Raw genomic sequence first — 115,343 nt, 5'->3', positions numbered from 1 at the left:
TTTAGAACAAATCCGTCAACAAGCAGAAATTGCTATTGATGAAGCTGATGTTATCATTTTTTTAACAAATGGTCGTGAAGGTGTTACCGCAGCAGATGAAGAGGTAGCGAAAATTCTTTATAAGTCAAAGAAACCAGTAGTATTAGCTGTTAATAAAATTGATAACCCAGAAATGAGAGATCAAATTTATGACTTTTATGCGCTTGGATTTGGAGAACCATTTCCGATTTCTGGTTCACATGGCCTTGGTTTAGGTGACTTATTAGATGAGGTTGCAAAACACTTTCCAAAAACAAAGGGCAATGACTATGAAGAAGATATGATTAAATTTTCGTTAATAGGGCGTCCAAATGTTGGAAAATCTTCACTGGTAAATGCATTATTAGGGGAAGAAAGAGTCATTGTCAGTGATGTAGCAGGTACAACGAGAGATGCAGTCGATTCTATCTATACCTATCACGGACAAAAGTATGTAATTATTGATACTGCAGGTATGAGAAAAAAAGGAAAAGTGTACGAGAGTACCGAAAAGTATAGTGTATTACGGGCATTACGGGCGATTGAACGTTCAGATGTGGTTCTTGTAGTTTTAAACGCTGAAGAGGGAATTATCGAGCATGATAAAAAAATTGCTGGTTACGCTCATGAAGCTGGACGAGCTGTTATTATCGTTGTAAATAAGTGGGACGCAATCGAAAAAGATGAAAAAACAATGAAGGAATTTGAAGAAAAAATACGTGATAATTTTCAGTATTTGGACTATGCTCCTATTGTCTTTTTGTCAGCCAAAACAAAAAAACGTGTTCTAAATTTGTTGCCAAAGATTAATACAGTAAGTGAAAATCACTCATTGCGTGTGGAAACATCAGTATTAAATGACATTATCATGGATGCTGTAGCGATGAATCCTACTCCAACAGATAATGGCAGACGTTTAAAGATATTCTACACCACTCAGGTTGCAGTAAAACCACCAACCTTCGTTGTTTTTGTCAATGAACCTGAATTATTACACTTTTCTTATGAGCGATTCCTAGAAAACAGAATTCGTGATGCTTTTGGATTTGAAGGAACTCCTATTAAAATTTATGCCCGTGAAAGAAAATAAAAAAGGTTGTGATATTAGTGGATAAAAAGAAAGTGGCTGTTCTTGGGGCAGGAAGTTGGGGAACTGCGTTGGCGATGGTATTAGCCGATAATGAGCATGAGGTACGATTGTGGAGCCATAATCCATCTCAAGTCAATGAAATTAACTTAGAACATAAAAATCACAAATACCTACCTAATATCGAACTTCCAGAAAATATTGTTGGTTATTCGTCACTTAGTGAAACAATGGAAGAGATTAAAATTGTTATTTTAGCTGTCCCTACAAAAGCCATTCGTGAGGTAGTAGGACAAATAAAAGAACTTGAACCGAAAAATCCATTAATTATTGTTCATGTAAGTAAAGGAATTGAACCTGATACATTATTAAGAATATCTGAAATGATAAAAGAAGAACTCCCTGAAGCCTACTTAGATGATATTGTCGTTCTTTCAGGACCAAGTCATGCGGAGGAAGTGAGTTTAAGACATCCAACAACAGTTTCTGTAACTTCCGAAAATATGAAAGCTGCAGAAGAGATTCAAGACTTATTTATTAACCAACATTTTCGTGTGTATACGAACCCAGATGTGATTGGGGTTGAAATTGGTGGGGCTTTAAAAAATATCATTGCTCTAGCAGCAGGGATTACCGATGGACTTGGTTATGGAGATAACGCAAAAGCTGCATTAATGACGAGAGGACTTGCGGAAATTGCCAGACTAGGGACGAAGATGGGCGCAAATCCATTAACATTCTCTGGTTTAACGGGGATTGGAGATTTGATTGTTACATGTACGAGTGTACATTCTCGAAACTGGAGAGCTGGTAATTTATTAGGTAAAGGTCAAAGTTTACAAGAGGTTTTAGATAATATGGGAATGGTTGTAGAGGGTGTCAGAACGACAAAGGCAGCCTATCAACTTGCAAATAAATATGAAGTAAAGATGCCTATTACCGAAGCGCTTTATGATGTTCTTTTTAATGGAATTGAACCAAAAGATGCAGTTGACCGTTTAATGGCAAGGGTTAAAACACATGAAATGGAAGATCTAGCTATTGCCTTGGGGGAAAGAGGATTTGAAGGATAAAAAATCCAATTGAAACATTTTTATTTAAAAATAGGCATTCGAGGATACGAATACCCTACCGAGCGCATACAATGCAACGAAGCACACTAGTAAATTGAATCGTGTGGGTCATTTAGTCAATTTAGACCGAAGTAAAGTTTGCCCCAACTTTATCTCGGTCTATTTCTTTTTTATTATTTCCTTTATACCCCTTTATGTTATAATAACCTTCGGATAAAGGAGGGTTTATAAAGATATGACACCATCATTATTGATGATGTGGATTTCCATTGCTGGAATGGGATTCATGCTTTTATCAATTGTTCTTATTTATTTAAGTCGGTATAAGCTGAAAGGCATAATTAAAATACTAACAGCGATTATCGCATACATATTGATGATTCTTTCAGGTATAATCATCATCTTTGTCGTTTTTAGTGGCCCCACAAGTTAACAGAGGAGAAAACATAAAATTTCTTCTTTACTATTTCTAAAAGGATTGAAGATAGATGAAAATGAAAAGTTTAATCGTAATCGTAATCTCCATCGTTTTTTTATCAGGTTGTATGTATCCGCAAGATAAATTAGCTCAAAATCAAATTCCTTATCAGGATCAGTTAGAATCTGTACAATCAGCGGTCGATCAATTTCAAAAGGACAATGGTGGAATTTTGCCCATTCAAACAAAAGAAGCTACTACTCCAATATATCAAAAATATCTGATTGATTTTAATCGGATTGTACCTAGATATATAGCTAAAGCACCAGGAAATTCATTTGAAAACGGTGGAATTTTTCAATACGTTTTAGTTGATGTTGAAGATAACCCCACTGTAAAACTTCTTGATTTAAGAATAACTGAAAAAATTCGGGATATTAAGCTGCGGATTAGTGCTAATGGAGGATATCCACCATATAAAGATAAAATTGGAGATCAAGTATTTTCACTTGATTATAAAAAGATAGGATTAAAAGAAGAGCCTTTTGTAGTAAGTCCTTTTTCAAATGTAAATTTACCTTTAGTCGTAGGAACAGATGGAGAAATTTATGTGGACTATAGAATTGATCTTTATAAGAAATTAGAAAATAAAGATGTAAAGAATCTTTTAAATAAAGATATACGGTACTTGTTATTAGAAGACTCTATGTTTGTACCTGCCTATTCTTTACCATATGAGGTAGATGCAACGACAAAGGAACCTATTTTTCTAAATGAATAATGAAAGTTTATGATTTAGTCATAACCCTTCATCTACAAAATATATTGTAGGAGAAGGGTTTTTTTTGTAATAAACGGCTCTTATTGTGTTTTCATAATGATGTGAATAATGCTTGCTAGTTTTTCAAAGTTACTACTATAGGGAGGTAAAAATTAAAATTTTAAAAAATAGTCATAAAAACATAGGACAACATCATAAACATATACTGTCCAACATTACCTAATAGGATATAAATTATATCCCATATAATTGTATGATGATCGGGAGGGGATCTCTTGGAAAAGGTAGATATTTTTAAAGATATTGCAGAAAGAACTGGTGGAGATATCTATTTTGGAGTAGTAGGAGCCGTTCGAACTGGCAAATCCACTTTTATTAAAAAATTTATGGAGCTTGTCGTATTACCGAATATGACAAATGAAGCTGAAAGAGCTCGCACTCAAGATGAATTACCGCAAAGTGCTGCTGGTAAGACCATTATGACGACTGAACCAAAATTTGTTCCAAATCAGGCAGCTACAGTTCATGTAGGTGAAGGATTAGATGTTAATATCCGTTTAGTTGATTGTGTTGGCTACACAGTTCCTGGTGCAAAAGGATATGAAGACGAAAATGGTCCAAGGATGATTTCGACACCATGGTATGAGGAGCCTATTCCATTCCATGAAGCTGCTGAAATCGGCACTCGAAAAGTCATCCAGGAGCATTCTACAATTGGTGTAGTCATTACGACGGATGGTACGATTGGTGAGCTACCTCGAAGCAGTTATGTGGAAGCGGAGGAGCGCGTTATTGATGAGTTGAAAGAAGTGGGTAAACCATTTATCATGATCATCAATAGTGTACAGCCACACCACCCAAATACAGAATCACTACGTGCAAATTTATCTGAGAAGTATGATATTCCTGTTGTCGCAATGAGTGTAGAAAGCATGAGAGAATCTGATGTATTAAATGTATTACGTGAAGCACTTTATGAATTCCCTGTCTTAGAGGTGAATGTGAACCTTCCTAGCTGGGTAATGGTACTTCGTGACAATCATTGGTTACGTGAAAGCTATCAGGAAGCAGTGAAAGAAACGGTTAAAGATATTAAGAGATTACGTGATGTTGACCGTGTCGTTCATCAATTTAGCGATTATGACTTTATTGACCGTGCAGGCCTTGCAGGTATCGAAATGGGTCATGGGGTAGCTGAGATTGATTTGTTTGCCCCAGATGATCTTTATGATGATATTTTAAAAGAGATTGTTGGTGTTGAAATACGTGGTAAGGATCATTTATTAGAACTGATGCAGGATTTTGCACATGCAAAAGCTGAGTATGACCAAATCTCAGATGCATTAAAAATGGTTAAACAAACTGGCTATGGAGTTGCCTCACCGTCTTTAGCTGACATGAGCCTTGAAGAACCAGAAATTATCCGCCAGGGTGCTAGATTCGGTGTTAGATTAAAAGCAGTAGCTCCTTCCATTCACATGATTAAGGTTGATGTGGAATCTGAGTTCGCTCCAATCATTGGTACAGAAAAGCAATCAGAGGAACTTGTTCGTTATTTAATGCAGGATTTTGAAGATGACCCACTATCCATTTGGAATTCTGATATTTTTGGACGCTCACTAAGCTCAATCGTTCGTGAAGGTATTCAAGCGAAAATTTCGTTGATGCCAGAGAATGCTCGCTATAAGCTAAAGGAAACATTGGAAAGAATTATTAATGAAGGTTCCGGTGGTTTAATAGCAATCATTTTATAAGAGAAAGGCTCCTGAATGGGAGCCTTTTTGTGCGTTCATAGTGCTTAGTCAGTACGTAGCTAGACGAACAGCTTGTGTTTTTTTGTATTTTAAGTACATATTTGTAAAAAAAATCCTAAATTTATTACAATTATGCATCAAATAAGAAAAGATTCCCATAATTTCATGAATTTTTCTTGATAAGAGCAAATGATTGTGATAATCTTTTAACAGAATTAGTGCTAAGCGCTACAAAAGCTTGCTATAAAAGGATTTTAATCTTCTTTTAGGACTTTTGACGTTTATTTTTTAAAAATTAGCACAACAATTCGCCTGTAGGTATAGAAATTATAAAAAGTGTTTAGAAATGTAGGTAGTAACCTATTTTCTGATTCTTAAAAACATTTTGGGAGGAGGTGAATGGCATGAACAAGACAGACTTAGTAAATGCAGTAGCTGAAGCTAGCGAAATTTCTAAAAAGGACGCTACAAAAGCTGTTGATGCTGTTTTTGACTCAATTTTAGAAGCTCTAAAAAATGGGGATAAAGTACAATTAATTGGTTTTGGTAACTTTGAAGTACGTGAACGTGCTGCTCGTAAAGGACGTAACCCACAAACTGGTGAAGAAATCGAAATCGCTGCAAGTAAAGTTCCAGCTTTCAAACCTGGTAAAGCGCTTAAAGACGCAGTTAAATAATTACATAATCACTGCTTTAAGCAATGCTTAAGCAAGAAGGTCTTGGGTAACTCCAAGGCCTTTTTCTTTGTATCTCAACCAATCTAATATTGTAAAAGACTTTATAATAGTTATTTGATTTTGCTACAATCAAAGTGGATATGCTAATATGAAAGAGTTAAAACAACTTAAGATTGTTACATAGGGGGAAATATCCATGGCAAATGTAAATCGTGCCCAAATAGAAGAAGCGGTGCGTTTAATACTAGAAGCAATCGGTGAGGATCCAAATCGAGAAGGTCTATTGGATACTCCTAAAAGAGTTGCAAAAATGTATGAGGAAGTATTTGAAGGATTAAATCAGGATCCTAAGGAATATTTTGAAACGATTTTTGGTGAGGACCATGAAGAATTAGTTTTAGTTAAAGATATCCCTTTCCATTCCATGTGTGAACATCATCTAGTTCCTTTTTACGGACATGCTCATGTCGCTTATATTCCTAGAAATGGTAGAGTAACAGGATTAAGTAAATTAGCACGCGCTGTAGAGGCTGTATCTCGTCGTCCTCAGCTTCAAGAACGGATTACATCTACTGTTGCTGATGCCATTATGGAAAAATTAGAACCACATGGAGTAATGGTTGTGGTTGAAGCTGAACATATGTGTATGACTATGCGCGGTGTAAGAAAGCCCGGAGCCAAAACTGTAACATCTGCAGCCCGCGGTGTTCTTGCAGAAGACGCTCAAGCTCGTTCTGAAATTTTAAATCTTATTAAAAAATAGGCTACTTTCATAAACATTGTTGCTATTTTTGTTTTTAATAATCTGAGTTAATTGTAGTGGAGGGCACTTGACTCCTGCGGGAAATAGAGGGAAGTGGGAGACCCCGCAGGCGCTTGCGCTGAGGAGGCTCCCATCCCTCCCCAAGGAAGAATTTGTTCTTTGAAAAAGCCGGCAGTAGGGCTTTTTCATAATTCTTCATGCGGAAAGCAAGTGCCTGGAGCGGAAATTAACGGACAAATTTATAATCAAAAACAACATTTGATGTGAAAAGAGCTAAAAAAAAAAATAAAGATAGAGATCTCTATTTGCTACTTAGTAGTAATATGATTGGGGTTGAATATGTATGGAAAAAAAGTCAACAACTAGTGGGGAATATGTTGTAATCAAGGCCATTGATGATGGTGTCAATGTGATTGGCTTAACAAGAGGAACAGATACCCGCTTCCACCATTCAGAAAAGCTAGATAAAGGAGAAGTAATGATTGCCCAGTTCACTGAGCATACTTCTGCTATAAAAATTAGAGGGAATGCAAAAATTTTCACTTCGTATGGGGAAGTTGAGAGCGAAGCTAAAAAATAAGACACTCTAACAAGCAACAGCGCCTGGCCAAGGCGCTTACGCATTTTTTTGTGACGGAACGGGAAACTATTAGTATCCGTTCCGCTCCTTTTTTATTGAAACATGACCAATATGGATTCTTTTATGGTATAATGATGACTGCCTTAACGCGAGAAAAGCGATAGTTAAATTAGAACAGAAAGAATCCCGCGGGGAAACAAGGGTGATATAATTGCAGCAAATACAAACCATCATGACGGATATGAAGAAACAAATAGAGGATAAAATATCTCATCCGTACTTACAACGTTTCATAACAACTCCTATAGTTGATGAAGACAAGCTTCTTCTGATTATCTCTATGTTAGACCAGCATGGTTTAACAAAATTAGAAATGGAGAACTTTGTTGTAACTACCATGTTGATTCAAATAGCCCTTGATACCCATGAATATGTGACCAATTCTCCAGAAACAATTGAAAAGGAATCATATTTGAAGTCAAGACAATTAACTGTTCTCGCTGGTGATTATTACAGTGGTTTATATTATAAAATTCTTGCGGATACGAATAACTTAGCAATGATTCGTGTTCTGTCTGAGGGCATTAAAGAAGTAAATGAAAATAAAATATTTGTTTATCAAAAAGATATTGATGAAATGGATCAGCTTATGAGTAGATTGATGAAAATTGAATCTGCATTGATCCAAAAACTTGCCGATTATTTTCATGAAAATGTATGGAAAGAAATTTCTTCCCATTTTCTTCTTATAAAAAGACTAACTTTAGAGAAAAACATCTTTATACAGAATGGTTCTTCAAAATTTTTTGACTCTTTAACTCATATTATGTTTCCTAAATTCAATTATCAGGATGATCTATCAACCGATCAAAAAGATGATTTACTCATGATCTGTGATCGCTATATACAAAGTTCTGTTCAATCTTTTAAAGAAAGTATGAAGAGAATGCCTTCTTTGAACGTTTCATTGCAACGTCAACTTGAAAGTATAATAAAAAATCAACATTCCATTGCAAAAACATTTGTGGAAGAGGGTTAAATAGGATGCAAGAATCAAAAGAACAACGTGTTCATCATGTATTCGAAAAGATATATGAAAACTATGATAAAATGAATTCTGTCATTAGTTTTCAACAACATATTAGATGGCGTAAAGATACTATGAAGCGAATGAATGTTAAGCCGCAATCGAAAGCCCTTGATGTTTGTTGTGGAACAGCGGATTGGACAATTGCTCTTGCTGATGCAGTTGGATCAAAGGGTGAAGTATATGGACTCGATTTTAGTGAAAATATGCTTAAAATAGGCCATAAAAAAGTAGACGATTTAGGCTTAAATCAAGTAACGTTAATTCATGGTAATGCAATGGAATTACCATTTGAAGATAATACCTTTGATTATGTAACAATAGGTTTTGGACTTCGCAATGTACCTGATTACTTGCAAGTACTTCGTGAAATGAATCGTGTCCTAAAACCAGGCGGGATGGCTGTTTGTTTAGAAACATCACAACCAACCATGTTTGGATTTAAACAACTTTATTACTTCTATTTCCGCTATATCATGCCTACATTTGGAAAAGTTTTTGCGAAAAGCTACAAAGAATATTCTTGGTTACAAGAATCTGCTAGAGATTTTCCGGGTATGAAGGAGTTAGCTAAAATGTTTGAGAATGCTGGTTTTAAAAAGGTAGAATATAAACCATATAGTGGTGGAGTTGCAGCCGTTCATATTGGTTTCAAAGAGGTTAAAAATAGTTAATTGATAAGCTGGGTGGATTCAGATGAAATTAAAAATGATGTACTCATTTTTGAATTCGGATATAAATATTATTGAAAAAGAGCTTGAGGACACGATTCAGACGGAATCAATGTTGTTACGTCAAGCTTCTTTGCATTTATTGCAAGCAGGAGGAAAACGAATTCGTCCAGTCTTTGTTTTACTTGCGGGGAAATTTGGCCATTATGATATAAATATTATAAAAAATGTCGCTGTTGCTTTAGAACTTATACATATGGCGTCACTCGTTCATGATGATGTGATTGATGATGCTGAGTTGCGCAGAGGCAAGCAAACGATTAAATCCAAATGGGATAATCGAATAGCCATGTACACAGGTGATTACATCTTTGCACTCGCTTTAGAGTTAATGACCAAAATTGAAAAACCAATTGCACATCAAATATTGTCAGATGCTATTGTTGAAGTTTGCATAGGAGAAATTGAACAGATCAAGGATAAGTATAATTTTGATCAACACTTAAAAACTTATTTACGAAGAATTAAACGAAAAACGGCATTGCTCATCGCTGTTAGCTGTCAACTTGGAGCAGTTGCTGCTGGCGTGGATGAACATATACATAAGAAGCTGTATCGGTTTGGATATTATGTCGGGATGTCCTATCAAATTATTGATGATGTTCTTGATTTTACCGCAACCGAAAAGGAACTAGGTAAACCTGCTGGAAGTGATTTAGTTCAAGGTAATATAACGCTTCCTGTTTTGTTCGCAATGGAAGATGAGGTAATAAAAAATAGGCTAAACAATGTTCATGAAGGAATGGATAAAAGTGAGCTAGAACACTGTATTCAACTCATTAAGAGCTCAGGTGCAATTGAGCGTTCTTTAAAAATGAGTGATCAGTATTTAGATAAAGCACTAGAAGTATTAAATGAACTTCCTGATAATAGAGCCAAAAAGACCTTAAAGGATATCGCAAAAGTGATAGGACGACGAAAATTTTAAGGTGTTGCCAAATTTTCTAAACAATGTTACTATTTTCCTTGGTTATTTTTATAATCTACATAGATGTTTATAGGAGTGGAACAGATGGAAAAAACGTTTTTAATGGTCAAGCCTGATGGCGTACAACGCAATTTAATCGGTGAAATCGTTTCCCGATTTGAAAAGAAAGGTTTCCAATTAGTTGGAGCTAAATTAATGCAAATTTCACAAGATCTTGCCCAAGAGCATTATGGTGAACATAAAGAGCGTCCTTTCTTCGGTGAACTTGTAGATTTCATTACTTCTGGTCCAGTATTTGCGATGGTATGGCAAGGTGAAAATGTAATCGCAACAGCTCGTCAAATGATGGGTTCAACTAACCCTAAAGATGCTGCACCTGGAACAATTCGTGGAGAATTTGGTTTAACCGTTGGTAAAAACGTGATTCATGGTTCAGATTCACCTACAAGTGCTGAACGTGAAATCGGTCTTTTCTTTGGAACAGACGTATTAGAATATAACAAAAATGTAAACGAGTGGATTTACTAATTTTTTAAAAAGATGCCTGCATTTGCAGGTATCTTTTTTTGCATCCGCTTTCAAGTAGGCTCTTTTCTGAAACTTTGTTGCTTTTTCTAATTAATAAATAAGCGTTTCACCTTATAGGGTGTTAAACTCATCTGAAAATGAAGAAAAGAGCTGAGCACTTATTAAGAGAGCTTGTAAAAATCCGGCTTTAGGGATTTTTGCTAAAACAAGAATCTATACTAAAACAGCTTTCAAGTAAAAAAGTATCTTCTTTTTCGCCTTTTTTCGCTATAATAGGAAATAGATTGTAAAATTTTCTGGAAAAATGGAGATTCAATCATGAATGATGATTATCAACTATTTATAAAAAAAATGAAAACAAAAACAGGAATTGATTTAAACTCTTATAAAGAAGCGCAAATGAAAAGAAGACTTACCACCATGTATGAAAAAAAGGGATTCCAGTCATTTGAAGAATTTTTTGTATCTATTAATAATGATACTTCTTTGCTTAATGAGGTTTTAGACCGAATTACGATTAATGTTTCGGAGTTTTATCGGAATGCGAAAAGATGGGAAGTTCTCGAGAAAAAAATTCTACCCAGTATGCTGGAAAGAAATAAACGATTAAAAATTTGGAGTGCTGCATGCTCAACTGGAGAGGAACCATATACCATTGCCATGATATTGTCTAAAATGGTCTCTCTATCGCAGATTGATATTCTGGCTACAGATATTGATACAAATGTTATAGCTAGAGCGAAACTAGGTATTTATTCGGAAAGATCGATGAATGAAGTACCGGAGGATATGAAGAAAAAGTACTTTAATAAGGATGGAGAGTCTTATCGACTTGATGATGCCATTAAAAGGACAGTCACTTTTAAGCAGCAGAATCTTCTATCAGACTCCTTCCAGGGGCCATTTGATTTGATTGTTTGTCGAAATGTCTTAATATACTTTACGGAAGAAGCTAAACATACTTTATATCAAAAATTTAGCAATGCTCTTAATAAGGAAGGAATCTTTTTTGTTGGCAGTACGGAACAAATTTTTAATCAAAGCCAATATGGTTTAGAAACAGAAGATACTTTTTTTTATCGTAAAAAATAACAATATATCTATTAATTTATGGTTAATCTTTTCATTCAGATTAGCCTTTTTTATTTGTTTGAACACTAACCTTTATTGTATGGATATTCATTAAAATGGAAACCTAAAATAGCGCAGAAAGACAGAAAAAGTTGTAGAAAAAATTCAAAAAAAAATCGATCTTTTGCTATTTTTATTAGAAACCATATGTTATAGTGATACATAATCCTTTAATGAGTTGAAGGGAGAAAGAGTTTAGATGAGATACTTAACCGCTGGGGAATCACATGGTCCCCAATTAACAACTATAATTGAAGGTTTACCAGCAGGTATGCCATTAACAGTCGAAGATATTAATATAGAATTAGCAAGGCGACAAAAGGGGCATGGTCGTGGCCGTAGAATGCAAATTGAAAAAGACCAGGTACAAATTGTTTCAGGAGTTCGTCATGGGTCGACACTAGGTTCTCCCATTGCTTTAGTGGTTGAAAATAATGATTGGAAGCATTGGACAAAAATTATGGGTATCGATCCTATTTCTGATTTAGAGGCAGAAGAAGTGAAAAGGGTTATTACGAGGCCACGTCCTGGACACGCTGATTTAAACGGTGCATTAAAATATGGTCATCGTGATATGAGAAATGTATTGGAACGTTCCTCAGCAAGAGAAACGACTGTAAGAGTAGCAGCTGGGGCAGTTGCGAAAAAATTACTTTCCCTTCTCGGTATTGAGGTTGCTTCACATGTGATAGAAATTGGTGGAGTAACAGCTTCCAACGTTCAATATGAATCCATTGATCAATTACGTGAGATTTCGGAAAATTCTTCAGTGAGATGCGTTGATCGCACTGTGGAAGACAAAATGAAGGAAGCCATAGATGAAGCAAAAGCGAATGGTGATTCAATTGGTGGGATTGTGGAAGTCATTGTGGAAGGCATGCCACCCGGAGTAGGTAGCTATGTACATTATGATCGAAAATTGGATGCGAAAATTGCTGGTGCAATCGTAAGTATAAATGCCTTTAAAGGTGTTGAATTTGGTATAGGCTTTGAAGCGGCAAGGAGACCAGGGAGTCAAGTACATGATGAGATTGCCTGGGATTCCCAACTAGGTTATTACCGAAAAAGCAATCGCCTAGGAGGATTTGAGGGTGGAATGTCAACAGGAATGCCAATCGTTGTTCGAGGAGTTATGAAGCCTATTCCTACTTTATATAAACCACTTCAAAGTGTAGATATAGATACAAAAGAGCCCTTTTCAGCTAGCGTTGAACGTTCTGATAGCTGTGCAGTACCTGCAGCCGCAGTTGTGGCTGAAAATGTTGTAGCGTGGGAAATCGCGACAGCTATCATTGATCAATTTTACAGTGATCGTTTTGAGGCACTGAAGGAAAATGTTCAGGCTCAAAGGGAATATGCGAGGGGATTTTAATGGAAACATTACACATCACCACGGAGTCTAAAACATACCCAGTTTTTATTGGTGAAGGTGTGATCCAAAATCTTCCCCATTTTATAAATGAGCAGTTTAAAAATAAGAGTAAAATAATCCTTATTACGGATAAACAGGTAGCTGACTTTCATTTAGAGTCTTTAAAAGAAGTTATACATCCATTTAAGGTTTGTACCTTTATTACTCCTATTGGGGAAGCTGCCAAAACATTTGAGGTTTATTACGAAGCTATGACCTTTGCATTAGAACAGAAACTAGATCGGAATTCCATCCTTATAGCATTTGGCGGAGGAGCAATTGGTGATTTAGGCGGTTTTATTGCTTCTACGTTTATGAGAGGTATTTCCTTTATACAAATTCCTACCACAATATTGGCACATGATAGTGCGGTTGGTGGCAAGGTAGCTATTAATCACCCGGTTGGTAAAAATATGATCGGTTCCTTTTATCAGCCAGAAGCAGTCTTTTATGATCTATCATTTGTTAAGACCCTTTCGTTAAAAGAAAAACGATCCGGCTTTGCTGAAGTGATTAAACATGCACTTATTGATAACCGTTTTTTCTACGAAAGACTACTTCAGGAGGTTAAGGATTTAAATACAATTGATAAATCTCTTTTACAATGGATGCTTTTAGAAGGAATAAAAATAAAAGGGGCAATTGTTACTAAGGATGAAAAGGAAAAAGGCGAAAGAGCTTTTTTAAATTTTGGCCATACTTTGGGCCATGCCATTGAAGCAGAAATGGGTTATGGAAATATAACGCACGGAGAAGCTGTTATCATTGGGATGGTCTTTGCATTAAAATTAAGCCAAAAAAGACAGAAGCTAGCATTTGACATGACACAATTTATTCATTGGCTACATGAGTTAGGCTACGTCACTCATGTACCTAGTCATCTATCTAAACAAAAGTTAATTGAGCGAATGAAACAGGATAAAAAAGCATTAAATGAGGATATCCGAATGGTGTTATTAAAAAATATTGGCGAGCCAGTACTTGAATTAATACCTGAAGAGGTCATTAAAAGGGAATTAGAGAGGGAGGTATAAACGTGATTAGAGGAGTAAGGGGAGCTACAACAGTGATCCATAATGATGAAACCGAAATACTTTCTGCAACTGAAATACTCCTAAAGGAGATGATTTCAAAAAATGCCATTATTCCAGATCATGTTGCTTCCATTTTTATTTCTGTGACAGATGATATTACCGCCGTGTTTCCAGCAAAAGCCTTAAGGAAATTTGAAGGCTGGGCTTTTGTCCCCGTCATGTGTATGAGAGAGATTCCAGTTCAAGACTCTTTGAAATTATGTATTCGTATCATGATGCACATTAATACATCCAATAACCAAGATGAAATTCATCATGTTTATTTAGAGAACGCTAAGCAATTAAGACCCGATTTACAGATACATGAAAAATCCATTTGAGGTGAAGTTCACATGAAGATAAAAGAACAGCTTCTTTCCCTAAAACCTTATCAACCTGGAAAATCCATTGATGAGGTAAAGAAGCAATATGGATTAAGTAATATTATTAAACTAGCATCAAATGAAAATCCATTTGGCTGTTCTCCAGCAGTAATGGATTCCATTAAAAGTATGGAAAAGCCTTATGCTTTATATCCAGACGGTTATGCTACTAACTTACGTACTACACTAGCTAATTATCTAAGAGTCTCACCAGAACAACTCCTATTTGGAAATGGATCAGATGAGGTCATCCAAATCATATCCAGGTCGTTACTAGATTCAAACACAAATACCGTTATGGCTACACCAACATTTCCACAATATAAGCACAATGCAGTGATCGAAGGTGCAGAAATTCGTGAAGTACCGTTAATAAACGGGGAACATGATTTAAACGGCATGCTACGAGTGATAGATGATAAGACGAGTGTAGTTTGGATATGCAGTCCAAATAACCCAACCGGAATATATATTAATAAAAATCAAATTTTATCGTTCTTAAATCAAGTGCCGTCTCATGTATTAGTCGTTTTAGATGAAGCTTATTATGAGTATGTCGATGCTTCAGATTATTATGATGCACTAGAGTTGATTAAAAACTATCACAATCTAATTGTTTTAAGGACCTTTTCTAAAATATATGGACTTGCTGGTTTTAGATTAGGTTATGGAATAAGTAATCCCGAAGTCATTAAGCTCCTTGAACCGACAAGAGAGCCATTTAATAATAATAGCTTTGCTCAAATTGCTGGAGAAGCGGCAATTGGTGATCAGGAGTTTGTTGAAACGTGTAAAAATGCAAATAGAGAAGGTTTGCAGTTGTTTTATCAATTTTGTCAAGAAAGTGGACTACACTATTATCCGTCACAAGGTAACTTTATCTTAATTGATTTTAAAGTCGATTCGGATAAAGTATTTCAGTTTTTATTAGAGCGGGGATTTATCGTTCGTTCGGGTAATGCTTTAGGATTTCCTACTTCAGTAAGGGTTACGATTGGTTCGTTAGAGCAAAATAAAGCTGTTATCGACCAAATGAAAGCTTTTTTGCAACAAAATGTAGGTAACACTATTTCCTAGTTTATTGGGGAAGTAGAAATCCAAAGTTTATACAGGAAGGCTAAACTTATGCTTTTCTCAGGAATCGTACTTTTTGGAAAGACATGATAAAGGCTGTGGATGATTTGGATAGTCGTGTTTTCATTATTGGGGTGGGATTAATCGGAGGATCAATAGCACTTTGTATTAAGAAAGACCATCCCAAAAGCATTATTATTGGATACGATATTAAACAAGAAGAACTAAAAAAGGCCAAAAAAATTGGTGTAATAGATGAAATGGTTGATTGCATCTCTGAAGGTGCAAAGGAAGCTGATTTTATCTTCATATCTGCACCTGTAATGGAAACTGAAAAAATTATTTCTGAGTTAACAACTATTACATTAAAGAGAAATGTCATTATTACAGATACAGGAAGTACAAAAAGTAGTATTGTTTCGCATGCTTCCTGTCTTCGTGAAAAAAATATAACTTTTATTGGTGGACACCCGATGGCGGGTTCCCATAAGAGTGGTGTACTAGCAGCAAAGTCGATTCTGTTTGAAAATGCTTTTTATTTGCTCACCCCGACTGAAGATGTCAACGAAGCTCAAATAGATCGTTTAAAAGGATTATTAAGCGGGACAAAAGCAAAATTATTAATCATGGCAGCAAAAGACCATGATTATTTAACTGGTGTTGTTAGTCACTTTCCCCATTTAATTGCAGCTTCCATTGTTCATCAAGCAGAAAAGTCGAGCCATACTTATGAATTAGTGCCAAGGCTTGCCGCAGGTGGTTTTCGTGATATTACTAGAATTGCCTCAAGTAGTCCACCTATGTGGAGAGACATTTTATTACATAATAAAAAAATCCTGTTGGACCTTTTAGATAAATGGCAAAATGAAATGGAATATGTTAGGGATTTTTTGATTAAGGAAGATGGCCAATCCATTTATGAGTATTTTGAAAAAGCAAAACAATTTCGAGATTTACTTCCTTCGAAAGAAAAAGGGGCCATTCCTGCATTTTACGACTTGTTTGTTGATGTCCCTGATTATCCTGGTGTCATTTCCGAAATTACTGGTTATTTGGCAAATGAGAGAATTAGTATTACCAATATACGAATCATAGAAACACGGGAAGAAATATATGGGATTTTGGTTATAAGCTTTCAGTCAGACAGTGACCGAAGCCAAGCGATAGCTTGTATCATGAAAAATACCAATTACGAAGTATCCGTTGGGCCATAAGTTTAGGCTCTTTTCTAAAACTTTGTTGCTTTTAAAACTAATAAAGAATGATTTTACATAAGTATTTGATTAAATTTCTTTGGGAAATCAAGAAAAGAGCTACTCACTCATTAAGGGCAGCTGTAAAAATCCGGCTTTTGGGATTTTTACGAAAACCTCAATCTATACGAAAACAGCCTAAGTTTAAAAACATTATCCTCATATTTAGGAAAGGATGATTGCATGGGGGCACAAAAGCTTATTCATAATGTAAACAGATTGGAAGGACTATTAAACATCCCTGGAGATAAATCTATCTCTCACCGTTCTGTTATGTTTGGAGCCATTGCTAATGGTACAACAACTGTAAGTAATTTCTTAAAAGGGGAGGACTGCCTAAGCACCATACGCTGTTTTAGGGAGTTGGGGGTTGAAATAGAAGAAACTGATTACACAATCACCATCCATGGAAGAGGATGGGATCATTTAAGAGAACCCATCAACCTATTAAATGTGGGTAACTCTGGGACGACCATTCGCTTAATGCTAGGGCTACTGGCAGGCAGAACCTTTCACTCTACCTTTATCGGTGATGATTCAATTGCTAAAAGGCCAATGAGAAGAGTGATTAATCCTTTGCGAGAAATGGGTGCAAGGATTGATGGTAGGAGCAATGGTGAATATACACCTCTCTCATTAAGGGGGGGAGGACTAAAATCGATTACCTATCAAATGCCAGTGGCAAGCGCACAAGTTAAATCAGCTCTTTTATTTGCTGGATTACAGGCTGAAGGCAAAACAAAAATTATAGAATCTGCTAAGACAAGAGATCATACGGAAAGAATGATTCGCCATTTTGGCGGTGATATCTATATAGATGACTTATCGATTATTGTTGAAGGATCTCAAAGGCTTTTTGGGAGACATGTTGATGTTCCAGGTGATATATCGTCGGCAGCCTTTTTCCTAGTCGCGGGGGCAGTTGTTCCTGAAAGCCATATCACGCTGAATCGTGTTGGCTTAAACCCTACGAGAAAAGGTATCGTTGAAGTATTGGAAAAAATGGGGGCAAATATAAATATTTCTTCTTACAATGAAGAGTCTTTTGAACCTGTTGGTGATATCATTATCCAAACCTCTAATTTAAAAGGCACTGTGATTGAAGGAGAGCTTATTCCTAGATTAATTGATGAAATACCTATCATCGCCTTACTTGCAACACAAGCAGAGGGGCAGACGATTATAAGAGATGCTGAAGAATTAAAAGTAAAAGAAACAAATCGTATAGATACAGTAGTAAAGGAACTAAGCAAACTAGGAGCTGATATTGTTGCTACTAAGGATGGCATGATAATCAATGGGCCAACGAAGCTTCACGGTAGCAAAGTTTCAAGTCATGGTGACCATCGTATCGGTATGATGTTAGCGATTGCCTCTTTAATATGTGAAGAACCTGTCGAGTTAGAGAATGCGGAGGCTGTAGCTGTTTCCTATCCAGAATTCTTTTCTGATTTATCCCAATTAATAAAATAGCTTACAAAAAATCCGCAATCTGCGGATTTTTTTTTGCAAGATCACGTTCTTGATAAAATAAAATGGCATATTTTCGTGGAATAGTCATAGCTTGTCTTAAGACCAATAAAAGGGTGGTTATATGACTTATATCATCGAAAATGCTAATATTTTAAAAGAAGATGAACTCGTTACTACCTCATTCTTAGTGAAAGATAATCACATTGCTTTTATGAGTAAAAATTTTAAAAAATATTCCTATATGAAAATGAATGTAGAACCCTATATTATGACTCCTACCTATGTAATATTTGATTCTCTTCAAGGCATGAAGTCCTCTTTTCAGGAAAAGAAACAATATTTTCTTGAACGATTTATCCAAAAAGGGTCTACTACATTATTGACATATGTTGATGTGAAGTATGAAAGGGAATTATCTGCAAAACTAAAAAGCAAAAAGGTAGAACTTATTGGGTCGCCAATAGATTATATTATTGGAGTGAAAATCCCAATCAAACTTTTAACACCTGAATTTATCAGAAAATGCAAACGTGAAAAAATTCCGGTCTTATTTATTGAATTAAGTGAAGAGGATGATTTACAATCTATTCCTTGGGGATGGATAAGAGAAGCTATGTTTCCTTACAATAGCCTTCTAGTACCATATTTCCATGATAGCCAAATAAATAAAAGATTAGTGCAGGAATGGAAGGTTGTACTTGAGGAAAATAAGATTCATCATGTAGATTCCCCGTTCTTAGAAGGAGCCCCTCTAACGATACAATTATTGAGTAAAATGGGGATATACCCAATAAAATCCAGTTTAATACAAGGCGGAGAACTAAGTTATAACCTTTATAGACGAAGTCGTGAAATCAATAATATTGATGTTCAAGGCTTGTTTCATTATCATAATGATAGATTAGTTATTACTGTTCATAAGGGTGTAGTCATTCGGGCTGCCCAAGATGGTATTTTATTTCGTTCAGGTTTTGGAGAGTATGTAACTATAAAAATGCCTTCTTATTTTTCAATTTCATAATTAAAGAAAGGATTTACCTATGACTATCGTTAATGAAATCATTTCACTTTTGGAAGACGGTCATCATACCGAAGCTTTAAAAAAATACTCAGCAGTATTAAAAAATGGCAATGCAGAAGTTCAATATGAATTAGGAGAAAGATTATTTCAGTTAGGATTTTTAGAAGAATCCAAAGCATTATTTGAGACCTTATTAGAAAAATACCCTGAAGAGGGAGAGTTACTCGTATTTTTGGCGGAAATTTATTTAGAAATGGATAACGAAGAGCAAGCCATGTTATTGCTAGAACAAATTTCGGAACAAGACCCAAGCTTTCCGCAATCTTTATTATTGCTAGCTGACTTATATCAAATGCAAGGTTTATTTGAAGTAAGTGAGCAAAAAATATTAAAAGCAAAAGCATTATTACCAGATGAGAAAATAATTGATTTCGCACTTGGTGAATTATATGCGGAACAAGGTAAGCTTTCAGAAGCGGTAGAAGCGTATCAAGAGGTTCTCTCTGAACAAACAGAGATTGCCGGTGTTAACTTGCATCAAAGATTAGCGGAGGTTTTAAGTGTCTCTGGACAGTTTGAGGAAGCACTCCCTCATTATGATAAAGCTTTAGAGGAAAAGTTAGAAATTAATACGTTATTTGGTTATGCTTTTACAGCTTACCAAGCTGGATATAACCAAACAGCGATAGAAAAATTTAATGAATTAAAAGAACTAGATCCTGAGTACCACTCCTTGTATTTATATTTAGCGAAAGCATATGAACAGGAAGGAGAGCTAGAGGCTTGTTTTGAAGCCATTAAACTTGGGTTACACCAAGATGAATTCAATAAAGACTTATACTACTATGGAGGAAAAATAGCTCTAAAATTAGCTCGTGAAAAGGAAGCAGAAGAATTACTTAGAGAAGCTATTGCCTTAGACCCAGGTTTTACAGAGGCAGCTTTAACCTTAAATAAACTCTTTCTTCACAATGAACAATATGAAGATGTGCTTGATCTTATTAAGAATATTGAAACAATGGATGAAGAAGAGCCGCAGCTACTATGGGATGCTGCCATTGCCTATCACAAATTAGAAGATTATTTACAGGCATTAAACAAATATGAGCGTGCATATACTTTTTTTAATAACAATACAGATTTCCTTTTAGAATATGGTTATTTTTTAATGGAAGAAGGAAAAACAAAGGAATCTGCCGAAATTTTTAATGAATTACTAAAAGAAGATCCAAGTAATGAGGAGTACATGCAAGTACTTGAAAGATTAACAGAAAGATAACTCTTTCATTGATGAGCCTGCAGAGGAGGGATAAACAATGGCAACCCCTGTATCTGTCAACGAGAAAAAGGACTTTATTCGTTGGTTTTTAAATCATTATCAGCTGAAGCGCAGAGAATGTGTCTGGATACTGAATTATTTAATGAGCCATGATCAATTAATGGAAAAGGTTCATTTTGTTGATCAGGCACAGTATTGTCCAAGAGGATTGGTTATGTCAACGCATTGTGTGGATAAAGTGCCATTCCGCTTTTATAAGGAAAATGTTATGACCACTGATGCAGAAAAATCTTTTCATGATATCCGGCTAAACCGAGATGAGGAGATATTTATTCAATTGAATTTCCATGCATCCAATCAGGCTCACCAGTATGTAGCGGTTCTAGAAGAGAACCCTTTTATGCCAAATCATCTTCAAACAAATGACTCTGACCGAATTATAGCAGAACAAATCTTGAATGAAAGCATTACTCGTTTCCACAGGGAAAAGCTGCTGTCCCTTATTGATGAAGCACTTGATAAGCAAGACAAAATAGCATTCGAGCGCCTAACTGATCAATTGAAAAATTTAAAGATATAATAGAAAAAGCTGAATCGAAGGTGATTCAGCTTTTTCTATTGTGTTTTTATATGTGACGATTTTGTGAAATTTTATTAAGGTTTGAAGGGAATTTTCTTTTATGTAGAACTAATTAATATAGTTGGATAATTTTTTAGATAAATTGCCTATAATAATGATATATTATAGAGGAATTTCTATATTATGGAGTGAAGTAGATGAAATGGGTACCCGAAGACATGGACATGTTTTTAAAATCTAGAGAGTATATTGATACAGTGGTTATTCCTCTATATCCAATATCTTTTGGGGATGATGCAAAGCAATCAGCAAATATGACTGAGTTTATTAATTTATTAGCCACTCAATTAGAAAGACAGTTTAAAGGCAGGCTTATATTAATGCCGGGATTTATATACTTTAAAAGCAAGGAACATAACAAAGGGTTAAGCGATCTTATAGAGTGGGAGAATAGGCTTAAAGCGGAGGATTTTAAACATATTTTTTATGTTACCGCTGATAGTGACTGGAAAATGGTTGAACAGCAATTAAGCGGTTCTCTCATTTGGCTGCCTGCATTACCTTTAGAGCATATGGAAGAAAAACAAAAAAATTCTATCCTTTTGGACCAGGTGAAACAATTATTAAATTTATTTACACAAAAATGGCATGAAGAATAATATTTTTCTTCGTTAAGTATGTTATTGACCTTCATTAGAGATTGATATATCATTGTTATGTCCTAGTTTTATATGTATTGTGTAATGTCTATATTACTTCATTATGTAATAGAGGGGGGAAAAGCATGAGCAAAAATCGAGTTTCTAGACGACAATTCCTAAACTATACCTTAACTGGTGTAGGCGGTTTCATGGCTGCTGGTATGTTAATGCCAATGGTACGATTTGCAATCGACCCTGTTTTAAAAACAGAAGCTGCTGGTGATTTTATTCCAACATCACAAAAAGTAGCGGAATTGACAACTGAACCACAACGTGTGGACTTTACTTTTAAACAAGTAGACGCTTGGTATGAATCTGAAGTAACAAGCACAGCTTGGGTGTATAAGGATGACAATGGAAAAGTTGTTGCACTTTCACCAGTGTGTAAACATTTAGGATGTACTGTTGGTTGGAATACGGACAAGGCTAATCCTGAGCAATTCTTCTGTCCGTGTCACTATGGTCGTTATACAAAAGATGGTACAAACATTCCTGGTACACCACCTTTGGCACCACTTGATGTATATCCTACCATGGAAAAAGATGGACTCTTATATTTAGGTAAAGCAAAACCACGAAAGGAGGCGTAATAATTGATGAACAAGATTTATGACTGGGTTGATGAGCGTTTAGATATTACGCCTTTGTGGCGTGATATTGCTGACCATGAAGTACCAGAACACGTAAACCCAGCACATCACTTTTCAGCATTTGTTTACTGTTTTGGGGGATTAACGTTCTTTGTAACCGTAATCCAAATTTTATCTGGTATGTTTTTAACTATGTACTATGTACCAGACATTGAAAATGCATGGCGTTCTGTTTACTATCTCCAAAACGAAGTAGCATTCGGACAAATTGTTCGTGGAATGCATCACTGGGGAGCTAGTTTAGTTATCGTAATGATGTTCTTACATACGTTACGCGTATTTTTCCAAGGCGCATATAAGAAGCCACGTGAATTAAACTGGGTAGTTGGGGTACTTATCTTCTTCGTAATGCTTGGTTTAGGATTTACAGGTTACTTATTACCATGGGATATGAAAGCATTATTCGCAACAAAAGTAGGTCTTCAAATTGCTGAAGCCACACCATTAATTGGTACCCAAGTAAAAATACTACTTGCTGGACACCATGATATCGTTGGTGCACAAACATTAACTCGTTTCTTTGCGATCCATGTATTCTTCTTACCTGGTGCATTATTAGGGTTAATGGGAACACACTTCTTAATTATTCGTAAGCAAGGTATTTCAGGTCCACTATAAATCGATTACGATATCGTAAATATAAAGGAGGGGGATTAAACAATGCATCGTGGAAAAGGGATGAAGTTTGTTGGTGACTCACGTGTCCCAGCTGAGCGAAAACCGAATATTCCTAAAGATTATTCGGAATACCCTGGTAAAACGGAAGCCTTCTGGCCAAACTTTCTATTAAAAGAGTGGATGGTTGGTGCTGTCTTCTTAATTGGATATTTATGTTTAACAGTTGCTCATCCATCTCCATTAGAGAGAATTGCTGATCCAACAGATACAGGATATATTCCATTACCAGACTGGTATTTCTTATTCTTATATCAATTGCTAAAGTATTCCTATGCTTCTGGTCCTTATACCGTTATTGGAGCTATGATTATGCCTGGTTTAGCGTTTGGTGGGCTTTTACTTGCACCATTTATTGACCGCGGACCACATCGTCGTCCTTCAAAACGTCCATTAGCAACAGGATTTATGTTACTAGCTTTAGCAGGTATCTTCTATTTAACTTGGGAATCGGTTGCTACTCATGACTGGGAAGCTGCTGCTAAACAAGGGAAAATCGTTGCTGAAGTTGAGGTTGACCATGAAGCTGAAGGATACAAAATCATGGAAGCTAATACATGTTTAACATGTCATGGTGCTGAGTTAACAGGTGGCGCAGGAGCTCCTGCACTTGTTGATACAGGCTTAACACCTGAAGAAGTAATGGAAATTGCTAAAAAGGGTAAAGGAAATATGCCTCCAGGAGTTTTCAAAGGTACTGATGAAGAATTGAAAAAGCTTGGTGAATTTATCTCCAGCCTAAAAGCAGAATAAATAATTTAAACAAGCTGACGTGAAAGCGTCAGCTTTTTACTTTATTTGAAAATATGGTAAAATCGGGATAGTTTGGATGAAACGAGGAATTGAATTTGAATTGGATATATACTTTTTTAGCTAATCGTAACATATTATGGCTTTTATTAATTGTAAATATTCTTGGTACTATTTATGGATACTATTGGTATGGGTGGCAACTTGAGGAGACACCTGCTAAATTTCTAATATTTGTACCAGATAGCCCCACAGCAAGTTTATTTTTCGTATTTGTGTTAATCGCCTTTTTAATGAAAAAAAACTGGGGCTTAATTGAAGCATTGGCTATAGTAACATTGTTTAAATATGGAATTTGGGCTGTCGTAATGAACATCCTGGTTTTTGTGGTAACAGGTGAGCTTGACGAAGTAGGGTATATGTTAATATTTTCCCATCTGGCAATGGCCATCCAAGGATTATTGTATGCACCTTTTTACCGAATTAAATTATGGCATATTATCGTAACTGCCATATGGACCTTACATAATGATGTAATTGATTATGTTTTCTTTATGCTTCCAAAATATTATGTTTTAGATTTATTTACTCCTCAAATTGGCTATTTTACTTTCTGGTTATCCATTCTTTCTATAGGATTTGCCTACTACTTTGGGATGAAGCAAAACCGTCTTGAAATTTATTAAGGGGTAAATTTTAATAGAAAATAAATAGTTGTTATGGTCTAACCTTGTCCATCTCCTCATACATTTTATTAGTAATTAGAGGGGGGACAAGGATGAAGGCCAAATTAATAAGTATATTCATAGTCATTTTTATGATAATACCAATTTACGTAAGCGCAGATGTAGAAGAATCGTCACCTTTAACGGAGCTTGATCAGATTTCGGATGACGCACTGCAAATGGCTAAATTAAATAAGTTTGAAGATGCAAAAAAATTACTAGAATATTTCTCAAAACAATTTCTTACGATTACAGGAAAAGGGCAGCCTTTTACTATGGATGAATTAAGAATTGTGACTATTTCCCATAATGATGCGTTAGAAGCTGTTACTAGTGCAAGTATGGATCAGCCCGAAAGAATAAATCGTCTAACTCAGTTTCGTTTAGTAATGGATGCGATTTCTTCTAAGAATCAACCTCTTTGGGCTGAGATGAAAGGTCCGATTATGACAACGTTCAGTCAAGTAAAAGAGGCTGCCACCAATGGGGATAATATAGGATTTCACGAAACGTTTAATTCATTCTTAACACTTTATGAAATGATTTATCCTAGTATAAAAATTGATATTCCAGCAGATCGTGTTCAGCAAATTGATGCTCGTATCAATTTTATCGATGAATATCGACCACAAATACTTGCTCAAGCGACGAGCCAAAAGGAACTGCAAGCATTAGAAACGGATTTAGAGTCTATATTTGATGAAATGACCGAGGATGAGGCAGACCCTTCCCTTTGGTGGGTAATGATCTCAACTGGTAGTATTATCATTATGACATTATCTTACGTAGGATGGAAAAAATATAAAGGTGATAAACAAAGTAAAAAGGACTTTAAACGTGAATTTAAAGAATAAATAAGATATCTTCTATCCAACTCGATATGCAGCAAGGAGGTTCATATGTACCTGATTTATTTTGCGATTATCATTCTAATCCCTTTATGGGCTCAATGGAAAGTGAAATCTACATTTTCTACTTATATGAGAGTAACAAATAGTTCACGTGTATCAGGGGCAGAGGTGGCTAGGAAAATCCTTGATCACCACGGTTTATACAATGTGGATGTACAAATGACTAAAGGGTTTCTAGGTGATCACTATGACCCAAAAACAAAAGTCATTCGTCTATCACCTGATGTATATCATGGCTATTCCTTAGCGGCAGCTGCTGTCGCTTCACATGAAACAGGACATGCACTGCAGGATAAGGAAGATTATAGCTTTCTTCGAATAAGACATGCTCTAGTTCCTGTTGCAAACATTGGATCCAATTTTTCTTGGATTCTTATTCTAATTGGGTTTTTGGCTCATTTAAGTGGAATGGTGCTTCTCGGAATTATATTTATGTCTGCAGCCGTCGTTTTTCAAGTCGTCACTTTGCCGGTAGAATTTAATGCTTCAAATCGAGCAATGGATGAAATCATTTCATTAGGTATTATTAGGAATGAGGAAGAACGAAATACAAGAAAAGTTCTAAATGCTGCTGCATTAACATATGTAGCTGCAGCAGCTGTTGCTGTATTAGAATTACTTCGTTTAGTTCTAATTTATTCGGGAATGAGAAGAGAAGAATAAACTAAAACGGTCTATCCTAGAGATAGACCGTTTTTTGCTTTTAATGCTCAATTGGTTTTTTATTTTCGTCTAACGTAAAACCTTCACCAAGAACATCATGTACCACAGTAACCGAAACAAAAGCATGGGGGTCAACGGATGTTATTACACCTTTTAGGCGAACAATTTCATTCCTTCCAACCACACAATATAATACTTCTCGTTCATTTTTTGTGAAATATCCATACCCTTTTAAGACTGTTACACCACGTTCCAATTCCTCCATAATCTTTTTGGCAATATCATCATTATGTTCAGAGATAATCATAGCGCCCCTAGCAGAATAGGATCCTTCAAGTATAAAATCGATTACTCTAGCTCCAACAAAGACGGCTACTAATGTATACATTGCTTCTTTATAGCTCAGATAAAATACAAGGGATAACGTAATAACCACTGCATCAAAAAGAAACATTGTTTTTCCCATATTCCATCCAATGTACTTCTGAGCTAGTCTTGCAATAATATCTACTCCACCAGTTGTTCCACCATAACGAAAGATGATTCCAAGACCAATACCAATAGAAACTCCTGCAAATAGTGCGGCTAAAGTTAAATCTTCTTTTAAGGGCATATCGATACTGTATCTTTGAAAAATCCATAAAAAGATGGAAACCCCGACTGTCCCAATTAATGTATAAAGAAAAGATTTCCTACCTAAAAATTTCCATCCTATAAAAAATACTGGAAGATTTAATAATAGGTTTGTATAGGAAGGGTTCCACTTAAAAAGAAAGTACAGTAATAAAGTTATTCCTGTAAATCCTCCTTCAGCCAAGTTATTTTGCATATTAAAATGAACAAGTCCAAAAGCGAATATAGCAGCTCCTAATAGAATAAATAATGCATTTTTTATTTTTAATCCGAATACCAAATATGTACACCCTTTCCTGCGATTTCTAGCGACTCCTATTATATAGGATATAAAAAGGTAGGGCAATCTACTCTCTATCTCATAACAGAATCGAAAATATTGTAAAACGAGGATAATTTAGCTAACATAATCATTAAGGCTTACTAAATTATAATCATAAAAAAGATGGAAAAAGATAGAGGTGATAGTATGAACTCACAAAAAACAATGAAACAAATACAAGTGGAAGTAGATGAATATATTAACGGGTTCAAAGAGGGTTATTTTAGTCCTTTAGCCATGATGGCCAGATTGACTGAGGAATTAGGGGAATTAGCAAGGGAAATTAACCACTATCATGGGGAAAAACCAAAGAAAGGCACTGAAAAGGAAAAAACAATAGAAGAAGAACTAGGAGATGTCTTGTTTGTATTAGTTTGCTTAGCTAATTCTTTACATATTGATATGGAAGAAGCTCATGAAATGGTCATGAATAAATTTAAAACGAGAGATAAGGACCGTTGGACTAAGAAAAATCAACTAAACGAGGAGTAAGTAAAAATGGATAATAGAATCAAGATTGTTGTTGCTGGACCAAGAGGACGAATGGGTAAAGAAGCAGTGAAGATGGTTTCGGATACGGAACATTTTGAGTTAGTTGCCGTTATTGACCATAAAAATGATGGAATGAAATTATCAGAAATAGATGGTTTTAGTGGACTTAACGTTCCGATCTATAGCAATATGGAGAATTGTTTTCAACATCATCCAGCAGACGTCTTAATAGATCTTACAACTCCTGAAGTGGGTATGTTTCATGCTAGAACTGCACTAGAGTATGGCATACGCCCAGTTGTTGGTACTACTGGTTTTTCAAAAGAAGAGCTTCAAGAGCTTCAAGATTTATGTGAGGATAAAAACCTTGGATGTATTATTGCCCCTAATTTTGCGATTGGTGCTATTCTGATGATGAAGTTCTCCCAAATGGCGTCAAGGTATTTTCAAGATGTTGAAATTATTGAGCTTCATCATGACCAGAAGCTTGATGCACCTTCAGGAACAGCTGTAAAAACGGCTCAAATGATATCAGATGTGAGAACACCTAAGAAACAGGGGCATCCAGAGGAAAAGGAAACCATTCAAGGCGCACGAGGAGCAACTATGGAAGGAATGCATATTCACTCTGTACGTCTTCCTGGATTAATTGCCCACCAGCAAGTAATGTTTGGAGCTGATGGACAATCTTTAACCATCCGACATGATTCCTATAATAGAACCTCATTTATGTCAGGGGTTAAGGTTGCTGTAGAGAGCGTTATGAAAATTAATACCTTTGTATACGGACTAGAGAATATATTAGAATAGGAGCTTTTGATATGAATATTGCTTTAATTGCCCATGATCAAAAAAAGAATGACTTAGTTACTTTTACTATTGCTTATCAATCTATTTTTGAAAAGCATCAATTATTTGCTACTGGAACGACAGGATTAAGAATTATGGAGGCAACAGGACTTTCGGTAGAGCGTTTTAAGTCTGGCCCTTTAGGCGGTGATCAGGAAATTGGTTCTATGATTGCCAAAAATCAAATGGACTTAGTATTCTTCTTTCGTGATCCATTAACGGCTCAACCCCATGAGCCAGATGTAACAGCATTAGTTCGGTTATGTGATGTTTATTCCATACCATTAGCAACCAATATGGGTACTGCTGAAATGCTGATAAGAGGCTTACAGGAAGGTCATTTAAATTGGCGCAAAGTATTGGATACTGAGAATGGTGATTCAAAATGAGTCGTGTAAAGTTAGATATTCTTGCGTTTGGAGCACATGCTGATGATGTGGAAATTGGCATGGCTGGTACCATTTCTAGGTATACAGAAAAAGGGTTGAAAGTAGGTATTTGTGATTTAACAGAAGCTGAACTTTCATCTAATGGAACGGTTGAACTTCGAAAGGAAGAAGCAGAGAAGGCTTCAAAAATATTAGGTGTCATGTATCGTGAAAATTTAAGTCTACCTGATAGAGGTTTATTTTTACAAGATGAGATGATAAGAAAAGTTGCTGATTTGATTCGTAAATATAAGCCAGAGATTGTATTTGCACCTTACTTTGAAGATCGCCACCCTGATCATGGAAATTGTGGTCGTATTGTGGAGGAAGCTGTTTTTTCTGCTGGAATTAAGAATTATAAAACTCTAGAAAATACTGAACCGCACAGAGTTAAAAATACTTACTTTTATATGATTAACGGCTTCCATAAACCAGATTTTCTCATTGATATCTCTTTGCAAATGGAGAAAAAGAAATTAAGTTTACAAGCTTATGAAAGTCAATTTATCAAATCCAATGATACATATGATACACCCCTTGTTAATGGCTACATAGAAACGGTTGAAGCAAGGGAAAGAATGTTTGGGAAAGAGGTAGGGGTAAACTATGCTGAGGGCTTTAAAACAAAAAAGCCCCTCTTGTTTGACCTAACATATTAGGAGAATGAGAATGAAAAAATTGAAAATTGGAATCACTTGTTACCCAACAGTTGGTGGGTCTGGGGTTATTGCAACAGAATTAGGTAAATTATTAGCTGAAAAAGGACATGAAATTCATTTTATCTCTTCTAGTTTGCCATTTCGATTAAAGAAAATGTACCATAATATTTTCTACCATCAGGTAGAGGTAAACCAATATAATGTTTTTCAATATGCTCCATATGATATCGCATTGGCAAGTAAAATGGCTGAGGTAGCCAATCGTGAGAATCTTGATATTCTTCATGTTCATTACGCTATTCCTCATGCTGTCTGTGCTATTTTAGCGAAACAAATGATTAATAAAGATATCAAAATTGTTACAACATTGCATGGAACAGATATTACGGTTTTAGGATATGACCGTTCTCTGTCCCAGGCTATCAAATTCGGTATTGAAAAATCGGATTATGTAACAGCAGTATCTAATTCACTCATACGGCAAACCAATGAACTTATTAATCCGCAAAAAGATATTGAAACGGTTTACAATTTTATCGATGAAAGAGTCTATCAAAAAATAAATTCAAATTCTTTAAGAGAAGATTTAAATATACAAAAAGATGAAAAAGCAATTATCCATGTATCAAACTTTAGATCCGTTAAGAGGGTACCAGATGTCGTAAAAGTTTTTTCTAAAATTGAGAAGCATGTGAAGGCAAAACTATTATTAGTGGGTGACGGTCCAGAAATGACAGTTGTGTGTAATCTTGTGTCAGAGCTAGGACTGAATGATAAAGTATTATTTCTGGGAAAACAAGATAATGTCGAGGAACTATATAGTTTAAGTGATTTAATGCTATTACTTTCTGAAAAAGAAAGCTTTGGTTTAGTAGCATTAGAAGCAATGGCTTGCGGAGTCCCATGTATTGGAACCAATATCGGGGGAATTCCAGAGGTGATAGAAGACGGGAAAAATGGTTTTATATGCCCAGTAGGAGATATTGAATCTATCTCTGATAAAGCCATTTCATTATTAACAGATAAGGTAATGCATCAGGAGTTTGCCAATCAATCCATCATAACAGTTCACGAAAAATTTAGAGCAGAGCGAATAGTTAGCCAGTATGAAGATATTTATTTTCAGCTTTTATCTTAAATAATTTTTGTAATCTAAATGTATATAGATAAGGTGATACTGTGATAAAAGCGTTTCAACAAGCTATTCCCATTTTAGAAAAAATTGAATCATTTGGTTATGAAGCCTATTTTGTGGGAGGGTCCGTAAGGGATTATCTATTAAATAAAGAAATTGATGATGTGGATATTGCTACTTCTGCAACACCAGAGGAAATTAAAATGATTTTTTCTAAAACAGTAGATGTAGGAATTGAACATGGTACTGTACTAGTTCTTTACAATGGCCAAACCTATGAAATAACGACTTTTCGAAGTGAAGCAGAGTATGAAGATTTTCGCAGACCCAAAAGTGTTCAATTTATCCGATCATTATATGAGGACTTAAAAAGAAGAGATTTTACAATGAATGCCATTGCGATGAATCGCAACGGACATTTCATTGACCCATTTCTCGGGAATGAAGCCATTCGAGATAAACGTGTTCAGACAGTAGGAAAAGCTGAAGAACGATTTTCTGAGGATGCATTAAGGATGATGCGGGCCATTCGTTTTGTTAGTCAGCTTTCTTTTTCCGTCGAGGAGGAAACGTTTAAAGCCTTAAAAAGAAATGGACATTTATTAGAAAACATTTCGACCGAACGAAAAACAAAAGAATTTGAAAAACTTCTGACGGGAAAAAATCGTAACGTTGCCTTTCAAATATTATTGAATGCAGAGCTTCTTCCCTATTTACCTGGATTAAAAAATAAAAATGAAGCTTTTACTAAATTAAGCCAACTTCATTGTGACCAACTTCAGTTAATCGAAATGTGGACGCTCTTATCCTATTTATTAAATATGGTTGACAAAGAGGTTATGGCATTTTTAAAAGAATGGAAGCTTTCAAATCAAAAAATAAAAGATATACAAAGAATGATGTTCTTTCTCTATCAACGGTTTGAGGAAAAATGGTCTCCTCTATCCATGTATCATGCTGGAGAAGTGATATGTATGAGTACGGAGAAGGTTTATAATATTTTGAATGGAAAAGACATAAATGAGCATTTACATGAAGTAAAACAAAGTTATCAGCAGCTGCCTATAAAAGACAGAGGAGACTTAGCTGTAACAGGGCAAGACTTAATGGCATGGACGAATCAATTAGGTGGACCATGGTTAAGAGAACTTTTAGAAACGATTGAAAAATTAATTCTCCATAAACAGTTGAAAAACGATAAGGAAGCAATAAAGGAGTGGCTTTTAAGTTGCAATCCGAAATAAGGAAAAAATTATTGGATGCTTTTTCTGAAAAGGAAAATCAGTATCTATCTGGTCAAACATTAGCAGATGTGATTGGCTGTTCGAGAACCGCAGTGTGGAAACATATCGAGGAATTGCGAAAGGAAGGCTTTGAATTAGAGGCTATTCGGAATAAAGGATATCGTATTATGAAGACACCTGAAAAAATCACTGCAGATGAGATAAGGCTAGGTTTAAAAACAAATTTTTTAGGTCACACCATCCAGTACGAGGAGAGTGTGGAATCTACTCAGAAAATTGCCCAACGTTTAGCGTATGAAAATGCTCCTGAAGGAACCATTGTTGTGGCAGAGGAACAATTATCTGGAAGAGGAAGAATGGACCGAAAATGGTATTCACCTAAGTATACCGGCGTTTGGATGAGTATTATATTACGACCCAACATTCCTCTTGCAAAAGCACCACAGCTCACATTAATAGCAGCAGTGGCCGTTGTTCAATCCATTGAAGAATTAACTGGTCTTTCACCGGAAATCAAATGGCCAAATGATATTTTAATCAATGGGAAAAAAATGACTGGTATCTTAACGGAACTCCAAGCAGAAGCAGACAGAATTAATTCCGTTATCATGGGAATTGGGATTAATGTGAATCAGCAAATAAAGGATTTTCCTTCAGAGATACAAGAGATTGCAACCTCTATAGCAATAGAAAAAGGGAGCAAAATTTCAAGAGCTGCCATCATTCGTTCTGTTCTATTTCACTTAGAAAAACTTTATCAACTCTATTTAGACAAAGGGTTTTATCCGATTAAGCTTTTATGGGAAGGATATGCAATTAGTATTGGAAAAAATATTAAAGCCAGAACCCTAACCAATATCATCGAAGGGAAAGCATTAGGTATTACAGATGACGGAGTATTAAGAATCGAAGATAAAGAAGGAAACATTCACCATGTTTATTCAGCTGATATCGAAATCTGCCAATAAAATTTTTCTGGAAAAAAATTTCAGGTAATAGCCAAATGCTTAATGGATTTGTTATAATGCTTATTGGGCAGTATCCAAGTGAACTGCACCTAGTGCTAAGGTGAATGCAGGAAGTGTGAAAGAACTGCAAATTATTTTTTGAACAAAATAGTTCTGCCTAGATCCATGTTGGACCGGGACAGAGGGATGAAACGAACTAAGGGAGTACAGGATCCTTCTGCATTGCGGAATGATCCTTTTTGCTGTGTCTAACCTCCATATCGTTTCGTTACCTTTTTTTCCTTGTCTAGCTATTGTGGAAAAATTGACACATTAGCTTTACAGAAAAAGGAGGAAATTGGATGAAACAGACGACGGATTTTTTTAAGATGAAAGAAGCAAATGAAAAAATTGCTATGCTGACAGCCTACGATTACCCATCTGCAAAACAGGCTCAAGAAGCAGGTGTGGACCTAATATTAGTGGGTGATTCATTAGGAATGGTTGTATTAGGATATGATTCAACGATTCCCGTCACAATGGATGATATGGTCCATCATGCAAAAGCCGTTAAACGTGGGGCTAAAAATACATTTATTGTTGTGGACATGCCATTTTTAACTTATCATACAACCACAAAAGATGCTCTAATGAACGCGGGACGCTTAATACAGGAAACTGGAGCCCATGCCGTTAAATTAGAAGGAGCAGATGAAGTATTAGATAAAATAAAAGCTTTAACCAATGCTGGTATCCCTGTTATGGCTCATCTAGGACTAACTCCTCAATCGGTTCATGTATTGGGTGGCTATAAGGTTCAAGGGAAAGAAGCTAAAGCAGCCCAAAAGCTAATCGAGGATGCAAAAAAGTGTGAAGCCGCTGGTGCATTTTCGATTGTGTTGGAATGTGTCCCAAAGCAGTTAGCTGCTGAAGTAACAAAAAGTGTTTCCATTCCAACTATTGGAATTGGAGCAGGAGTAGAAGTAGATGGACAGGTTTTGGTCTATCACGATATTATTGGCTATGGGGTAGATAGAGTCCCTAAATTTGTAAAACAATATCATCATATTCATGATCAAATTATTGAAAGTATTGGTTCCTATGTATCGGAAGTCAAAAGCAACGCATTTCCGGAAGAAAAACATTCTTTTACAATGAAAGAGGATGAATTAAAAGGATTATACGGAGGTAAATGATGCAGGTAATTGAAACGATCCATGAAATGCACCAACAGATGATAGCTGAGAATAAACAATTTAAAAAAATTGGATACGTTCCTACTATGGGTTATTTACATGAGGGGCACTTATCTCTTATAAAAAAATCGAAGAGTGAAAATGATATTACCGTTTTAAGTATATTTGTTAATCCACTTCAATTTGGACCCAAAGAAGATCTCTCAACTTATCCAAGGGATTTTGAAAGAGATTACCAGTTGGCTCTAAAGGAGGGTGTTGATTACATTTTTTATCCTACTGTTAACGAAATGTATCCAACAGAAACATCCGTAAAAGTAATGGTACAAAGCCGAACGGATGTTTTATGCGGACGATCCCGTCCAGGGCATTTTGATGGCGTAGCTACAGTCCTGGTTAAGTTGTTTAATATTATTGGCCCAAACCGAGTATATTTCGGTTTAAAAGATGCCCAACAGGTTGCCGTAGTAGAGGGACTTATTCAAGATTTTCATTTTCCAATTGAATTGATACCTGTTGAGACTCTACGTGAACATGATGGTTTAGCAAAGAGTTCAAGAAATGTATTTCTTTCTGAGGAAGAAAGAAAAGAAGCGCCTGCGTTATTTAAAAGCCTACAGATGGCAAAGCAGGAAATGGAAAACGGTGAACATGATATAGAAAAAATCATTACCTTAATGAAAGACTACTTAAAAAGTCATACTAGTGGTGTAGTTGATTATATTGAAATCTATTCCTACCCACAATTAGAACCTATTCAGGATTCTACAGAAAAAATCATTATTGCTTTGGCAGTGAAATTTTCTAAAGCTAGATTGATCGATAATATCATTATCCAAAAGTGATAAAAAAAAGAAATTATTAGATATAAATGAGGAGGAACACCAATGTTTCGCACCATGATGAATGGTAAAATCCATCGCGCGCGAGTTACTGAAGCAAATTTAAATTATGTTGGCAGCATCACCATTGATGAAGATATTCTAGATGCAGTGGGCATGATTGCAAATGAAAAGGTTCAAATTGTTAATAATAATAATGGAGCACGCTTAGAGACTTATATTATTCCTGGTGAACGAGGAAGCGGCGTCATTTGTCTAAATGGAGCTGCGGCAAGACTTGTTCAAGAAGGGGACATTGTCATTATTATTTCATATACTCTTGTTCCAGAAGATAAGATTCATGAACATAAACCTAAAGTAGCTATCATGAATGAACAAAACCAAATTAAAGAGTTAATTGCAGCTGAACCAGCTCACACTATTATGTAATATAGATTTTAAAAAAATCCCCTTCCAATAGGGGATTTTTCCTATATTTAGGACTAAAATAATGCTATAAACATTATCATTTTCATTCATTATATGATACCTTTTAAAGATAGTAAGTTTTGAGGTGTAATACATGAATAACAAATTTGTTGTAATTGATTTAGAGACAACGGGGAACTCACCAAAAAAGGGTGACCGAATTATCCAATTTGCTGCCGTTGTGATTGAAAATGGCAAAGTGGTAGAAACATTTTCCTCATTTGTAAATCCGAAAGTGAAGATTCCGATTTTTATTGAGGAATTAACTGGAATAACTGATGACATGGTAAAGGATGCACCTCATTTTGAAGACTTAGCACCTAAGGTACAGAGTCTATTAGAGGATGCTTATTTTGTTGCACACAATGTCCTTTTTGATCTTTCCTTTTTACAGGAAGAGCTTTTAATGGCTAATCAGGAAGGTTTTTTTGGCCCAGTTATTGATACGGTTGAATTATCAAGATTTCTATTCCCGACAATTGATAGTTATAAATTGAGTGATTTAGCTATTTTATTAGGCTATGTCCATGAAAGACCTCATCAAGCAGATAGTGATGCAGAAGTAACAGCTGAGTTATTGTTGCATTTTTTAGATAGAATGTTGGAAATACCCTTAACGACTTTTAAACAGTTAGCAGAACTTTCTGGTGGATTAAAGAGTGATATTCAATTACTATTTGACGACATTTTAGAACTGAAGTCGACAAGAGCAGAAGAGTGGCAAGGTGATTTAGAAGTAATAAATGGGTTAGTTCTTCGTCAGAAAATCGACCATTCGCAGATCGAAGAAGTGAATAATAAAGGCACTATCACTTTTCCTTTTCATGATGAACTAAAAGAAGGGCAGTTTCAAAAGACATTTCCTCACTTTCAAAAAAGATCAGGCCAATTTTATATGATGAATGAGGTATTTAAGTCTTTTAGCAAACAGCAGCACCTAGTCCTAGAAGCAGGAACAGGAATAGGAAAAACATTAGGGTATCTATTTCCGGCTGCCTATTTTTCCAAAATGACAGGTAGTAAAGTAATGGTTAGCACGTATACGATTCAATTACAAAACCAATTAATTACGAATGATATTCCCTTATTAAAGAAAATGCTACCATTTGATTTACACATTGCCTTATTAAAAGGGAAAATGCATTATCTTAATCTTTCTAAGTTTGAAGAAAGTTTGCATGAAATAGAGGATAACTATGATTCCTGTCTAACCAAAATGCAAATATTAATTTGGTTATTACATACTGAAACAGGAGACGTTGATGAATTAAATCTTTCTAGTGGTGGTCAGATATTTTGGAATCGAATAAATCATGGTCAACATACCGTAAATGACGAGGGGCCGTGGGTTGGCTTTGATTTTTATGAGCGTGCGAAAAAGAAGGTAGCAAATGCAAATCTCATTATCACGAATCATAGTTTACTGCTCTCCGATCTATCTGGGCGTCAATCATCTTTACCTAAGGTTGATTATGTAGTGTTAGACGAAGGACATCATTTTCATAAAGTAGCTTTTCATTTCTTGGGATCACAATTAGATTATTTTAAAATTAGACTTCTTTTAAATCAATTTGGCTTAGTAGAGCAAAAGAATCTAACCTTTCAGTTGAATACATGGATTAGAACGAATAGCGGAAATAAAGCTTATTTAGAAAAAATAAATCGCTGTATGGTTGATTTATTTTTTGAAATGGATGAATTTTTTAAAGCCATAAGAATCTACGTGAAAAATATTTTAACATCGGAACCAAGTATGAAAGTCAGTATCAAGATCGATTCACAAACCCCGTATTTTAAAAATCTATTTCATACGGGTGAACGCTTTTCATTCTTGATAAAAGAATTTATTGGTTCCATAGAACAGGCAATTATAGAACTGGAAAAGCAAAATGGAAAGCAAATGGATCCGTATTTGAGAGGTGAAATTAGTCAAGCTTGTGATGATTTATCGAAAATAAGGGAAACCATTAGCAAGATTTTCTTATCTCCATCTGATAAAAATGTGGCTTGGATTGAAATTGATTTTCGCGCTTTTCAAAATTCCACAACGGTTTATTTACAACCCGTATCGATTGCAGAAGATCTACAGGAAAATTTCTTTTCAAATTTAAAAAGTGTCCTTGTGACTTCAGCTACTTTATCGATAGACAATCAATTTGACTATATTATAAATGAGCTTGGTCTTCATGAAATGACAAAAACAATCCAAATTAGCTCTCCTTTTGATTATCGTAATAAAGTGAAATTACTTATTCCACAGGATCTTCCCGATATTAAAATGGTTTCCTTAGATGATTATGTCACTTCGATTACGGAACAAATAATTTCTATTGCAGAAGTAACAAAAGGGAGAATGCTATTGTTATTTACATCCCATGAGATGCTAAGAAAAACCTATGCATTGATGAAGGAAAGTGGTTTATTAGAGGAATATGCCTTGATTGCGCAAGGGATAACCAGTGGAAGCCGTTCACGATTAACGAGGACATTCCAAAAGTTTGAAAAAGCAATCCTCTTTGGCACCAGTAGTTTTTGGGAAGGGATTGATATCCCGGGTGAAGATTTATCTTGTCTAGTTATGGTTAGATTGCCGTTCACTCCACCAGAAGAACCATTTATGCAGGCAAAATGTGAGGAAGTTAAAAAGCATGGCGGAAACCCTTTTATGGAAGTGTCATTGCCGGAAGCTGTATTACGTTTCAAGCAAGGATTCGGAAGATTGATACGGACAGAACGTGATAAAGGTGTAATGATTGTTCTTGACCGGAGAATTATTACAACAAAATATGGAAGGAAGTTTATTCAATCTATTCCTGACATACCAATTAAAGAGAAGCCCCTAGAAGATATTTTGGAGATTATTCATTCATGGTTAGATTGAATATAAACTTATAAATTTAGTTCTTTCCACACACTCTATACAAAAGTAGAGGAGGAAAGAAATTGAATATACTCTATTCGTTAGTTTCATTTCTTTTTATTGTATCTAATATTTTTGGGAAACCCATTCCCACATTAGAAGGAATTAACTTGAAGCTGAATGAAAATGAACTTGCCTTTACTTTTTTTTCACTTTCAGATGGTGAGGCAACACTGATTCAGCATGCGAATGGTGAAAACATACTCATCAATACAGGTGCTCCTGGAATGAAACAAGAGTTAAAAAAGCAGCTTGCTGTTTATCATGTAGATAAAATATCTACTATTATTTGCACCGATATTCAAACTTGTACACATGATGATTTAGAATGGGTTATCACCCATTTTGATGTACAGCAAGTAATTGTTCATAGTGGAAATGAGGATTTTGTAAAATCACAATTGCAACATCAAGAGGATGTTTCCTTGCATATATGGAGTAATGGTACAAAGCAAATGTTATTACCAGAACTTATTGCAGAAGTTGTATATGCAGAAGATACAAAACAAAGAGGAATGGATATTTCACTATCTTATTTTCATCATAATATTTATTTAAAAAACACTTTTGGAAAAAAATCAGAGGAAGAGCTATTTAGGAAAAAGGGATTCCCATATAGAATAGTGAAACTTCCCTATTTCGGCAAAGAAGGAAGTGTTTCAAGAAAGTTATTAAAGAATATGGATCCAGAGGTAGCGGTTTTATTTCACTCAAAAGGGAAAGTTCCAAGCGTTGACTTATTAAAAATGCTTCATGAGGATTGGATTGATGTTTACTATACGGAAAGCCATGGGAATATTTCTATCAAATTTTTAAAGGATAATTATGAAGTCATAACCGTGCCGGTTAGTAATGATGAAGAATAAAAAATAGCTGTGCATATTGCACAGCCATGACGTTGTGGACTAGAGAGATTTTTTGAGCCAATACCGTATGAAAATCCTTAACGTAACTGGGTGTCTACTGCTATAATGTTGTTGGAGATTCATTTATTGGTCCGTAATCATATTATGACCTATTTAGTTTGGGATATTAGTTACAAATTTTGTTGACTTCTAGGAGGTATAACCAATGGAAAGTAAAATTGAGGTCCTTTCAACTGTGAAAATAGAGTACAGTTCAGACTTATATAAAATTGTGGATTCCTTAAACCGTACCCTTAAACATAAGGATTTAATGTTTGGACTGGCATTAGATCAAGAAGACCAAAATAAAGCCATTTTTACCATTTATCGTACATAATGGATCTGAGCGCTATGAAGAAATTATTATGGATTTTCGTGATTTTATTTTTAGTGACTTTTGGACTTATTTCAATTACGTACTCTCAATCTATTAAACCCCTTAAGAGTGCTGAACAAAAAGCGATTAAAAAAGCTTTTTTAGAAACAAGGTTAAAGACTGTTGATGACTTTGAACTATACCATGGATTGGAAACTGTTTCAATTGTAAAAGGTAAAAATGTTGATGGCGAAAAGATAATCGTGTGGATACCGGAAAATGGTAATGAACCGATTGTTAGAAAAGAAAAAAATGGGGTAACAAAACAACAGGCTATTAATAAAGTAAAGCAATTAAGTAATCCCCAAAAAATAGTTGATGTCAGATTAGGGATGGAGAAAGGTATTCCTTTATGGGAAATTTATTACCTTTCCGATTCTAACTTAATCAATTATTATTATGTTGATTTTGAAACGGGAGAATGGCTTAAAAAAATTGAAAATTTATAATAAAGGGGAATAAGGAATGGAGATTCAACTTGCTAAAAGAGTAAAGGCCTTAACACCATCAACGACACTTGCCATTACAGCCAAAGCCGCAGAGTTAAAAGCTCAGGGACATGATGTAATAGGTTTAGGTGCAGGTGAACCTGATTTTAATACACCACAACATATTATTGATGCTGCGTTCGAATCAATGAATGCTGGGTTTACAAAATATACTCCTTCAGCAGGATTACCTGCATTAAAAAAAGCAATTATCAATAAGTTAAGCGAAGATCAAGGAATTACCTATCAAGCTAATGAGATTATTGTGGGAAATGGTGCTAAGCATGTTCTTTATACTTTATTTCAAGTTATATTGAATGATGAAGATGAAGTCATTATTCCCACCCCCTATTGGGTAAGTTATCCTGAGCAAGTGAAGCTAGCAGGCGGAAAACCTGTTTATATTGAAGGGGTAGAGAGTAACGATTACAAAATTACCCCTGAACAAATTTTGTCAGCAATTACGGAAAAAACAAGAGCCATTATTATAAATTCTCCAAGCAATCCAACGGGAATGATTTATTCAAAAGAAGAATTAGAAGCAATTGGGAAAGTTTGCCTAGAAAAGAATATTCTTATTGTATCAGACGAAATTTATGAGAAATTAATTTATGGGGATAGTAAACATATTTCAATTGCTCAGATTTCACAGCAACTAAAAGAACAAACGATTATTATCAATGGTGTCTCAAAATCTCATTCCATGACAGGATGGAGAATAGGATATGCTGCGGGTCAAAAAGAAATTATTACAGCAATGACGAATCTTGCAAGCCATAGTACCTCAAACCCAACTACGACTGCACAATACGGTACGATTGCAGCCTACACTGGACCCCAACATCCAGTTGAAGATATGAGAGCAGCCTTTGAGTCACGTTTAAATGTTATATATGATAAGCTGGTTTCAATCGAAGGAATTACATGTATAAAACCACAGGGAGCTTTTTATTTGTTTCCAAATGTAAAAAATGCAGCCGAAATAACAGGTTACGATTCAGTTGATGACTTTGTTGTTGGGTTATTAGATGAAGCAATGGTTGCCGTGATCCCAGGTTCTGGATTCGGTGCACCAGATAACATTCGTATTTCATATGCAACTTCATTAGATGCCTTAGAGACAGCTATCCAAAGAATCGAGGATTTCATAAACAAAAAGAAAAATTAGGGTAAAAACTTATAATAAATATAATGATAAAATGAAAAGTCACTTGGCTTTTCATTTTATTTTTTTGAAATAGTTGGTGACTTGTCCAATCAGAATCCATATTCACTATAAACGTTTCGTGTTATACTTTTAAAGAGGTGTCTTAGATGGAAAAAACAAATATTTTAGCTTGGGCAAAGGAAGGAAACCTATCTATTCCTACGTTTCTTATTTCGCATTTCAAAGATTTAAAACTAAACGAATCAGAATTAGTTTTAATACTTCAAATAATTTCTTTCCAAAACAAAGGGAATGATTTTCCAACTCCAGAAGAATTATCTTCTCGTTTGACGATATCTGCTGACTTATGTGCTAATATGCTCAGAACACTGATTCAGAAAGGATTTGTCAATATCCATGATGAATATACCGTCGAGGGAATTCGTTTTGAAAAGTATTCTCTTGAACCTCTCTGGGATAGACTGATTGATCATTTCCTAAGGTTAAAGAAAGAAGAAGAAACTTCAAGTAAAGTTTCTTCGGAAACGGATTTATATACATGCTTTGAACAGGAATTTGGTCGACCTCTTTCTCCATTTGAATGTGAGACGTTAGCCATGTGGTTAGATGATGACCACCATGATTCGATTATTATTAAATCTGCATTAAAAGAGGCGGTTATTTCTGGGAAACTTAATTTCCGCTATATTGATAAAATTTTATTTGAATGGAAAAAGAACGGGATTAAAACAGTCGAGCAAGCGAAAAACTATGGAAATAAGTTTAGACAAAAAACACGTCCTGCTTCAATTAACCAAAAAACAACACCATCCCAATCTGTTCCTATTTATAACTGGTTAGAACAATAAAAGAGGTCATACTATGTTAAATAAACAAGAAATTAGATATTGTTTAGATAAGATGGGTGAAATGTTTCCAAATGCCCATTGTGAGCTTGTTCATTCTAATCCATTTGAACTTGTTATTGCTGTTGCTTTATCGGCCCAGTGTACGGATGCACTAGTGAATAAAGTTACAAAAGGTTTATTTCAAAAATATAAAACACCAGAAGATTATTTAAGTGTGACATTAGAAGAGTTGCAAAATGATATTCGATCTATCGGACTGTTTCGAAATAAAGCAAAAAACTTACAAAAGTTATGTCAATTACTAATTGAGGAATACGACGGAATTGTTCCTGAAGAACGTGAGGAGCTTCAAAGACTTCCAGGAGTAGGAAGGAAAACGGCTAATGTAGTGATGTCAGTTGCCTTTGGTGTACCTGCTATAGCTGTTGATACACATGTCGAAAGAGTTAGTAAACGATTAGGTTTTTGTCGTTGGAAGGATACAGTATTAGAAGTTGAAAAAACATTAATGAAAAAGGTTCCTGAAGATGAATGGTCCGTAACCCATCATCGAATGATATTTTTTGGTAGATATCATTGCAAAGCACAAAATCCTCAGTGTCCCACTTGTCCCTTATTAGATTTATGTCGAGAAGGGAAGAAGCGGATGAAGGCGAGGGACTAAAATGAATTTGTCCTCAAATCGAATTTCTATAATATTGGATGAATGGCAACAAGTGAAAAAAGAACTAACCATACTTTTTGAAAAAAGAGATAAAAAAAATACTGAAGCTCCAATGCTTAAAGGTATTGATTTATTTCAACAATTACTTTTCTTATGTAATAATAAAGAGCCAATCAATCAGTTTATTAAAGAAGAAATGATAATATGCTTTAAATGGAAACCAGTAAATGTGTTTGAACGCCTAACCTTTATTCAAAACAAACCAAATCTTTATCATTCTTTTGTTCAATTAAATGAACTAATAACTGAACAAATAAAACAATATAACAAAAAAATCGCCATAGAAAAAATGACTAAGCAATAGCTACTTAGTCTCAGACTGTAGACAAACTCGATGAAAATCGTGTTTGTTTACAGTCTTTTTTAGTTTCGCGGAGAAAGGGGCTGTTGATTTCCGTTCCAGGCGCTTCGCTTTCCGCGGGGCCGGCGCTGAGCCTCCTCGCCGCCGTTGGCGTCTGCGGGGTACAAATGATCCCTCTTGTGGATCATTTTACTAGGTCTCAGCTGTCCGGACTGCTCCCTCAGGAGTCTACGCGCCTTCCACTCCAATCAACAGGGCTTCTAAACTTAATGTGGAACTAGAAACAAGTGCCTATTTTTAAAAGATACAGTGATAAAGATGCTTTCAAAAAATATCCAATCCAACGAGATTAATATGGTTGATTAGACCAGCTGGTTCTCAGGAACATTTAGTCCGCAAGATGTAACCCTGATGTTTCTTTCACGTATGACTTGGTAAAGGATGTGTATTGTTATATAGATTTCTGATCATTTATTTGTACTTCATATCTTATTTTTTACCTGGTTACTAGTTGATTGGAGTGGAAGGCGACGACTCCTGCGGGAATAGTGTGAAGCTTGAGACCCCGCAAGGAGCATAGCGACTGAGGAGGCTCAAGTCACACCCCGCGGAAAGCGTTCGCCTGGAACGGAAATCAACGATTTTAAGAATAAGAAAATAAAAAAATGACTAAGCAATAACTGCTTAGTCGTTTTTTTTGCATTATTTATTCATTACTATCGGTTATGCCACCATCATTATTATCATGATCAGTATTATCAACACTACCATTATCATTTCCAGAGTTCCCATTGTCTGTTCCTGTTTCTTCACCAGTGCCATCATCTGGGTTAGTTGGATCGTCTGAATTATCTAGATCACCGTTATCGGGATTAAATGGGTCAGGAATTTCAATCGTAACAGTAGCTGGTTCACTACGTTGTTCTCCGCGAATTGCAACAATTTTAAAGGTATAGACGCCACCAGGGACAGGTTTTGTCACATTAAGAACCTTTTCCTTTGTCGTCGTCAACAATTGCTCTGCGCCTTCGTCGAGAGAACCACTTACTTCAAACTCGATTGGTAATTCTTCGGTTCCTTTTACATTATAATCCCAAGTAAGTTTAATTTCATTTTTCGTGTTGTCATATACCGTTTGTAGATTTGATGGAATTTCAAGCTTATCAAATTTCTTAGATGTCTCTTTTGGAACATGACCTTTTACAGCCCATTCGTAAAGAACTTGATCTTTTGGTGTAAAATCACTCGCTAATTGAGCTGGGTTCGTGCCTTTTTCGATTTTAACCTGCTGCACACTTTTTGGAACAGGAAAATCTGGTGTATCAATGCCCTGCGAAACATGCTCCATTAGGTTTTTAAAGATATATTGTGCGATTTTTTGGTCATCACCAGGAGCAATATAATTCTTTCTATTTTTGTATCCTGTCCATACGGCTGCTGTGTAATTAGTCGTATAGCCAGCGAACCAAGAATCTGGTACTGCCCGTGAAGATGGAATATCGTATTCTTTTATTTCATCATCAGAATAATTTGTTGTGCCAGTCTTACCTGCTACTGGAAGGGAAGGAACATTTGCTTTTCCGCCAGTACCGTATGAATCTTTAACTACACTTTTTAACATATCTGTAATGAGAAAAGCTGTATAATCCTTCATGACAACTTTTGTTTCATGGTCAACATTTATTTCAGTTCCGTCTCTTAGCTCTATTTTTGTTACAGTATGAGGCTCAGTGTAAAAACCATTATTACCAAATGCGCTATAGGCACCAGCCATTTGAAGAGGAGAAACTCCATCTTTTAAACCTCCGATAGCATAGGATTCGTAAATTTCATCCAAAGGAATTCCCAGGTTTTGTGCAAATCCTTGTGCTTTATCTAGACCGACCTGTTGTAAAGTTTGAATAGCAGTTGTGTTACGTGAACGAGCTAATGCCTCCCTCATGGTCATAGGACCCATATATTTTTGATCCCAGTTGTGAGGTTGAGCGCTACTTTTTCCTGAATACTTCGTTGGTTTATCCTCAAGAATATGATAAGTGCCCCATTGTAAGAATTCAATTGCAGGCCCATAGTCTAAGATTGGCTTAATAGTGGAACCAGGTTGACGTCTCGTATCAATAGCGTAGTTAAATCCGCGCTCCACCTTAGGATTACGAGCACCACCAATGGCTCTAACTTCACCAGTTTTAGTGTCTAGTAGTACTATTCCAGCTTGAAATTCATCATCTGGATACTGTACCACTTCATTTGTGTTTAATATTTTTTGAACATATAGCTGAGCATTCTTATCAAGAGTTGTATGAATGGTTAAACCATCTCTTAAAAGATCGTAGTCACCGTGTTTTTCAACTTCATCCATAACAGCATCTACAAATGCATCATAAGGAGTATCATCTAATTCACGATTTTCTTCTTTTACAAGCGAAGATTCAATTGGAACTTTTTTAGCTTCTTCCATTTCTTCTTTTGTAATAAATCCGTGTTGATTCATTAAGCTTAATACAATATTTCTTCTTTTTTCTGCAAGGTCTGGATGGATAAATGGATTATAGTTATTTGGACTTTGAGGAAGTCCGGCTATAACTGCAGCTTCAGATAGGGTTAATTCATCTAATTCTTTTCCAAAATAAACTTTAGCCCCTGTTTTTATTCCGTGAATATTTCCACCCATTAAGTTTTTATTCACATAGATTTCAAAGATCTTTTCTTTTGTAAATTTTTGTTCTAGTTGATAGGCAAGCCAAGCCTCTTGTATTTTTCTGGTTAGTGTTTTTTGGGTTGTTAAAAAGGAGTTTTTTACAACCTGCTGGGTAATGGTACTAGCTCCTTCTGAACCAAACCCATTCGTAATATTAGCAATAACTGCTCCACCTAGGCGGATAAAATCTATTCCATGGTGTTTGTAGAATCGAACATCCTCCGTTGCGAGAATGGCTTCTTCCATCTGTTTTGGTATATCTTCATATGCAACATAATCTCTTTTTACCGCTCCAACTTCTGAAATTAAGTCACCGTCTTTATCAAGAATTTTTGAAGAGACTGGATCTTTTAATTCAGATTCAACAAGTTTAGGTGTATCTTTTATAATCATGGCTATAGTAACGCCGCCTGCAATGGCACCTATTACTCCAATAATGACCAATGATAGAAATACCTTTTTCCATAAACCAGCCGTTTTTTTCTTTTGCTTGGGCTTTTTGTTAGAAAGTTGTTTGCGGCGATCCTCTCTTGTTTGGTATTTCTCACTCATATATATTTCCTACCTTTCTTGTAAAGCCGATGTTTTAAAATGGATAAAGTTTGTCTATTATTTTAATATAGTCAATCCGTGGATGAAAGCCAACTGAAATAAGATGTCCATGTTCATTGATTTCATCTATTGTCATTGATTTTCGTCCACCAGCTAACATTCTATTCCAAAAGGTGAGTAATTTTTCCCCTTCCAGTAGAAAAATTTCTTCACTTGCTGCAAACCTTATAATGACAAAACAGATTCCTTCTTGTTGAAGCACCGAAGAAATATGTTTGATTTGATGTTCATGGAAGTTTTTCAGTGGAAAGGATTGCTGTAATTGAGTCTCTTTGGCCTCAAAATCAATATATCTACCTTTATATACACCGTTATAATCTGTGGTAGATGCTTGCTTGAAATAGGCCTCTTTAATAACAGCTGCGCTTCGTTTAGGATAATCAACATGAACGATTTGAACCGGTGTTGGTTTTTTATGAATAATAGCAATGTTATTTTCCCTGTAATATTCATTGGTCAGATTTAAATCTTCTTCTAAAGTCATACCCCTATTACTAAAGCTACCATTTTTCTTTAAATGATTCGTTTTAATAGAGTTGGTTTTGGGGATATAGGGTTTTCCATTTGGATAATGAAAGTTCACTTTTGACACCTCGCTACCACCCTATCATATCAAATCTTTCGTCTTAGTGTTGAATAAAAAAGTGCAGGAATTAAAGAATATGAATAATTATTATAAAATGAAAAGATAATAGCCTAATCGATAAGGGTAGATGAATAATGTTCAAATATAACACATTTGACTTAAATATTGTACAAGAAATAGAAGTGAGAACTTCCAAAAAGAATAAAGATAATATTTCCAGGACAGAGGCTTACTTTCAATACTTTAAGCGTCACCCTGATATAAGGTGGTCTTTTTTAGCAAGCATGGTCTCCCGAAATGGGGGATATAATATGTGCGACTTGGAAGGAGTCTATTTTCCCCCAATTCTTGAGCCAGCTTTTCGTAATTGGCTATTTTTAACCTATGAAAGAGCTAATTGGTTAATTTTTTATGATGTCTACCCTCAATTACTTATCTATGAATATTCGACGAACCTAAATCGTCCTTTGTTTCATCTTTTAGAGTTTTTTGGAGTTTCAAACTTTATTCAAAGGGAATGGTATCTTTATTGGGAACAAAGAAACCAACAACGTCTAACAACTTCTTTAATTATCAATGAACAAAATGTCATTCAAAAACCTGTTATTAAACATCATTTATACAATAAAAAAGTATTTCATTCTGTTGCTTTTCAATTAGAAGACTGGTTTCACTTTAGTTGTGTATTGTTCCCGACTTGTAGGGGAGAAGTGTATGGTGCCAGTGTAAATGGTTTTCGAAACCTTAGTAAGAGAATAAACCTAGGAAAAAGGCTTGCTGATATTTTATTTCAACCTGATCTTTTTCCAGCTTTTTTTGACTTTGCAGAAAAACAAACCCATACCGGTTCCCGTTTTGATTACGAAAAATATTTTACAACAAAACACTCACGAAAAACGCCTTTTTTACGGACCACATTTCCAGTAATTGATCATCATATTCATCAAAAAGACGATTGGAGTTTAAATAAACGAATTCCAAGATCATGGTTAGATACTAAGATTCATCATCGGCATCCCATTCATTTAACAAATTGGTATCGGAAAAAACAAGATCAAATTAAAGCATTGTCAGCCATTCAACAACTCATAAAATAAAACTGGACTGATCTCTAGTACATAACTAAAGTCAGTCCAAAATTCTTTTCTAATTATTCAGCTGGGCGGTTAGGTCCATCTAGTTTTTTATCACCATATCCTGGCTGTTTTTCGTTTAATCGATTTGGTTGACTTTTGTTTTCTTTACCCTGTTTTCGCACTATTAAACACCTCCTCATACTTAGTTTGTACGGAACCACTCTTTTCATGCTTTTTTATCATTCTGTCGAAAATGTTGAAAAACAACACTTTCTTTGACGAATTACTTCTAGTTTTGTCAGTAGTGAAGGACTCATAGTAAGAATGGAGAATTCATTTGATAGATAATTCCTAGGAGGGCTTGATATGATTGAAAAACAAAATTCAAAGGAAAAAGTATTGCACATGCTGACTGAAATTTATGATCAATTAGAAGAACTCGAGTCCGTACTTGAATATTCATTAACAGATCTACGTATTAATATGGGACAACAACAGTTGGATCAAATAAACAAAGCTGAAGAAAAAATAAATAAGCTTGAACAATCAATGACAGAATCGGCTTTTAGTTTTCAAGTAAATAAAGAAACCTATCAAAATCTCCCCCCAGCCCTTAAACTTGAATTAGGTTTCTAAAAAAAATAAAATACTAGTTAAACCAAGTAGCTTTTTCTTAAGCTACTTTTATTTTTTAGAATTTTAGGGGGAAAAGGATGGAAAATCAGTTAGGGAGTTTAACGAAAACGCTACTTGAACTTTTAGAAAAAGGTAGAATCCAATTTGAAGAGTCTAAAAGTAGTGGAAAAGAGGGAGACTTCTATTCAGAGGTAAAGCCTTTTGCCGATTTAGTCAAAACAACTTGCGATGAATGGCTGCCAATAGCAATACAATGGATTCAAATAGATAAACCGCCATTTATTAATAAAAAACAGCTTGAGACAACCTACGAACACTTAGAAAAAATGGGTATTCAAGCTTTTTATCCAACCACAAGCAGAAAGCATTTTATAAGTTCTTTACAATCTGCTCAATTTGTTCTCCAAAGTATTTTGCAGTACTTAGAAAAGAATACTTAAAAAATGAAAGGTCTAGAATAGTAGAATATTCTAGACCTTTCTGGCGTTAATTTGTCTCGATGAGTGTGTTTTCGTCTTCAGGAGTTTCTGCCCCAAGTGTATCTACACCTAGTGATTCCAATTCACGTACTAGTTGTCGATATTCTTTAATAGATATTTCATTAAGAATATAGGTCATTTTTGCAAAATTCATCAGATCAATTAGGTTATCTGTACTGTAATTTCTTTTTTGCTTAAACTTTAATTTTAGTTCGTGAATGTTCATTGCAAATCCTCCCCTGCCTTTTTATTAATTTTACCATGTGAATAAATTTTTTCTTGTTTTTAAAAAATTTAAACTTCCGACAAGAGATTACATGATTAGACATTACTATTTTAATTCCAGTTTTTATTCACCCAAGAAAAAATTAGGCATATTGTATAGTAGCGAAAAGTGCGGAGGAGATGAATGCCCATGTTTAGTCATGAACGTTTTAATGGATATTATCAACAGCAACATCAGATCAATCCTTTAAATATGGGAAATCCTTATTATCCAGTTCCAACACAGCAAAATTTCCCAGCTCCATACCCAAATCCTTACTTCCAACAACAGCCTAATATGCAAGGCTATTATCCAATGGGAAATCCACAGTCTATTCCCTATCATAATCCATATCAGTCTGCCTATTCGGGTAAAAATCAGATTCAATCTATTTTTCAAAATCCTTTAGAACCAAATGAACCGTATTCTTCCAATATGCAAATGATGAACAATTATCCGATTAATTATAACCCTTATCCAAAACCAAATATGGTTCCAAAACCAAATGGAGGTATTGGGACGATAATGAATTCATTCAAAGGTCAAGATGGAAACCTCGATTTAAATAAAATGATGAATACCGCTGGCCAAATGATGAATGCTGTTAACCAAGTGACATCAATGGTGAAAGGATTAGGTGGAATTTTTAAAGTCTAAGATCTTTTGAGTAATATAAAAATCCCAATAGGTGGTATTTTTAAAGTCTAGGATTCCTTGGTGATTTCTCAAGTTGATAAAAGTTTAAAAGGTGTAACAAAAGACGAATCCTGTTCGTCTTTTTTATATGGAGTTTTTTTATAAGAAATTAGTTTTCAGTATTTTCAAAAAATATGGAATTTTGTTGACAACTATTTACGAAAAATGGAAAATGGAAAAGTGACCAATTGTTCTATATATAAAGAGGGGGGAGACAATGGTTCGAGTATTACAACAAACAGTTTTTATCATCGTTCTAATTTTATTTCTTGCAGGTCTGCCAAGTCTTATTTCAATTAATTCATTCGAACAAAGTCTTTCATTCAATTTTGAAAGATTACCGGATGTATATAAAAACTTTTTTCAAGAAATTAGCAATGGAAGCCTTGGAACTTACTATTTAGGTGTACAACAACGTGAAATCGCAGAAGACATCGGTAATAATTTTAAAACGAGTTTATTAATTATGTTAGTGGGGGTTAATGCTGCTGTCCTATTAAGTTTAATTTTTGGAATCTTTATTAGCCGTTTTAGGCTGACTCGTATTGTGAATATAATATTAAATGTCCTGGCTGCAATACCAGATTTTATTATCATTATTTTTTCATTAATATTAGCAATTAAAATTTACAAGATGACAGGTGTAAGAATTATTTCTTTACGACCTGATGCTGGTGCGCTTAATATTTGGTTTCCAATGTTATTAGTAGGTATAGCCCCAACATTATATTTATTTAAATTAGTTGCAGTGAAATACTATCAAACTAGTGGAGAAGATTACATAAGAACGGCTGTCGCTAAAGGAATGCGAATAAATTATATTAATTTTCAGCATGTATATAAAAATATAGAACCTTTTATTAAAGCTGAATTAACGAAAGTGGTATCTTTAGCAATTGGGAATATGTTTATCGTGGAATATTTATTAAATGTATCTGGAATCACGAAATTTATCTTTTTAAGTCGTCAAATTCAACCTATCTCCATTGGATTATTTTCCATGCTATTAATATCATTATTAACTTATCTTTCTGTAAGAATAGTACTCTATGTGTTTAAAAGAGGTTTTTTATATGAATAAATGGTTTCGAATAAACTATTCACTATATGTAGGAGTTGTTTTAGTTACATTCCTATTATTTATTGCTGTTTTCGGGTCCTTTATGGCTCCACATACATTAACGGAAACGCTCGATACAACCTATGTAGATGGAGATATTTTAGCTCCGCCACTGGAGCCAAATAAATCAGATAGATATCCACTTGGAACTGACCGATGGGGTTATGACATTTTAACGATGGTTTTACATGGTATTCGGTATACGATTTTTATTGCACTCGCTGTTACACTTATAAAAATGGTATTTGGAACTATTATTGGCTTTTATGTTGGAACTTGGAAAAAAACACCAAGTTGGATGGAGTCAATCGAAAATGCCTGGAGTTATGTTCCGTTATTCTTAATTCTTTATTTCTTTTTTAATCCCATTATTTTCAATTCACCAATCGGTTCATATAAGTTAATTCTGTATTTTATCCTTCTTACTTCCATTATTAGTATACCTAGTATTGTTTCTTCCACTAGGAAAAAGACAAGTGAAACTTACAAATCGGTTTTTATAGAAGCTGCTCGTGCACTAGGAGCAAGTCGACATCGGTTGATTTGGAAACATATCTTTCCTCAAATGAAAGAATCATTACTAGTTATGTTTATTTTAGAAATCGTCTATGTTATTACGATAATGGGTCAGCTGGCATTAATGAATATTTTTGTGGGTGGAACCATCGTTAGACAAGACCCCGTCATCTATTTATCCATCACAAAAGAAATTTCTGGTTTGGTTGGTTCAGCACGCGGAAATATTTATGGTTCCCAATATATCTTACAGATTCCTTTAGTTATTCTATTATTCATCACCATATCTTTTAGTCTACTAGCGAATGGTTTGAAAAATCGCTATCAATCAAATTATCAACGTACTCCTTGGATTAAAACAGGATTTGAACCAAAGTTGATGCCAAAGAGGAAAGAATATTTAAAGAAAACGAGATGGTGGACCCCAAACGGTACCAAAACAACCGCCCTTATTATTATCGTCCTTTTCTTTGGAGCAGGTGCTTTTGTATACCTAACAAAGGATAATGATGTCGGAGTTAAAAATTATAGTAAAGCTGACTATCATCTAAATGTAAAAATGGATAATGAAGGAGACTTTCAGTCAAAAGCTGAAATTAAGGTAACCAATCATTCGAATAAAACCTGGGATGAACTTATTTTCTACTTTATCCCTAATGAATTTAAGAAGGGGCACTCCTTTAAATCAGTGAAAGGCTTTTCTGAAATTGATATGAAGGATATTACGGTAGATGGCAAAAAGGTTACGTATTCTTTGGACCAAGATACGTTGAAAATTAATCTTAATAATAAGATGGATAAGCGAGATAAAGTGGATGTAGTTATCTCGTACCGTTATACACTACCTGAGGAAGGAGATCGTTTCTCGAAGGTTAATGGTAATTATTATTTAGCACAATGGTATCCAATGCTAGCCACTTTCCAAAAAGGGAAGTGGAATAAAGAACCATATAGTGAAGGATTGGAAACCTATCATACAGATTTCTCAAACTATGAAGTGGAATATGATATCCCAAAAGGGTATTCTCTTGTCTCAACTGCCGATCATGATGCAGATTTAAAAGCGAGTCATGGGAAACTTAAAATAAAGAAAGTTCGTGATTTCTTTATTGCCATTGTGAAAGATATGAAAATGTATAAAACTTCTGTAAATGGTGTGGATATCCGATTATTTTCAAAAGATGACCATGATAAAAATCCAGAGGAAGCTTTAAAGCTTGCTAAAAAGGCACTAGGTTTTTATCAAGAGAAAATAGGTGAATATCCGCATAAGCAATTAGATATTATTCTCGACAAAGGTTACAATATGGAGTATCCAGGAATTGTGACTATTGATCCTTACCAAGATAACGAAGGCTTTTTCAAGATTTCTATCGTTCATGAAATTGCTCATCAATATTTCTATGGTGTGGTATCCAATGACCCTTATCATGAGGCATGGATTGATGAGGGGATTACAGAGTTTGCCACAAACATGTATTTTTATCTAGGTGAGAAACAAGGAAGAACGGAATCACAATTACTATCTCTTAATCGAATGAAAAGTATTGAGGAACAAGGGTTAAAAAGGCAGTATTCAAATGTTCCTTTAGATAAAAATAAACATACAGGTTATATATATGGACAACCAGCCTTAAGACTATTTGAATTAGTCGAAGATAAAGATTATGTAAGGGAAAAGGATTTTGATATCGTTCTAATGGAATATCTATCGGATTATTATCACCATTTCCAATATAAAGAAGTGAATACTTCTGAATTTATCAGATTTACCAAAGACTATTTCCAAGTTCCTAAAGGTTCTTTTAATGAATGGTTAGATACATCTGAAGTTAATTTTTAATTATTAATGTTAAAAAGACAGAATCTAAGTCCTTTGGATTCTGTCTTTTTTAATTCTATAAATATAGATTACTCTATTGAAATAGATTTACCTCCATTACGAGGGATTTTTATTTGTAATAAACCATCTCTATAGGTTGCTTTGACTTTTTTTTCAGGAATCGGAGTCGGAAGGCTAATGGTTCTACTTGATCTTTGGATGGAATGACTTCGACGGTAAACCTGATTGATATCATCCTCTTCTGAAACCTCTTCCATATTTTTAATCGTGATAGTTAAATGGTTTCCGATGGTATCTATGTGAATTTGTTCTTTTTTTACACCTGGGAGTTCCGCTGTAATTATATATTCACTATTTGATTCTACAACTTCAACGGGAAAGCCAAGATTAGGAAAAGGATTTTTGAAAAATTCATCAATCGTTTCCAAAAAGCCCTTTACAGGTTTTTCATTAAAAAAAGCATTCATTGATTTCATCAAATCCCCAAAAGGTTCTTTTTCTCTTTTTGATCTTTTTTCTGGTAGATTAGAAGACATACTGCTTTCTCCTCTCTATAAAATTCTTCTTTATCATATGTTCATCAGTAAAAAGAGGTTCATTTATTGACACAATATAAACATATGCAGAGAGGAAGTGGAAATCAACGGGCTAAATAATGAGCCAAAACAGCATTTTATGCGAAAAGAGCCAAAATAAAAAGAGGATTAACTCATCGTTAACCCTCTTTGCGGTTTAAAATAACTCATCCATTAATACTTCTGGATCCAATATCATATTACCTTCTTCATCAATTTCTATTAATTCATCTTTTTTCATCTTAGTAAGTGTTCGGCTAACTGTTTCTCTTGTAGTTCCAATCATATTAGCTAAATCTTTATTGGTAAATTCATTTTTCAGTGTGACAGTGCCATCCTCATTTTTAGTACCGTGTTTTTCACCTAAACGTATTAATAGTTTAATGATTTGTTCATAGGTGTTATTAAGAATTTGCTCTTCCAGGCGGTTTTGAAGGTCAACGATTTTTTCACCTAGAACTTTGAAAACTTTTATACAAAGTTCAGGATTATCGATTAACACACTTTCAAATTTGGCAATTGGAACGACTACAAGTGTAGCTTTTTCCAGAACCTCCGCGTTTGCAGGGTAACTTCCTTTTCGGAAAAAACCGACATGTGGAAACATTTCTCCCTTTTTGAACATAGATACAATTTGCTCTCTGCCATTTACATCACTTTTATAAATTTTAACTTTTCCTTCATTAATAAAATAAACATTATCAAGCGGTTCGCCTTGTAAAAAAATATAGCTATTTTTTTTCCATGTTCTCGATAATGAAATATCAACTATTTTCTCTAATTCTTGTTCATTTAAATCTCGGAAAAGTGTGAATTTAGAGAGTACATTTTTAATTTGTTCTTGTCTCACTCCATTCACCTCCAATCAATCATTTTTTCTCACTCTCTATTCTAAACATGTTACTTTGTTTAAACAATCTATTGTGGGGAAAAATTTAAAAGAAATCAGGAGGAGGGAAAAGATGAATACAATAAAAATTGGACCTAATGAAATGTCCTATACTGAAATAGGAAAAGGTGAAACAATTGTCCTATTACATGGCTTTTGTGGAAGCATGTCCTATTGGGATAAGGTTGTGACAAAGCTAAGCCAAGAATATCGAGTCATTTTGGTAGATTTACGAGGTCATGGCCATTCATCCTCAAATGTTTCACCATTTACCATTGATGATATGGCAAAGGATATAAAGGAATTACTTGAATCCCTACATCTTGGACAAGTTTACCTATTTGGTCATTCACTTGGTGGATACATCACCTTGTCATTAATGGAGCATTTTCCTGAAAAATTAAAGGGATTTGGTTTAATTCATTCGACTGCCTTTCCAGATACAGATGAAGGAAAAGCAGGACGTTTGGCTGGATTTGAGAACATTGAAAAAAATGGAATCCACCCATTTATCGATGGTCTTGTACCAAAGTTATTTGCTGATGAGAATCTAGATAAGCTCAAGGAAGAAGTAGAAAAAACAAAAATTATAGGCTACCGTACATCACCTGAAGCAGCTAAACAAACCCTATTAGCTATGAAAAATCGCCCTGGTCGAAACGCAGTGATTCGTAACAGTACAATTCCTATCTTACTTGTTGCAGGAGAACATGACAAAATTATACCTGTTCAAAAAGTATTTTCTGTTGAAGGAAGTCATATCCATACAAAGGTAATTCCACATGCCGGACATATGAGTATGTATGAGCAACCTGAGGAACTTTATAAGGTTTTGTGGGAATTTCTAGAAAGACAAAAAAATTAGCGGTTTTCTCTTTTGAAACGAACGTTCATTCGCTAAAATAGAGATAATGAGGTGAAAGTAATGAACGTTCGTAAATCACTACAAGAAATAATAGAATTTATTCGGAAAGAGGAACAAATAAGCGAAAATATTGTGCATTGGCAAACGATAGAGGCTAAACCTGCAGTTACTGAGAACCTGCCAAAAGAACTGCATCCCAAGCTTGTGGAGGCGTTAAAGAAAAAAGGAATTGAGCAATTGTATACACATCAACGTACAGCTTTTGATTATGTTCAGGAAAAGAAGTCAATTGTAGCTGTTACACCTACTGCTTCGGGAAAAACTTTATGCTATAACTTGCCTGTACTACAGACTATTTTAAATAATCCAGAGTCTAGGGCTCTTTATATTTTTCCTACAAAGGCACTTGCCCAGGACCAAAAGAGTGAAATAAATGAGATCATCCAGTCATCTGATATGAATTTAAACAGTTATACATATGATGGGGATACACCTTCTAATATTCGCCAAAAAGTAAGGAAAGCTGGCCATGTGGTCATTACCAATCCTGATATGCTTCACTCAGCCATATTACCTCATCATACCAAATGGGTGTCCTTATTTGAAAATCTAAAATACGTTGTCATTGACGAGCTACATATTTATCGAGGAGTTTTTGGCAGTCATGTAGCTAACGTTATTAGACGATTAAAAAGAATTTGTCATTACTATGGAAGTGATCCGGTTTTTATATGTACATCTGCAACGATTGCCAATCCACTTGAGTTAGCAGAGACACTTACAGAAACGAAAATGGAAATAGTCGATAATAACGGTGCACCTTCTGGTTTAAAACATTTTTTATTTTATAATCCTCCTATTGTAAATAAACCGTTAAATATACGAAGAAGTGCTACTCTTGAAGCTCGTAAACTAGCTGCCAATTTATTAAAAAATAAAATACAAACGATTATTTTCGCAAGAAGTAGAGTGAGAGTGGAAATTCTATTATCCTATCTCCAAGAATTAGTTAAAAATCAATTAGGCTCAAAATCAATTAGAGGATATCGTGGAGGATATCTCCCAACAGAACGCCGTGAGATAGAAAAGGGACTTAGAAACGGTGAAATATATGGAGTTGTGAGTACAAATGCTCTTGAATTGGGAGTTGATATTGGACAACTGCAGGCATGTATCATGACGGGATATCCAGGCAATATTGCAAGTGTATGGCAGCAAGCTGGACGTGCGGGTAGAAGACACGGTGAGTCTCTTGTTATCATGGTGGCAAGTTCCAATCCACTAGATCAATATATCATTCAAAATCCTGATTACTTTTTCAAAAGAAGTCCCGAAACAGCCAGAATTAACCCAGATAATCTCATTATTCTTGTTGATCATATGAAATGCGCTGCTTTTGAACTGCCTTTTCATCGTGAGGAGCAGTTTGGCCGGTTGAATACAGAAGAAATTTTAGAATATTTGGCTGAGGAGCGTGTGTTATTTCAAAATGGTGATAAATGGTTTTGGATGAATGAATCGTTTCCTGCTCACAACATTAGCCTTCGATCTGCGTCCCAGGAAAATGTAATTATTATTGATCAAACAAATGTGTCAGCTGTTAGGGTAATTGGGGAAATGGATCGATTTTCGGCCATGACACTCCTTCATGATGAAGCCATCTATTTACATCAAGGAACGCAATTCCAAGTTGAAAAATTAGACTGGGAAGAAAAGAAGGCATTTGTAAGAGAGGTAGATGTTGATTACTATACGGATGCTAATCTTGCCGTTCAATTAAAGGTGTTAGAGGTCGATAAGGAAAGACAGTTGTCTGATGTGGAAATAGCATATGGGGACGTAACCATCAATGCTATGGCAACTATTTTCAAAAAAATAAAATTTGAAACACACGAAAATATTGGGTCAGGTCCCATTCATTTACCAGAAGAAGAGCTTCATACTAGTTCAGCGTGGATTTCCCTTAATCAAGGAATAGATCAGTTTGGCCAAGAAAGACTCGAACAAGGTTTAATTGGAATGGCACATGCTTTAAAACATATTGCTCCGCTTTATGTCATGTGTGATCCACAGGATGTTCATGTGGTGCCTCAGCTCAAAGCATCACATAATGAAAAACCAACGGTGTTCTTCTATGATCGTTATCCTGGTGGAGTTGGTTTAAGTGAGCGCATTTTTACTGGTATGGAAACAATCTTAACAGATGCGCGTAACATGATCACAAATTGCAAATGTGATGATGGTTGTCCTTCTTGTATTGGAACGGATACATTAAATGAACATGCAAAAAAGGATGTATTAAAATTACTTTTACTATTTTCAAAGGTTGAGACTCCACATGTCACTTAAAAATAAGTTAAATCGATTTAAATCACATATGAAAACAGATTTAGTGAAAGAGAATATAAAAAATGTTCATACTCTAACCGAAATTCCATTTCTTGATAAATGGTCGGAAGTAGGAGTTACTCCTTATTATCATGAAAATGAATATTGTTTAATTAGAGAAAAAAGATTTCCCTTATCCTATAAACATGGACATTACCACCTTGGAGATTTCATTACTGCTGTTGACTATTGGAATGACAGTAACTTAAAACATCCACTGTCGACTAAAGGGTATCGAGCTGATCAATTGTTTTTCTTTGATACAGAAACAACTGGTCTTGGTGGGGGAGTGGGAAATTCAATTTTTATTTTAGGACATGCCTCTATCAAACAGAATGAAGTAGTTTTGACTCAACATATATTGCCTCATCCAGGTGCGGAAATTCCGCTATACTATAGTTTTTTAAGTCAGGTTGATTATGAAACTCTTGTTACCTATAATGGTAAGTCTTTTGATTGGCCACAAGTAAAAACACAACATACCTTAATTAGAGAACATGTTCCGAAATTACCTGAATTTGGACATTTTGACTTGTTTCATGCAGCTAAACGGATGTGGAAACATAGATTGGAGAGAATGAAGCTTTCCATTGTCGAGAATGAAGTTCTGGGAGTCAAACGTATGGATGATACGCCAGGATATTTGGCCCCCATTATCTATTTTGATTATGTCGAAAGAAAAGACCCAGAGGGTATGATAAAAATTTTAAAGCATAATGAAATAGATATTCTTTCTTTAATTTCTTTATATACTCATCTTTCCTATCAAATTATGGGGATTGATGAGAATCAAACTAGCCAAGAAAAATTTGAAGTAGGCAAATGGTTTTCATCCCTAGGTGAAATGACCTCAGCAAAAGGCCTATACAAAGAGATAGATGATGTAGGGGATCCCGTTTTTATTCATTCACAGCTGCAGTTGGGATACTTATATAAAAAGCAAAAGGAGTATCTTAAAAGTTTAGACTGTTTTCAAAAAGTCTTACAGTCAGGTACACCTGTAATCCAAATCGAGGCTTGTGTAGAAGCGGCGAAAATTTTGGAGCATCAATTTAAGGATTATGAAGAAGCAGCCTATATTTGTGACAGGGCTTTAAAGCTTTCTCAAACCGAGCATAAACACCCTAAAATAGAAATATCAGAAATTATGAAAAGAAAAGATCGGATTATGAGAAAACATCATTTCCTGGGGAAGCGCAAGATCCTTGAGGATTCGTCAAAATAAATCACTTTTTTTCGACGTTATCTTGCTTTTTGTTACATTTTTTTAATGTATTGTCATGAAAATGCCATAATTTCGTTATTGTTTGACATAGGATAAAAGAGTAAAATGTTAAATTGTATGATAATGATTTTATGGAGAGGGTAAAAAGTGTATAAAGCCATTTTACTTTTATTTTTTGTCATTGTTTGTCTAACCGCATTTGTTTTTACAACTTTAAAAGATAGTTTTTATTCTATTCTATAAAAATAGGTATTTTCCTTAGTACAAGATAAATCCTTTCATCATAGGCTATTAGTGTAAACAAACTAATAATCGAAAGGAGAATGTCTAATATGTTTTGTGGACCTAGACCAACAAATATTATGCCAGCAATTGTCCATCCGACAAAGTGCTGCACAACTAACACTTTTTCAAATACCATTGTTCCGCATATTCATCCAGCGCATACAACAAACGTAAATCATCAGATGTTCCAGCATAAGCATTATTTCCCGCAAACAGAATCTGCTGTAAATGAGGTTTCTCATCAGCATTTTAACTGTGGACCAGGACCAGGACCTATGCCAGCAATGGGAGTAGCACCTGCACCAGGAGTTGCTCCAGGGATGGGAATGGGACCAGGACCAGGTATGGCACCTGGAATGGGAATGGGACCAGGAATGGGTATGACACCAGGAATGGCTCCAGGTATGGCACCAGGATACGGAATGTACCCAGGAATGGGACGATAAAATAAGAAAACAAGGGCATCTTTGCCCTTGTTTTTTCATACATATTGTTTAGTGAATTTTTACTTTTTTTAAGTAGGATAATATTCATAAATTTTCCTTTTAGTTCATATTTTTCATATTGTTTAGTATGATTAAAATAGAAAAATAAAAGAGGTGCAAAAAACCATTTGAAGAAGAATGTAACCATTACGGGCTACAAGCCCTATGAACTAGGGATATTCAAAAAAGATCATGCCTCTGTTGCATTCATTAAACAAGCTATCTACAAGGAACTTTATCCATTAGTAGAAGAAGGCTTGGAATGGGTCATCATAAGCGGACAACTTGGTGTTGAATTATGGGCGGCAGAAGTTGTTTTTGATCTTCAGGTTGACTTTCCACAGCTTCAGCTTGCAGTCCTTACTCCTTTTTTAGGTCAAGAAGAAACGTGGAGTGAAACGAATAAAGAATGGTATGAGTCCATAGTAGTACAAGCTGATTTTGTCGAATCCATTACCCATAAACCATACGAAAATCCAAAACAATTTTATTTGAAAAATCAAGTGCTTCTGCATAAAAGTGAAGTATCCATCATTATGTATGATCCTGAAAAAGATGGCAGTCCTAAATATTTTTATGAAGCAGCCAAAAAATATAGTGAAACACATGATTATGAAATAAGAGAAATTACTTTTTATGATTTACAATTAATTGTGGAAGAAGAAATGAGCAAGAAAATGGATTCATTTTAAAAAAATATCTATAAAATTGACATTCTTGGCTATTTTTGAAAAAATAGATGGTATGATTGGAGATATTCCGAGGTGAGCGAAATGTTATCAGATAAAGTGAAATTAACGGCAAAGGATATTTTAGAGAAAGAATTTAAAACCGCTGTTAGAGGATATAAACAAGAAGATGTAGATAAGTTTTTGGATTACATTATTAAAGACTATGAAGCCTTCCATCAAGAAATTGAAGATTTACAACAAGAAAATATTCGATTGAAAAAACAGCTTGATGAAGCATCAAGACGTCAACCTACGCAAACAGCAGGTACAACAAACTTTGATATTTTAAAAAGATTATCTAATCTTGAGAAACATGTTTTTGGAAATAAGCTATATGATTGATAGGGATTGCCATAAATTGAAATTAAAAACATTGCGTTGCAGCTCTTGATTACATATAATAGCTGATGTAGTCATTAATTGCGTTCGGGTAATCGCTGCAATGATAAATTGTAGAGGAAAGTCCATGCTCGCACGAGCTGAGATGCTTGTAGTGTTCGTGCCTAGCGAATTCATAAGCTAGGGCAGTTGGAGTTTAGCTCTGGCTGACGGCTGGGAAAATACCTAAGTTCTTATGGAATATGGTATGAATACCTATAAAAGTGCCACAGTGACGGAGCCTTTTCAGAAATGAAAAGGGTGGAACGCGGTAAACCCCACGAGCGAGCAACCCAAACGATGGTAGGGGCACCTTCTCTAAGGAAATGAACAAGAGAGAAGGACAGAATCTGATTCTGTAGATAGATGATTACCACCTGTGTACGAGACCTTTGGTCGTTTGCAGTACTATGGTACAGAACATGGCTTACAGAACGCGATTAATGAATGATAGAAAATAATGAAGGTTCAAGCTCTCCTTTATTGGAGAGCTTTTACTTCGTTTACATACGGTAGATTTTGAACAAAATAAAAAATATATATGTTAAGAAAATTAGGTGAAAAAATGTCTAAATATAAAATTATTGCAACAGCGGCTATGGGTTTAGAGTCTTTAGTAGCAAAAGAGGTTAGAGCTTTAGGATATGAATGTGTCGTAGATAATGGAAAAGTCATTTTTGATGGCGATGAGCGAGCGATTGCACGCTGTAATATGTGGCTTCGTACGGCAGATAGAATTAAAGTGGTAGTCGGAGAATTTAAAGCATTTACGTTTGATGAACTTTTTGAAAAAACAAAAGCATTACCATGGGAGCAATACTTGCCTGAGGATGCAGAATTTCCTGTGACTGGAAAGTCTGTAAAATCAAAGTTATTTAGCGTTTCCGATTGTCAAGCTATTGTAAAAAAGGCAGTAGTCGAACGAATGAAAAAGCATTATAAACGAAACACATGGTTCGATGAAAACGGAGCCTTATACAAAATTGAAGTAGCTTTATTAAAAGATGTTGTAACCATTACGATCGATGCTAGCGGAAGAGGATTGCACAAACGAGGCTATCGTTCGGATCAAGGTGAGGCTCCGTTAAAAGAAACATTAGCAGCAGCTCTTATCATGTTAACAAATTGGTATCCAGACAAGCCCTTTATTGATCCGTTCTGTGGTTCAGGAACGATCCCCATTGAAGCAGCCTTAATTGGTCAGAATATTGCTCCTGGATTTAATCGTGAATTTGTATCTGAAGGCTGGAATTGGATTCCTCAAAGTACGTGGGACGATGTTCGTAATGAGGCAGAAGATTTAGCTAAATATGATCAACCACTAGAAATCCAGGGTTCGGATATCGACCATCGAATGGTCAAAATAGCGGGAGAAAATGCATTCGAAGCAGGTCTTGGTGATTTAATTAAATTTAAACAGATGCAGGTTAGAGATATTTCAACTCCCCAACAATATGGAGTTATTGTGGGAAATCCTCCATATGGTGAACGTATTGGGGAGAAAAAAGAAGTAGAAAAAATGTATCGGGAAATGGGACAGGCCTTCGCCAAATTAGATACATGGTCCATTTACATCTTAACTTCCCATGAAGGATTTGAGCAACTTTATGGCAAGCCTGCTACCAAAAAGCGTAAGTTATTTAATGGCTTTATCAAAACAGATTTTTATCAATACTGGGGACCAAAACCACCACGTAAAAGTGATGAGAATTGAGATAGATAAAAAGACGGTGCTGTGCATCGTCTTTTTGTCCTAAGTGATAAATTATTCTTTTTCAATATGAGGATATAATGAAATGGTATAAATTAAAGAAAAATTATAAAGGAATTTATAAAAAAGGAACAAGGTTTTTTGTTCTCTCTGAATCAGAGTTTATTGGAGTAAAAGAGTATGCATTACAAACAAAATCATTAGCAGGTAAAATCATTGTGTCAGAAGAAGAACTGGAGATTTATTTTAGGCTAATTAAATAAGAAAAAATGGAGGCATTATGTCAAATCGTTTACCTTTTTCTGTTTCAAAGACAGAATCTTTTTATGAGAAATTAGGAGACTGGATTGGGGATGTGTTTTACGATATCCTTCCAGAATCAGGATTTGAAGTTCGAGATGAACAAATTTATATGGCATTTCAGTTAGAAAAGGCATTTAAAGAAAAAAAGGTCATGTTTGCAGAAGCTGGAGTAGGTACAGGTAAAACAATCGCCTACCTTTTATATGCTCTTTGTTATGCTAGATATACGAATAGACCAGCTATTATTGCCTGTGCGGATGAAACGTTAATTGAACAGCTAGTAAAAAAAGAAGGGGATATTGCTAAAATTGAAGCGGCCCTTGGATTAAATATGGATGTACGATTAGCTAAATCCCGTGATGCTTATTTATGTTTAAATAAATTAGAAGCAGCAATGGTTAGAGAAGAAGGAGATCTTTTCCAAGATGTGTTTCACCAACTCCCTGATTTTGTTCATGGGAAAGGGTCCATGCAAACCTTTTCAAAGTACGGTGATCGTAAAGAATATCCTCATTTAGAAGATGAACAATGGAATCAAATTGCTTGGGATAGCGTACAAGATTGTTTTAGTTGTCACCAACGCCATCGTTGTGGTCAAACCTTACATCGAGATTATTATCGCAATGCCAAGGATATTATTATTTGCTCACATGATTTTTTTATGGAGCATATATGGACAAAGGATTCGCGTAAACGTGAGGGTCAATTGCCATTACTTCCTGAAAGCAGCTGTGTTGTATTTGATGAGGGACATCTATTAGAATATGCCTGTCAAAAAGCACTTACTTACCGATTTACGGAACAAACACTTGAAAAATTATTATCAAGAATCATGGCAAATGATGTTAGGGAAAAAACTCTCCATCTTATGGAAGACGCCATTTACGAGAGTGAAGCATTCTTTTCATTACTGGAAGATGTCTCCCAAGAAACATTAGGGTCGGAAAAGCGCAAAGTGGAAAAAACAAAGAATGTATTAAATACTGCCTCAAGACTTTTATCTATTCTACAGGCAGTAGAGGAAGAACTTGTTTTTGAGAGTGAGCTCTATGTCATTAATGAATATGATTTAAAGGTTGTTGAAGAATATTTAGAACAAATTACGTATTCTCTTTCTTTATTTGTACGAAGTCAAAAAGGGATTACCTGGTTTGAGCATCATTCTGGTGAAAGAACGCTTGTTATTATGCCTAAACTCGTGGAAGATATTATGCGTATAGAAGTATTCTCTCAAGAGAAACCTTATATCTTTTCATCGGCAACTTTATCAGATAACCAATCCTTTAATTATATAGCTCAAAGCTTAGGTATCGATGATTATTTATATTTTTCTGTTGAATCCCCTTTTAACTATGAGGACAATATGAATATAAAATTGCCAACGTTTAAAGTGGGAAATATGCTTGAAAAATTAAGTTATATTAAAAATGAGATTATACGTTCAGAGGGTCGAGCATTAATTTTATTAAACAATCAAGAAGAAATGCATATAATCAAGACTCATTTATCTGATCTACCTTATCCTTCTTATTTTGAAGGCGATGCTGAAATTAGTACCCTAGTATCTCATTTTCAAAACGAAGAACATTCAGTTCTTTGCTCGATACATTTATGGGAAGGATTAGATATACCGGGTAGATCTTTAGAGAATGTGCTTATTTTTTCACTGCCATATCCTCCATTAGATCCAGTGTTTGAAGCGAAAAGAGAAGGGGCAAGTGATCCGTTTGAACAAGTAGATTTACCGTACATGCTACTTCGCTTAAGACAAGGAATTGGTCGTTTAATTCGTACTCATGATGATAAAGGAACCGTTCACATCCTTTTAGAAGAAAACACGAATGAACAAGTCTTTTCTAAAATAAAAAATATTCTTCCAACTATTAAAAAAAGCTGATGTAAAAGGGTTGCCAAAGGCAACCCCTAACATCAGCTTTTTACTTAGTATAATTGTCTTCTTCCCTCTTCTGTCATTTTATCAGGTGACCATGCAGGCTCCCACACAATATTTACAAATGCTTGAACTACTTCTTCCATTTGTTCAACACAGTGTTTTACTCCTGTAGAAATACTATCATGTAAGGGACATCCTGGTGTGGTTAAGGTCATATCAATTTCAATGATCCGATCAGATATTTGCTTTATATTATAAATTAACCCTAAATCCACAACATTGATATTTAACTCTGGATCATATACATTTTTCAACTCATTACGTACTTTATCAATGATTTCCATATAAAACACCCCTAATTTATTTTAAAATTACTTGTAATATATTTATGGTTGCTGCGATAATCGTTATGGCAAAGAGTATTAATGCTACTATCACGATTGTGAAAATTTGCATAACAAATCCAATATAGATTAGAAAACAACTTATGATGAAGCTAGTTAAGAATAGAATAACTAACTTATCATTTATCATATCCTTTAGAGCGGGAACAGCCTTTTTGCCAACATCTTTGCTGTATTTATAAGTCCACCATAAGAAAGGAACAATTTTATATAAATAACCTAATATACTTAAAACAATCCAAAGCATTAGATAAAGGAATAATAATGGACCAATTAAATGGTTTGCATTTTGTGAAAATAAGCTGATAAACAATATAAAGTGAATGAGTATTCCAAAGCCTATTGCTGAGAGTGAGTACATAAAAGGTTTATCAAGCTTCTTTTTGATTCTTTTTTTAATAATGGTTGAAACATGCCAGGCAAATAAACTAAAGCCAATAAATAATAGAAAGAAACCTATTTTTAGTAAAAAGTCTATTCCAGTGAAAAAACCTAGAATGTTGATAATTAATCCTGATACATAGGATATATATACATATTTGGCTAGATTCATTGTAAAACCGTGAGAAAGTGAAAACATTGGAACCATTTTATATGAAAAACCGAAAATGAGAAGTGTAAACCATCCTCCAACACCAAGTAGCAGATGCGTACGGAAAATTGCCTCATAATGACCTGAAAATATTCCAGTTTTCCATGATGTTATTAATGTAATACCTAAAAGAATGGTTATAAGTAAGCTAATAAGACCAGTTCCTACGAATAAAGTTAATATATTTGGTTTGGTTTGCTTTTTTAAAGTCATTAACATTTGGAATAAAAATAGCAATATTCCAATTATAGTAAGAATTCCTGGAATAAGAGCATGCTGAGGTGCAAAATAGAGACAAGCACCAAAACTAGTGACACCAATGGACAGGACGCTAAATTGAATAAATCCAAGTTTTTCACTCCATATGGGTGTTAAAAAGGCTACTGGAACAAGCTGATACATCGAGCCCATGGCAATCATCAATGCCCAACCTAAAATAAAAAAATGGGCTGCAGATAATAATGAAGGTACTCTAAATTCCCCATTTGAGAAATGGACTCCATTCAGAACTAAAATCAACTGTGACAACACTAATGCGATTAGGCTGAAAAGGAAAAAGCCAAAGGGGAGCTTTACATTTGTTTCACTTCCATTTTGCGGAAGCATATTCATCACCTACTTTTATCGGAAAATCTCAATCTTATAGCTGCCATCTTCTTGCTGTTCAGTACGATTTCGGTAGCCAAGTTCCTCTAATTGTTCGTATAAAAACATGGGTCTGCGATCATTTATAATCGTTAAAGTTTCATTGTCATTTAAGTTTTCAAGTGCAGCAAGAGTGCGCATCATTGGCTGGGGTGGTTCTAACCCACGATTATCTAATATCATTTTGATTCACCTCTTTTAGTGAAGGTAATCTTCCAATGTTTTTTTTCGAGCTCCTCTGTTTCATGGGTAAAACCCTTTGCTTTTAAAACTGCAAATAATGGGACAGGTTTAAATGGCGCATGCAGAACAAACACGTCATCTTCATTTAAATCAGCGATAGCTGTCATGATCTTTTGAAACGGCTCAAGCTTATTTTTTATATCCTCACGAACATCTAATTCAATTATTTTTGCTTCCATAACCATCTCTCCTTAAGTGAAACTTTAATATTTGAACTATACTCATAGTTTAACAAGCTTCCTATATTAAAAATGTGACGTGTATCATAGCAAGATGCACTCTTTTTTAAAATTAGTGTCAATTCTGTGACAAATATCACAGTAACAGTGACTAAAATCACACCTTCCAAATGAATAGGCTCACATTCAATATGAATACCACCCTATACAATAGGAACGTACACAAACAAGGAAAGGGTGGCAGAAATGGAAATTGAGCGTCAAAAACCGACGAACAAAGTGGTGAAACGAAATAAGAATGCACTTTTAAAATCCATCTTAATTTTCACCATTTTAATTAGTTTTACAGTGTTGCTTACTGGAGGATATTGGATTTTTAAAGAACAGGCTCCAAGACCTGTAGAGGTAACGAATACAAAAGGCGAGGTTATCCTTACAAAGGATACTATTATGGGCGGGCAGGCTGTTTTCCAAAAGTATGGCTTAATGGATTATGGAACCGTATTGGGCCATGGTTCTTATATGGGGCCTGACTATACAGCTGAAGCATTAAAGATATATACAGAAGGAATGCAGAATTTCAAATCAAATGAAAAATTTGGAAAAGATTTTTCTGAATTAGATAAAGATCAACAGACCATCATTCGTGAAAATGTAAAAAAAGAAATGCGTAAAAATCGCTATGAACCTAATACTGACAAATTACAATTAACAGATGCCCAGGTTTATGGGGTAGAAAAGGTACGAGAGCATTACCATAAGGTGTTCACTGAAGGTGATCATTGGGGACTAAAGGCTAATCTAATTCAAGAAAAACATATGCCTACTGGTGATCGTGCATATGTAGCAAAAGGAGATCAAATCAAACAAATTTCCGATTTCTTTTTCTGGACTGCATGGCTGTCTAGTACAGAGAGAAAGGGAGATGACATAACTTACACAAATAACTGGCCGTATTATCAAGATGCTGGTAACCAAATGTCATTTTCAGCAATCTGGTGGAGTGGGGCAAGTGTTACTTTATTAATCTTATTTATTGGTCTTATTCTATTCGTATTCTATCGTTATCACTTAGGTATGAAGGAAGCTTATACGGAAGGAAACTTCCCGCGTATTGATTTAAATAAGCTGCCTGTAACATCATCGCAATTAAAATCAGGGAAATATTTTGTTATTGTCTCAGCACTATTCTTTGTTCAAGCCATGTTTGGCGCATTATTAGCACACTATTATACCGAGCCTGAGAGCTTCTTCGGTATAAAATGGATTTATGATATTTTACCATTTAATATTGCCAAGGGTTATCATCTACAGTTAGCTATTTTCTGGATTGCTACCGCTTGGCTTGGAATGGGTATCTTTATCGCTCCACTAGTTGGTGGACATGAACCAAAACGTCAGGGCTTATTAGTTGATATTTTATTCTGGGCATTAGTTGTTCTTGTGGCAGGTAGTATGATAGGACAATGGCTCGGAGCAAATGGATACTTAGGCAACAACTGGTTCTTATTCGGACACCAAGGTTGGGAATACTTAGAATTAGGACGTATTTGGCAAGTTATACTAGTAGTTGGAATGCTCATTTGGTTATTTATTGTCTACCGGGGTATTCGAAGTGGGTTAAGAAAAGAAACGGATAAGGGTGGATTAATTCATTTATTATTCTACTCAGCGATTGCTGTTCCATTCTTTTACTTCTTTGCGTTTATGATCAATCCAGACACAAGCTTTACATTTGCTGATTACTGGCGTTGGTGGATTATTCACCTATGGGTAGAAGGAATTTTTGAAGTCTTTGCCGTTGTTGTTATTGGATTCTTAATGGTGCAAATGGGACTTGTAACGAAAAGCTCAACGGTTAAGGCGTTATACTTCCAATTAATTCTTCTTCTTGGAAGTGGTGTAATCGGTATTGGTCACCATTACTATTATAATGGATCAGCGGAAGCATGGATTGGTTTAGGGGCAGTGTTCTCAGCATTAGAGGTTATTCCTTTAACATTATTAATCTTAGAAGCTTACGATCAATATAAGATGATGCGAGAAGGTGGCGTTGATTTCCCTTACAAAGGTACTTTCTGGTTCTTAATTTCTGTTGCGATTTGGAACCTCGTTGGTGCTGGAGTACTTGGTTTCTTAATCAATTTACCAGCTGTGAGCTTCCTCGAACATGGTCAATTCCTAACGCCAACTCATGGTCACGCGTCTATGATGGGTGTATATGGAATGTTTGCAGCAGCCGTTCTAGTCTATTCACTAAGAAATATTACAAAGCCAGAAAAATGGAGCGATAAATGGGTGAAATTCAGCTGTATCATGCTAAACATTGGTTTAGCTGGAATGGTTTTAATTTCATTATTACCTGTCGGATTCCTCCAATTAAAAGAAGCATATAAAAATGGATATGCTAGCTCTAGAGCTGCATCGTTCCTACAGCAAGACATCGTTCAAAACTTATTAACCATCCGAGCAATTCCAGACACTATTTTCTTAATTGGGGTTGTAGCACTTTTAGCAGTAAGTATTAGATCAATCTTAAATTTAAGAAAAGTAACTCATAAAGAAAATGAACCGCTTCCTGTTAGAGATCTATCTATAGATGATGATGATGAATAACAAAAAAAGAAAATCCGGAAGCTTAGGCTTGCGGATTTTCTTTATTCTCCACTTTTTCGTGACAATCAAAACAAATAATTTCCTTATTTTCTAATACAATTCCGTTAAAAAATCCCTCTAAGCAATACATATCCTTTTGACAATTAGAACATTTACCGATATATTCCTTCAAGTAAATTCCCCCCTTATAAAATATATTCGATAGATATGATATAAATCCTACTATCCGTGTAGTTAAAATCATCATGATAGTGTGATACCACGCACTATAGGGCATGAATATTTCTCCTATAATGAAGAAGTAGAGAATAAAGGTTTAAAAAAGGAGAGAGTAAAAATGGAAAAAAGCTTTGCAGCAACAGTAAACGTACCAGACTATCCACCGAGAGAAAAACACCCAACGATCTTTAATACATTTGATGGCCTAAATCCTGGGGAAAATATGTTGATTGTAAACGACCATGATCCACGTCCATTACTCTATCAATTTATGATGGAACGTCCAGAACAATTTGAATGGGAATACATTGAAGAAGGTCCAGAAAACTGGAGAGTAGCCATTAGCAAAAAGTAAAAAATTATATAATCAATAAATGAAAAATAGGTACATCAAGTACCTATTTTTTTGTATTTGATTCAAGGCTTTCTTTTCCCATTTATTCTGAATACTGTGATAAAATAAAGGATGTATTGAAAGAGAATGGGGGTAGCTAGAGTGACTGAGTTTGTTAATCAAATAGAAAAAGATTTTTTAGAGTATGTAAATAAAATGATGGGTTACAATGAAGCTATTTCATTAATGTATTGGGATTTAAGAACTGGAGCACCTAAGAAGGGTGTAGAGCAACGTTCAGAGGTGATTGGAATGCTTTCTTCAGAAGTTTTTCATATGTCCACTTCAGAAGAAATGGCATCTTACATAGAGAAGCTTTCTGGTCAATCCTTAAATGAGATTACTCAAAAAACACTTGAAGAATGTAAGAAGGAATATGATCGTAATAAAAAGATACCTGCAGACGAATATAAACAGTATATTATTCTTCAATCTAAATCGGAAAGTGTTTGGGAAGAAGCAAAAGCAACTTCTAATTTTAACTTATTTCTTCCATACTTAGAAAAACTAGTGGAGACCCAAAAACGCTTTGTTGAATATTGGGGATACGAAGGTAATAAATACAATACATTATTAGATATGTACGAACCTGGTATTACAGTAGAAGTTCTTGATCAAGTATTTGGCGAACTTCGAGAGAAAATTGTCCCTTTAGTAAAACGCATTTCAGAATCAAGTCAAAAGTTAGAAACGGCTTTCCTGTTTGAACATTTTTCAAAAGAAAAGCAAAAGGAATTCAGTTTAGAAATATTAAAGCAGATGGGTTATGACTTCCAGGCAGGTCGTTTAGATGAAACAGTGCATCCTTTTGCAACAGGCTTAAATCCTGGAGATGTCCGTGTCACAACCAACTACAATGAAAATGACTTCCGTACTGCCGTTTTCGGTACCATTCATGAAGGCGGGCATGCTCTATACGAGCAAAATATTTCAGCTGACCTTGTGGGAACACCACTATGTTCTGGTACTTCTATGGGAATCCACGAATCTCAATCTTTATTCTATGAGAATTTTGTTGGGCGTTCTGAAGCTTTCTGGAAAAAGAACTATGATTTATTAAAGGAATACTCGAATGGTCAATTTGATGGAGTTGAATTAGAGGGCTTCTATCGTGCTGTCAATGAATCAAAGCCTTCGTTTATTCGTATCGAAGCGGACGAACTAACGTATCCACTTCATATTATTATTAGATACGAGATTGAAAAAGGGTTATTTAATGATGAGATCGAAGTGAAGGACCTGCCAAAAATTTGGAATGATAAGTACGCGGAATATTTAGGAATTCGTCCTGAAAATGATGCAATAGGTGTTTTACAGGATGTTCATTGGTCAGGGGGGAGCTTTGGTTACTTCCCATCTTACGCGCTAGGTTATATGTATGCAGCACAGTTCAAAGCTAAATTGCTAGAAGATTTCCCAAACTATGATCAATTATTAGAAGAGGGTAATCTTTTACTAATAAAGGAATGGTTTACGAACAATGTCCATCAATATGGAAAAATGAAAAAACCACTAGAAATCTTACATGATGTGACTGGCGAAGGATTAAACGCAAGCTACCTTGTCGATTATCTATATAAAAAATACAGTAAAGTATACCAATTATCATAAGTATTTAAAAGAAGGGTGGCATATTTGTCATCCTTCTCTTATTCGTATTTTTACGGAGGAAATAAAGTGAAAAATACCATGTCCATTTTTATGATTTCACTTGCTGCTATTTTATGGGGAGTTATTGCGCTTTTCGTAAAGGGATTAGCTGATATTGGATTTACACCGATGGAAATTGTAGCGATCCGTACCACTGTTGCTTTTTTATTATTACTAATAGTAGGAATCCTTTTTTTTCGCAATCAACTAAAAGTAAAAACACGGGATTTACCCATTTTTATAGGTTCAGGGATTATTAGTATTGTCTTTTTTAATTGGTGTTATTTTACAACGATAAACCAAATGAATCTTTCTTTAGCGGTCATATTACTCTATACAGCTCCTGCCATCGTGGTGTTATTATCGAGAGTTATTTTTAAAGAAAAGTTGACAAAACAAAAAGTAATCGCTGTTATAGGAACATTATTAGGATGTGTCCTTATTACTGGTATTGGTTCTGCAAGTAAAGAGGATATAACTATATTAGGTTTGTTAACAGGGTTAGGCTCCGGACTTGGTTATGCGCTTTATAGTATTTTTGGAAAGATAGCATTACAAAAATATCAACCTTTTACAATAACCATCTATACGTTTTTGTTTGCAACTGTTTTTTTACTACCTCTCACAACACTTTGGGATAAAGCACACTTATTTATTCGAATGGAAACCATATTTTGGGGATTAGGACTAGGGCTTTTACCAACAGTCATAGCGTATTTCTTTTATACAAAAGGGCTTGAGAAAGTAGAGAGTAGTAAGGCAGCTATTATTGCAACTATCGAGCCTATTGTAGGGACGATTCTAGGAATCTTTCTATACCATGAAGGATTGAATATCATTCAGATCATTGGAACAGGAATGATTTTTAGTTCCGTTATCATCGTAAATATAACCTGGAGAAATAAAAAGAGGCTAGCTCAAAATAGCATAACAAAGGTCTGACCCTGTATGGGGCCAGACCTTTGTTTATAATAGTTTAAGATTTTAAAGTAATTATTTAGCCCAAAGCTGGAAGCCTTTTGATCCCGGTGGTGCATTTTGAATAATATCGATAAATGGAATCGTATAAGCGAATAAAATTAAGAAAGCAGTAACTCCAAGCCATAGTTTCCAGTTTTCTAGAACAAGAGGTGTCTTTTCAGTACCTTCTGCTACTTCACCTACAGGGAAATCTTGTTCACCCTTAGGAGCAAAGAATGCTAGATTAATAACGATAATAAGAACTAATATAATACCAATAAATAAAATGGATCCGCCAACTGCTTGAGCGATTTGATATGGAATCCAATCTGCAGCTTGTTGTGCACCACCATAATCTGAGAAGGATGAACGTCTAGGAGCACCTAGCAGACCTTGGAAATGCATAGAACCGGACATGAATGACATTCCAATCGTCCAAACCATAGCCTGGACAATCGCAAGCTTATTCATGGCTTTTGTTAAGACACGGCCAGTTAAATGTGGAATTAACCAATATGAAACTCCAAAGAATGTTAAGACTACAGATGTTGCAACAGTTAAATGGAAGTGTCCAGTTACCCAAATCGTATTATGAACAACCTGGTCCATTTGGTTTGAAGCATTGATTATACCACCAGTACCTGCTGGAATAAATGCTACCATCCCTATAAATGGAACAGAGAAACGAGCATCACCCCATGGAAGTTTTCTAAACCAACCGAATAAACCAGTAGCACCTTTTGAACGACCATATGTTTCAAATGTAGCAAATAATGAAAAAGCAGTCATTAAAGAAGGGATGATAACCATAAACGTTAATACTACTTGAATATATTTCCATGCTGGATCAATACCAGGCTCTACTAATTGGTGATGGAATCCAACAGGAATTGAGAATAATAGGAACAAAATAAAGGATAAACGTGCTAATGAGTCTGAGAAAATCTTTCCACCAATGATTTTTGGAATAATAGCATACCAGCACATATAAGCAGGTAATAACCAGAAATATACAAGTGGATGTCCGAAATACCAGAATAGAGTACGGCTCACTAAAATATCAATTCGGTCAACTAAACCTAATGACCAAGGTAAAATTTGAATAAGTACTGTAGCAGCAACACCTAATGTTGCGACAATCCATAACACAGTGTTTACTACTGCCATAAAAGTCAAAAGTGGACTAGATTGTCCAGGGTTATTTCTTCTCCATCTTGCATAAGTAGCGATCATAGCGCCACCTGCTACCCAGCTACCAACAATAACTAATGTTAAACCAATGTAAAATATAGGATGAGCCTGTAAAGGAGCATAGAATGTGTATAAAACACTTGCTTCTTTTAATAAAACCATGGTTGCGGCCATTGCGGTACCAACTGTCATTAGCCAGAAACCAATCCAACCGGTTTTACGAGCACCATTTGTAAAGGTTCCAGCTGTTCTGCTGATAGCAGCATATTGGAATCCCATTATAAAGAAGGTTGTTAAAACAAGTCCTAATAACACACCGTGTACGGTTAATACTTGATAATAGTCGATTCCCCAAGGTAATTCTACTTTACCTGAACGTACTAATGTTTGTAATAATCCTGCTAATCCACCAAGTGCTAGCGCAGTGAAGGCTACATAGAAAAACGCCATCGCTAACTTTGCGTCTCGTGAATCAACTTTTTCATTTTTATTTGTGTTTAGCATTATTCAATCACCTCAATTTTAGAATGCATCAGGTGGTGACCTGCTCCGCAATATTCATTACATACGATTAAGTATTCGCCAGCCTTGTCAAATGTTGTGACATATTCACTTACATATCCAGGCTCTAGCATCATATTAATGTTTGTTCCAGCAACTTCAAAACCGTGTACCACGTCTTTTGTTGTGGCAATGACTTTTACTTTTGAGCCAAGTGGAACCTCAACATTACCAGGATTATAATTAAAAGCAGATGCTACAAAAACTAATTCATAATCCCATTCTTTTCCTTCAACCTTTTTTAACCCCGGCTCATTAAATGGAGCTGTTTGATCCACTTTTTCAGGGTCAATCGTTGTTAAGCAACTTGGCGGTTGGTTTCCCATGTAAAAAGCACTAACTCCTATTACAGATAAAAATACAATTAGGCAGGCAATACCAAATATCAGCCATATTTTTTCAAATTTATGCAAATGCACGGCTTTTTTCCCCTTTCATTCCAATTAAAAACGTTCTACAAATAGGAAGTAGACACTTACCCAACTGACGATAATAAAAAATCCTAATAAGAAAACGGATGCTAAGGTTCCCTTCAGTGATGCTGAATCGTCCTCTACTTTAATTTTCTTTTTTGAATTTAATTCCGTTTTCGCCATTTCTTTGCACTCCCTTCTAAAAACGCAAATGTGATTTAATTAACTCCATAATACAAAACATTTGTAAAAGTGAAATATAGAATTTGAGACTTCACAAAATGTTCATTTATTGCTTTAATACTATGTTAGAGTTGAAAACCTATTATATCAGTGATTTTTATCACATCTAGACTGTGATAAATGTGAATGATTTGTGAAAAATGAAAATCATTCTAAAAAGTAATAGGAAAAAAATAGTGTATAAAATTTCATAAAGAATGCACTCATTAAGATAAAAAACGTAATATATCACATATTCCTTTATATTTTGGGAGAGTGTGTGGTCAAATGGAAAAATATTATTGTGATAAATGCAGACTAATTTACAATAAGATGGAAACTTGCAAAATATGTGGTGATACTGCGGTGAAAAAGATTTGGATTGAAGTGCAGAAACACGAATCTAATGACCAATAAATCAGGGGAGTTTCCCTGATTTAGTAACAAGTGGACAAGCTTGATCTCTCATTTACCATTCACAACTAAACCTATGGTAAAATAAGAAAAAATAGGAAAGGTGAGGATGCTTTTGTTACCTACATTTAGATTAGAAAATAAAGTGGCTGTAGTTACTGGTGCGGGAAGAGGGATTGGAAGAGCTCTGGCAATAGGATTAGCGGAATCTGGGGCAGATGTAGCATTATTATCCCGAACTGAAAAGGATTTAATAGAGACAGCACGTTTAGTTGAGGAAAAAGGTCAAAAAGCTTTAATTGTTCCAACAGATGTGACGAAAAGAGAAGATGTACATATTGCAATAGCGAGTATCCTCAACCAATGGGGGAAAATTGATATCCTAGTTAATAATGCAGGGATGAATATTCGTTCAAAGGCATTAGATGTAACCGATGAGGAATGGCAAACGATCATGGATACGAATTTAAAGTCCGCCTTTATGGTTTCTCAAGAGGTAGGAAAAGTGATGAAGGAGAAAGAAACGGGAGGTAAGATCATCAATATTACTTCTGTTGGCGGACATGTTGCTCTTCGAACAGGGGTTGTATATGCTTCTACAAAAGCGGCTCTTATCCAAATGACAAAAGTATTAGCTATGGAATGGGGACAATATGGAATTAACGTAAATGCCATTGGTCCATGGTATTTTAAAACCCCATTAACAGAGAAACTATTGTCTGATCAAAATTATGTAAATGATATTCTTGCTGTGACTCCATTAAAAAGAATTGGAGAACTGCCTGAATTGGTAGGACCAGTAGCCTTTTTAGCGTCAGATGCAGCCAATTATATTACAGGACAAACCTTGTTCGTCGATGGTGGAATGACGATTCACGGTTTTTAAAAAAGAACAAGAGGTGCATCTTAGGAATGCACCTCTTGTTTTACTTCTACCATTAAAATAATTAATAGCGTTCCCTTATCTTTAATATGAATAGGGAGGCGAAAAGCTCGTTCAAATCCATAAATTTTAGCTTGCCCGACTAGTACTGTTGGAGGTGTAATATCCATTTCGTAACCTTTTTGAGCAATTAATGTTGATAAATGACCAGCCAACATATTCCCAAGCTCACCAGCGAAGGATTCTAACATTTCCCCCTCTAGTTTCATACCAAACATGCCTTCACCAATATTTCCGAAAATCTCTTCATCCCCATTAATGATAATTCTACCTTTTACATCCCCAGTCATACCAATAAGTACAGCAATCTTATGTTGAGTAAATGGCTCTGTAAAAAGAGCGGGTTTGTCTAATTCTACTTGAAAGGGTAGTAGAGATTTAACGGACTCAATGGTTCCATTAAGAATATTTGTTACATTTTGAGACAAGCTCATCTTTATTTCCTCCAACCTTTTGTATGAATATATACTACCATATATTTGTCGAAATTTAGACAAAAATCTTACAAAAAGGATAACTTTTTTCATATTACTTTTTTCCTTGTTGATTACTCTTATGTATCCATCATTAAATGGTTGAATTTGGTTGGTGAACTATTCGTTTGGACGAAGTATAATAAAAGTGCACAACAACAAACCTTCAAAACGTTTTGCTTCCTTTGTAAAAAGGAAGCTTTTTTTATGTCTAAATTAGCATTCTTTGGTAAAGGACTGGGAATAATAAGCAAAACCTTTAAAGGAGAATGCAAATGCCTAAAATATTATCTGTAGCAGAAGCCATACCACCCTTTGTCATTTCACAGAATGATACGATGGAATTTGCGAGAGAATTATTCTCGGAATCCTTTAAAGATATCGAAAGATTACTAACTGCTTTTCAAAACGGACAGATTGAAAAAAGACATTTTGTAAAAGGCTTAGATTGGTTTAAAAAGGAACATAGTTTTCAAGAAAAGAATGATACCTATATTGAAAATGCAATAGAACTGGGTAAAATAGCCATTCAAAATTGTCTCGAAAACAAAAATTTTCTAAATGGTACCGTTGATTTTAGTGAGATAGAAGCTATTTTTACTATTTCAAGTACTGGGATTGCTACTCCTAGTATAGAGGCGAGGATAATGAATGATTTGCCGTTTTCCACTCACACAAAAAGAATTCCAATCTGGGGTTTAGGATGTGCAGGAGGGGCATCTGGTCTTTCTAGAGCCTATGAGTATTGTTTAGCTTTTCCGAAGGCTAAGGTATTAGTTCTTTCTATAGAACTTTGCAGTTTAACCTTTCAGAAAAATGACCGTTCTAAAAGTAATCTTATTGGAACTTCTCTGTTTGCTGATGGTGTTGCTTGTGCTTTAATCGTTGGGGATGAAGTGCCAACGACTACATACACGAACAAAAATACCATTCCTGTGATTTTAGGTACACAATCTACAACCAAAAAAGATTCACTGGATGTAATGGGTTGGGATTTGAAAGACGAGGGTTTATTTGTTATTTTTTCCAAAAGTATTCCTGTTTTAATTGAAAATTGGCTAAAGCCCAATGTTGAAACTTTTTTAGGTAAGCATAAATTAACCTCAAAGGATATTCAACATTTTATCGCTCATCCAGGAGGATTAAAGGTTTTAGAGGCTTATACAAAAGCTTTGGATTTACCACCATCCATGATTCATCATTCTTTAGAGGTATTAAAAACCTTTGGAAATATGTCCTCTGCAACTGTTTTTTATGTTCTAGATCGCTTTATGCAGGATGAAATCCCAAAAGGGGATATTGGTATCCTCGCAGCATTAGGTCCAGGGTTTAGTTCCGAATTATTATTAGTCAGGTGGGAATAGAATGAAGGTTTTCTTTTTATTTCTTGTGATCATTATTTTGCAGAGACTTCTTGAATTAATAGTGGCAAAGGGAAATGAGAAATGGATGAAAAAGCAGGGAGGAATTGAGTACGGTAGAAATCACTATCGATTTATTGTAGGTATTCATTCATTTTTTTTCCTGTTTTTTATTTGGGAAGTCATCTATTTTCAAAAGAATATTTCTGCAATCTGGCCAATCTTACTTCTCTTCTTTGTTCTAACTCAAGTAGGAAGAGTGTGGGCGCTGTCTTCACTTGGAAGATATTGGAATACAAAAATTATCGTTGTGCCGGATGCTGAGGTGGTCGTAAAGGGTCCTTACAAATATGTAAAACATCCTAATTACGTTATCGTAACACTTGAATTTCTAATTATTCCTTTATTCTACCAGGCATATCTAACGATGTTCGTATTTTCGCTGCTTAATGTATGGATTTTATCCATCCGTATACCCGAAGAGGAGAAAGCTTTAAAAGAATGGACTCCTTACGGGGCAACTTTTGAAAAATCTCCAAGATTTTTTCCAAAGATATGAAAATAATGTGACAAAAGTAAATGGTCTATTGAAAATGATTATCGTTCGTGATAAACTTCAATTGAGTTTGAAAATTATTCTCATTTAACTCTTTGAGTGAAAGGGTGTTAAAAATGACAATTATTTTTATCATAGGAACGGTTGCAGTATACGGTTTTGTTACAAAGTACATAATGAAAAATGTGCTTAATCCATCTTAAAATAACGATTTTTTTTAAACCAGGGCAAAGGCTCTGGTTTTTTTATTTGTAATGGTAATGGTTTTTTATATCAAAATAGTGAATATTCGTATAAAATATAAGCATTATTACTAGTTCAAATAAGGGGTATAAATGTTTATGATTCAGTTGATTCAACAGCTAGAAAAAAGTGACTTTAAATCAAAAGTAAGTAATTTTTATAACATCGTGAAAGAAAGTCAAAATCAAAATGTAGAAAAGAAAGTAAAACAATTAGCAGAGAAAGCAGCTAACAAAGAATATTCTGTTGCTTTCTGTGGGCATTTTTCTGCAGGAAAATCAACCATGATTAATCGCTTAATTGGGGAAAATATCTTGCCTTCAAGTCCTATTCCTACAAGCGCGAATTTGGTAAAGGTTAAAACTGGAGAAGAATACGCAAAAGTTTATTTCAAACATGGGAAACCAAGAATGTACTTGGCACCATATGATTACGAGCAGGTTAAAAGTTATTGTAAAGATGGTGACGAAATTGAATGGGTGGAAATAAGCCATTCGGACTCCAAACTTCCAAGTGGTATGGTGATTTTAGATACACCAGGAATTGATTCTACTGACGATGCTCATCGTATTGCAACAGAATCAGCTATTCATTTAGCAGACGTTATTTTTTACGTAATGGATTACAATCACGTTCAATCTGAAGTGAACTTTATGTTTACGAAGGACTTAACACTGGCAGGAAAAGAGCTTTACTTAGTTATTAATCAAATTGATAAGCATCGAAATGAGGAACTATCATTTGAGACCTTTAAACAAAGTGTTATAGATTCTTTCGGCTCTTGGGGAGTAGTGCCAAAAGGTGTATTTTATACAAGTTTAAAAAATCTCTCTCATCCATTAAATCAATTCGATGAACTGCAAGCCCTTATACATGATCGAATCAACCATATTGATGAATGTTTATCAGAATCTGTTCTAATATCCTTAAAACAATTAACTCAAGAACATGTATTATGGGTAGAGGAGCAAAAGGCTGAACAGAACTTTGAGTTGATAGAATTATTAAATACATTGACCGAAGATGAACAAAATCAGATTGAGGAAAGTGAAAAGAGGCTAACTAGGGAGAAAGAGTTATTAAATAACAAACTAGTTCAATTTAAACATTCATTTTATGAGGAAACTGAAAAAATTCTCAAAAATGCTTATTTAATGCCTTTTCAAACAAGGGAGCTGGCTCAAGCCTTTTTAGAGAGCCATCAGGATGGATTTAAAGTTGGCTTATTGTTCTCAAAACAAAAAACGGAGACAGAAAGAGAAAATCGCTTAAACCGTTTTTATGATGATATTGTTGAAAAAGTTGCCTCTCAAATGGATTGGCATCTTCGTAGCTATTTCCAACAGATTTTAAAGGAAAACAGCATACAGGATCCTACCTTATTAGAAAAATGCCAAAATTATCAAACTCCTGTTACAAAAGAGTTTCTTATTTCGATTATTAAGCCTGGTGCAACCCTTTCAGGTGAATATCTATTAAATTATACAAACGAAGTTGTTGCGGGGATATCACGAATCGCTCGAAAGCAAATGAATGAAATTGGCGATTATATCTACCATGAATGTGAAACAACGAATGCTGTTCAAATGAAAAAAATACAGGATGAGTGGAATCAGATAGAACCATATATCCATGCCAAACGAAAAGTAGAAGAAATACAAAGTACGTTATGGAATGTAAAAAATCAAATGGAAGAAATCATTAATGGTACTTATAAAAACCAGCAGGTTAATGAAGTATTATTTTTACCTATCGAAGAGGAAATGGAGATTGTAAGAGATTCCATGATTGAAGCTTCTACTTTGAATCTAGAAGAAGATGAAACCTTAGATCATAAGCTTCCATTAATAGAAACTGAAATAAAGGATGAACACGAATTAAATAAGGATACCGTTGTACAAAGATTAAAGACAGCGGCTACTGAATTAAGTAACTTAAATGGCTTCCAGCAAACAATAAGTGAATTAAAAGAAAAAGCAGCTCGAATTGAAAATCAGGGCTTTACAGTTGCTTTATTCGGTGCATTTAGTGCTGGTAAATCATCCTTTGCAAATGCATTAATGGGATCGGATGTATTACCTGTATCACCAAATCCGACAACGGCTGCAATTAATAAAATACTTCCCGTTACGGAGCAATATCCACATGGAACCGCTCGAGTAAAATTAAAAAATATAGATCAGTTATTTACGGAAATAAACCGCTCATTAAAAGTTTTTGATTTACAATCAACCGATTTTCAGGATGCTTTTTTAAAAATAAAGAATGTGATTTCTCAGCAAACAGATTTTGTTGGAAATGAGAAAGTTCATTTAAGTTTTCTAACTGCATTTTCGCAAGGCTATGTGAATGTCCAAAATAAATTAGGAGAAATCGTACAGACAGATTTAAACGAATTTCGGGAATTTGTTGCGGTCGAAACAAAATCTTGTTTTGTAGAGTGGATTGAGCTTTATTATGACTGTGAATTAACAAAACAAGGAATTACCTTAGTAGATACTCCAGGAGCCGATTCTATCAATGCACGCCATACAGGAGTTGCATTTGATTATATTAAAAATTCCGATGCCATATTATTTGTAACTTATTATAATCATGCCTTTTCAAAGGCGGACCGAGAATTCTTAATCCAATTAGGGCGTGTAAAGGATACATTCGAATTAGATAAAATGTTCTTTATTATAAATGCTATTGATCTTGCAAACGATGAGGAGGAATTAAACTCTGTCATTACCTATGTAAAGGATCAATTAGTAGGTTATGGTATTCGCCAACCCAATTTATTTGCTTTATCTAGCTTATTAGGATTAAAAGAAAAACAGCAACTTGAAACACCACAAATTTCTCATTTAAATCAATTTGAGAATGCTTTTTATCAATTCATTTCGGGTGATCTATTACAGACGTCATTATCGTCAGCAGTAATGGAAGTAGAAAGAATTGTAAAAGAAATAGAAGGACTTATTGAAGCTTCCAATCAAGACGAATCCTTGAAAATGCAAAAGAAAAAAGAGCTTCAAGAGGAAAGAGAAATAGTCCTTGAAATGTTAACGAAACAATCTGTAGGTTATTTAGAAAAAAGAGTTTCTCAGGAATTAAATGAATTAGTGTTTTATATTAAACAAAGAGTATTCCTTCGCTTTAGTGACTTTTTTAAAGAATCATTTAATCCAGCTGTCTTACAGGATGATGGAAGAAATTTAAAGAAGGCTTTACGTGCAGCTTTGGAAGAATTCTTAAGCAGTATTGGCTATGATTTTGCCCAAGAATTAAGAGCAACATCTCTAAGAATGGATTCATTTATTAGAAAGCAGCTAGAAGAATTTCATACTCGATTATCTGATCAACTTACAGGTGTAAATAAACAAATGCATATCACAGCCTTAAAATTTAATCAAAATCGTCAATTGGAATTTGCTAATGCATTCGACCATTTAAATCGAGATATGTTCCAAAAAGCACTATCAACTTTTAAAAATCCTAAAGCCTTTTTTGAAAAAAATGAGAAAAAAATGATGAGTGAAGAACTTCATGAAGTTCTTCAAGCTCCTTCTGATGAATATTTACAAAATGGCGGACAAAGGCTAAATGAGTTTTATATCGATCTTCTTTGTCAGTTATTTGAGCAGAAGATGACTCATACGAAACAAGAAGTAGAAGAGTTTTATAGTAGATATATTTCCTTATTAGATCAAAAAGGTCAAACGGACGAACTATTAAAAGTGCTGTCAAAATTAAAATAGTTAAGAAAGCAGGATTAGGTTGTCGGCAAGTATGGCAACCTTTTCAGCTATATGGGGGCTAAAATGAAAAACATAGTTGATAAGGAATGGTTAAAAAAGGAACTAGAAAACACTAACCTTGTTATTTTAGATTGCCGCTTTTCATTGGCAGAGCCGGAAAGTGGATTTCAAGCTTACCAAACATCACACATACCTGGAGCTATTTATTGCCATTTAGAAAAAGATATATCGGGTCCCATTCAAGAGCATGGAGGAAGACATCCATTACCAGACCTAAATTCTTTTAAACTATACTTGGAGAATGCCGGCGTATCTAATAATACTGTAGTGGTTGCTTATGATAATGGGGAAGGTGCTTTTGCTTCCCGTTTATGGTGGGTAATGAAGTTTATGGGGCATGATAAAGTGTATGTTTTAAATGGGGGATGGAAGGAATGGGAAGCTGAAGGGTATCCTATCGAAAACGCTTTAACTTCTCCAGAAAAAAAAGGAAATTATCAAATCAATCTTCAACCCAGTATGTTAGCAACCTATGAAGATGTAAAAAAGAGTGTAAACAACCAACAGGAAAAGGTAGTTCTGATTGATTCTAGGGAACCAAAACGTTATTTAGGAATAGAGGAACCTATTGATAAAGTGGCTGGGCGAATACCTGGTGCGATTAATAAATTTTGGAATGAAGGATTCGAAAATGGACGGTTTAAGCAACTAGATGATCAGAGGGACCGTTTTAGTGATGTGAACCATAAAGATCCTGTAGTGGTTTATTGTGGGTCAGGAGTAACAGCTGTACCTAATTATTTGATACTTCACGAACTTGGATTCCAAAACCTTAAGCTTTACATTGGTAGCTACAGTGATTGGATATCATATGACCTAAATTCGATAGAAAAAAATTAATAATATAGGATAATTAGTTTACACTGCAAATTATCTTTGTGTTTCTCTTTGGAAAATTTTTCCTGTATAATAATGTAAAAAAACATTGTGACAAAAAGAGAAACAATGTTATAGGGGGAAAACAAATGAATGTCAGTGGGTACACGGTAACGAAAAAAAAGAGGACAGATTTTAATCATATTTTAGTTTCAATAGCATTTATTTTACTATTTGCTTCAATTCTTAGTCCCTTTTTTATAGTATTACCTTTGCAAGAAATATTTTATAAACCGGAGGGGTATTGGTTTTTCGGACCGCCGAGAAGTGCATTTGTAATCTTTATTGGAGCCATGGTATTTTTGGCAGTTTCCCTTTTAATAAAGGTATGGCTTGCATCGAGAGATACTTATAATAGTAAAATGAAAATAGCTTTTTATGTTGCTATTCTAGTGTCATTTTTAACGATGTATCTTGCACTTAACGATTACCGTTATTTGGATGGCGATTCCATAAACGTAAATCCTTTTTTTAGCATATCAGAAGAAAAATATTATTGGGAAGATGTTGCTTCTGCAAAAGAAAATGTAAAAAAGAATAAGGTAACATTTGATTTCACTTTTAAAAATGGTGATACCTATACCTTATTATTTAATGAACATGAACGTAAATCTTGGAGTCTTGTTATTTTTGAGCTTCAAGAAGCGGGTGCGGACTTGCAAAGGGTTCAAGAATCTCAATAATAACTGGAAAAGATTAATTTTTGTTTAACAAGTTTCCCATGTTATAATGGTAAAATGTTAGAAAAACAGGGGGAGACTGTATGACTGAAACTAATTCTTCTTCACATATTATGCTTGTAGACGGTATGGCTTTGCTTTTTAGAGCTTTTTACGCTACGGCCATGACTGGGCAATTTATGATCAATTCAAAAGGAACTCCTACGAACGCAATTTCCGGATTTTTAAAGCATATGTTAACTGCTGTATCAACCTTTAACCCGTCCCATTTAGCGGTTTGCTGGGATATGGGCAGTAAAACTTTTCGCAGTGAATTGTACACAGAATATAAAGGAAATCGTGCTGAAGCACCTATAGAATTAATTCCACAATTTGATCTTGTTAAAGAGGTAGTTGCTTCTTTTGATATTCCAAATATTGGCCTAGCTGGATACGAAGCAGACGATTGTATCGGAACTGTTGCTAAAGATTTAAACCAAAATATGAAGGTTTCTATCTTAACTGGTGATCAGGATATTCTTCAATTACTTGATGACAATATCTCTGTTATCTTATTAAAAAAAGGTTTTGGTAATTATCTTGTTCATACACCACAAAGCTTTTATGAAGAAAAAGGAATCACTCCTCAACAAATGATCGATTTAAAAGGACTAATGGGTGATCCTAGTGATAATTATCCTGGAGTCAAAGGAATTGGAGAGAAAACAGCTTTAAAGCTATTGCAGCAATATAACAGTATTGATGGAATACTGGAAAATTTAGATGGCTTATCAAAATCACATCGTGCGAAGATTGAAACGGACCTGGAAATGTTACACTTAAGCAGAAAACTGGCAGAAATTAAATGTGATGTTCCTGTTTCATGTTCGATTGCAGAAGCACAATTGCTCTATAATCGCAGCAAGGTAATGAATAAGCTAGAAGACTTAGAATTAAAAGGAATCCACCGTTTCTTGGCAGTGGAAAAAGAATACGCTTAATTTTTTATGGGGGATTACTCGTCAAAGAGTAACCCCCTTTATTGTTACTTAGTATTTTTCTTCTTCGCTGCATTTTCTAATTTGCTTTTTGGCTCTTCGGAAAATTCAGCATCCTGACCGTATCCTTGAGGATTTACACCAGGTGCTTTTTTTCCACGATTTGCATGTCTACTCAATATCTTCACCTCCTTTTTTAGTATGACCGCTTCGAATAATAAAAGTCATTGAACTTCAAAATAAAAGGAGAGGGGTGATGTTTTGAATAAAGGTGTTTATATTGCATTAGCGAGTATTGGTTTAGCTCAAGCTGCCAAAATCCCAATTCACTATGTGAAAACAAAAGAATGGCGGCCAGAATTGTTTTATCAAACCGGAGGAATGCCAAGTTCCCACTCAGCTGGGGTTTCTTCCTTAACTACGTATATTGCGCTTTCTCGGGGAGTGCCAACGATTGATTTTGCTCTCTCACTTGTTTATGGGTTAATTGTTATGTATGATGCTCAAGGGGTAAGGAGACAGGCTGGTCGCTTGACTTTAAAAGTAAATGACTTGGATGAGCTTGTCGATAAAATAAATAAAGAACAACCAGTGAAATTTGAAGAGAAATCTCCAGATAAATTAAAGGAAATGCTAGGTCATGAACCTGAAGAGGTTGTGGGTGGTGCTATATTTGGCATTTTAACGGGGGCAATCGGTTATGCTTTAACAAAAAAAGATAGAAAAATGTCGAAAATTAAGATAAAATTTAGAGACTGGATGTTAAGTTAAAACGTAGTAATGGATGGGGAAAGCAATGGATCGATTAGAACAATTTATAGCTACACTAAAGTCAAAGGGTTTTCAATTACAAGAAGATGCGATTGGTTTTATCTATTTTGGTAAGCATTTTACCAATGCACCTGATGATGTCATTATTGCTGCTATTGAACTAACCTTAAAGGCACAGAAAAGCTTTGACGGGAGCTTTTATATCTCTCTACTTGAAACGTTTACTGTCCAAAAAGTCCTAACGAGAGACGCGGCGCTCCAATTTTTTAAAGACAGGGAAATACTTATATAAAATAGGGACTGAATTTTCAGTCCCTATTGCATTTCCTTAGATAATTTATTTTTACGAAGGCGTAGGAATCGATCTGCTGGTACCTCAGCAAATATCATTCCTAAGAAAATAAATAAACAACCGATTAGAGCACTTAATGATAATCGTTCATTTGCCCAAAAATACCCGGCCATCGCAGCAAAAACAGGCTCCATGGCAAAAATTAACGCCACTCTTGTTGGAGTCGTGTATTTTTGAAAGCGAGTTTGCGCAAAAAAAGCAAGAGCAGTAGCAAAAACGGAAGTGATGAATAATGCCAGTAGAACACTTGGCGTAGAAATGGTACTTACTTGAAACATTTTATTAAAATCTTCGAATATAAAAGAACAAATAGTTGATAACACAGCAACGGTAAAAATTTGAATGGTCGTTAAAAGTAAGGTTGGAAAATGTTCACTAAATTTTCCCGTAAAGATAATATGCATCGCAAATCCCAATGCACAAATAAAGACATAGAAATCACCAATATTTAGGGCTGCTAAATCTGTCATCGTTAACAGAAATAACCCAATAGTCGCAATGCTTACTCCAATTACAGCAGGGAAACTTGGCTTTTGTTTTAATATTAAAAAAGAAAACAGTGGTACTAAGACCACACTAAGTCCAGTGATAAAACCAGCTTTAGATGAAGTGGTATATACTAAACCCAGTGTTTGAGTAGCGTATCCGAGGAATAGCCAAAACCCAAGCAAAAAGCCGGATAAAATAATTTTTTTATTTAAAAACGTAAGCTGATTCTTTTGGAAAAGAAGTAAACTTAGACCTAAAATAATAAAGGCCATAAAAAAACGAATGCCATTAAAAGCAAAAGGCTCCAAGGTTGAAATCGCATTCTGAACGAGAACAAAGGTCGTTCCCCAAATGAAAGTGATAAACAGCAAACTTAAATCTGCGAAGGTAGTTTTTTTCATCGTGATGCATCCTCATTGTTATTTTTTCTAATTGCTAATCTTGCCAATTCATCGGCAACTTTATTTTGACTGCTCGGAATCCATTTTAAGAAAAATAAATCAAACTTCTCAGATAATAATAGCGCTTTTTCTAGTAAGGGGGCAAAGGTTTTGTTTTTAACAAACTCCTTTTCAATCGCTCGGTTGACAAGCTCCGAATCGGTTCTAAAGGAAACCGTTTTAAAATTTAATTCCAAACAAATTTCCTGTGCCTTTATGAGAGCGTGATATTCTGCTTCATGATTGGTCATAATGCCTAATGGGATGGAGTATCTTTCTACTTTTCCATTGGCATTTATAAAAATTCCCGCACCACTTGGGCCTGGGTTCCCAGCCGTTGCACCATCAATATACACTTCAATCAATGCTAAATCCTCCAGTAAATACATAGACTAAAGGTAAGTTTATCATAAATGGTTGCCTAGGGGAAAAAAAGGTAATATTCAAACGTAAAACAATACATCCTAAAACTAGAATATAAATAAGAGAGGCTGACAAAAATGAAATACAAAATAGAGTGGAGTTATAAGAGAAAAGGACTATCAGCCGTAACATTTTATTCAGAATGGGTTGACGGAGAAGAAGTCATTGAATTAGGAGAAGAAATCGAAAACTCAGGTAAAGCGGCTGAGCTATTTTTCTATGATGAGTTAGGTACTTCCTGGACCTTAAAAGAAATGAAAAAACTAACGGTAGAAGTAGAAGAAGAACCACATGATATTACCGTATATTTTGATGGTGGATATAATGAAGGAACAAAAATGGCTGGACTAGGTGCAGTTATTTATTATAAAGAAGGTAAAAAGAAATATCGTGTTCGAGCTAATGAACAATTTTCGGACCTTAATTCCAATAATGAAGCAGAATATGCTGCCTTTTACTTTGCGTGTAACCTATTAGAAGAATTAGGTGTGCAGCACATGGTTTGTGAATTTAAAGGTGATTCACAGGTAGTATTGAAGCAGTTAGAGGGAGAATGGCCTTGCTATGAAGAAGAGTTTAATCGCTGGCTTGATCGAATCGAAGAAAAACTAAAAGGGATGGGTATTGAAGCAAGGTATTCACCGATATTACGCAAGGATAATAAGGAAGCTGATAAATTAGCGAGCCAAGCACTCGAAGGAAAGATGATACATAGTAAGATGCAAATTATTTAGTGAAAGGTATGATTTAGAGTTGAAAAACCAAGATATTTTGGCAAGCTTGGATCAAATACAAAAGCATTATTGCCAAGATTGTTTTCTCCATAAGCAATTAAAAATGGAAAACGGACGCAGATATGCCCATCGCTTTTGTATTACACAGTGTACAGTTGGTGAAAAAATAAAAGAGTATGGACAAAAATTATGTAAGAAACAAAATGCTTAAACACCGTAGTTATATAAATAAAAAAGGCTGGCAAGTAATTTCCAGCCTTGAGCTATTTGAGTTTTAAAATTAAAGCTTAACTACGTTAGCAGCTTGTGGTCCACGGTTTCCTTCAACGATTTCAAAAGAAACTTCTTGACCTTCTTCTAAAGATTTGAAGCCTTCGCCAGTGATAGCTGTGAAGTGAACGAATACATCGTCTCCGCCTTCAACTTCGATAAATCCAAAACCTTTTTCGTTGTTAAACCATTTTACTTTACCGTTTTGCATTACTTTTCCTCCTAAGCCTTTCAAGCCACCATTTGGTGCTAAAGTTAAATATTATCATTTAGACCACTCTTATGAAAAATAGTTAAATGATGCTTTAAATATACAATAATGGCTGATATCAGTCAATAAATGTTCCGCAAATATTTATAAAATTTCCATTTGTTTTTTTCCAGTAAAAGGATATAAGGAGCTATTTTGACTTCTATACATAACAATCGTTTTCAAACATATTCATTAATAAGGTTGTTTTCGAAACAAAGTACAGCCCAATGATCATAATTATCCATTGATAAAGGGTGAGAATATGTATCGATTTTCGATAGAGGGTGAAAATTGGATTTTAAGGTTTTCTCCACATATTTTTTTAGAACAAGAGGAACGAAGAGAGATTGTAAGTTTACTTGTTCAATTAGGTAAGGATCTTACTGGATTTTCACATGGCAGTTCTTTTTGCATCTTCTCAGAAAAAATAGGTTTGCTAGTATTTGATGTCGAACGAATTCCATCATTAATCCTTACCATATCCAATGTTGTGACGAAGGATAAATGGTATATACAAAAGGATTCACAAATCAAACGTTTTAACTAATGCTGCTCTTTTGAGCAGTTTTTTTTTTATTTTTATTGTAAATTGTTTGACAATACTTGAATATATTCATATTATAAATTAAAAGTTGGTCTAGGGAAAAACATTAGAGTGGGGGAAATTTAGATGGATAAGTCAAATATTATAAAATTATCTAATGGAAAAAAAGGAGAAACCGTAAAAATTACCCAAATTTCCATTGATGGCGTTATGAGAAGAAGATTATTAGATTTAGGATTTGTTCCAGGTGCAACGGTTGAAGTGATACGAAAAAGTCCGTTAGGTGATCCGATTGCATTTAGAGTCAGTCAAACAGTCATTGCCTTAAGGAAAGAAGAAAGCGATCGAATTGAAGGAGTGTTGATGCAATCATGAATCAAGCGTATCGAATTGCATTAATGGGGAATCCAAATACGGGGAAAAGTACACTATTTAATGCCTTAACAGGTTTAAGACAGCATACAGGAAACTGGGCGGGGAAGACGGTTGAATTAAAAGAAGGAACATTTGATTTTAAAAATAAATCTTATAGAATGATAGATTTACCAGGAACCTATTCACTGTACTCCAATTCGTATGATGAAGAGGTTGCTAGAAATTATGTATTATTTGAAAAGCCAGATTTAACAATCGTAGTGCTGGATTCAACAGCTCTTGAAAGAAACTTAAATTTAGCACTCCAGGTTTTAGAAATCTCTAAAAATGTGATTATCTGCCTGAATCTAATAGATGAAGCAGAGAAAATGGGAATCAAAATAAATACCCATTACTTTATGCGTCAATTAGGTGTACCTGTTGTAAAAATATCTGCTCGAAATAAATCAGGTATTTCGACACTACTTGATACCATTGATCGAATTATCGATGGTGAAATTGAGTGTCATCCGAGTCCTATTATCTACGATTCCGAAACGGAAGCTAATATTCAGTATCTTGAAGAAAAGTTAAAAAAAGTATTTAAGGATGATATTCCAACAAGATGGCTAGCCATTCGATTACTAGATGGTGACGAAAATTTAATAAAAGCAATAGAAGAAAAATATTTTGCCGTGGAGGTTCATTAACGATGGATTTCAATATGAATCAACAGCAATCAGAGTTTCGCGCGATTCTTAATGAAGCCAGTAAAATAAGTTCTGCTAATTTAAGGGATCGAATCGTGGAAAATTTATTTAAAGAAAGTAACCAGCTGATAAGAAGCGGGGTTCGTTATACAAAAACAAAGCAAAACCAAGTAACAGAAAAGTTAGATGCAATCTTAACTTCTCCTTTCATTGGGTTTCCTGTAATGTTCGCTATGCTTGGAATTATCTTTTATATTACTATTGCGGGTGCCAATATCCCGTCAAGTTTAATTGCTGATTTTTTCGTCTGGTTGGAGGGTTATTTAACGGCTTTATTTCAACTGCTCCATGCACCAGATTGGTTACATGGAATCTTAGTATTAGGTCTTTATCGAGGCACCACATGGGTAATCAGTGTTATGCTTCCGCCAATGGCCATTTTTTTTCCAACCTTTGCCTTGTTAGAGAATTACGGTTATTTACCTCGCGTCGCATTTAATCTAGATCGCCTGTTTAAATCAGTGGGAGCACATGGTAAACAATCACTCACAATGGCAATGGGTTTTGGCTGTAATGCAGCTGCCATTATGTCCACTCGGATCATTGAATCCCCTAGAGAACGAATGTTAGCGATTTTAACCAATAATTTTGTGCCATGTAACGGAAGATGGGGAACCTTAATTGTATTAGCTTCTTTATTTATGGCTGCTGGATTTACCGGTGGAATGAAATCATTGGTAACGACAGGTGTTATTGTAGCCATCGTTTTATTCGGGATTTTTGTGACGTTTGCCGTTTCTTGGGCTTTATCAAAAACATTGTTAAAGGGAGTCCCAACCCACTATACATTAGAGCTCCCGCCATATCGAAAGCCAAAAATCTTTGAAACGGTTATTCGTGAGTCGATTTCAAAATCATTATCTGTTCTTACACGTGCGATTAAAGTAGCGGCACCAGCAGCTATATTAACTTGGATATTAGCAAATGTCACGGTTGGAGATACTAGTATACTATTACATGTTGTCCACTTTTTAGATCCATTAGGTAAAGCAATTGGTTTAGATGGATATATTTTAATGGCCTTTATCGTTGGTTTACCTGCTAATGAAATCGTCTTGCCTGTATTATTAATGGGGTATTTATCAACAGGAGAATTAATAGATGTTAATGGAATAGCCGATATTAAACAGCTCTTTATTAATCAAGGATGGACTTGGTTAACGGCTTTAAATATGATGTTATTTTCACTTCTACACTTCCCTTGTGGAACGACCTTGATTAATATCTATAAAGAAACAAAAAGTCGTAAATGGACGTTTTTAGCCTTTTTCATCCCAACAATCATTGCTTTTTTTGTCACATTTATGATTACCGTTGTTGTCAGATACTTTCATCTAATTTAGTAGAATTTTGACTGCATAAACCCCTAGTTTAACAGACAAGGGGTTTTTTTCTACTTTACGAACGGGTTAGACAAGCCTAAAATAAATATGAATGTGTAAGGAAAGCACATAGTTGGATTACTATAGAAATGTAGGCGATTCATTTGAAATTAATTATTGCGGAAAAACCTGACCAAGGCTCGACCTTGGCCTCTCCATTTAAAACGAAAAAACAATCGGGTTATATTGAAATATTGCCCAATGAAATCTTTCAAAATGGTGCCTTTGTAACATGGGCAGTAGGTCATCTATGCGAACTTGCGGCACCAGAAAAATATGATCCTTCCTATAAAAAATGGTCATTACAAACCTTACCAATTTCTCCTGAACAATATCAGTATGAAGTCGTAAAAAGTAAACAAAAGCAGTTCGATATCATACAAAAGCTCATTCATCACCCAGCTGTTACGGAGATTATACATGCAGGAGATGCTGGGCGTGAAGGTGAACTGATCGTTCGTAATATTCTTCGCTTAACCCGATCTCAAAAGCCGATGAAAAGATTGTGGATATCTTCTTTAACCGCAAAATCTATTAAAGAAGGCTTTACTAATTTACTAAAAGAAGAAGATACACGAAATTTATATTTTGAAGCTTATACACGAGCATGTGCGGATTGGCTTGTAGGAATGAATGCTTCGAGGCTTTATAGCTTATTGCTTCAACAAAAAGGATTTTCGGATGTATTTAGTGTGGGGAGAGTACAAACCCCAACCTTAGCTCTTATTGTTAAAAGAGAACTGGAGATAGAACAATTTGTTTCAGAGCCTTTTTGGGAGGTTGAAGCAACCTTCTCTATGGATAAAAAGAAGTATACAGGAAAATGGGAAAAGGACGGGAATTCAAGAATCAATTCAAAAGAAATGGCTGAAAAAATAGCTGCTTTTTGTGAACAGAAGGAAGCTACGATTACAGAGGTGCAGGCTGAGAAAAAAGAATTTTTACCGCCTTATTTATATAATCTCTCCGCATTGCAAACGGAAGCAAATAAGCGTTTTAAACTCTCACCGAAAAAGACATTGGATATTTTACAAAAGTTATATCAAAAGGGCAATATCTCTTATCCTCGTTCTGATTCAAGATTTGTCACCGCAGAGGAAGCAAAAACCTTTCCAGCTATTTTACAGAAATTTAGCCATATAACCGATTATGAATCATTCTTTCCATTACCGATTCCATCGATCCAAGATAATAGTCGCTATGTAAATGAAAAGAAGGTAACTGATCACTATGCGATCATTCCGACTGACCAGGTGCCTAATATTAGCAAACTGTTACCAGAGGAAAAACAGATTTATGATTTAATTGTTCGAAGCTTAATTGCGGCACACTATGAAAAATCAATCACCGAATATACAACTGTAACGACTTTGGTGGATGGCAGGGCAACCTTTATATCAAAAGGGAAAGTTCAAATGCAAGAGGGCTGGAAAAAGGTCATTAGCACAAAGGATGCTGATAAAGAACAGGAGCTCCCTTTTCTTGAAAAAGGTGACTCAGGTGTTGTGAACAAAGTAAAGGTGAAGGAAAGTAAGACTCAGCCGCCTAAAAGATACACCGAAGGCCAGCTTATTAACGTCATGAAAACAGCAGGAAAGCATTTGGACGATAAGGAACTTGAAAAAGTTTTACTCAAGACGGAAGGTCTAGGAACAGAAGCGACTCGGGCAGGGATTATTACGATGTTGAAGGACCGCAACTATATTCAGGTTCAAAAAAATCTAGTTTACGCTACGGCAAAGGCGAAAATTCTTATTTCTGCAGTAGGGAATCAAATATTAGCTTCACCTGAAATGACGGCTAAATGGGAGCAACGGCTTAGGGACATTTCGGAAGGGACTGCCTCACCGAAACAATTCATGGAGCAGACGAAAAAAATGGTCATTCATTTGATTGAACAGACTCCAACAGAAACGCACTCATGGATTTTTACTCCAGAAGTTCAAGAGGAGTTTGAACCAAGAAAGTTTAAAGGAAGTAAAACACCAACTAAATTAGGCAAGTGTAAAAAATGTGATGGTCAGGTTGTAGATAAAGGTAGTTTTTATGGTTGTACAAATTACAAAAGTAATCAATGTTCCTTCACTATCTCTAAAAAAATTCTCGGAAAGTCGATTACTCAACAATATGTAAAAGCAATACTTGGCAATGGTGTAACCCCTATGATCGAGGGGTTTAAGGGAAAGGATAAAACCTTTAATGCAATGCTGAAATGGGACGATCAACAGCATAAGTTGATTTTTGAATTTCATCAACCCATACCTGTAAATCAGGGGGAGCTTGTTGAAAAGTGATGGAATTCCTTGTCTCTCTTTTCCATCTATAGTAAAATTTAAGATTGAATGGAACGTAGGAGGGTATTGTAATGCCGACACCAAGTATGGAAGACTATATAGAACAAATATATAAATTGATTGAAGAAAAAGGATATGCTCGGGTATCTGATATTGCCGAAGCACTTTCTGTACACCCCTCCTCTGTGACTAAAATGGTTCAGAAGTTAGACAAGGATGAATATCTCGTATATGAAAAATACCGCGGTTTAGTTCTAACGCCTAAAGGTAAAAAGATTGGGAAGAGATTGGTATATCGTCATGAGTTATTAGAACAATTCATGCAAATCATTGGGGTAAAAGAAGAAAATATCTATAACGATGTTGAGGGGATTGAGCATCATTTAAGTTGGGATGCCATTGATCGTATAGGTGACTTGATTCAGTTTTTTGAAGAACAACCTGATCGAATAGAGGATTTACGCCAAGTGCAAAAAAACAACGAAGAATAAATAAAGAAAAGGATCCGACTTTTTGTCAGATCCTTCTTTATTTTAAAGGAATTTTCTTAATAAATCTCTGGCATATCATCAAATGCAGTTTCACTAGCAGGAATAAGAGAAACAACGCCTTCCTCAGTCATATCAATTTGCAAGCCTTCTATCAAGCCATTCTCTACCTCTTGTATCGCTTTTCGATAAGAAATAATACGACCTTCCGAAGTCTGGAAACTGATAATATCCCCAAAATAATTCCGATGTAAAGCTACAACCTTTTCCAACTTATTCACATCCTAAATCTTTTTTTATAGTTGTAACCCTTTTTGTAGTTGCATAATCATAAAAAAGGGTTTATTGTCTTGAATAGAAATTAAAAGTATAAAGAAATAGAAGATGTAATTTTAATGAATGGATCAAGCAATATGATGGAGGTATAGGTTTGACGACATTTAATTGGGTAAATGAAGCGGAGAAAAAGTGGAATGAAACTTCGAATTATTGGAATAAAAACAGCAAGGACATGTGGGATAAGGGGAGTCGAAAGGAAATTGTACCTTTTTTTCAAAATTACATAGAAATTGGTTCAAGTGTGTGTGACTTAGGCTGCGGAGATGGCTATGGATCCTATAAATTGGCTCAAAGTGGATACTCTGTTTTAGGGATTGACATATCATCCGATATGATTGAAAAAGCTAAGATTCAGCGGAACGCTCCCAATCTTACTTTTCAGAAAGGGGATATCGCCAACACTCACTTGGAAAATGAGTCGTTTGATGCCGTTATGGCTATTAATTCATTGGAATGGACCGAAAGTCCCTTACAAGTATTGTTTGAAATAAATAGGATTATAAAACCAAGCGGTTATGCATGTGTTGGAATTCTAGGTCCAACAGCAATGCCAAGAACCAATAGTTATCGAAGATTGTATGGAGAAGAAGTCATTTGTAACACCATGATGCCGTGGGAACTTGAACAATTGGCTAGTGAAAACGGCTGGGAAAAGATGGATGAACTTCATGTATATAAAAGAGGCGCAGATAAACTAGATCTACATAACATCTCGAATGAGTTAAAACAAGCATTAACTTTTATGAGTGTGTTTTTACTAAAAAGAAAGGGTGAGTAAAAGATGAGTCGTTATTCGTTAAATGAGTTTGTCCAGCAAACGAAACAACAGGATAAAGGGGAAGGATTATTCGAATTAGAAACACCGAGAATGTTAGAAATAAATTTAAACGGTCAAGTTTGGGCTAAAGCAGGTGCAATGGTATCCTATCGCGGCAATATCAAATTTGAGCGAGAAGGCGTTTTGGAGCACGGCTTAGGAAAAATGTTTAAAAAAGCACTGACCGGAGAAGGAACTTCCTTAATGAAAGCCAATGGCACAGGGAAGCTGTACTTAGCAGACCAAGGTAAAAAAATCTCAATCTTGGAGCTGCAAGGAGAATCCATTTATGTAAACGGGAATGACTTGCTTGCCTTTGAACCTACAGTCAATTGGGACATTAAATTAATGCGGAAAATAGCAGGAATGATGTCAGGAGGATTGTTTAACGTTCGCTTAGAAGGAAGTGGAATGGTTGCCATTACTTCACACTACGAGCCTTTAACCTTGCTCGTCACTCCAGATCAGCCTGTTTTTACGGATCCGAATGCCACTGTTGCTTGGTCTGGCAACTTACAGCCTGATTTTGTTACAGATATTTCTTTAAAAACTTTCTTTGGTCGCGGAAGTGGAGAATCGATTCAAATGAAATTTTCAGGTAATGGATTTGTCGTTGTCCAACCGTATGAAGAGGTTTATTTAAATCCGCAATCCTAAGAAAAGTTTATTGAATTGAACTTTGATGAATGACAAAACTGCTCAAATAGAGCAGAATAATGTCTTTCATAAATTTGATGAAGGACAACTCTCCTCAAGTAGGGCATAGCAATGTCCTTCATTAAGCTGATGAAGGACAAAACTGCTCAGGTATGAGAGGTTAATGTCCTTCATAAAGCTGATGAAGGACAAAACTGCTCAAGTATGAAAGGTAAATGTTCTTCATGAAGCTGATGAAAGACAAAACTGTTCAAGTATGAGTGAAAAATGTTCTTCATAAAGCTGATGAAGGACAAAACTGTTCAGGTAGGGCAGAGAAATGTCCTTCATAAAGCTGATGAAGGACAAAACTGCTAAGGTAGGGCAGAGAAATGTCCTTCATAGAGCCGATGAAGGACAAAACTGCTCAGATAGGAGAGAGAAATGTCCTTCATACTTTTTATGCTGTAATAGTAATTTAATTTAAAAAATAAATCGATATTCGCTATCTACCAGGAGAGTTTTTTCGAAATAATCGAGATTAATCCCACTCAAAAGGAGTTTCTTGATAAACATAATAGTTTAACCAATTAGAAAATAACAGATGGGCATGGGAACGCCAACGATTCACCGGCTTATTTGATGGATTGTCATTTGAAAAATAGTTTTTTGGAACTTGGATTTCTATTCCCTTTGCAGAATCCCTCTCGTATTCCTCTGCTAATGTACTAGTTTCATACTCTAAGTGGCCAGTAATCATCAGCATTTTTCTATCAACTGATGTTATAAGCAATGGACCAGCTTCTTCTGAATAGGAAAGTAGTTTCAGCTTTTGCGATTTATTTATTGCCTCCTTCGATACATCTGTGTACCGTGAAACAGGTGCATAAAACATATCATTAAACCCGCGTAAAATCGGCTCGGACCAATCCAATACTTTATGTTCAAATACGCCTGAACACTTTTGTGGAATTTCATATTTTTCAATGCCAAAATGGTAATATAAAGCAGCTTGCGCCCCCCAGCAAATATGTAAAGTGGAAGTGACATAATCCTTGGACCATTCCATAATTTCCGTTAGTTCTTGCCAATAATCTACCTTTTCAAAGGAAAGATGTTCAATTGGGGCACCTGTAATGATAAGTCCATCAAACTTTTTCATTTTTACTTCCTCAAAAGGTAAGTAGAACATTTCTAAATGGGACTGACTCGTATTTTTTGCTGTATAGGATGTCGTTTTTAAAAAGGTAATATTCACCTGTAAGGGGGTGTTCCCTAGTAATCTCAAAAGCTGTACTTCTGTCTTTTCTTTTTCGGGCATTAAATTTAAAATTAAGATATTTAATGGACGAATATCCTGTGTTGTCGCTCTTTCCTCATCCATCATAAAAATATTTTCTGCTTCCAGTACTTCACGAGCTGGTAATAATTGAGGAATTTTAATAGGCATTAAACTCTCCTCCTTTCCTTTTTAATGTATAAGGTTATTTTCTCTATTATATTCCACCTTAATTTGATGTAGCAATGCTTACCCGTACTAAAGCCAGATTGTTCAAAAAATATACTCACAATCATTACTAGAAAGATGGTACAATAGTAAATGTTGTATGATATTTGGAGAAATGGTAGGGGATATAATGGAGATGAAGACGAAATATAAATCGGATATTGAAATTGCTCAGGAAGCCACAATGAAACCTATTTATGAAATCGCTTCCAAAATTGGCTTAACTGAAGATGATCTTGAGCTTTATGGTAAATACAAAGCAAAGCTTTCTTCAGACGCTCTTAAAAAGATTCAAACAAAACAAAGCGGTAAAGTCATTTTAGTAACAGCCATTAACCCAACTCCAGCAGGAGAAGGAAAATCAACAGTAACAGTTGGTCTAGGTGATGCTTTTAATCGTATTGGGAAAAATGCGATGATTGCTATGCGTGAACCATCTTTAGGACCAACAATGGGAATTAAAGGTGGGGCAACTGGTGGAGGATATGCTCAAGTGCTTCCAATGGAAGATATCAATCTTCATTTCACTGGTGACCTTCATGCTATCACAACTGCCAACAACGCTCTAGCTGCATTTATCGATAATCATCTGCAACAAGGAAATGAGCTGAAAATTGATCAAAGACGTATCGTTTGGAAACGTGCAGTGGATTTAAATGACCGTGCATTACGTAAGGTGATCATTGGCTTAGGTGGTCCATTACAAGGAATTCCACGTGAAGATGGCTTTGATATTACGGTTGCTTCCGAAATTATGGCCGTTTTATGTTTATCAACAGACCTACCAGATTTAAGAAATAGATTATCAAAAATGGTCGTTGCTTATAATGAGCAAAAACAACCCGTCACAGTAGGCGATTTAGGAGTAGAAGGCGCTCTAACACTATTGTTGAAGGATGCGGTAAAGCCAAATCTTGTGCAAACCATTGAAGGGACACCTGCTCTCATTCATGGCGGACCATTTGCGAATATTGCCCATGGATGTAATAGTGCCATTGCTACTTTAACGGCTTCTAAGCTTGCCGATTACGTGGTAACAGAAGCTGGATTTGGAGCAGACTTAGGTGCTGAGAAATTTTTACATATTAAAACAAGAAGTGCGGGATTTAAACCAGAAGCGGTTGTTATTGTGGCAACTATTCGTGCCCTTAAAATGCACGGTGGAATGCTAAAAACGGAATTGGTAAATGAAAATGTTCAAGCATTAAAAGATGGATTTACCAATTTACAAAAACATATTGAAACGATAAAAAGCTTCGGTCTTCCTGCAGTAGTCGCTATCAATAAATTTGTGACTGACACTGATGCTGAAGTAAAGGCACTTCTAGAGTGGTGTGAACAACAAAATATTTCCGTTGCTCTTACTGAAGTTTGGGAAAAAGGTGGAGAAGGTGGAGTTGAGCTTGCTCAAAAAGTAATTGAGGCTATTGAAAAACAGGAAAACAATTTCCACCATTTATATGATCTTTCTGATTCAATTGCAGATAAAGTGAAAACCATTGTGCAAAAGGTTTACGGAGGGAGTAATGTTGAGTTTTCTCCAAAAGCCAAAAAGCAATTGAAGGACTTTGATGAATATGGTTGGTCCAACCTGCCTGTATGTATGGCCAAAACGCAGTATTCACTTTCTGATGATCCTACAAAACTAGGCAGACCAGAAGATTTTACGATTACGATTCGTGAATTTAAACCATCAATCGGAGCTGGTTTCCTCGTTGCTTTAACTGGAGAAGTAATGACAATGCCTGGATTACCTAAAAAACCTGCAGCATTAAATATGGATGTGGACCAAAACGGCAATGCGGTTGGACTTTTCTAAAAGTTAAAAGTACATTTAATTTGGTACTTTTTATAGGGAAGTGAAGAAATATGTTTGACCCAACTGCTTTTGAAAATATGAAGGTTGTTATTGAAGGACATCTCTATGATAGGGATTTAGATGGAGATATAAAAATTGTTGATCGAAGTGATCTGGTAGATTTAGCAAAGCTATCAAGAAAATATTCCATTAAATTTTGTTTGAATGATTCGCATCAAGATGTTTTTGCTATTTTTACCTTAAGCTCCGAGATTGAAAACTTAGTAGCAGAACTATTACCAATGAATAATGTGGTAAACAAGCAAGGCATTTTTGTCCTACTGGAGTTTCAATTATCTCACCAAAATGAGAAGGATTTATTTAAGAAGATTCAAAATGAATTCCGAAAAATTTGGGGTGAAACAAGAAGTATTCAACAATTGGCTTTACTAGATCCTCTAAGTGAAAGCTCATTGATCCAAAATCGAATCATCATTGATTTTAAGAGACTAATAATCGAAGACCAAATGGATGATTTAATTGAAATGGTTACTCCTATGATAGAAACCTTATCTATGTTGGAGACTATTAGATAATTGGAATTTTTAAGGACAGCTATTGCTATTTTCGGGTGTTAAACATGGTTTTAACACCCGAAAATAGCTTATTTTTTTATATGTTTGAACGTAATATGCCTTTATACTTCTTTCCAGTGGCTGTACATCTTTAAAACTTTGCATTTTACTTTGCCAGAAGGAACGGATAAAATAGTTTCCTCGCCAATCCTTAACCCCATTAATTTCTTCGCAACAGGTGTATCATAAAAAAGTTTATTCTCCTCTATATTAGATTCACCGTATCCGACAATTTCATAAATTTCTTCCTCCGTAATATCTGTATACTCAAACGAACACCTCACGATAGAGCCAATATCAACTTTTTCCGTATTACGCTCTTCAAATTTAATCAATTCAGCAGTTTTATATTCATGCTGAATTTCGTGAATTCGTTCTTCTAATATACGTTCATCTTGCTCTAATTTATGAAAATTTGGATTAGCTAACTTATCATCACCGCAAGCATGATAGGCTGCATTTTTATCCATACGTACTTGCTTCAATTCTTGTTCAAGAATGGCTAATTGTTGAAGAATTAATTGCTTTCCCTTAGGTGTGATTTTAACTGACATATTTCTCTCCTTCCCAATCAATCCCCTTTTGAATATTTTGTCCGTTAGACAGTTAAATGATATTCCATAACGAATTGTTTTCCTAATTTAAAATTTCAGTAAAGCTATTGTAATTTGCGGTTTTTCTGTTTACGTTCAAAACGGAACCTTTTAAAGCCTTGGTTTGCTAATATCTTTTCCGTTATCTAATAATTCATAATATTATTTACATTATAACAATAAACATTTAATATTAGGTTAAATGGAAAAGAAAAGGGGGCTTACATTTTTGACAAAAAAAATTGCCTGGGTTACCGATAGTACGGCGTTTTTAGATGATGAGCTTAAAAATCATCCAGATGTGTATCAAATTCCATTGACGATATTATTAGATGGTGAAGAATTTGCAGATGGTTTGGATTTAACTCCTCATGAATTATATACGAGATTAAAAACACTTTCTACTCCACCCAAAACATCACAGCCAGCAATAGGGGCTTTTCAAACTTTATATGAAAGACTAGCTAAAAACTATGATGTCATTGTCTCTCTTTTAATATCTTCTAAATTGAGCGGCACCGTATCTTCCAGTCAACAAGCAGGCCAATTAGTAGATATACCGGTTATAACCATTGATTCGAAAATACTTGCCTACCCTTTAAGTGTATTGATTAAAAAGGGGATTAGCGACATTCAAGCTGGAGAAGATTTTGAAAGCGTTATCAGGTCAATTGAATCTCTCACAACCAAAAACGAGACCTATGTTTTAGTCGGTAGTTTAGAACAATTGCACCGAAGCGGCCGAATGAATAATCTGCAATTTGTACTAGGAAGTATGTTAAATATTAAACCAATTATTAGCATCACAGATGGTGAATTAAAAGTAAAAGAAAAGGCAAGAAGCGAGAAAAAAGCAAGAGAAAAAATTGTCGAGCTACTAAAATCCGCGAATGAGAAGGCACCTATTAAGGAAGCATACATTCTTTATGGCTTACAGCCAGAGGCGGCATTAAAATGGAAAGAGGAACTAATACAACAATTTCCAAATACTGATTTTCAAACCTATCCTTTATGTGCAACGATTGGCGTACATGCGGGAGAAAATACATTAGGTATCAGTTGGTATAATGCTTAAAAAGTGCTCCATGGGGGCACTTTTTTTCTATTTCGAGGGATTCAAATAGCCAAAGGGAAACATTTTTGATTTGTTATGATAAAATAAAGTTTGTATTGAAGGTGAGGGAAACAAGAATGGATTATTCTTTAACAATCAATCAAACGGAAGAATTTGTGAAAAGGAAAATGGGGGCAGATTCAACAGGTCATGATTGGTTTCATGTTGACCGTGTTAGAAAAAATGCCCTATCTATTTGGAAAAGTGAACAAAAAGGTGATCCTTTTATTATAGAAATGTCTGCACTATTACATGACATTCCCGATGAAAAATTGAATGGAAGTAAAGAAGAAGGACAACAAATTTTACTACAATTTTTAAATCAGTTAGAACTCTCCACTGATATAACAGAAAAGATTATAGAAGTAATCAATTCCATTTCTTTTCGTGGTGGAGAAAAAAGGGTTTTAACGTCATGGGAAGCGAAAATTGTTCAAGATGCTGATCGCCTCGATGCCATTGGTGCAATCGGAATAGCAAGGGCATTTGCTTACGGTGGAAAAAAGGGACAACCTATTTATCATCCTGAACGAAAAGTAAGAGAAGAAATGACAGTAGAGGAATATCGAAATGGAAAATCCTCCAGTGTGAATCATTTCTATGAAAAGCTTCTTTTATTAAAAGATTTATTAAACACAGAGACAGCAAAAACAATAGCTGAAAATAGACATCATTATATGGAAGAATTTTTATCTCAATTTTATCAAGAATGGAATGGTCAAGCTTGAAAATGATCTCAATCGAAAATGTATCAAAAACGTACGGAGAGAAGGAACTTTTTAAACAAATTTCTTTTACGATTAGCGAAAAAGAAAGAGTAGGATTAATCGGTGTTAATGGAACTGGAAAATCCTCTCTTCTAAAAATAGTTGCCGGACTCGATATCCCTGACTCCGGGGATATTGTGACAGGTAAAGATTATTCCATCTCTTATTTGTCACAACAACCGGAGCTAACGGGGAATTTGACGGTTATTGAACAGGTATTTAAGGGAGATTCTCCGACTTTTAAAGTTGTGAGACAGTATGAACAAGCATTAGCTCATTTGAATCATCAGCCAGATAATAAAGAGCTACAAGAAAAGCTTTTCACCTTACAAAAGGATATGGAAGCACTCAATGCATGGGATGCTAGTGCCAATGCGAAGGCTATTTTAAATAAACTTGGTATCGATGATTATGGGCAGGAAATTGCTGCTTTGTCTGGGGGACAAAAGAAGCGTGTGGCTCTTGCTCAAGTATTAATTGATTCTCCTGACCTATTAATATTAGACGAGCCTACCAACCATTTGGATTTTGAATCGGTTAAATGGTTGGAGGATTATTTAAGCCGTTATAGTGGAGCGATTCTGCTGGTAACGCATGATCGCTATTTTCTAGATCGTGTCACCAATCGTATATTCGAACTTGATGGTGGTAATTTGTACGCATACAAAGGAAACTACGCTGACTTTTTAGAATCAAAAGCGATTCGTGAGGAAAATGAAGCAGCTTCCTTTGAAAAAATGCAAAATCTTTATCGAAATGAATTAGAATGGATGCGCCGCGGTGCAAAAGCAAGAACGACGAAACAAAAGGCGCGAATTCAACGATTCGAAGAGTTAGATACGAAGCTTTCGGATCAAAAAACAACCGAAAAACTAGATATTTCTTTAAGTGGGAGTAGGTTAGGGAAGCAAGTTTTTGAAATGAAAGAGATTAGTAAGAGCTTTGGTGATAAACCAATTATTCAAGATTTTTCTTTCTTAATGAAGCCAGGTGATCGTATAGGCATTATTGGAAAAAATGGTGCTGGAAAGTCGACACTATTAAATATGTTAGCAGGAAGAATTTTACCAGATGAAGGTGAAATAATCACTGGACAAACGGTTAAAGTCGCATATTATACACAAGAAATAGATGATATGGATGAGAATAAGCGGATGATTGAATATCTAAAAGAGACCGCTGAAATGGTTCATACTTCTGATGGCAAGTATATCTCTGCTGCTCAAATGCTTGAACGCTTCCTGTTTTCGATGCATACACACGGTACACCGATTCGAAAGCTTTCAGGAGGAGAGAAGCGTCGCTTATACCTTTTGAAAAAACTAATGGAAGAGCCGAATGTTTTAATCCTGGATGAGCCGACGAACGATTTGGATACACAGACATTAACAGTCCTAGAGGATTATTTAGAGGACTTCCCAGGCGTTGTCATTACCGTTTCCCATGACCGCTATTTCTTAGACAAGGTCGTTGATCAATTATTAGTTTTTGAAGGAGATGGACATGTATCGACTTTCTTTGGAAGCTATACAGATTACTTGGAAAAGCAAGTATCAAAGAAAGACGATAAGCCAAAGGTTGTGGTTGAAAAAACACAGCCAGTCAAAGAAAAAAAGAAAAAAATGACGTACAAAGAGCAAAAGGAATGGGAAGAGATTGAAGATAAAATCGCTTCACTTGAAGAACAAATTGAAAAAGTATCCGTAGAATTAACTCAGGTGGGCAGCGACTTTGAAAAAGCACATGAGTTAAGTGAAAAGGAAGCAAGACTTAATCAGGAATTAGAAGAATCCATTGAAAGATGGTCTTATCTATCTGAACTTGCTGGGAAGTAATAGATTAGAGATAAACTTTTTAGAAGGGGTGGTCTGATGAAAATTATCGCAATTGAACCGACACCAAGTCCTAATACAATGAAGGTAATCCTGGATCAAGAATTACCAATGGGTAAAGCTCATAATTATAAAACCGACCAACAGGAGGGAGCTCCCGAAGTTATTAAAACAATCCTAACAATTGAAGGGGTTAAGGGGGTATACCATGTTGCTGACTTCTTAGCTGTTGAACGAAATGCAAAGTATGACTGGAAGGAAATTCTACCTAAAGTCCGAGAGGCATTTGGTGAGTCAGCATCTGAAATTCAAAATGCGGGCAAAAGTGTATCCCAGCATTATGGGGAAGTAAAAGCGCAGGTTCAAATGTTTAAAGGCATCCCCCTACAAATTAAGCTTACAGAAGAAGACACGGAAAAACGATTTGGATTGCCTGATTTATATAAAAATGCCGCTTTTGAAGCCCAAATGCCTGGCGATAATTATATCCTTCTTCGGAAGTGGCAGGATTTTGGTATTCGCTACGGCGATATAGAGCAAGTTGGACAAGAAATTTTAGATGAGCTTTTAGCGACGTATCCTGAAGATAGAGTTAAAGCTCTAGTATTAGAAGCTCAAAAAGGTCAAGAAGCAGTGACCGAAAAAAGAGTAAAAGAGAAAAAGAAAATCACAGTGGATGATCTTTCTAATCCCGATTGGAGAGTCCGTTACCAAGCATTGGAACAAATGAATGATCCAACTTTAGAAGACCTGCCTGTACTTGAAAAAGCGCTGGAAGATGAAAAAATGTCCATTCGCAGGCTTGCCATTGTCTATGTTGGAATGATTGAAGACAAAAAAGTCCTACCATTGCTTTATAAAGGATTAAAAGATTCTGCCGTTGCCGTTAGAAGAACGGCTGGCGATTGTTTATCAGATTTAGGCTTTGAAGAAGCCATAGCGGAAATGTGTGCGGCTTTAAAGGATACAAGCAAGCTTGTCAGATGGCGTGCAGCTATGTATTTATACGAGGTTGGTGACGAATCCGCACTTCCAGCTTTAAAAGAAGTGGAAAATGATCCAGAGTTTGAGGTAAGTTTACAGGTGAAAATGGCTATTGCCCGTATTGAAGGCGGAGAAGAAGCTAAAGGTTCTGTTTGGAAGCAAATGACGGAAGCGAGAAAAAATGATTAATAGCACAAACCCATTCTTTGCAATCTCTTAGCAAAATATAGTATGCTAACACTACAAATTGTAGTTTTGGAGGGATTTTATTATGTCTATGGCATATGAAGAATATATGAGACAAATGGTTATTCCCATGCGTCAGGAGTTAACACAAGCTGGCTTTCAGGAATTAAAAACAGCTGAAGAAGTAGAAGAGTTTATGAACAACGTCGAAGGAACAACACTTGTGGTTGTGAATTCAGTTTGCGGCTGCGCTGCTGGTTTAGCACGTCCTGCTGCTACCCAAGCTGTTTTGACAAGTGAAAAAAAGCCTGACCATTTGGTAACTGTTTTTGCTGGTCAAGATAAAGAGGCTACAGCAAAAATGCGTGAATACTTTGATGGATTAGAGCCTTCTTCACCTTCCATGGCGCTATTAAAAGGAAAAGAAGTGGTTCATTTTATTCCTAGACATAATATTGAAAGCTTTCCAATGGAAGCCATTATGGAAAATTTATTAACTGCGTTTGAAACAAAATTAGGATAAGGGTGCCAGATGGCATCCTTTTTTTCTACTAAAACCACAATTTATACATATACAGCCTTTTGAAATTATTTTTAAAAAGGGGATTAACCATGTTTGTTACAACAGCCGGCCGCACCAATCAAGTCATGATTGAACAAGCAAAAATGATTGCTGAGGACCTAGACGTACCTTTTATAGACCGAAAAAAACGTTCTGTTGCTCTTATGCAAAAGCTTCAGAATGATGCCTGCATGGTTGTGGGGAAAGAAAGGCTTGAACTTTTCCCGTTTGGAGAACCAGAGCCATTCTTTTTCCATCCTAATTCAGCTATGTTTAGAATCAAACGGCTACAAAGAGGAGAACATGATCCATTTGTTGATGCATGCCAATTAAAAGAAGGAATGAGCTTTTTAGATTGTACGTTAGGGCTTGCTTCCGATAGTATTGTGGCGAGTTTCAGTGTTGGGCCAAAGGGAAAGGTCATTGGGCTAGAAGCGGAAAAATACTTAAGCTATATCGTTCGTGAAGGTTTAAAAAAATGGGATGCTGGTATTTCCGAAATGGATGAGGCGATGAGACAAATCGAGGTAATCCACGCACATTGTTTTGATTATATGAAAAGTCTTCCAAACAATAGTGTCGATGTTGTTTACTTTGACCCGATGTTTGAAGAAAGTATTTTAGAATCGGATGGAATAAAGGCTTTAACCCATTTAGCAGTATATGAAAAATTTCAAGCTGAGTGGATGGAAGAAGCTTTACGTGTTTCAAAATGTCGAGTTGTATTAAAAGATCATTACCAAAGTGAGCGCTTTGAACAGTTTGGTTTCCTACAATTGAGACGAAAAACGGCAAAGTTCCATTTTGGAATACTAGAAAAATAATTTTATTAAATTTTTATGAATTTTCGGGACAACTATCCATTTTTTAGATAAAAAGCAGTATAATAGTTTAAAAGACTTTGAGGCAAGGGAGGGAACTACATGCAAAGGTGGATTAGAAAAACATTTGTTGTCATGGTAACTATTTTGACTTTTGGAATGGTTACTCCTTCTCAAGCTGCTTGGTTAAATGAATTAAATCAAGATCCTGGGTCTAACCGAGATGTCTTTGAATCAGAACCTCCAAAAGAGGAAATTTCGTATGAAACAATCGCCGCCATCCCATCAAGAGATGAATTTTTGGATGAAATGATGGAGCAGGCTGAATTATATTCCTTACAAAAATTTGGAAATAAAATCAAACCGATTATTGAGGATGAGTTTAAAGAAATCATTCTGCCTGAAATTGAAAAGGCCATTAATGATGTGACCCATCAAATACCAGCTGGAAAACTGCAATATTTAAATATCTCCGAATTCCCAACCGGTGGGAACTCAGAACGAATTTTTCATATCCAAAATCAATTAACAGGTGAAGACGTGATTCGTTTTCATGTTCGAAGAGATAATCCGCCTCAACAAGGATACTGGTTTAATTTCCACTATCACAGCTATCTAGATGGGTTCCAAAACCATCATACACTTGGAGCCATTTATTGGGATAAAAACACTCCACCAAAATGGATGAGATAATTTTAAATAACTTACTCTCGGCACTCAATTTGTGCCGAGTTTTTTATTTTCTCTAGCCCCTTTCAACCCACTATTTACCTATCAATGAAACCGCTTTATACCTATTTTCATATGTTATAATTTTTATAGATAAAGGACGGAAAAAGATGGGGGGAGATAGTTTGAAGAAGTGGGTCATTACGCTCGGCATTTTGATACTCTCATTTTCATTTTATCAAATATCTCAAGCCTCTGTCGAAGGGATCAGGCTTGCGGATTTCGATGAAAATTCAATTCTAAGAAAATCCATGTCTATCGAACCGAAAAAACAACTCGATCATATTGTTGTACTCCCAGAAACATCATTTAATCAACAGGAAGCAGCAAAAGTCATAAGCCGTCTGTCGGTGCTGCCTGATTTTTTATTAGATCAAATAAACGAACAAGGGATTGTTGTAAAGCTCTTTGAAGGCAAACTAACGGAAAATCCGACTGCCAGCCATTTAAGCGGTGTGATTCCAAGAGGCTATCACTCCAAAACGACTTGGGATGATGTACCAGGCATTGGTGGGGGGAAAACGGTTCTTGTGAAAATCGGGGCTAGTGAAAAGGGGAAGGGGCACGGATCGGTTAATCTTGAACTTCACGAGCTAGCCCATTCGATCGACCACTTTATTTTACATGACCTAAAATACAATCGCCCATTTTTAGATGTATGGGAAAAGGAACGTGCGGTTTTGTTCCCTGGTAATTCTTATTTCTTATTGTTTCCCGAGGAATACTTTGCTGAAACCTTTGCGATGTTTTATTTAAATGACGATACAAAAGAAACTTTGTATCAACGCGCACCACAAACCTATGAATTTATTAAAAGTATGGATGGGAAAATAGAGCCGAATCCGCTGGTTAACCTTTAAAAAATAATAAAACTAAGCGATTGATAGATGAGCATTAGGTGGCTCATCTTTTATTTTTATTGTAATGGATAAAAATTATTAGTTTTATAGTAAAATGAAGTTAAAATATGGAAAGTCAGAATTAATAAGTTAAAAGGTAGGTTATGGATGAAGGAATTTACTCATTTTTTAAAACACTTTTATCAATTTACAGGGAAGATACTATATTTCAATCTTCTTGGAATGGTCATTGTAAGCTTATTAGACGGGGCTGCGATTTTATTACTAATTCCGATGCTAAGTATAGGCGGAATATTAGAAATGCAAAGTCAGAATGCTGGGTTTTGGGGAATTTTGAACTTTTTAAAAGAGATTCCTAAGGGAACAGGACTAACGACAATATTAGGTATTTACCTGGTTATGGTCATAGGTCAAAGCCTGCTTGAACGTAATTTAGCTATTAGAGATGTAAAGATACAGCAAGGATTCGTCAATCACCTAAAAGAAGATACATACAATGGTTTACTAAATGTAAGGTGGGAATTTTATTTAAAAACACGAAAATCAAATTTGATTAACTCCTTAACCAAAGATATTAATCGTGTAGCGATGGGAATAAAGATGTTTATGTTGTTAGCTACGAATCTTATTTTTACACTGATACAAATTGGAATAGCCTTTTGGATTTCTTTTCAAATCTCAAGCCTTGTATTACTTTGTGGTCTCTGTCTTGCCTTTTTTTCATGGAGGTTTGTAAAACAAGCGAAATCTCTCGGGAAAGAGTCTACTCAACTAGCAAGAAGGTACCTTGCAGGAATTACCGATAATCTTAATGGTATAAAAGATATAAAGACTAATACACTTGAAAAATCTCGACTGAATTGGATGAAGTCATTAAATAAAAGAATGTTAACCGAACAAGTAAACTATGTGAAATTACAGTCTAACTCCCAGGTTTCCTATAAAACCGCTTTAGGTGCTATTATAACAAGTTTTATATTTTTCTCCGTTCATTTTTTCTCTGCACAACCTGCAAAGCTGCTCATGGTCATTTTGCTCTTCTCACGACTTTGGCCAAGATTTGTGGGAATTCAATCGTATTTACAGCAATTAGCCATGACTATACCTGCTTTTAAAGTTTTACTAGATTTACATAACGAAACGAATGTTAACAAAGATATTGAATTTGGCTCTAATATAAATGAACCCCTTGAGATTAAAGAATCGATTGAATGTAAAAATGTATTTTTTACATATAGTGATGTTGCCAAACCTACCTTACACAACATTAATTTAAGGATACCCGTAAAACAGATGACGGCTATTGTTGGGGACTCTGGGGCTGGTAAGAGCACTTTAGTAGATCTATTGCTCGGCCTCCATCAGCCGGAAAGTGGAGAGATACTAGTCGATGAAACAGCGATAACAAAGGAAAAACTATATGCTTATAAAAACTCAATTAGTTTCGTTCCGCAGGATCCATTTCTATTTAATGCAACAATACTTGAAAACTTATTGTTGATGAAGCCGGATGCTAAAAAAGAACAGGTTTGGAATGCACTTAAATTGGCAGCAGCAGACCAATTTGTAAAAAGACTACCTAGAGGAATCCATACTAGAGTGGGGGACAGGGGGATTAATTTATCTGGAGGCGAGCGGCAACGGTTAGTTTTGGCTCGTGCCCTTTTGAGAAATCCGTCGGTCCTTATCCTAGATGAAGCAACAAGTGCATTGGATACTGAAAATGAAACAAAAATTCTAGAAGCACTCGAACGAATTAAAGGGACAATGACCATCATCATTATCGCGCATCGTAGCTTGTCCATTCAAAAGGCGGATCAGGTTATCGAATTGAGTGAGGGGAAGATTGTCGAGAGAAGAATAGATAAAGTTTTAATGGATACATGAGTTTATGATTGATAGTTAAAATATGCAAAAATGAAATTCAATATTATTAATTAAAATTAAAATCCCCATCAGAATGATTGGGGATTTTAAAATTCTTAAATTGAGATACTATTTACCTTCTGTATTACTGACATCATTATTAGTAGTGCCATTCTCATTTTTAGTATCATTATCATTATTGTCTTCAACAATAATGATATCATCGTTTGAAGTAGATTCTTCGGTTTCAGTATCAACAGAGCTGTTATCATTAGTATTAGTACCTTCATTAGAACTACTGTCGTTTAAATTAATACTGTCATTACTTCCAGAGGAATTTTCAGAAGATACATCTTCGGTGGAGCTATCATTACTGTCAGTAGTGTCTTCATTGGAATTACTGTCCTCATTATTGGTAGTACTATCAAGATCTATTATAGTGTCATCACTGGTTGAATTTTCTTCATTGTTAGTGTTATCGTCATTAATTATAATACCGTCAACTGTACCATCATCACTACCCTCACCTGTTTCTTCCCCACAGGTAGCACCTTCTTGCTCATTATCGCTGCCAAAAAGGGCTACTCCGTTAGAATTTTCTGCTTCGTTATAATCACTATTATCTGATGCTAAGTTAAAATCAAACAAAGTTGAATCTTCACCACAGATATCTTGGTCAGATTCTGTTTCCATTTCCATAATGCTTGTATTTATACTTTGGGAAGTTTCAAATCTAATTGCACTATGACTCATAACCATAGGTCTTCTATATAATTTTTCGGACATTGTATAATCACTCCCTATACTCATAAATAGAACTATATATAGAACATTTACTGTTAGTTGTTTTTATGGAAAAATCATTATGTCAAAACAAATATGTATTAATTATAATACATTAAACGTTCGATTTAAAGAACAACAATTCGACAATTTTTATACATATCCTAATTTCTATAGAAAGGTAAAAGCATCTTTAGTTGTTTCGTGGTAAAATGTTCATTAAGAGTTTTACGAAGGATGTGGATTTTTTTGAAACAATATCTCGATTTATGTAAACATGTTTTAGAAAACGGAACAGTTAAAACTGATCGTACTGGTACAGGGACGATTAGTACATTTGGCTATCAAATGCGCTTTGATTTAGCTGAAGGATTTCCTTTATTAACAACAAAAAAACTCCATCTAAGATCAATTATTCATGAGCTTCTTTGGTTTTTAACTGGAGATACAAACATAAAATATTTACAAGATAATGGAGTAAGAATTTGGAATGAGTGGGCCGATGAAGAGGGAAATCTTGGTCCTGTCTATGGTCACCAATGGCGTTCTTGGACTAGTGCAGATGGAGAAACCGTTGATCAAATTAGTCAGTTAATAGAGCAAATTAAGACAAACCCTGACTCACGTCGTTTATTAGTAAATGCTTGGAATGTTGGTGAAATTGATAAGATGGCTCTACCGCCTTGTCATTGTCTTTTTCAGTTTTATGTAGCGAATGGTAAATTATCATGTCAGTTATATCAAAGATCAGCTGATGTTTTTCTTGGAGTTCCATTTAATATTGCATCCTATGCATTGCTTACGTATATGGTAGCTCATGTTTGTGGGTTAGAGCCAGGTGAGTTTATTCATACCTTTGGTGATGTCCATATTTATCAAAATCATCTTGAACAGGTTAAACTACAAATGAGCAGAGAACCACGAGTATTACCCAAACTTACTATCAATCCAGAAGTGAATGATATCTTCAATTTTAAATATGAAGACTTCACATTAGAAAATTATGATCCACACCCACATATTAAAGGAGTCGTGAGTGTATGATTTCTTTTGTTTGGGCAATGGACGAAAATCGTGTGATTGGAAAAAATAATCAATTACCATGGCATTTACCCGAGGATTTAAAATTTTTTAAACGAGTCACAATGGGACATCCAGTTGCAATGGGAAGAAAAACGCATGAATCAATTGGTAGACTTCTTCCAGGGCGAGAAAATATAGTTATCACCCGGAATAAAGAATATGAGTGCGATGGCTGTACTATGTTCTACTCTCTAGATGAATTCATATCTTATTGTGAATCAAAAGATGAGGAAGTTTTTGTCATCGGCGGAGCTGAAATTTTTCGAGAACTGCTCCCTGTTGTTGATCGCCTTTATTTAACAATGATTTATGATGAATTTGAAGGTGATACGTTTTTTCCAGAGTTTTCATTAAATGATTTTGAACTTGTATCAAAAGAAAGAGGAATTCAAGATGAGAAGAACCCTTATCATTATGAATTTTTAATATACCACAAACGTTAAGCAGCTGAAGCTTCAGCTGTTTTTCTTCTAAATCTACAGAGAAATACATATCCAAAGGGGAGTAAGTTGTGTTTCGATTAGTTATTTGTTTTTTATATTTGGCAGGATTCCTAATTTATAATTTACCTAAGCTGGGTTCGATGAAAAAATTGAATCGAAGAATGGAAGTAGTGAAGAGAGATCAAATCATTCATCGAATACCAAAACAATGGTCAAAGGTTATGATGAAATTAACAGGTTCAACGATTTCAGTAGAGGGCCAAGATCGAATTCCGGAAGGTCCGGTTATTTTTATTAGTAATCATGAAGGGGATTTTGATATACCTGTTCTACTTGCTGCTATTGAAAAGCCATTCGGGTTTGTATCAAAAATAGAAGTTAAGAAAGTTCCTATTCTTTCAAGCTGGATGGAAGTTATGAATTGTGTATTCATAAATAGAAAAGACCGAAGTCAATCCACGAAAGCGATTCGAGATGCAGTAAGACTTTTAAAAAAAGGCCACTCACTGGTAATTTTTCCTGAAGGTACAAGAAGCAAAGGTGGTTTAGTCAAACATTTTAAAAGCGGTGGATTTCGTATGGCAGTTGATGCAAAAGTTCCGATTGTTCCGATCTCCATTATAGGAACATCAGATATATTTGAGAAAAATAATCGTCTTATTAAACCTGCTAAAGTAAAGGTCATTATCGGTCATCCGGTTGTTAGCCATATTCATAGTGAGAAGGATATAAAAGAATTAGGGTTAGAAGTAAGAGAAATCATTGTCAGTGAAATTGAGAAGAAAAAAATAGCTTCCTAAAACAGTCTGTGCTAGGAGACGTTTTAATAATAAATGTAGGAAATAATGGAAATGCTATAAATGTTTAAAACCAAAAATCGATTCTTGTCGAATTTATTAAATCTTACTGGACAAATCCACTCTAAAATATGTTAGAATGGAAACGTCAAATAAAGTCGTTTATTTTTAGTATTTATGACATTCTTATGAACAATTGCCTGAATTCATCCATTCTGAATGTGAAAGTACTATAATCGTAGTAGAAATAACCACTTATTAAAGGGGATGTACCTATGTTATCAAATATCGGAGTACCTGGATTAATTTTAATATTAGTTTTAGCTTTAATTATATTCGGACCAAAGAAGCTACCTGAAATTGGTAAAGCAATGGGTGAAACGCTTCGTGAATTTAAAAAGTCTACTCGTGATTTAACAAGCGATGTAATGCAGGAAATCGAAGAAGAAAAGAAAAAAGTGACAAAATAAGGTGTAAGAGATTCCTTCTTGCACCTTTTTTCTTGAAATAAACTCAGAGTGAACCTGAGCTAGTAGGGGTATTATATGGAAGATAAAGAATTACATTTAGTTGATCATTTAGAAGAATTACGAAAACGGTTAATTTTCACCGTTGTGGCATTTATTGCCTTTT

General features: G+C 35.2%; 124 protein-coding genes and 1 other RNA gene (2 of these 125 running past the window's edge). 102 read left to right on the top strand and 23 right to left on the bottom strand.

Translation table 11 applies throughout. The features are described 5' to 3' along the window. From der to ACSBPO_RS14635, 29 genes are all read left to right on the top strand, one after another. Positions 1 to 1,108 carry the 3' portion of a ribosome biogenesis GTPase Der gene (gene der / locus ACSBPO_RS14775; RefSeq protein WP_442594561.1) on the top strand. It extends 203 nt beyond the left edge of the window, so 1,108 of the gene's 1,311 nt are visible here — the last part of the coding sequence; its start codon lies beyond the left edge, outside the window; it ends in the stop codon at positions 1,106 to 1,108. A gap of 74 nt (positions 1,109 to 1,182) precedes the next feature. After that, positions 1,183 to 2,178 carry an NAD(P)H-dependent glycerol-3-phosphate dehydrogenase gene (locus ACSBPO_RS14770; RefSeq protein WP_442600375.1) on the top strand — a complete coding sequence of 332 codons (996 nt, stop codon included), beginning with the start codon at positions 1,183 to 1,185 and terminating at the stop codon, positions 2,176 to 2,178. A gap of 235 nt (positions 2,179 to 2,413) precedes the next feature. Further along, entirely contained in the window at positions 2,414 to 2,611 is a 198-nt protein-coding gene (locus tag ACSBPO_RS14765) for a DUF2768 domain-containing protein (RefSeq protein ID WP_442594559.1), read from the top strand. Positions 2,612 to 2,666: 55 nt separating this feature from the next. Beyond that, entirely contained in the window at positions 2,667 to 3,377 is a 711-nt protein-coding gene (locus ACSBPO_RS14760) for a hypothetical protein (protein WP_442594557.1), read from the top strand. Positions 3,378 to 3,652: 275 nt separating this feature from the next. Continuing rightward, on the top strand, positions 3,653 to 5,131 hold the full coding sequence (gene spoIVA, locus ACSBPO_RS14755) for a stage IV sporulation protein A (RefSeq protein WP_442594555.1): 1,479 nt from the start codon (positions 3,653 to 3,655) through the stop codon (positions 5,129 to 5,131). A 404-nt stretch (positions 5,132 to 5,535) separates the two neighbouring features. After that, positions 5,536 to 5,808, top strand: a complete 273-nt coding sequence (locus ACSBPO_RS14750; protein ID WP_442594553.1) for an HU family DNA-binding protein — start codon at positions 5,536 to 5,538, stop codon at positions 5,806 to 5,808. Positions 5,809 to 6,004: 196 nt separating this feature from the next. Then, positions 6,005 to 6,571 carry a GTP cyclohydrolase I FolE gene (folE, locus tag ACSBPO_RS14745; protein ID WP_442594551.1) on the top strand — a complete coding sequence of 189 codons (567 nt, stop codon included), beginning with the start codon at positions 6,005 to 6,007 and terminating at the stop codon, positions 6,569 to 6,571. Positions 6,572 to 6,914: 343 nt separating this feature from the next. After that, positions 6,915 to 7,151 carry a trp RNA-binding attenuation protein MtrB gene (gene mtrB / locus ACSBPO_RS14740; RefSeq protein WP_442594549.1) on the top strand — a complete coding sequence of 79 codons (237 nt, stop codon included), beginning with the start codon at positions 6,915 to 6,917 and terminating at the stop codon, positions 7,149 to 7,151. 211 nt (positions 7,152 to 7,362) lie between these two features. After that, on the top strand, positions 7,363 to 8,190 hold the full coding sequence (locus ACSBPO_RS14735; protein ID WP_442594547.1) for a heptaprenyl diphosphate synthase component 1: 828 nt from the start codon (positions 7,363 to 7,365) through the stop codon (positions 8,188 to 8,190). Positions 8,191 to 8,195: 5 nt separating this feature from the next. Further along, complete coding sequence (locus tag ACSBPO_RS14730; protein ID WP_442594545.1) at positions 8,196 to 8,912, top strand: demethylmenaquinone methyltransferase; 717 nt, start codon at positions 8,196 to 8,198, stop codon at positions 8,910 to 8,912. 22 nt (positions 8,913 to 8,934) lie between these two features. After that, a complete protein-coding gene (gene hepT, locus ACSBPO_RS14725; protein WP_442594543.1) occupies positions 8,935 to 9,897 on the top strand; it encodes a heptaprenyl diphosphate synthase component II in 963 nt (320 codons plus the stop codon). An 84-nt stretch (positions 9,898 to 9,981) separates the two neighbouring features. Then, positions 9,982 to 10,425: a nucleoside-diphosphate kinase gene (gene ndk, locus ACSBPO_RS14720; protein ID WP_442594541.1), complete on the top strand. Its 444-nt coding sequence runs from the start codon at positions 9,982 to 9,984 to the stop codon at positions 10,423 to 10,425. A 318-nt stretch (positions 10,426 to 10,743) separates the two neighbouring features. Beyond that, positions 10,744 to 11,517, top strand: coding sequence for a CheR family methyltransferase (locus ACSBPO_RS14715; protein WP_442594539.1), 774 nt, complete (start codon positions 10,744 to 10,746; stop codon positions 11,515 to 11,517). 238 nt (positions 11,518 to 11,755) lie between these two features. Next, positions 11,756 to 12,928, top strand: a complete 1,173-nt coding sequence (aroC, locus tag ACSBPO_RS14710; protein ID WP_442594537.1) for a chorismate synthase — start codon at positions 11,756 to 11,758, stop codon at positions 12,926 to 12,928. Beyond that, on the top strand, positions 12,928 to 14,001 hold the full coding sequence (aroB, locus tag ACSBPO_RS14705) for a 3-dehydroquinate synthase (RefSeq protein ID WP_442594535.1): 1,074 nt from the start codon (positions 12,928 to 12,930) through the stop codon (positions 13,999 to 14,001). The genes aroC and aroB overlap by 1 nt, the downstream gene beginning before the upstream one ends. 2 nt (positions 14,002 to 14,003) lie before the next feature. Next, entirely contained in the window at positions 14,004 to 14,381 is a 378-nt protein-coding gene (gene aroH, locus ACSBPO_RS14700) for a chorismate mutase (protein WP_442594533.1), read from the top strand. Positions 14,382 to 14,393: 12 nt separating this feature from the next. Beyond that, positions 14,394 to 15,500: a histidinol-phosphate transaminase gene (gene hisC / locus ACSBPO_RS14695; RefSeq protein ID WP_442594531.1), complete on the top strand. Its 1,107-nt coding sequence runs from the start codon at positions 14,394 to 14,396 to the stop codon at positions 15,498 to 15,500. Between the two features lie 104 nt (positions 15,501 to 15,604). Further along, on the top strand, positions 15,605 to 16,711 hold the full coding sequence (locus ACSBPO_RS14690) for a prephenate dehydrogenase (protein WP_442594529.1): 1,107 nt from the start codon (positions 15,605 to 15,607) through the stop codon (positions 16,709 to 16,711). A gap of 222 nt (positions 16,712 to 16,933) precedes the next feature. After that, positions 16,934 to 18,223 carry a 3-phosphoshikimate 1-carboxyvinyltransferase gene (gene aroA / locus ACSBPO_RS14685; RefSeq protein WP_442594527.1) on the top strand — a complete coding sequence of 430 codons (1,290 nt, stop codon included), beginning with the start codon at positions 16,934 to 16,936 and terminating at the stop codon, positions 18,221 to 18,223. A gap of 121 nt (positions 18,224 to 18,344) precedes the next feature. Then, positions 18,345 to 19,244, top strand: a complete 900-nt coding sequence (locus tag ACSBPO_RS14680) for a hypothetical protein (protein WP_442594525.1) — start codon at positions 18,345 to 18,347, stop codon at positions 19,242 to 19,244. Between the two features lie 19 nt (positions 19,245 to 19,263). Continuing rightward, positions 19,264 to 20,523: a tetratricopeptide repeat protein gene (locus ACSBPO_RS14675; protein WP_442594523.1), complete on the top strand. Its 1,260-nt coding sequence runs from the start codon at positions 19,264 to 19,266 to the stop codon at positions 20,521 to 20,523. A 37-nt stretch (positions 20,524 to 20,560) separates the two neighbouring features. After that, positions 20,561 to 21,103 carry a ReoY family proteolytic degradation factor gene (locus tag ACSBPO_RS14670; protein WP_442594521.1) on the top strand — a complete coding sequence of 181 codons (543 nt, stop codon included), beginning with the start codon at positions 20,561 to 20,563 and terminating at the stop codon, positions 21,101 to 21,103. A 197-nt stretch (positions 21,104 to 21,300) separates the two neighbouring features. After that, complete coding sequence (locus ACSBPO_RS14665; protein WP_442594519.1) at positions 21,301 to 21,762, top strand: YpiF family protein; 462 nt, start codon at positions 21,301 to 21,303, stop codon at positions 21,760 to 21,762. Between the two features lie 125 nt (positions 21,763 to 21,887). Further along, complete coding sequence (locus ACSBPO_RS14660; protein WP_442594518.1) at positions 21,888 to 22,394, top strand: ubiquinol-cytochrome c reductase iron-sulfur subunit; 507 nt, start codon at positions 21,888 to 21,890, stop codon at positions 22,392 to 22,394. A gap of 3 nt (positions 22,395 to 22,397) precedes the next feature. Next, entirely contained in the window at positions 22,398 to 23,072 is a 675-nt protein-coding gene (gene qcrB / locus ACSBPO_RS14655) for a menaquinol-cytochrome c reductase cytochrome b subunit (protein ID WP_442594516.1), read from the top strand. Positions 23,073 to 23,114: 42 nt separating this feature from the next. Continuing rightward, the gene (locus ACSBPO_RS14650) at positions 23,115 to 23,882 is read left to right on the top strand and encodes a c-type cytochrome (protein WP_442594514.1); all 768 of its coding nucleotides are present in this window, start codon (positions 23,115 to 23,117) and stop codon (positions 23,880 to 23,882) included. Between the two features lie 95 nt (positions 23,883 to 23,977). After that, positions 23,978 to 24,565: a DUF1405 domain-containing protein gene (locus ACSBPO_RS14645; protein ID WP_442594512.1), complete on the top strand. Its 588-nt coding sequence runs from the start codon at positions 23,978 to 23,980 to the stop codon at positions 24,563 to 24,565. A 92-nt stretch (positions 24,566 to 24,657) separates the two neighbouring features. Next, positions 24,658 to 25,458, top strand: coding sequence for a sporulation protein YpjB (ypjB, locus tag ACSBPO_RS14640; RefSeq protein WP_442594510.1), 801 nt, complete (start codon positions 24,658 to 24,660; stop codon positions 25,456 to 25,458). A gap of 45 nt (positions 25,459 to 25,503) precedes the next feature. Then, positions 25,504 to 26,178 carry a zinc metallopeptidase gene (locus ACSBPO_RS14635; protein WP_442594508.1) on the top strand — a complete coding sequence of 225 codons (675 nt, stop codon included), beginning with the start codon at positions 25,504 to 25,506 and terminating at the stop codon, positions 26,176 to 26,178. A gap of 40 nt (positions 26,179 to 26,218) precedes the next feature. Here the strand turns inward: ACSBPO_RS14635 and ACSBPO_RS14630 are convergent, their stop codons facing one another. Next, positions 26,219 to 27,091 carry a YitT family protein gene (locus tag ACSBPO_RS14630; protein WP_442594506.1) on the bottom strand — a complete coding sequence of 291 codons (873 nt, stop codon included), beginning with the start codon at positions 27,089 to 27,091 and terminating at the stop codon, positions 26,219 to 26,221. A 189-nt stretch (positions 27,092 to 27,280) separates the two neighbouring features. Here ACSBPO_RS14630 and ACSBPO_RS14625 point away from each other — a divergent pair, with 189 nt between their 5' ends. From ACSBPO_RS14625 to ACSBPO_RS14540, 18 genes are all read left to right on the top strand, one after another. Beyond that, positions 27,281 to 27,625, top strand: coding sequence for a nucleotide pyrophosphohydrolase (locus ACSBPO_RS14625; protein ID WP_442594504.1), 345 nt, complete (start codon positions 27,281 to 27,283; stop codon positions 27,623 to 27,625). Between the two features lie 6 nt (positions 27,626 to 27,631). Continuing rightward, a complete protein-coding gene (gene dapB, locus ACSBPO_RS14620) occupies positions 27,632 to 28,435 on the top strand; it encodes a 4-hydroxy-tetrahydrodipicolinate reductase (RefSeq protein ID WP_442594502.1) in 804 nt (267 codons plus the stop codon). 11 nt (positions 28,436 to 28,446) lie between these two features. Continuing rightward, on the top strand, positions 28,447 to 28,863 hold the full coding sequence (mgsA, locus tag ACSBPO_RS14615) for a methylglyoxal synthase (RefSeq protein ID WP_442594500.1): 417 nt from the start codon (positions 28,447 to 28,449) through the stop codon (positions 28,861 to 28,863). Further along, positions 28,860 to 29,561: a bacillithiol biosynthesis deacetylase BshB1 gene (bshB1, locus tag ACSBPO_RS14610; RefSeq protein ID WP_442594498.1), complete on the top strand. Its 702-nt coding sequence runs from the start codon at positions 28,860 to 28,862 to the stop codon at positions 29,559 to 29,561. Before mgsA ends, bshB1 begins: the two co-directional genes overlap by 4 nt. Positions 29,562 to 29,571: 10 nt before the next feature. After that, complete coding sequence (gene bshA / locus ACSBPO_RS14605) at positions 29,572 to 30,699, top strand: N-acetyl-alpha-D-glucosaminyl L-malate synthase BshA (RefSeq protein WP_442594496.1); 1,128 nt, start codon at positions 29,572 to 29,574, stop codon at positions 30,697 to 30,699. A 41-nt stretch (positions 30,700 to 30,740) separates the two neighbouring features. Beyond that, entirely contained in the window at positions 30,741 to 31,940 is a 1,200-nt protein-coding gene (locus tag ACSBPO_RS14600; RefSeq protein ID WP_442594494.1) for a CCA tRNA nucleotidyltransferase, read from the top strand. Then, entirely contained in the window at positions 31,913 to 32,908 is a 996-nt protein-coding gene (locus ACSBPO_RS14595) for a biotin--[acetyl-CoA-carboxylase] ligase (protein ID WP_442594492.1), read from the top strand. Before ACSBPO_RS14600 ends, ACSBPO_RS14595 begins: the two co-directional genes overlap by 28 nt. Positions 32,909 to 33,249: 341 nt before the next feature. Next, on the top strand, positions 33,250 to 34,083 hold the full coding sequence (gene panB, locus ACSBPO_RS14590; RefSeq protein WP_442594490.1) for a 3-methyl-2-oxobutanoate hydroxymethyltransferase: 834 nt from the start codon (positions 33,250 to 33,252) through the stop codon (positions 34,081 to 34,083). Continuing rightward, positions 34,083 to 34,928 (top strand): pantoate--beta-alanine ligase, encoded by an 846-nt coding sequence (panC, locus tag ACSBPO_RS14585; protein ID WP_442594488.1) that lies wholly within the window; start codon positions 34,083 to 34,085, stop codon positions 34,926 to 34,928. The genes panB and panC overlap by 1 nt, the downstream gene beginning before the upstream one ends. Positions 34,929 to 34,970: 42 nt before the next feature. Continuing rightward, on the top strand, positions 34,971 to 35,354 hold the full coding sequence (panD, locus tag ACSBPO_RS14580; protein ID WP_442594486.1) for an aspartate 1-decarboxylase: 384 nt from the start codon (positions 34,971 to 34,973) through the stop codon (positions 35,352 to 35,354). A 133-nt stretch (positions 35,355 to 35,487) separates the two neighbouring features. After that, a complete protein-coding gene (dinG, locus tag ACSBPO_RS14575; protein ID WP_442594484.1) occupies positions 35,488 to 38,274 on the top strand; it encodes an ATP-dependent DNA helicase DinG in 2,787 nt (928 codons plus the stop codon). 62 nt (positions 38,275 to 38,336) lie between these two features. Then, positions 38,337 to 39,179: an ATP-dependent DNA helicase gene (locus tag ACSBPO_RS14570; RefSeq protein WP_442594482.1), complete on the top strand. Its 843-nt coding sequence runs from the start codon at positions 38,337 to 38,339 to the stop codon at positions 39,177 to 39,179. A 205-nt stretch (positions 39,180 to 39,384) separates the two neighbouring features. Then, complete coding sequence (locus ACSBPO_RS14565; RefSeq protein WP_442594480.1) at positions 39,385 to 39,555, top strand: YpmA family protein; 171 nt, start codon at positions 39,385 to 39,387, stop codon at positions 39,553 to 39,555. 14 nt (positions 39,556 to 39,569) lie between these two features. After that, positions 39,570 to 40,043 (top strand): cell wall elongation regulator TseB-like domain-containing protein, encoded by a 474-nt coding sequence (locus ACSBPO_RS14560; RefSeq protein ID WP_442594479.1) that lies wholly within the window; start codon positions 39,570 to 39,572, stop codon positions 40,041 to 40,043. A gap of 16 nt (positions 40,044 to 40,059) precedes the next feature. Next, entirely contained in the window at positions 40,060 to 41,250 is a 1,191-nt protein-coding gene (locus ACSBPO_RS14555) for a pyridoxal phosphate-dependent aminotransferase (RefSeq protein ID WP_442594477.1), read from the top strand. Positions 41,251 to 41,396: 146 nt separating this feature from the next. Further along, the gene (locus tag ACSBPO_RS14550; protein WP_442594475.1) at positions 41,397 to 42,098 is read left to right on the top strand and encodes a DnaD domain-containing protein; all 702 of its coding nucleotides are present in this window, start codon (positions 41,397 to 41,399) and stop codon (positions 42,096 to 42,098) included. A gap of 13 nt (positions 42,099 to 42,111) precedes the next feature. Further along, positions 42,112 to 42,762 (top strand): endonuclease III, encoded by a 651-nt coding sequence (nth, locus tag ACSBPO_RS14545; RefSeq protein ID WP_442594473.1) that lies wholly within the window; start codon positions 42,112 to 42,114, stop codon positions 42,760 to 42,762. Between the two features lies 1 nt (position 42,763). Then, the gene (locus tag ACSBPO_RS14540; protein ID WP_442594471.1) at positions 42,764 to 43,126 is read left to right on the top strand and encodes a YpoC family protein; all 363 of its coding nucleotides are present in this window, start codon (positions 42,764 to 42,766) and stop codon (positions 43,124 to 43,126) included. Positions 43,127 to 43,829: 703 nt separating this feature from the next. On the opposite strand, the gene ACSBPO_RS14535 is transcribed toward ACSBPO_RS14540, so the two are convergent. Both ACSBPO_RS14535 and recU read right to left on the bottom strand, forming a co-directional pair. Further along, positions 43,830 to 46,373, bottom strand: a complete 2,544-nt coding sequence (locus tag ACSBPO_RS14535; RefSeq protein ID WP_442594469.1) for a PBP1A family penicillin-binding protein — start codon at positions 46,371 to 46,373, stop codon at positions 43,830 to 43,832. A gap of 34 nt (positions 46,374 to 46,407) precedes the next feature. After that, positions 46,408 to 47,016: a Holliday junction resolvase RecU gene (gene recU, locus ACSBPO_RS14530; RefSeq protein WP_442600374.1), complete on the bottom strand. Its 609-nt coding sequence runs from the start codon at positions 47,014 to 47,016 to the stop codon at positions 46,408 to 46,410. A 137-nt stretch (positions 47,017 to 47,153) separates the two neighbouring features. Between recU and ACSBPO_RS14525 the strand changes: the two genes are divergently transcribed. The 3 genes from ACSBPO_RS14525 to ACSBPO_RS14515 all read left to right on the top strand — a co-directional run bounded on the left by ACSBPO_RS14525 (position 47,154) and on the right by ACSBPO_RS14515 (position 49,171). Beyond that, positions 47,154 to 48,116: a DUF2515 family protein gene (locus ACSBPO_RS14525; protein WP_442594467.1), complete on the top strand. Its 963-nt coding sequence runs from the start codon at positions 47,154 to 47,156 to the stop codon at positions 48,114 to 48,116. A 345-nt stretch (positions 48,117 to 48,461) separates the two neighbouring features. After that, complete coding sequence (locus ACSBPO_RS14520) at positions 48,462 to 48,731, top strand: hypothetical protein (RefSeq protein WP_442594465.1); 270 nt, start codon at positions 48,462 to 48,464, stop codon at positions 48,729 to 48,731. Between the two features lie 77 nt (positions 48,732 to 48,808). Beyond that, on the top strand, positions 48,809 to 49,171 hold the full coding sequence (locus tag ACSBPO_RS14515) for a YppE family protein (RefSeq protein WP_442594463.1): 363 nt from the start codon (positions 48,809 to 48,811) through the stop codon (positions 49,169 to 49,171). 46 nt (positions 49,172 to 49,217) lie between these two features. Here ACSBPO_RS14515 and yppF read toward each other — a convergent pair whose 3' ends face one another. After that, on the bottom strand, positions 49,218 to 49,436 hold the full coding sequence (gene yppF, locus ACSBPO_RS14510; protein ID WP_442594461.1) for a YppF family protein: 219 nt from the start codon (positions 49,434 to 49,436) through the stop codon (positions 49,218 to 49,220). A gap of 189 nt (positions 49,437 to 49,625) precedes the next feature. Between yppF and ACSBPO_RS14505 the strand changes: the two genes are divergently transcribed. The 3 genes from ACSBPO_RS14505 (at position 49,626) to ACSBPO_RS14495 (ending at position 53,650) form a co-directional block, all read left to right on the top strand. Beyond that, positions 49,626 to 50,132, top strand: a complete 507-nt coding sequence (locus ACSBPO_RS14505; protein ID WP_442594459.1) for a YppG family protein — start codon at positions 49,626 to 49,628, stop codon at positions 50,130 to 50,132. 256 nt (positions 50,133 to 50,388) lie between these two features. Beyond that, complete coding sequence (locus ACSBPO_RS14500; RefSeq protein WP_442594457.1) at positions 50,389 to 51,252, top strand: ABC transporter permease subunit; 864 nt, start codon at positions 50,389 to 50,391, stop codon at positions 51,250 to 51,252. Beyond that, on the top strand, positions 51,245 to 53,650 hold the full coding sequence (locus tag ACSBPO_RS14495; RefSeq protein ID WP_442594455.1) for an ABC transporter permease subunit: 2,406 nt from the start codon (positions 51,245 to 51,247) through the stop codon (positions 53,648 to 53,650). Before ACSBPO_RS14500 ends, ACSBPO_RS14495 begins: the two co-directional genes overlap by 8 nt. A gap of 68 nt (positions 53,651 to 53,718) precedes the next feature. Here ACSBPO_RS14495 and ACSBPO_RS14490 read toward each other — a convergent pair whose 3' ends face one another. Continuing rightward, positions 53,719 to 54,186, bottom strand: a complete 468-nt coding sequence (locus tag ACSBPO_RS14490; protein ID WP_442594453.1) for an Hsp20/alpha crystallin family protein — start codon at positions 54,184 to 54,186, stop codon at positions 53,719 to 53,721. Between the two features lie 196 nt (positions 54,187 to 54,382). After that, the gene (locus tag ACSBPO_RS14485) at positions 54,383 to 55,075 is read right to left on the bottom strand and encodes a Crp/Fnr family transcriptional regulator (RefSeq protein WP_442594451.1); all 693 of its coding nucleotides are present in this window, start codon (positions 55,073 to 55,075) and stop codon (positions 54,383 to 54,385) included. 112 nt (positions 55,076 to 55,187) lie between these two features. On the opposite strand from ACSBPO_RS14485, the gene ACSBPO_RS14480 reads away from it, so the two are divergent. From ACSBPO_RS14480 to ACSBPO_RS14435, 10 genes are all read left to right on the top strand, one after another. Next, positions 55,188 to 55,979, top strand: a complete 792-nt coding sequence (locus ACSBPO_RS14480; RefSeq protein WP_442594449.1) for an alpha/beta fold hydrolase — start codon at positions 55,188 to 55,190, stop codon at positions 55,977 to 55,979. Positions 55,980 to 56,039: 60 nt separating this feature from the next. Beyond that, the gene (locus ACSBPO_RS14475; RefSeq protein ID WP_442594447.1) at positions 56,040 to 58,328 is read left to right on the top strand and encodes a DEAD/DEAH box helicase; all 2,289 of its coding nucleotides are present in this window, start codon (positions 56,040 to 56,042) and stop codon (positions 58,326 to 58,328) included. After that, the gene (locus ACSBPO_RS14470) at positions 58,318 to 59,592 is read left to right on the top strand and encodes a ribonuclease H-like domain-containing protein (protein ID WP_442594445.1); all 1,275 of its coding nucleotides are present in this window, start codon (positions 58,318 to 58,320) and stop codon (positions 59,590 to 59,592) included. The genes ACSBPO_RS14475 and ACSBPO_RS14470 overlap by 11 nt, the downstream gene beginning before the upstream one ends. 332 nt (positions 59,593 to 59,924) lie before the next feature. Continuing rightward, on the top strand, positions 59,925 to 60,323 hold the full coding sequence (locus tag ACSBPO_RS14465; protein WP_442594443.1) for a CotD family spore coat protein: 399 nt from the start codon (positions 59,925 to 59,927) through the stop codon (positions 60,321 to 60,323). Between the two features lie 167 nt (positions 60,324 to 60,490). Beyond that, positions 60,491 to 61,054, top strand: a complete 564-nt coding sequence (locus tag ACSBPO_RS14460) for a DUF1273 domain-containing protein (protein ID WP_442594441.1) — start codon at positions 60,491 to 60,493, stop codon at positions 61,052 to 61,054. 81 nt (positions 61,055 to 61,135) lie between these two features. Then, positions 61,136 to 61,435, top strand: a complete 300-nt coding sequence (gene gpsB, locus ACSBPO_RS14455; protein ID WP_442600373.1) for a cell division regulator GpsB — start codon at positions 61,136 to 61,138, stop codon at positions 61,433 to 61,435. Positions 61,436 to 61,515: 80 nt separating this feature from the next. Then, positions 61,516 to 61,906: RNase P RNA component class B (gene rnpB, locus ACSBPO_RS14450), an RNA gene on the top strand. Between the two features lie 130 nt (positions 61,907 to 62,036). Then, a complete protein-coding gene (locus tag ACSBPO_RS14445; RefSeq protein WP_442594439.1) occupies positions 62,037 to 63,185 on the top strand; it encodes a THUMP domain-containing class I SAM-dependent RNA methyltransferase in 1,149 nt (382 codons plus the stop codon). A 77-nt stretch (positions 63,186 to 63,262) separates the two neighbouring features. Beyond that, positions 63,263 to 63,445: a hypothetical protein gene (locus ACSBPO_RS14440; RefSeq protein WP_442594437.1), complete on the top strand. Its 183-nt coding sequence runs from the start codon at positions 63,263 to 63,265 to the stop codon at positions 63,443 to 63,445. Between the two features lie 17 nt (positions 63,446 to 63,462). Further along, a complete protein-coding gene (locus tag ACSBPO_RS14435; protein ID WP_442594435.1) occupies positions 63,463 to 65,382 on the top strand; it encodes an ATP-dependent DNA helicase in 1,920 nt (639 codons plus the stop codon). A gap of 44 nt (positions 65,383 to 65,426) precedes the next feature. Here the strand turns inward: ACSBPO_RS14435 and ACSBPO_RS14430 are convergent, their stop codons facing one another. From ACSBPO_RS14430 to ACSBPO_RS14415, 4 genes are read right to left on the bottom strand one after another with little or no spacing between them, the layout of a single operon-like run. Next, positions 65,427 to 65,723 carry a metal-sulfur cluster assembly factor gene (locus tag ACSBPO_RS14430; RefSeq protein ID WP_442594433.1) on the bottom strand — a complete coding sequence of 99 codons (297 nt, stop codon included), beginning with the start codon at positions 65,721 to 65,723 and terminating at the stop codon, positions 65,427 to 65,429. 16 nt (positions 65,724 to 65,739) lie between these two features. After that, positions 65,740 to 66,981 (bottom strand): hypothetical protein, encoded by a 1,242-nt coding sequence (locus ACSBPO_RS14425; RefSeq protein ID WP_442594431.1) that lies wholly within the window; start codon positions 66,979 to 66,981, stop codon positions 65,740 to 65,742. 15 nt (positions 66,982 to 66,996) lie between these two features. Beyond that, a complete protein-coding gene (locus ACSBPO_RS14420) occupies positions 66,997 to 67,203 on the bottom strand; it encodes a DUF2249 domain-containing protein (RefSeq protein ID WP_442594429.1) in 207 nt (68 codons plus the stop codon). Then, positions 67,200 to 67,442, bottom strand: a complete 243-nt coding sequence (locus ACSBPO_RS14415; RefSeq protein ID WP_442594427.1) for a DUF2249 domain-containing protein — start codon at positions 67,440 to 67,442, stop codon at positions 67,200 to 67,202. Before ACSBPO_RS14415 ends, ACSBPO_RS14420 begins: the two co-directional genes overlap by 4 nt. A 246-nt stretch (positions 67,443 to 67,688) precedes the next feature. Here ACSBPO_RS14415 and ACSBPO_RS14410 point away from each other — a divergent pair, with 246 nt between their 5' ends. Beyond that, the gene (locus ACSBPO_RS14410; RefSeq protein ID WP_442594425.1) at positions 67,689 to 70,058 is read left to right on the top strand and encodes a nitric-oxide reductase large subunit; all 2,370 of its coding nucleotides are present in this window, start codon (positions 67,689 to 67,691) and stop codon (positions 70,056 to 70,058) included. A gap of 22 nt (positions 70,059 to 70,080) precedes the next feature. Here ACSBPO_RS14410 and ACSBPO_RS14405 read toward each other — a convergent pair whose 3' ends face one another. Further along, complete coding sequence (locus ACSBPO_RS14405; protein WP_442594423.1) at positions 70,081 to 70,230, bottom strand: hypothetical protein; 150 nt, start codon at positions 70,228 to 70,230, stop codon at positions 70,081 to 70,083. Positions 70,231 to 70,395: 165 nt separating this feature from the next. On the opposite strand from ACSBPO_RS14405, the gene ACSBPO_RS14400 reads away from it, so the two are divergent. From ACSBPO_RS14400 to ACSBPO_RS14390, 3 genes are all read left to right on the top strand, one after another. Then, entirely contained in the window at positions 70,396 to 70,632 is a 237-nt protein-coding gene (locus tag ACSBPO_RS14400) for a DUF2249 domain-containing protein (protein ID WP_442594421.1), read from the top strand. A gap of 195 nt (positions 70,633 to 70,827) precedes the next feature. After that, complete coding sequence (locus ACSBPO_RS14395) at positions 70,828 to 72,282, top strand: carboxypeptidase M32 (RefSeq protein ID WP_442600372.1); 1,455 nt, start codon at positions 70,828 to 70,830, stop codon at positions 72,280 to 72,282. 66 nt (positions 72,283 to 72,348) lie between these two features. Then, entirely contained in the window at positions 72,349 to 73,263 is a 915-nt protein-coding gene (locus ACSBPO_RS14390; RefSeq protein ID WP_442594419.1) for a DMT family transporter, read from the top strand. A 51-nt stretch (positions 73,264 to 73,314) separates the two neighbouring features. Here ACSBPO_RS14390 and ACSBPO_RS14385 read toward each other — a convergent pair whose 3' ends face one another. From ACSBPO_RS14385 to ACSBPO_RS14375, 3 genes are read right to left on the bottom strand one after another with little or no spacing between them, the layout of a single operon-like run. Continuing rightward, positions 73,315 to 74,976: a b(o/a)3-type cytochrome-c oxidase subunit 1 gene (locus tag ACSBPO_RS14385; protein WP_442594417.1), complete on the bottom strand. Its 1,662-nt coding sequence runs from the start codon at positions 74,974 to 74,976 to the stop codon at positions 73,315 to 73,317. Further along, positions 74,976 to 75,452 carry a cytochrome c oxidase subunit II gene (locus ACSBPO_RS14380; RefSeq protein WP_442594415.1) on the bottom strand — a complete coding sequence of 159 codons (477 nt, stop codon included), beginning with the start codon at positions 75,450 to 75,452 and terminating at the stop codon, positions 74,976 to 74,978. Before ACSBPO_RS14380 ends, ACSBPO_RS14385 begins: the two co-directional genes overlap by 1 nt. Before the next feature lie 24 nt (positions 75,453 to 75,476). Continuing rightward, on the bottom strand, positions 75,477 to 75,629 hold the full coding sequence (locus ACSBPO_RS14375; RefSeq protein ID WP_442594413.1) for a cytochrome c oxidase subunit 2A: 153 nt from the start codon (positions 75,627 to 75,629) through the stop codon (positions 75,477 to 75,479). A gap of 562 nt (positions 75,630 to 76,191) precedes the next feature. Between ACSBPO_RS14375 and ACSBPO_RS14370 the strand changes: the two genes are divergently transcribed. Then, positions 76,192 to 76,968 carry an SDR family NAD(P)-dependent oxidoreductase gene (locus ACSBPO_RS14370; protein WP_442594411.1) on the top strand — a complete coding sequence of 259 codons (777 nt, stop codon included), beginning with the start codon at positions 76,192 to 76,194 and terminating at the stop codon, positions 76,966 to 76,968. Positions 76,969 to 76,988: 20 nt separating this feature from the next. Here the strand turns inward: ACSBPO_RS14370 and ACSBPO_RS14365 are convergent, their stop codons facing one another. After that, positions 76,989 to 77,459 (bottom strand): chemotaxis protein CheX, encoded by a 471-nt coding sequence (locus ACSBPO_RS14365; protein ID WP_442594409.1) that lies wholly within the window; start codon positions 77,457 to 77,459, stop codon positions 76,989 to 76,991. Between the two features lie 314 nt (positions 77,460 to 77,773). On the opposite strand from ACSBPO_RS14365, the gene ACSBPO_RS14360 reads away from it, so the two are divergent. From ACSBPO_RS14360 to ACSBPO_RS14335, 6 genes are all read left to right on the top strand, one after another. Beyond that, positions 77,774 to 78,862 carry a type III polyketide synthase gene (locus ACSBPO_RS14360; protein ID WP_442594407.1) on the top strand — a complete coding sequence of 363 codons (1,089 nt, stop codon included), beginning with the start codon at positions 77,774 to 77,776 and terminating at the stop codon, positions 78,860 to 78,862. A gap of 1 nt (position 78,863) precedes the next feature. Next, a complete protein-coding gene (locus tag ACSBPO_RS14355; protein ID WP_442594405.1) occupies positions 78,864 to 79,418 on the top strand; it encodes an isoprenylcysteine carboxyl methyltransferase family protein in 555 nt (184 codons plus the stop codon). Between the two features lie 338 nt (positions 79,419 to 79,756). After that, a complete protein-coding gene (locus ACSBPO_RS14350; protein ID WP_442594403.1) occupies positions 79,757 to 83,401 on the top strand; it encodes a dynamin family protein in 3,645 nt (1,214 codons plus the stop codon). 63 nt (positions 83,402 to 83,464) lie between these two features. Beyond that, entirely contained in the window at positions 83,465 to 84,301 is an 837-nt protein-coding gene (locus ACSBPO_RS14345; protein ID WP_442594402.1) for a sulfurtransferase, read from the top strand. A gap of 125 nt (positions 84,302 to 84,426) precedes the next feature. Continuing rightward, complete coding sequence (locus ACSBPO_RS14340) at positions 84,427 to 85,020, top strand: hypothetical protein (protein ID WP_442594400.1); 594 nt, start codon at positions 84,427 to 84,429, stop codon at positions 85,018 to 85,020. 80 nt (positions 85,021 to 85,100) lie between these two features. After that, the gene (locus tag ACSBPO_RS14335; RefSeq protein WP_442594398.1) at positions 85,101 to 85,997 is read left to right on the top strand and encodes a 5'-3' exonuclease; all 897 of its coding nucleotides are present in this window, start codon (positions 85,101 to 85,103) and stop codon (positions 85,995 to 85,997) included. A 44-nt stretch (positions 85,998 to 86,041) separates the two neighbouring features. On the opposite strand, the gene sspL is transcribed toward ACSBPO_RS14335, so the two are convergent. Then, on the bottom strand, positions 86,042 to 86,173 hold the full coding sequence (gene sspL / locus ACSBPO_RS14330) for a small, acid-soluble spore protein L (protein ID WP_442594396.1): 132 nt from the start codon (positions 86,171 to 86,173) through the stop codon (positions 86,042 to 86,044). 82 nt (positions 86,174 to 86,255) lie between these two features. Between sspL and ACSBPO_RS14325 the strand changes: the two genes are divergently transcribed. Both ACSBPO_RS14325 and ACSBPO_RS14320 read left to right on the top strand, forming a co-directional pair. Next, positions 86,256 to 86,765 (top strand): divergent PAP2 family protein, encoded by a 510-nt coding sequence (locus tag ACSBPO_RS14325; protein ID WP_442594394.1) that lies wholly within the window; start codon positions 86,256 to 86,258, stop codon positions 86,763 to 86,765. Positions 86,766 to 86,790: 25 nt separating this feature from the next. Further along, positions 86,791 to 87,057 (top strand): DUF6123 family protein, encoded by a 267-nt coding sequence (locus tag ACSBPO_RS14320; RefSeq protein WP_442594392.1) that lies wholly within the window; start codon positions 86,791 to 86,793, stop codon positions 87,055 to 87,057. 23 nt (positions 87,058 to 87,080) lie between these two features. Here ACSBPO_RS14320 and ACSBPO_RS14315 read toward each other — a convergent pair whose 3' ends face one another. Next, entirely contained in the window at positions 87,081 to 88,007 is a 927-nt protein-coding gene (locus ACSBPO_RS14315; RefSeq protein ID WP_442594390.1) for a DMT family transporter, read from the bottom strand. Beyond that, on the bottom strand, positions 88,004 to 88,411 hold the full coding sequence (locus tag ACSBPO_RS14310; protein ID WP_442594388.1) for a reverse transcriptase-like protein: 408 nt from the start codon (positions 88,409 to 88,411) through the stop codon (positions 88,004 to 88,006). The genes ACSBPO_RS14315 and ACSBPO_RS14310 overlap by 4 nt, the downstream gene beginning before the upstream one ends. Positions 88,412 to 88,546: 135 nt before the next feature. Here ACSBPO_RS14310 and ACSBPO_RS14305 point away from each other — a divergent pair, with 135 nt between their 5' ends. Continuing rightward, positions 88,547 to 89,203 (top strand): reverse transcriptase-like protein, encoded by a 657-nt coding sequence (locus tag ACSBPO_RS14305; protein WP_442594386.1) that lies wholly within the window; start codon positions 88,547 to 88,549, stop codon positions 89,201 to 89,203. 19 nt (positions 89,204 to 89,222) lie between these two features. Beyond that, a complete protein-coding gene (locus ACSBPO_RS14300) occupies positions 89,223 to 89,414 on the top strand; it encodes a zinc-finger domain-containing protein (protein ID WP_442594384.1) in 192 nt (63 codons plus the stop codon). 69 nt (positions 89,415 to 89,483) lie between these two features. On the opposite strand, the gene cspD is transcribed toward ACSBPO_RS14300, so the two are convergent. Beyond that, positions 89,484 to 89,684: a cold-shock protein CspD gene (gene cspD / locus ACSBPO_RS14295; protein WP_053476725.1), complete on the bottom strand. Its 201-nt coding sequence runs from the start codon at positions 89,682 to 89,684 to the stop codon at positions 89,484 to 89,486. Between the two features lie 304 nt (positions 89,685 to 89,988). Here cspD and ACSBPO_RS14290 point away from each other — a divergent pair, with 304 nt between their 5' ends. From ACSBPO_RS14290 to mntR, 6 genes are all read left to right on the top strand, one after another. Beyond that, on the top strand, positions 89,989 to 90,273 hold the full coding sequence (locus tag ACSBPO_RS14290) for a hypothetical protein (RefSeq protein WP_442594382.1): 285 nt from the start codon (positions 89,989 to 89,991) through the stop codon (positions 90,271 to 90,273). Positions 90,274 to 90,396: 123 nt separating this feature from the next. Beyond that, the gene (locus tag ACSBPO_RS14285; RefSeq protein ID WP_442594380.1) at positions 90,397 to 90,645 is read left to right on the top strand and encodes a FeoA family protein; all 249 of its coding nucleotides are present in this window, start codon (positions 90,397 to 90,399) and stop codon (positions 90,643 to 90,645) included. Further along, a complete protein-coding gene (locus ACSBPO_RS14280; RefSeq protein ID WP_442594378.1) occupies positions 90,642 to 91,334 on the top strand; it encodes a FeoB small GTPase domain-containing protein in 693 nt (230 codons plus the stop codon). Before ACSBPO_RS14285 ends, ACSBPO_RS14280 begins: the two co-directional genes overlap by 4 nt. Before the next feature lie 2 nt (positions 91,335 to 91,336). Beyond that, a complete protein-coding gene (locus ACSBPO_RS14275) occupies positions 91,337 to 92,737 on the top strand; it encodes a nucleoside recognition domain-containing protein (RefSeq protein ID WP_442594376.1) in 1,401 nt (466 codons plus the stop codon). 143 nt (positions 92,738 to 92,880) lie between these two features. Beyond that, positions 92,881 to 95,070 (top strand): DNA topoisomerase III, encoded by a 2,190-nt coding sequence (locus ACSBPO_RS14270; RefSeq protein WP_442594374.1) that lies wholly within the window; start codon positions 92,881 to 92,883, stop codon positions 95,068 to 95,070. A 71-nt stretch (positions 95,071 to 95,141) separates the two neighbouring features. Further along, a complete protein-coding gene (mntR, locus tag ACSBPO_RS14265; protein WP_442594372.1) occupies positions 95,142 to 95,561 on the top strand; it encodes a transcriptional regulator MntR in 420 nt (139 codons plus the stop codon). 56 nt (positions 95,562 to 95,617) lie between these two features. Here the strand turns inward: mntR and ACSBPO_RS14260 are convergent, their stop codons facing one another. Then, on the bottom strand, positions 95,618 to 95,830 hold the full coding sequence (locus ACSBPO_RS14260) for a DUF3892 domain-containing protein (protein WP_442594370.1): 213 nt from the start codon (positions 95,828 to 95,830) through the stop codon (positions 95,618 to 95,620). 158 nt (positions 95,831 to 95,988) lie between these two features. Between ACSBPO_RS14260 and ACSBPO_RS14255 the strand changes: the two genes are divergently transcribed. Together ACSBPO_RS14255 and ACSBPO_RS14250 are read left to right on the top strand one after the other, a co-directional pair. Next, positions 95,989 to 96,675 (top strand): class I SAM-dependent methyltransferase, encoded by a 687-nt coding sequence (locus ACSBPO_RS14255; RefSeq protein ID WP_442594368.1) that lies wholly within the window; start codon positions 95,989 to 95,991, stop codon positions 96,673 to 96,675. Between the two features lie 3 nt (positions 96,676 to 96,678). After that, positions 96,679 to 97,371 (top strand): AIM24 family protein, encoded by a 693-nt coding sequence (locus ACSBPO_RS14250; RefSeq protein ID WP_442594367.1) that lies wholly within the window; start codon positions 96,679 to 96,681, stop codon positions 97,369 to 97,371. Between the two features lie 520 nt (positions 97,372 to 97,891). On the opposite strand, the gene metA is transcribed toward ACSBPO_RS14250, so the two are convergent. Further along, complete coding sequence (gene metA, locus ACSBPO_RS14245) at positions 97,892 to 98,800, bottom strand: homoserine O-acetyltransferase MetA (RefSeq protein WP_442594365.1); 909 nt, start codon at positions 98,798 to 98,800, stop codon at positions 97,892 to 97,894. A 187-nt stretch (positions 98,801 to 98,987) separates the two neighbouring features. Here metA and ACSBPO_RS14240 point away from each other — a divergent pair, with 187 nt between their 5' ends. Both ACSBPO_RS14240 and ACSBPO_RS14235 read left to right on the top strand, forming a co-directional pair. Then, positions 98,988 to 100,676, top strand: a complete 1,689-nt coding sequence (locus ACSBPO_RS14240) for a formate--tetrahydrofolate ligase (RefSeq protein ID WP_442594363.1) — start codon at positions 98,988 to 98,990, stop codon at positions 100,674 to 100,676. A gap of 50 nt (positions 100,677 to 100,726) precedes the next feature. Then, positions 100,727 to 101,251 carry a hypothetical protein gene (locus tag ACSBPO_RS14235; protein WP_442594361.1) on the top strand — a complete coding sequence of 175 codons (525 nt, stop codon included), beginning with the start codon at positions 100,727 to 100,729 and terminating at the stop codon, positions 101,249 to 101,251. A gap of 101 nt (positions 101,252 to 101,352) precedes the next feature. On the opposite strand, the gene ACSBPO_RS14230 is transcribed toward ACSBPO_RS14235, so the two are convergent. Then, positions 101,353 to 101,844, bottom strand: a complete 492-nt coding sequence (locus ACSBPO_RS14230) for a GreA/GreB family elongation factor (protein WP_442594360.1) — start codon at positions 101,842 to 101,844, stop codon at positions 101,353 to 101,355. A 268-nt stretch (positions 101,845 to 102,112) separates the two neighbouring features. On the opposite strand from ACSBPO_RS14230, the gene ACSBPO_RS14225 reads away from it, so the two are divergent. From ACSBPO_RS14225 to ACSBPO_RS14185, 9 genes are all read left to right on the top strand, one after another. Beyond that, positions 102,113 to 102,958 (top strand): DegV family protein, encoded by an 846-nt coding sequence (locus tag ACSBPO_RS14225; RefSeq protein WP_442594359.1) that lies wholly within the window; start codon positions 102,113 to 102,115, stop codon positions 102,956 to 102,958. A 116-nt stretch (positions 102,959 to 103,074) separates the two neighbouring features. Further along, positions 103,075 to 103,725, top strand: coding sequence for an HD domain-containing protein (locus ACSBPO_RS14220; protein WP_442594357.1), 651 nt, complete (start codon positions 103,075 to 103,077; stop codon positions 103,723 to 103,725). Continuing rightward, on the top strand, positions 103,722 to 105,599 hold the full coding sequence (locus ACSBPO_RS14215; protein ID WP_442594355.1) for an ABC-F family ATP-binding cassette domain-containing protein: 1,878 nt from the start codon (positions 103,722 to 103,724) through the stop codon (positions 105,597 to 105,599). Before ACSBPO_RS14220 ends, ACSBPO_RS14215 begins: the two co-directional genes overlap by 4 nt. Positions 105,600 to 105,635: 36 nt before the next feature. Continuing rightward, positions 105,636 to 106,769 (top strand): conserved virulence factor C family protein, encoded by a 1,134-nt coding sequence (locus ACSBPO_RS14210; RefSeq protein WP_442594353.1) that lies wholly within the window; start codon positions 105,636 to 105,638, stop codon positions 106,767 to 106,769. A gap of 82 nt (positions 106,770 to 106,851) precedes the next feature. Then, on the top strand, positions 106,852 to 107,289 hold the full coding sequence (locus ACSBPO_RS14205) for a BrxA/BrxB family bacilliredoxin (RefSeq protein WP_442594351.1): 438 nt from the start codon (positions 106,852 to 106,854) through the stop codon (positions 107,287 to 107,289). Positions 107,290 to 107,378: 89 nt separating this feature from the next. Next, a complete protein-coding gene (locus ACSBPO_RS14200; RefSeq protein ID WP_442594349.1) occupies positions 107,379 to 108,152 on the top strand; it encodes a class I SAM-dependent methyltransferase in 774 nt (257 codons plus the stop codon). A gap of 99 nt (positions 108,153 to 108,251) precedes the next feature. Continuing rightward, entirely contained in the window at positions 108,252 to 108,842 is a 591-nt protein-coding gene (locus tag ACSBPO_RS14195; protein ID WP_442594347.1) for a YpjP family protein, read from the top strand. A 161-nt stretch (positions 108,843 to 109,003) separates the two neighbouring features. Beyond that, entirely contained in the window at positions 109,004 to 109,738 is a 735-nt protein-coding gene (locus ACSBPO_RS14190; RefSeq protein WP_442594345.1) for an anthrax toxin lethal factor-related metalloendopeptidase, read from the top strand. 147 nt (positions 109,739 to 109,885) lie between these two features. Beyond that, positions 109,886 to 111,625 (top strand): ABC transporter ATP-binding protein, encoded by a 1,740-nt coding sequence (locus tag ACSBPO_RS14185; RefSeq protein WP_442594343.1) that lies wholly within the window; start codon positions 109,886 to 109,888, stop codon positions 111,623 to 111,625. Positions 111,626 to 111,733: 108 nt separating this feature from the next. Here ACSBPO_RS14185 and ACSBPO_RS14180 read toward each other — a convergent pair whose 3' ends face one another. After that, positions 111,734 to 112,390: a hypothetical protein gene (locus ACSBPO_RS14180; RefSeq protein WP_442594341.1), complete on the bottom strand. Its 657-nt coding sequence runs from the start codon at positions 112,388 to 112,390 to the stop codon at positions 111,734 to 111,736. 246 nt (positions 112,391 to 112,636) lie between these two features. Here ACSBPO_RS14180 and ACSBPO_RS14175 point away from each other — a divergent pair, with 246 nt between their 5' ends. From ACSBPO_RS14175 to tatC, 5 genes are all read left to right on the top strand, one after another. Beyond that, positions 112,637 to 113,431 (top strand): thymidylate synthase, encoded by a 795-nt coding sequence (locus ACSBPO_RS14175; RefSeq protein WP_442594339.1) that lies wholly within the window; start codon positions 112,637 to 112,639, stop codon positions 113,429 to 113,431. Continuing rightward, positions 113,428 to 113,913 carry a dihydrofolate reductase gene (locus tag ACSBPO_RS14170; RefSeq protein WP_442594337.1) on the top strand — a complete coding sequence of 162 codons (486 nt, stop codon included), beginning with the start codon at positions 113,428 to 113,430 and terminating at the stop codon, positions 113,911 to 113,913. Before ACSBPO_RS14175 ends, ACSBPO_RS14170 begins: the two co-directional genes overlap by 4 nt. Positions 113,914 to 113,981: 68 nt before the next feature. Beyond that, a complete protein-coding gene (locus ACSBPO_RS14165) occupies positions 113,982 to 114,713 on the top strand; it encodes a lysophospholipid acyltransferase family protein (RefSeq protein WP_442594335.1) in 732 nt (243 codons plus the stop codon). Positions 114,714 to 114,985: 272 nt separating this feature from the next. Next, positions 114,986 to 115,180 carry a twin-arginine translocase TatA/TatE family subunit gene (gene tatA / locus ACSBPO_RS14160; RefSeq protein ID WP_442594333.1) on the top strand — a complete coding sequence of 65 codons (195 nt, stop codon included), beginning with the start codon at positions 114,986 to 114,988 and terminating at the stop codon, positions 115,178 to 115,180. A gap of 75 nt (positions 115,181 to 115,255) precedes the next feature. After that, a protein-coding gene (gene tatC / locus ACSBPO_RS14155) for a twin-arginine translocase subunit TatC (RefSeq protein ID WP_442594331.1) crosses the window boundary here: on the top strand, positions 115,256 to 115,343 show its beginning. The gene runs 665 nt beyond the window's last position; the window shows 88 of its 753 coding nt (coding positions 1–88); it begins with the start codon at positions 115,256 to 115,258; its stop codon lies off the right edge, out of view.

This window comes from Neobacillus sp. D3-1R (assembly GCF_052180215.1).
Taxonomy (GTDB): domain Bacteria; phylum Bacillota; class Bacilli; order Bacillales; family Cytobacillaceae; genus Pseudoneobacillus.
The sequence above is the reverse complement of the archived record's forward strand: the minus strand, read 5'-3'. Positions and strand labels throughout refer to the sequence as shown.

Coding starts and splice junctions, on each gene's coding strand:
- ACSBPO_RS14770 (WP_442600375.1), top strand. CDS start 1,183: ATGGTATTAGCCGATAATGAGCATGAGGTACGATTGTGGAGCCATAAT.
- ACSBPO_RS14765 (WP_442594559.1), top strand. CDS start 2,414: ATGACACCATCATTATTGATGATGTGGATTTCCATTGCTGGAATGGGA.
- ACSBPO_RS14760 (WP_442594557.1), top strand. CDS start 2,667: ATGAAAATGAAAAGTTTAATCGTAATCGTAATCTCCATCGTTTTTTTA.
- ACSBPO_RS14750 (WP_442594553.1), top strand. CDS start 5,536: ATGAACAAGACAGACTTAGTAAATGCAGTAGCTGAAGCTAGCGAAATT.
- folE (WP_442594551.1), top strand. CDS start 6,005: ATGGCAAATGTAAATCGTGCCCAAATAGAAGAAGCGGTGCGTTTAATA.
- mtrB (WP_442594549.1), top strand. CDS start 6,915: ATGGAAAAAAAGTCAACAACTAGTGGGGAATATGTTGTAATCAAGGCC.
- ACSBPO_RS14730 (WP_442594545.1), top strand. CDS start 8,196: ATGCAAGAATCAAAAGAACAACGTGTTCATCATGTATTCGAAAAGATA.
- hepT (WP_442594543.1), top strand. CDS start 8,935: ATGAAATTAAAAATGATGTACTCATTTTTGAATTCGGATATAAATATT.
- ndk (WP_442594541.1), top strand. CDS start 9,982: ATGGAAAAAACGTTTTTAATGGTCAAGCCTGATGGCGTACAACGCAAT.
- ACSBPO_RS14715 (WP_442594539.1), top strand. CDS start 10,744: ATGAATGATGATTATCAACTATTTATAAAAAAAATGAAAACAAAAACA.
- aroC (WP_442594537.1), top strand. CDS start 11,756: ATGAGATACTTAACCGCTGGGGAATCACATGGTCCCCAATTAACAACT.
- aroB (WP_442594535.1), top strand. CDS start 12,928: ATGGAAACATTACACATCACCACGGAGTCTAAAACATACCCAGTTTTT.
- hisC (WP_442594531.1), top strand. CDS start 14,394: ATGAAGATAAAAGAACAGCTTCTTTCCCTAAAACCTTATCAACCTGGA.
- aroA (WP_442594527.1), top strand. CDS start 16,934: ATGGGGGCACAAAAGCTTATTCATAATGTAAACAGATTGGAAGGACTA.
- ACSBPO_RS14680 (WP_442594525.1), top strand. CDS start 18,345: ATGACTTATATCATCGAAAATGCTAATATTTTAAAAGAAGATGAACTC.
- ACSBPO_RS14675 (WP_442594523.1), top strand. CDS start 19,264: ATGACTATCGTTAATGAAATCATTTCACTTTTGGAAGACGGTCATCAT.
- ACSBPO_RS14670 (WP_442594521.1), top strand. CDS start 20,561: ATGGCAACCCCTGTATCTGTCAACGAGAAAAAGGACTTTATTCGTTGG.
- ACSBPO_RS14665 (WP_442594519.1), top strand. CDS start 21,301: ATGAAATGGGTACCCGAAGACATGGACATGTTTTTAAAATCTAGAGAG.
- ACSBPO_RS14660 (WP_442594518.1), top strand. CDS start 21,888: ATGAGCAAAAATCGAGTTTCTAGACGACAATTCCTAAACTATACCTTA.
- ACSBPO_RS14650 (WP_442594514.1), top strand. CDS start 23,115: ATGCATCGTGGAAAAGGGATGAAGTTTGTTGGTGACTCACGTGTCCCA.
- ypjB (WP_442594510.1), top strand. CDS start 24,658: ATGAAGGCCAAATTAATAAGTATATTCATAGTCATTTTTATGATAATA.
- ACSBPO_RS14635 (WP_442594508.1), top strand. CDS start 25,504: ATGTACCTGATTTATTTTGCGATTATCATTCTAATCCCTTTATGGGCT.
- ACSBPO_RS14625 (WP_442594504.1), top strand. CDS start 27,281: ATGAACTCACAAAAAACAATGAAACAAATACAAGTGGAAGTAGATGAA.
- dapB (WP_442594502.1), top strand. CDS start 27,632: ATGGATAATAGAATCAAGATTGTTGTTGCTGGACCAAGAGGACGAATG.
- mgsA (WP_442594500.1), top strand. CDS start 28,447: ATGAATATTGCTTTAATTGCCCATGATCAAAAAAAGAATGACTTAGTT.
- bshB1 (WP_442594498.1), top strand. CDS start 28,860: ATGAGTCGTGTAAAGTTAGATATTCTTGCGTTTGGAGCACATGCTGAT.
- bshA (WP_442594496.1), top strand. CDS start 29,572: ATGAAAAAATTGAAAATTGGAATCACTTGTTACCCAACAGTTGGTGGG.
- panB (WP_442594490.1), top strand. CDS start 33,250: ATGAAACAGACGACGGATTTTTTTAAGATGAAAGAAGCAAATGAAAAA.
- panC (WP_442594488.1), top strand. CDS start 34,083: ATGCAGGTAATTGAAACGATCCATGAAATGCACCAACAGATGATAGCT.
- panD (WP_442594486.1), top strand. CDS start 34,971: ATGTTTCGCACCATGATGAATGGTAAAATCCATCGCGCGCGAGTTACT.
- dinG (WP_442594484.1), top strand. CDS start 35,488: ATGAATAACAAATTTGTTGTAATTGATTTAGAGACAACGGGGAACTCA.
- ACSBPO_RS14565 (WP_442594480.1), top strand. CDS start 39,385: ATGGAAAGTAAAATTGAGGTCCTTTCAACTGTGAAAATAGAGTACAGT.
- ACSBPO_RS14560 (WP_442594479.1), top strand. CDS start 39,570: ATGAAGAAATTATTATGGATTTTCGTGATTTTATTTTTAGTGACTTTT.
- ACSBPO_RS14555 (WP_442594477.1), top strand. CDS start 40,060: ATGGAGATTCAACTTGCTAAAAGAGTAAAGGCCTTAACACCATCAACG.
- ACSBPO_RS14550 (WP_442594475.1), top strand. CDS start 41,397: ATGGAAAAAACAAATATTTTAGCTTGGGCAAAGGAAGGAAACCTATCT.
- nth (WP_442594473.1), top strand. CDS start 42,112: ATGTTAAATAAACAAGAAATTAGATATTGTTTAGATAAGATGGGTGAA.
- ACSBPO_RS14540 (WP_442594471.1), top strand. CDS start 42,764: ATGAATTTGTCCTCAAATCGAATTTCTATAATATTGGATGAATGGCAA.
- ACSBPO_RS14535 (WP_442594469.1), bottom strand. CDS start 46,373: ATGAGTGAGAAATACCAAACAAGAGAGGATCGCCGCAAACAACTTTCT.
- ACSBPO_RS14525 (WP_442594467.1), top strand. CDS start 47,154: ATGTTCAAATATAACACATTTGACTTAAATATTGTACAAGAAATAGAA.
- ACSBPO_RS14520 (WP_442594465.1), top strand. CDS start 48,462: ATGATTGAAAAACAAAATTCAAAGGAAAAAGTATTGCACATGCTGACT.
- ACSBPO_RS14515 (WP_442594463.1), top strand. CDS start 48,809: ATGGAAAATCAGTTAGGGAGTTTAACGAAAACGCTACTTGAACTTTTA.
- yppF (WP_442594461.1), bottom strand. CDS start 49,436: ATGAACATTCACGAACTAAAATTAAAGTTTAAGCAAAAAAGAAATTAC.
- ACSBPO_RS14505 (WP_442594459.1), top strand. CDS start 49,626: ATGTTTAGTCATGAACGTTTTAATGGATATTATCAACAGCAACATCAG.
- ACSBPO_RS14500 (WP_442594457.1), top strand. CDS start 50,389: ATGGTTCGAGTATTACAACAAACAGTTTTTATCATCGTTCTAATTTTA.
- ACSBPO_RS14495 (WP_442594455.1), top strand. CDS start 51,245: ATGAATAAATGGTTTCGAATAAACTATTCACTATATGTAGGAGTTGTT.
- ACSBPO_RS14490 (WP_442594453.1), bottom strand. CDS start 54,186: ATGTCTTCTAATCTACCAGAAAAAAGATCAAAAAGAGAAAAAGAACCT.
- ACSBPO_RS14480 (WP_442594449.1), top strand. CDS start 55,188: ATGAATACAATAAAAATTGGACCTAATGAAATGTCCTATACTGAAATA.
- ACSBPO_RS14475 (WP_442594447.1), top strand. CDS start 56,040: ATGAACGTTCGTAAATCACTACAAGAAATAATAGAATTTATTCGGAAA.
- ACSBPO_RS14470 (WP_442594445.1), top strand. CDS start 58,318: ATGTCACTTAAAAATAAGTTAAATCGATTTAAATCACATATGAAAACA.
- ACSBPO_RS14465 (WP_442594443.1), top strand. CDS start 59,925: ATGTTTTGTGGACCTAGACCAACAAATATTATGCCAGCAATTGTCCAT.
- gpsB (WP_442600373.1), top strand. CDS start 61,136: ATGTTATCAGATAAAGTGAAATTAACGGCAAAGGATATTTTAGAGAAA.
- ACSBPO_RS14445 (WP_442594439.1), top strand. CDS start 62,037: ATGTCTAAATATAAAATTATTGCAACAGCGGCTATGGGTTTAGAGTCT.
- ACSBPO_RS14440 (WP_442594437.1), top strand. CDS start 63,263: ATGAAATGGTATAAATTAAAGAAAAATTATAAAGGAATTTATAAAAAA.
- ACSBPO_RS14435 (WP_442594435.1), top strand. CDS start 63,463: ATGTCAAATCGTTTACCTTTTTCTGTTTCAAAGACAGAATCTTTTTAT.
- ACSBPO_RS14430 (WP_442594433.1), bottom strand. CDS start 65,723: ATGGAAATCATTGATAAAGTACGTAATGAGTTGAAAAATGTATATGAT.
- ACSBPO_RS14425 (WP_442594431.1), bottom strand. CDS start 66,981: ATGCTTCCGCAAAATGGAAGTGAAACAAATGTAAAGCTCCCCTTTGGC.
- ACSBPO_RS14420 (WP_442594429.1), bottom strand. CDS start 67,203: ATGATATTAGATAATCGTGGGTTAGAACCACCCCAGCCAATGATGCGC.
- ACSBPO_RS14415 (WP_442594427.1), bottom strand. CDS start 67,442: ATGGAAGCAAAAATAATTGAATTAGATGTTCGTGAGGATATAAAAAAT.
- ACSBPO_RS14410 (WP_442594425.1), top strand. CDS start 67,689: ATGGAAATTGAGCGTCAAAAACCGACGAACAAAGTGGTGAAACGAAAT.
- ACSBPO_RS14400 (WP_442594421.1), top strand. CDS start 70,396: ATGGAAAAAAGCTTTGCAGCAACAGTAAACGTACCAGACTATCCACCG.
- ACSBPO_RS14395 (WP_442600372.1), top strand. CDS start 70,828: ATGATGGGTTACAATGAAGCTATTTCATTAATGTATTGGGATTTAAGA.
- ACSBPO_RS14385 (WP_442594417.1), bottom strand. CDS start 74,976: ATGCTAAACACAAATAAAAATGAAAAAGTTGATTCACGAGACGCAAAG.
- ACSBPO_RS14375 (WP_442594413.1), bottom strand. CDS start 75,629: ATGGCGAAAACGGAATTAAATTCAAAAAAGAAAATTAAAGTAGAGGAC.
- ACSBPO_RS14370 (WP_442594411.1), top strand. CDS start 76,192: ATGCTTTTGTTACCTACATTTAGATTAGAAAATAAAGTGGCTGTAGTT.
- ACSBPO_RS14365 (WP_442594409.1), bottom strand. CDS start 77,459: ATGAGCTTGTCTCAAAATGTAACAAATATTCTTAATGGAACCATTGAG.
- ACSBPO_RS14360 (WP_442594407.1), top strand. CDS start 77,774: ATGCCTAAAATATTATCTGTAGCAGAAGCCATACCACCCTTTGTCATT.
- ACSBPO_RS14355 (WP_442594405.1), top strand. CDS start 78,864: ATGAAGGTTTTCTTTTTATTTCTTGTGATCATTATTTTGCAGAGACTT.
- ACSBPO_RS14350 (WP_442594403.1), top strand. CDS start 79,757: ATGATTCAGTTGATTCAACAGCTAGAAAAAAGTGACTTTAAATCAAAA.
- ACSBPO_RS14345 (WP_442594402.1), top strand. CDS start 83,465: ATGAAAAACATAGTTGATAAGGAATGGTTAAAAAAGGAACTAGAAAAC.
- ACSBPO_RS14340 (WP_442594400.1), top strand. CDS start 84,427: ATGAATGTCAGTGGGTACACGGTAACGAAAAAAAAGAGGACAGATTTT.
- ACSBPO_RS14335 (WP_442594398.1), top strand. CDS start 85,101: ATGACTGAAACTAATTCTTCTTCACATATTATGCTTGTAGACGGTATG.
- ACSBPO_RS14320 (WP_442594392.1), top strand. CDS start 86,791: ATGGATCGATTAGAACAATTTATAGCTACACTAAAGTCAAAGGGTTTT.
- ACSBPO_RS14315 (WP_442594390.1), bottom strand. CDS start 88,007: ATGAAAAAAACTACCTTCGCAGATTTAAGTTTGCTGTTTATCACTTTC.
- ACSBPO_RS14305 (WP_442594386.1), top strand. CDS start 88,547: ATGAAATACAAAATAGAGTGGAGTTATAAGAGAAAAGGACTATCAGCC.
- cspD (WP_053476725.1), bottom strand. CDS start 89,684: ATGCAAAACGGTAAAGTAAAATGGTTTAACAACGAAAAAGGTTTTGGA.
- ACSBPO_RS14290 (WP_442594382.1), top strand. CDS start 89,989: ATGTATCGATTTTCGATAGAGGGTGAAAATTGGATTTTAAGGTTTTCT.
- ACSBPO_RS14285 (WP_442594380.1), top strand. CDS start 90,397: ATGGATAAGTCAAATATTATAAAATTATCTAATGGAAAAAAAGGAGAA.
- ACSBPO_RS14280 (WP_442594378.1), top strand. CDS start 90,642: ATGAATCAAGCGTATCGAATTGCATTAATGGGGAATCCAAATACGGGG.
- ACSBPO_RS14275 (WP_442594376.1), top strand. CDS start 91,337: ATGGATTTCAATATGAATCAACAGCAATCAGAGTTTCGCGCGATTCTT.
- mntR (WP_442594372.1), top strand. CDS start 95,142: ATGCCGACACCAAGTATGGAAGACTATATAGAACAAATATATAAATTG.
- ACSBPO_RS14250 (WP_442594367.1), top strand. CDS start 96,679: ATGAGTCGTTATTCGTTAAATGAGTTTGTCCAGCAAACGAAACAACAG.
- metA (WP_442594365.1), bottom strand. CDS start 98,800: ATGCCTATTAAAATTCCTCAATTATTACCAGCTCGTGAAGTACTGGAA.
- ACSBPO_RS14240 (WP_442594363.1), top strand. CDS start 98,988: ATGGAGATGAAGACGAAATATAAATCGGATATTGAAATTGCTCAGGAA.
- ACSBPO_RS14235 (WP_442594361.1), top strand. CDS start 100,727: ATGTTTGACCCAACTGCTTTTGAAAATATGAAGGTTGTTATTGAAGGA.
- ACSBPO_RS14230 (WP_442594360.1), bottom strand. CDS start 101,844: ATGTCAGTTAAAATCACACCTAAGGGAAAGCAATTAATTCTTCAACAA.
- ACSBPO_RS14220 (WP_442594357.1), top strand. CDS start 103,075: ATGGATTATTCTTTAACAATCAATCAAACGGAAGAATTTGTGAAAAGG.
- ACSBPO_RS14210 (WP_442594353.1), top strand. CDS start 105,636: ATGAAAATTATCGCAATTGAACCGACACCAAGTCCTAATACAATGAAG.
- ACSBPO_RS14205 (WP_442594351.1), top strand. CDS start 106,852: ATGTCTATGGCATATGAAGAATATATGAGACAAATGGTTATTCCCATG.
- ACSBPO_RS14200 (WP_442594349.1), top strand. CDS start 107,379: ATGTTTGTTACAACAGCCGGCCGCACCAATCAAGTCATGATTGAACAA.
- ACSBPO_RS14195 (WP_442594347.1), top strand. CDS start 108,252: ATGCAAAGGTGGATTAGAAAAACATTTGTTGTCATGGTAACTATTTTG.
- ACSBPO_RS14185 (WP_442594343.1), top strand. CDS start 109,886: ATGAAGGAATTTACTCATTTTTTAAAACACTTTTATCAATTTACAGGG.
- ACSBPO_RS14180 (WP_442594341.1), bottom strand. CDS start 112,390: ATGTCCGAAAAATTATATAGAAGACCTATGGTTATGAGTCATAGTGCA.
- ACSBPO_RS14170 (WP_442594337.1), top strand. CDS start 113,428: ATGATTTCTTTTGTTTGGGCAATGGACGAAAATCGTGTGATTGGAAAA.
- tatA (WP_442594333.1), top strand. CDS start 114,986: ATGTTATCAAATATCGGAGTACCTGGATTAATTTTAATATTAGTTTTA.